We start from the raw sequence: 112,569 nt of genomic DNA, 5'->3' as shown, positions 1-112,569 counted from the left end.
AAAGTGCGGCACGGCGCCTGACCAGCCGCGCGCCGCCACTTCGCTCATCAGGGCGCGCGCGTAATGGCTGTTCGACGAGCCTTCCAGCCCGTGGAACAGCACCACGAAGGGCTGGCCCGGCTGGCCGTCGACTAGATCGACATCGACGAAGTCGCCATCGGGTGCTTGCCAGCGTTCACGGCGGAAGGCCACGGCCGGCTTGGCGAGGCACACGGCTGGATAAATCGTCTGCGCGTGGCCGCCAGGCAACCAGAGCGGGGCGGTATAGGGGGCGTTGTCAATAAGAGGCAAGGACATCAGTGCAGGATCTGCGTCCCCGTGCTGTCAGCCGGCGCGCCACCGGGGGCGATGGAGGCGTGGTGCAGCACGATGCGCCAGCCGCGCGGCGTTTTCACATAGACATTTGTCGCCAGCAGATGCGCCGGGCCGCCTTCTTCGGCGGTGACGCCTTCGATCACCGTGTGCACGGAACTCATCAGGTTGTGCGTCTCATGCAGCTGTGCCGGCACGATGTGCAGGCCGCCACCTGCCAGAATGGTTTCCCACGAGGCGCGGATGGCGGCATGGCCGATCAGGCGCGCGCCGCCCGGGTGGATGCAGACGATCTCTTCATCGTCGGCCCATAGCGCCATCAGCGCTTCAAGATCGGCGCGGTGCAAGGCATCGTAGAACGCCGCTTCGACTTCGGCGGCGCTGCCATTGAGTTCCTTCAGACGTTTCATGACGACTCCGGCTTGAGCGGTACAACTAAATTGATGCAAATAAAAACGGCGCGCTGGGGGCGCGCCGCTGGGCAGGTTAATGATGGCCGGCGCTGGCGCCTTCCTTCAGGGTATACGCCGTGCCGCAGTAAGGGCACTTGGCGATACCGTCTTTGTTGAATTCCAGAAACACGCGCGGATGCGACGACCACAGCGGCATGGCCGGGTTAGGGCAGTGGGCTGGCAAGTCTTTACTGTCGAGTTCGACCGCTGGCTGGGTGGATTTTGTCATCTTGTCATGCTCCGTGAGGCTGTATGGATGGAAGTCGGCTGCTGCCAAAAGCACGATTTTAACGGATTCAGGCAGACAGCAAAAATCATGGCTAAAATGTCGGCTCGATCATCTTCGGCTGCGGCGCGGTTTTTTGCGGAAATATGGCGGCTGCAGCGCCACACTGACTGGATTTGCCTTGCCGGTATTACCGTTGCGCCCATGCGCCCCGCGCACCATTGTTGTGCTGTTACCACAGTGCGCCCATCGGAGCGCCGCGTGAACGCCGTCCCGGCCGCCAGCGACGATGCCTTGCTGAAAGACGCCTGGCGCGCCGGCCTGAACCTGGGTGCGCCCACCCTGCTGGGCATCGCCGCCTGGGGTATGGTGGTGGGCGTGGCCATGGTGAAAAGCGGCCTGACGGTAGCGCAGGCGGGGGCGATGACCCTGTTTGTCTTTGCCGGCTCGGCCCAGCTCGCCTCCCTGCCCCTGCTGGCCGCGCAGGCGCCCGTGTGGGTGATCTTTGCCACGGCCCTCGTCGTCAATTTGCGTTTTGTTATCTTTTCCGTGTTGCTGGCCCCCCATTTCGCCCATCTGCCGTGGCGCCAGCGCTTTGCGCTCGGCTATGTGGCGGGCGATATCACGGTGGGCCTGTTCCTGCAGCGCTACCCGCATGAAACGCCGGATCCGGCCAAGCTGCCCTTCCTCAAGGGCTTGATTTATCCCAACTGGCTGGCCTGGCAAATCGGTTCCTTCATCGGCATCGTGCTGGGGGCCGTCGTGCCGGCCGAATGGGGGCTGGGTTTTGCCGGCACCCTGGCGATCCTGTGCGTGACGGTGCCGCTGATCCTCAGCCGCGCCGCCCTTTGCGGGGTGCTGGTGGCGGGCACGGTGGCCGTGCTGGCCTTCGGCCTGCCGTATAAACTGGGCTTGCTGGTGGCCGTCGTGGTGGGCATGGTCAGCGCCATGGCCGTGGAAGAATTGACCGAGAAATGGAACAAACGCCATGTTTGACGGATTGGACTGGGGCAGGAGCGACGTGTGGATCGCCATCGCCGTACTGATGGTGGCCACGGCCGCCACGCGCAGCACCTTCTGGCTGGTCGGCCATCACATCAGCATTCCGCGCCGCGTGGGCGAGATGCTGCGCTATGCGCCGGCCTGCGCGCTGGCGGCCATCATCGCGCCCGACATGCTGATGGAAGGGCAGCAAGTGTACTTCGACATATCTAATTTGAAACTGTTATCTGGTATTGCCGCCACGCTCTTTTTCGTGATCCGCCGCAATATGCTGCAAACCATCGTGTTTGGCATGCTGGTTTTCACGGGCTTGCGACTGTTGCATGTTTTTCAGTAAAGCAGGACAAATCGGGGATTTGGTCTGGTCATTGCGGTAAAATAGCGCACTTCCTTCCACTCGTCATCTGGATCGCCATGTCAGCTGTTCTCAACTTCATCCGTCTGCAAGATTTGATCGCCCAAAATGCACTGCAAGGCAAGCGCGTGTTTATCCGCGCCGACCTGAATGTCCCGCAAGATGACAGTGGCAAGATTACCGAAGACACGCGCATCCGCGCTTCGGTACCGGCCATCCGCGCCGCGCTCGACGCTGGCGCTGCCGTCATGGTGACGTCGCACCTGGGCCGTCCGACGGAAGGCGAGTTCAAGCCTGCCGACAGCCTGGCGCCCGTGGCCGCCCGTTTGTCCGAGCTGCTGGGCCAGGAAGTTGCACTGAAACAAAACTGGATCGATGGCGCCGGCCTGGAAAACCTGGCCGCCGGCCAGGTGGTCTTGCTGGAAAACGTGCGCGTGAACAAGGGCGAAAAGAAAAACAGCGATGAGCTGGCGCAAAAAATGGCCAAGCTGTGCGATATCTACGTCAATGACGCGTTCGGCACGGCCCACCGCGCCGAAGCATCCACGCACGGCATCGCCAAGTTCGCCCCCGTCGCCTGCGCCGGCCCGCTGCTGGCCGCCGAACTCGATGCGCTGGGCAAAGCTTTGCACGCCCCAGCCCGCCCGCTGCTGGCCATCGTCGCCGGTTCGAAAGTGTCGAGCAAGCTGACCATCTTGAAAGCCCTGTCCGACAAGGTCGATAATCTGATCGTTGGCGGCGGCATCGCCAACACCTTCATGAAGGCCGTTGGCTTGAACGTCGGCAAGTCGCTGGTGGAAGCGGAACTCGTTGAAGAAGCGAAAGCCATCATCGAGATCATGGCCAAGCGCGGCGCGCAAGTGCCGATTCCCGTCGATGTCGTATGCGCCAAGGAGTTTTCGCCTACGGCCGCCGCCACCGTCAAAGACGTGGCCGATGTGGCGGACGACGACATGATCCTCGATATCGGCCCGAAAACGGCGGCCCTGCTGGCGCAGCAGATCGCCGCTGCCGGCACCATCGTGTGGAACGGCCCGGTTGGCGTGTTCGAATTCGACCAGTTCGGCAACGGCACCAAGACTCTGGCGCTGGCCATTGCCGAATCGAAAGCTTTCTCGATCGCCGGCGGTGGCGACACCCTGGCGGCGATTGCCAAATACGACATTACCGATAAAATCAGCTATATCTCGACGGGCGGCGGCGCCTTCCTGGAATTCCTGGAAGGCAAGACTTTGCCCGCGGTGGAAATTCTCATGCAACGTGCTGGCTGATACAGCCGGACTGTAGTGCCACCAAGCGCAGCCTGACCGCTGCGCTTTTACCTTGCCGGATGCAGCATCGAGCCGGCCTTGCTCACCTTCGCTCGCGCACAAGGACTCCTATGCCACGCGGTACAAAAATCGTAGCAACAATCGGCCCCGCCTCCACCGACTTCGATATTCTGGTGAAGATGATACGTGCGGGCGTCGACGTGGTGCGTTTGAATTTTTCCCACGGCAAGGCGCAAGACCATATCGACCGCGCGGCGCTGGTACGCCTGGCGGCAGCTGAATGCGGCCGCGAAGTGGCCATCATGGCCGACATGCAGGGGCCAAAGATTCGCGTTGGCAAGTTTGAGAACACGCGCATCGAGCTGGAAGCGGGCGAGCGCTTCATCCTCGACGCCAAGTGGGGCGAGAATGGCGAGCTGGGCAACCAGGAACGGGTCGGCCTCGATTACAAGGCCCTGCCGCGCGACCTGCACAAGGGCGACGTGCTGCTGCTGAACGACGGCCTCATCGTGCTGATCGTCGAGCGCATCCACGGCAGCGAAATTCACACCACCGTCAAGATCGGTGGCGAGTTGTCGAACAACAAGGGCATCAACCGCCAGGGCGGCGGCCTGTCCGCGCCCGCGCTGACGGCCAAGGATATGGAAGATATCAAGACGGCCATGAGTTTCCAGGCCGACTATCTGGCTATTTCCTTCCCGAAATGCGCAACCGACATGGAAATGGCGCGCCAGCTGGCCAATATCGCCGGTGAAGCGTACCACCACAAGCCGATGATGATCGCCAAGATCGAGCGCGCGGAAGCCATTCCTGCCTTGCAGGAAATCCTCGACGCCTCCGACGGCATCATGGTGGCGCGCGGCGACCTGGCGGTCGAGGTGGGCAATGCGGCCGTGCCGGCCTTGCAGAAACGCATGATCAAGATGGCGCGCGCGTCGAACAAGCTTGCCATTACGGCAACGCAGATGATGGAATCGATGATCGTCAACGCCGTGCCGACCCGCGCCGAAGTGTCCGACGTGGCCAATGCCGTGCTCGATGGCACGGATGCCGTCATGACGTCGGCCGAGACGGCCTCGGGCAAGTACCCGATCGAGACGGTGGAAATGATGGCCGCCATCTGCGTCGAAGCGGAACAGTCCGAATACAACAAGCTCGATGCCGATTTCCTCAACGTCACGTTTACCCGCATCGACCAGTCGATCGCGTATGGCGCCCTGTTTACGGCCCACCATTTGCGCGTGAAAGCCATCGTGGCGCTGACGGAATCCGGTTCTACCGCCTTGTGGATGAGCCGCCACAGCATCGACACGCCGATCTACGCGCTCACGCCCAGTGTCACCACTTTGCGCAAAGCCGCGCTGTACCGCAATGTTCGGGCGTATCATCTGATGCAGAACGCCCCCAGCGCGCAAGTGCTGAAGCAGGCGGAAGAGTTGCTGGTGGCGCAGGGCATCGTCAGGAAGGGTGACATGATCGTCGTCACCTGGGGCGAGCCGATGGGCCAGGTGGGCGGCACCAATGCCTTGAAGATTGTGAAGGTAGGCGAATTCGACTAAGGTCCAAGAATTCAGGCGCCGGCGCGGTCATCGACCGCGAAGCGCTACAACAGTTTCTATTGTTCTCTGGAGTATTACCATGTCTCTCGTATCCATGCGTCAACTGCTGGACCATGCCGCCGAAAACGGTTATGGCATTCCTGCTTTCAACGTCAACAACCTGGAGCAAGTGCAAGCCATCATGGCTGCCGCCGATGCGCTCAACAGCCCGGTGATCATGCAAGCGTCCGCTGGCGCGCGCAAGTACGCCGGTGAAGCCTTCCTGCGCCACCTGATCGACGCCGCCGTCGAAGCGTATCCGCACATTCCCGTCGTCATGCACCAGGATCATGGTCAGTCGCCGGCCGTTTGCATGGCTGCCATCCGCTCGGGTTTTACTTCCGTGATGATGGACGGTTCGCTGGAAGCGGACGGCAAGTCGGTCGCCTCGTACGAGTACAACGTGGAAGTATCGCGTGAAGTGGTGAAATTCTCGCACGCCATCGGCGTGACGGTGGAAGCGGAACTGGGCGTGCTCGGTTCGCTGGAAACCATGAAGGGTGACAAGGAAGACGGCCACGGCGCCGACGGCACCATGACGCGCGAGCAATTGCTGACGGACGTGGCGCAAGCGGCCGACTTCGTGCAGCGCACCCAGTGCGACGCCCTGGCGATCGCCATCGGCACCTCGCACGGCGCGTATAAATTCACGCGCAAGCCAACGGGCGACATCCTGGCCATCGACCGCATCAAGGAAATCCACGCGCGCATTCCGAACACCCACCTGGTGATGCACGGCTCGTCGTCGGTGCCACAGGAATTGCTGGCCATCATCCGCGAATTTGGCGGCGACATGAAGGAAACCTATGGCGTGCCAGTCGAAGAAATCCAGGAAGGCATCCGTCACGGCGTGCGCAAGATCAACATCGACACCGACATCCGCCTGGCGATGACGGCCGCGATCCGCAAGTACCTGTTTGAAAATCCATCGAAATTCGACCCGCGCGATTACCTGAAGCCAGCCCGCCTTGCCGCCGAGCAAATCGTGCGCGCCCGCATGCAGGCATTCGGCTGCGAAGGCCAGGCGTCGAAAATCAAGGTCATCACGATGGAAAAAATGGCCGAGCGCTACAAGGCCGGCGAGCTGTCGCAAATTGTGAAGTAAAATTCTGTCTGGAACGGGCCGGAAGCTGCATCTCCGTGCCCGATTTTCTCGACCGGCGGGCGCCTTCCCTGCCTGCCGGTTTCGTTTCATCCAACTATTCCCCCGCTATGAACAGCCTCTATCAGACTTCCATCCACTCCCTGCCATTGCTGGGCCACGGCAAGGTCCGCGACAACTACGCCGTTGGCGACGACAAGATCCTGATCGTCACCACGGACCGCCTGTCGGCCTTCGATGTCGTCATGAACGAGCCTATCCCCGGCAAGGGCAAGGTACTCAACCAGATGAGCGACTTCTGGTTCGAGAAACTGGGCCATATCGTGCCGAACCACCTGACCGGCGTGGCGCCGGAATCCGTGGTGGCGCCTGATGAAGTGGCGCAAGTCAAGGGCCGCGCCGTCGTGGCCAAGCGCTTGAAGCCCATCATGGTCGAGGCGGTCGTGCGCGGCTACATCATCGGTTCGGGCTGGAAAGACTATCAAGAGTCGGGCAGCATCTGCGGCATCAAGCTGCCAGCGGGCCTGCAACAGGCGGAAAAACTGCCGGAACCGATTTTTACACCGGCGGCCAAGGCCGAGCTGGGCGAGCATGATGAAAACATCAGCTTTGCTGAAATGGAAGAGCGCATCGGTGCCGAACTGGCTGCCAAGATGCGCGACGTCGCCATTCAACTGTACAAGACGGCTGCCGAATACGCCGCCACGCGCGGCATCATCATCGCCGACACCAAGTTTGAATTCGGCCTGGACGACAATGGCGTCATGCATTTGATGGATGAAGTACTGACGGCCGATTCGTCGCGCTTCTGGCCCGCCGATTCCTACCAGCCCGGCATCTCGCCGCCGTCGTTCGACAAGCAATTCGTGCGCGACTACCTGGAAACCTTGACCTGGGGCAAGACCGCGCCGGCGCCAGCACTGCCAGCCGACGTCATCGAAAAAACCCAGGCCAAGTACTTTGAAGCCATCGAACGCCTGACGGGCGAGAAGCTGAAGGCCTGAGATGAACGAGCAGAGTAAGCCGCTGGTCGGCGTCATCATGGGGTCGTCCTCGGACTGGGACGTGATGCAGAATGCGGTTGCCATCCTGAAACAGTTTGGCGTGCCGTACGAAGCGCAAGTCATTTCCGCGCACCGCATGCCCGACGAGATGTATGCGTATGCGAAAAGCGCGCGCGCGCGCGGCTTGCGCGCCATCATCGCCGGCGCCGGCGGTGCCGCCCATTTGCCTGGCATGGTGGCGGCGATGACCATCGTGCCCGTGCTGGGCGTGCCCGTGCCGTCGAAATACTTGCGCGGTGAAGATTCCATGCTGTCCATCCTGCAAATGCCCAAGGGCGTGCCGGTAGCCACCTTCGCCATCGGCGAAGCGGGCGCGGCGAATGCGGCGCTGACGGCGGTGGCGATGCTTGCCGCCAATGACGACGCCCTGGCCGAGCGCCTGGAAGCCTTCCGTGCCACGCAAACGGCCGCCGCCAAGGCCATGGTCTTGCCTGAATAATGTGTTTGAAAAATAATGAATAGTAAATCGACTTCCCCATTGCTGCCTGCCGCCAACCCACCGGCATGGCTGGGCGTGATGGGCGGCGGCCAGCTCGGCCGCATGTTTGCCCAGGCCGCCCAGAGTATGGGCTACCAGGTGGCTGTACTGGAACCGTCCGATGCCTGCCCTGCGGGGCAGGTGGCGCAGCGCCTGATCAATGCCGGCTATAGCGACGCAGCCGGTCTCGACGCGCTGGCAGCGCAATGCCTGGCCGTCACCACCGAATTCGAGAATGTGCCGGCCGACAGCCTGTCGCGCCTGGCCGAACGGGTGTTCGTGGCGCCGGATGCGCACGGCGTGTCGGTGGCGCAAGACCGCATCGCGGAAAAGCGTTTCTTTGTCGCCTGCGCCTCGACATCGGGCGTGCTGCCGGCGCCGCACATGGTGATCGCCACGCAGCTGGACATCGACGCCATCGGCGACGATTTGCTGCCCGGTATCTTGAAAACCGTGCGCATGGGCTATGACGGCAAGGGCCAGTACCGCGTGCGCACGCGCGACGAGGTGCGCGCCGCGTTCGCGGAAATGGGTGAAGTGACATGCCTGCTGGAAAAAATGCTGCCGCTGGCGTATGAAGTGTCGGTGCTGACGGCGCGCGGAGTGGACGGCCAGTCGGTCGTGTATCCGATCGCCGAAAACGTGCACCGCGACGGCGTGCTGTTTACCACCACCGTGCCGGGCCCGAACGTGTCGGACGATTGCGCCGCCAGGGCGCAGCGGGCGGCGCAAGCCATGGTCTCCGAACTCGGCTATGTCGGCGTGCTGTGCATCGAATTTTTCGTGCTCGATGATGGTAGCCTGGTGGTCAACGAAATGGCGCCGCGTCCGCACAACAGCGGCCATTACACGATGGATGCCTGCGTCACCAGCCAGTTCGCGCAACAGGTGCGGGCCATGGCGCGCTTGCCGCTGGGCGACGTGCGCCAGCATTCGCCGGCCGTGATGCTCAACATCCTCGGCGACGCCTGGTTTGCCGACGACAGTGATGCCGCCAGCGAACCGGCGTGGGACCAGGTGCTGGCGCTGCCAGGTGCTTGCCTGCATCTGTATGGCAAGGACGATCCGCGCCGTGGCCGCAAGATGGGCCACCTGACCTTCATCGCAGCCACCTTGCAAGAGGCGCAGCAGCGCCTGCGCGACGCTTGCCTGATCCTGAGAATCGCGCCGTGAGCGTGCCCGCACAAGACCTGGCAGCGGCGGCCGCCGTGCTGGAAGCGGGCGGCCTCGTCGCTTTTCCAACGGAAACGGTGTACGGTCTGGGCGCCGATGCGGAAAACCCGGCCGCCGTGGCGCGCATCTACGAAGCCAAGGGTCGTCCCTCGGACCATCCCGTGATCGTGCACGTGGCGCCCGGCGCCGACTTGGCGCACTGGTCCGACGACATTCCCGTGGAAGCGCAGCAATTGGTGGCTGCCTTCTGGCCCGGCCCGCTGACCCTGATCGTCAAGCGCGCCGCGCATATTCCCGACGCCGTCTCCGGTGGCCAGGACACGGTGGGCTTGCGCTGCCCGTCGCATCCGGTGGCTATCGCATTGCTACGCACCTTCAAAGGCGGCAAGGGCGGCCTGGCGGCGCCGTCGGCGAACAAATTCGGCAATGTCAGCCCCACCACGGCGCAGCATGTGCGCGATGAATTCGCGGCGGAACTCGCCAGCGGCTTGCTGGGCCTGGTCCTCGATGGCGGACAAAGCGACGTCGGCATCGAGTCGACCATTGTCGACCTGTCGCGCCTGACCACGCACGGCCCCGTGCTGTTGCGTCCCGGCCATATCAGCAGCGCGCAGATCGCCGCTGTCATCGGCCGCGCACCGGCCATGGCGGACGCGGCCGCACCGCGTGCTTCGGGGACCCTGGAATCGCACTACGCACCGCACACGCCTGTTGCGATGCAGCACAGCGACGACGTGAGCGCCACCTTGAACCGCCTGCTCAATGACGGGCGCCGCGTGGCCCTGATCCATTACTCGGATCTGCCGCCAGCCAGCGCCAGCGTGCGCCTGGCAGCGACCCCGGAAAATTACGCACACGCGCTGTATGCCTCGCTGCGCACGATGGACCAGGTCGGCGCCGAGCTGATACTCGTCGAAGCCCCGCCCACCGGTCCAGCGTGGCTGGGCGTGAATGACCGTTTGCGGCGCGCCGCATTCGGCTCAAGTGGTATCTTGCAGCAATTCCTGTCCGACTGATAAAAAGCCCCGAAAGGGGCTTTTTCTTGATGCAGCGCAATAGCGATGCTTGCCACGAAACATACTAAATCCTCCATAATTCAGCGGATCGCCCGGTCATGACAGGGCACCGGCGGTGTTGTTATTTCGTTGATTTTTAAAACATATTTTCTATACAAGCCTGAGGAACGATGGCATATTAGTTGGGTAGCGAATAGCACGCCCGTTCGTTTAGAAACCAGAAAAAAGACCGAGGAGACAAAATGCATCAAACAAAATTCGCGCTGGCCGTGCTGGCTGCGGCTGTCCTGGCAGGTTGCGGCGGCGCCAGTGGCGGTGATCAAGCCTTGAAAGTGAAATACACGGCGCAGGTGTCGTTCGGCGACAGCCTGTCCGATGTCGGTTCGTATGCTGTCGCCGGCGTGGCAGCGAGCGGTGGTGGCAAATTCACCATCAATGGCGACAATACCAAGATCAATCCTGAACTGACGGGCAAGAACTGGACCGAGCACCTGGCCGCGCAATTCGGCTTGCCTGCACCATGCGCAGCCGAAACGGGCCTGGAAGGCACGATACCGACCCTGCAGGCCCCGCGCGTCAAGCATGCCGGCTGCTTTGGCTACGCCATGGGCGGCTCCCGCGTCACCAACCCGGTCGGTCCGAACAACAAGCTGGCGGGCGGTGTGCTGGGCGCCCTGACCGTGCCCGTGGTGACGCAGATCGCGAACCACCTGGCCGTCTCTGGCGGCAAGTTCAGCGGCACGGAAGCCGTTTTCGTGATGGCGGGCGGTAATGACGTGCTGTACCAGCTGGCTGTATTGCAGGCAGGCGCGACGGAGGCCGGCAAGACGGCGGGCGCTACTGCGGGCGCGCAGGCCTTCGCTACCAATCTGACCATGGCGCTGGCGGCCGGCGCCAAGAATCCGGCCACGGCAGCGGCTGCCATTGGTGCCGCCATCAAGACGGCCAGCGCTGCGCCTGGCGCGACATCGACATTGATCGTGCAGGCCGCCATCGTCGCAGCAGCCAGCCAGCCGCGCGATGACTCCATCAGCTTGCCTGCCGTGTACGGCCCACTGGTCGCCAAGGCACAAGCCGATGCGACGGTGACGGGCAATGCAGCCGGCGCCAAGGCCGGTGCCGACTACGCTGCGGCCCAGGGGCCATTGCTGGTTGCCGCCATGAAAAAAGCCGGTACCGAACTGGTGGCGCTGGTCAAGGACCAGATCATTGCCAAGGGCGCCAACTATGTGGTGGTCAACAACCTGCCGGACGTGGCCGGTACGCCATCGGGCTTGAGCAAGGATGCCAATACCAAGGCGCTCATCAATGCCATGGTCGGCGCCTTCAATGGCGAACTGAGCGGCGGCCTGAGCGGCAATGCGAAAGTCTTGCTGGTCGATGTGTTTGCCGTCAGCCATGACCAGGGTGTCAACCCTGGCCCGTATGGCTTGACCAATGTCAGCGAGACGGCATGCGATCTGACGTCAGCGAAGAATTTCCTGAGCAGCTCGCTGGCCTGCAATGGTACGAACCTGAAAGCGGGCGACGTCAGCCACTACTCGTATGCCGACGATGTGCACCCTACGCCGTTCAATAACCTGTTGCTGGCCCGTTATGTGGCCAAGGACATGGTCGTGCGGGGCTGGCTGTAAGGGATGGCCGCACCGGCTGTGCCTGGGAGGCGCGGCCGGTGCCGGCAGCGACAAGACTCGATAGCGGAACACTCCGCACATAATGAATCAGGAGACAAGATGAAGAATCATTTGAATACCGCCGTGCGCGTACTGGCCGCAGTTGCCGCGATGACCGTGGCGACGGGCGCCTCGGCGCAAAGCGCCGGCACCTGGATGGCCAAGGTTGGCCTCAACAAGATCACGCCGCACGTGGACAGCGGAGATCTTTCCGCGCCGGCCTTGCCGAACACCAAGGCCGACGTCAAGGCCGATACCAAGCCCATCCTGACCTTTGCCTACATGATCACGGACAATATTTCCGCTGAAATGATCCTGGGCGTGCCGTACAAGCACGACCTGATCGGCGACGGCTCCATCAAGGGCACGGGCAAGCTGGGGACGGCCGAAGCCTTGCCGCCAACGGCCTTCATCCAGTACCGTTTCTTCCAGCCCAATGCGATGATCCGCCCTTACGTGGGCGCGGGCTTGACGTATGCCTATTTCCAGAAGGAAACCGGCTCGGGCCAGATGACGGCCTTGCTGGATCCAGGTGGAAAACCAGTCACCTACCGCATGGACAACAAGCTGACAGGCAGCCTGGTGGTCGGCAGCACCGTGGCCTTCAATGAGCGCTGGTTTGCCGACGTGGCCGTGGTCAAGACCTACCTGAAAACCAAGGCGAAATTCTCGACGGGGCAGACGCAGGACATCAAGCTCGACCCGGTTGCCGTGAGTATCAGCATCGGGTACAACTTTACCCTGTAAAACAAAAAATCCGCCTCGGCGGATTTTTTTTGTCCCGCTCAGGCTGGCGGTGTATTGAACTTTCCATTGTGGTAGATCAAGGGCGGCTGCGCGGCAAATGCGCATTGTTCCACTTCGCCCACGAAAATGACGTGGTCGCCTTCCGGATAGCGGCTGCGGTTGTGGCATTCGAACCAGGCCGATGCGCCTTTCAGGATGGGCTGGCCCGTGCGCGACAGTTCGTATTCGACGTCGTCGAAGGGATTCGGTGTGCGGCGTGAAAAACGCGTAGCCAGTTCCGCCTGCTCGGCACCCAGCACATTGATGACGTAATGCGAGTTGCCACTGAAGATGGGCATGCTGTTCGCCACGGAACCGAGGCTCCACAGCACCAGTGGCGGCGACAGCGAGACGGAATTGAAAGAGCTGGCCGTCAAGCCACGGAAACTGCCGTCGGCCAGGCGCGTGGTAATGACCGTCACGCCGGTGGCAAACTGCGACAGCGCCTGGCGGAAATGTGTCGTATCGAATTCTTGCGCTGGCGCGCGGGGAGAGCGAGTGTTCATGGGATACCTGTCTATTTGCTGACATTATGCCAAAAATCGGCCGCGCCAGCGCAATCGTGGCCGGCGTACCCTGATGTGCGGTTCGCCACGCGCCGTTTCAAGCGGCGCTGCAGGCCATGGCGCTTTACGTTACAGTGGTGAAATGATACGTCGCACAGGCGTTGCGGGAGGGCATCATGCATCAACAGACGGAAGTGGCGGTATTCGGCGGTGGCTGTTTCTGGTGTCACGCTGCCGTGTACGCGCAAGTGCGTGGCGTGACGCGCGTCGAGTCCGGCTACACGGGCGGCAGCGTGCCCGACCCCACATATGAACAGATTTGCACGGGCGACACGGGCCACGCGGAAGTGGTGCGCCTGGAATTCGATCCCGCCGTCATCGCTTACCACGACTTGCTGGAAATCTTTTTTACCCTGCACGATCCCACCACTCTGAACCGGCAGGGCAACGATATCGGCACGCAATATCGTTCCGTCATCTATTACCAGTCGGCCGGGCAGGAAAGCGTGGCGCGCAAGGTGCTTGCTGAAATGGCCGGGGTGTGGGATGCGCCCATCGTCACGCAGCTGGCGCCGGCAGCCACCTTTTATGCGGCCGAGGATTACCACCAGAATTATGCCGAGCAGCATCCCTTGCAGGGCTATTGCGCCCTGGTCGTCGTGCCCAAGGTGGAGAAATTCCGTGCCATGTATGCGGGGCGCCTGAAGTGAGGCAGCCCCCAGCGCCGCGCGCGCCTGTCAGGTGCTGAGTGCGGGTGCGGGCCTGGCATCCTGCGCATACATGTAGTTGCGCGACCAGGGCAGGGTGGAGGAGCGCCGGCCCGCCTTCACGCAGACGATCTGGTACAGGCTGATCAAATCTTGCTCGAAGGCATAGGCGCAGCCGGCCAGGTAGACGTGCCAGATGCGGAAGCGCCGTTCGCCTGCCAGCGGACGAATTTGCTCGGCGTTGGCTTCGAAATTCTCCGTCCACAGGGCGCAGGTGCGCGCATAGTGGCGCCGCAGGTTTTCCACGTCCAGCACTTCCAGCCCCCCTTGCTGCATGGTCTTGAGCACATTGCCGATGTGCGCCAGCTCGCCGTGCGGAAACACATATTTCTCGATGAATTCCCCGCCGCCATACGGCGTTTCGCCATTGTCCGGGTCGGTGGAGGTGATGCCGTGATTCATCGCCATGCCATCTGGCGCCAGCAGTGTGTTGATGATGGAAAAGTACGCGGGTAAGTGTTTCAGTCCCACGTGCTCGAACATGCCCACGCTGGTGATGCGGTCGAACTGCCCCGTCACGTCGCGGTAGTCCTGCAGGCGGATCTCGACCAGGTGCGCGAGGCCGGCCGCCGCCACGCGCTCGCGCGCCAGGGCGTACTGGTTTTCCGACAGGGTCACGCCCACGCAGCGGGCGCCATATTGTTGCGCGGCACGGATGACCAGCGCGCCCCAGCCGCAACCGATGTCGAGCAGGGTCTGGCCCGGCTGCAGCTGGATTTTCTTCAGGATATGGTCGATCTTCTTGACCTGGGCCTGCGCCAGCGTTTCATCGCCGTCTTCAAAATAGGCGCAGGAATACACGAGGGCGGGGTCGAGAAACTGCTCATAAAAGGCGTTCGACACATCGTAGTGGTAGCGGATGGCTTCGGCATCCTTGCTCTTGTCGTGCGTAAAGCTGCGCACGATGCGGGCCAGCTTGCCTTCCGGTTTCAGGGTATTGCGCGCCAGCGCATTGCAGATGGAAATCATGTCCTGGGCCGTGCCCCTGACTTCGATATTGCCTTCCACATAGGCCGAGCCCAGATTGGCCAGCGACGGGTTCAGCAGATAGCGTGCCGAGGCGATGGTCGGCAGGCGGATGGTGACTCTGGGCGCTTCGCTGGACAGGTCCACATGCTGGCCATTCCACAATTCTATGCGGAGCGGCAAGGCGGTCTTGCTGCGGATGCTGGCGATCCAGGACTTGAGTTGGTTTTGTACAAACAAAATGGCCTCCAATGCAGCGGCCCCAGTTGGGGCCACAAATTGAGAAACAATGTTATTTAGTAACTTCTACCCGCATAGCCTACACCTTTATTGACCAGCTCGCTTTGCGCCGCCTTGACTGCGCGTTTAAGGTTGCAAACGCTGCATGCTCCATTGCCCGTCAGCATCGCGGGTAAACACGATGCGGTCGTGGAAGCGCGAACGGCGCCCTTGCCAGAATTCGATGCGCTCCGGCTGCAAACGGTAGCCGCCCCAGTGGGCCGGCCGCGGTGGCTGGGCGTCGCCGAGGGCGGCGGCCACGGCCGCGTAATGGCTTTCCAGCGTGGCACGGCTGTCGATGGGGGCGCTTTGCTGCGAGGCAATCGCCGACAAGCGGCTTTGGACGGGGCGCACATTGAAATACTCATCGCTCTCGGCCGCCGTGGTTTTCACCACCGTGCCTTCGATGCGCACTTGCCGCTCCAGCTCGCCCCAGAAGAACAGCAGGGCGGCATTCGGATTGTGCTCGAGCTGCTGGCCCTTGTCGCTGTGGTAATTCGTGTACCAGGTAAAGCCGCGTTCGTCGAACTGCTTGATCAGCACGATGCGCGAGCTGGGCTTGCCGTCGGGACTGACGGTTGCCAGGCTCATGGCGTTGGGCTCCATCACCTGGGCCTTGACGGCTTCGGCAAACCATTTCTGGAACATGGCGATGGGATCGGCCAGCACATCCGTCTCGCTCAGGCTGGACTGCACGTAATCGGTGCGCATGGCCGCCAGCACGGCAGCCGCGTCCGGCACTTCAGGCGTCTCCGGCGCATCGGGCGCAATGCCGCGGCGGCGCTGCATGGCCGTGCCCAGCTGCTCCATCTGCTGCGCGCTGAACAGGCGCTTGGCCATGGGCGCCAGCTGGCCCTCTTCCTTGGCCATGTGGGCCTGGTAGGCGGCATCGTAATCGCGCACGCCGTCGGCGGACAGCTGCGTGGCCGTGCCGGCGGCGATGGCGTCCAGTTCCGGGCGCAGGGTCAGCCAGGCCTGGTCCATGCGCTGATGGTCGGCCAGGATTTCCGGCACCAGGGTCGCCAGCAGGGCGGCATCGTCGCCCGTGGCCGTCGCTTGCAGCATGGGCATCAAGTCCTGCTCTTCATCATCATGGTGCAGATGGGCGGCTTTATTGAAGTATTGCAACACCGCCTTGGCCGCCTGCTGCGCGTCCGCCGTGTTGCCGTGCTGCGCCAGGTGGCCCAGCAGGTTTTGCAGGGTCGTCAGTTGCTTGCGGATCTTGTCGTGGCAATGCTTGAGCACGGCGATGGGCTGGTCAAAGCCGGGAACGGAGTCGAACAGGGGAGAGGTCATGGCGAGTTCTCGTGGTGGGCGGTGTGGGGGCATGGCGACAGTGCAGCTTGTCGCTGTGTCAATTCGGCTATTTTAGAATATCCGCCAGCGCAGTGTCCGTTAAAATGGTGCCATGCATACCTCTACCAATGAACTAATTTCCATGGACTTGACCGAGATCGATTTTGAACGGCGTTTCGGCGGCATTGCCCGCCTGTACGGCGCACCCGCGTTGGAACGCTTCCGCGCCGCCCACGTGTGTGTGATTGGCGTGGGCGGTGTCGGTTCCTGGATCGTCGAAGCGCTGGCGCGCAGCGCCATCGGCCGCCTGACCTTGATCGATCTGGACAATGTTGCCGAATCGAATATCAATCGCCAGATCCAAGCCATGAGCGACACCATCGGCAAGGCCAAGATCACGGCCCTGGCCGAACGCATCGAACTGATCAACCCCTTGTGCCAGGTCACGCAGATCGAGGATTTTATTACCCCCGATAATCTGGAGCAGTTGCTGGGCGGGCGCGATTTCGACTATCTGGTCGACGCCATCGACAATGCCAAGGCCAAGGCGGCCGTGATTGCGTATTGCCGCGCGCGCAATTTGCCCATGCTGACCATCGGCAGCGCGGGCGGGCAGACGGACCCGACCCTGATCGCCGTGCGCGACCTGTCGAAAACGGAACAGGAGCCGCTGCTCAAGCGCGTGCGAAAACTGTTGCGTACCGAATATGGTTTCCCCCGTGGCGTGAAAAACAAATTCAACGTCGATGCCGTGTTTTCCATGGAGCCGTTGAGCACGCCCGAGAGCGCCGAAGCGTGCGCCATCGATGGCAGCGCGCCCGCCGGCGTCACGGGCCTGAACTGTGCCGGCTTCGGTTCCAGCGTGGTGGTGACGGCCAGCTTCGGCATGGTGGCGGCCGCCCATGCGCTGAAAAGCTTGCGCCAGCCTGGTGCCTCAGCCTTGCCGGACCTCTAAGTCCATTCCGGCAGCGCCAGTTCTTCTTGCGCGCCGGCAGCGGGCGTGGAAAGTGTAAGTCTTGTGACAGGGTTTTCAACTTCGGGCAGCGGTTTGCTATTATTGTTGTCCCTGCGCTATCTGGACTGCAGGGATCTTACCGAAACTCACTGAAAGAAACCATCATGACGCGTAGCTCCGTTTTGTTTGCCCTGATCTGCTCCGTCGCCGCGTCGCTGGCGCAGGCACAGGCGCCAGCGCCTGTTCCCGCCTCCGCCGTCTCGCTGAGCCCCGGCCCTGTCGCCGATAAACTGATCGTGATCGACAACAAGGTCGGCACCGGCAAGGAAGCGTCCGCCGGCAACAACGTCACCGTGCACTACACGGGCTGGCTGTACCGTCCGCTGGCGAAAGATTCGCGCGGCAAGAAGTTCGACAGCTCCGTGGGCCGTGGCCCGTTTGACTTCCCGCTCGGCAAGGGTATGGTCATCAAGGGCTGGGACCAGGGCGTAGCCGGCATGAAAGTGGGCGGCAAGCGCACCCTGATCATTCCAGGCGAACTGGCCTACGGCCCTCGCGGCGCCGGCAATGGCGACATTCCGCCGAACTCGGCACTGATCTTCGACGTGGAATTGCTGGACGTTAAGTAATTGTTCCGTTTGGCGGCGGTGCCTGCTCGCGCTGCCGCCATCAGCGTGCTGAAACGCGGTAGACTGGGGTTTCTTGAAATAGCGGAGATTCCTTCCATGAACATCGCCAACGACGTCACTGAACTGATCGGCAACACCCCCCTGGTGCGCATCAACCGCATCGCCGCCGGCAGTGTGGCCACCATCCTGGCCAAACTCGAATTCTACAATCCCGCCCACAGTGTCAAGGACCGCATCGGCCTGTCCATGATCGTCGCCGCCGAAGCTGCTGGCAAGATCCATGCCGATACCGTCATCGTCGAGCCCACCAGCGGCAACACGGGCATCGCGCTGGCCATGGTCTGCGCCGCGCGCGGCTACCGTTGCACCCTCGTCATGCCCGACACCATGAGCCGCGAACGGCGCATCCTGCTGCGCGCCTACGGCGCCGAGCTGGTGCTCACGCCCGGCAGCGAAGGCATGCTGGGGGCCATCCGCAAGGCCGAGGAAATGGTGGCGGCCGAGCCGCACTACCTGATGCTGCAGCAATTTAACAATCCTGCCAATCCCGCCATCCACCGCGCCACGACAGCCGAGGAAATCTGGCGCGATACGGATGGACAAGTCGATATCGTCGTCGCCGGCGTGGGCACGGGCGGCACGATCACCGGCATCGGCGAAGTGTTGAAGGAACGCAAGCCGGGCCTGCAAGTGATCGCCGTGGAACCGGAAGCGTCGCCGATGCTGTCGAAAGGCACCAAAGGCCCGCACCCGATCCAGGGCATCGGCGCCGGTTTCGTACCGCAGATCTTGAACACGGCCATCTACGATGAAATCATCTGCGTGAAGAACGACGACGCCTTCGCCACGGCGCGCCTGGCCGCCAGCGACGAAGGTTTATTGGTCGGCATCTCGTCGGGCGCCGCCCTGTGGGCCGCCCTGCAAGTGGCGCGCCGCCCGGAAAACGCGGGCAAGACCATCGTCACCATCATTCCGTCGTTTGGCGAGCGCTACCTGAGCACGGCCTTGTACGCAGGCTTGGGCGACTGAGCGTCGATCCGTCCAGTGGGGCTGCGCAGGTGGCCCCGCTTGACCGGCGCAGCGCAAGGGTGCCGGTTGAACTTGCCATAGCGAAATAGGCGCCAGGCAGGCAGGGCAGGCGCAGTACAATATCGGACGGGCCGCAATGGTTCGGCCCGAATTGTGTCTTTGAATGGAAATATGTTCCTGGTAAAACCTGAACGCCGCCGCCTGCTGCAGGTGGGCGCAACCGTGGCTGTCATCGCGCTGGGCCTGGCCTCGCGCGCTTATCCCCAATTTCTTCCCGCCGCGCTTGGCAAGTATCCGGGCGACGCCCTGTGGGCCATGATGATCGTCTTTGCGCTGGGCATCATCGCCACGCGCATGCGCACGTGGCAGCTGGCATTGTGGTCCTTGCTGATCTGCTTTGCCGTGGAATTCGGCCAGCTGGTCCAGGCGCCTTGGCTCGTCGCGCTGCGCGCGCATCCGCTGGGGCACCTGGTGCTGGGTTCCACCTTCGGCTGGGTCGACTTGATCGCCTATACGGCCGGTGTGGCGATCGCGGCGCTGGTTGATAAAGCGGCGCTGTTCAAGCGCCGCTAGACCCGATTACTTGACGTTACCTTCGGCATCGCGCAATTCCACGGGCGCCAGCTTCAGCTTCGACAATTGCGGGGCGATCTTCGCCTTGTCGCCCACGCCGATGACGATCAGCTTTTCCGGCTGCAGGTATTTCTTCGCCACCTGTTGCACCTGCTTGTCCGTGACGCCCGCAAAGCGCTGCGGCAGGGTCGCGTAGTAGTCGAGGCCCAGGCCGTAGATATACGTGTTGGCCATGCTGGCGCTGATGCTGGCATTCGTCTCGAACTGGCCCGGCAGCGACAGCACCTGCGAATTGCGCGCATTCGACAATTCCTTGGCCGTTAACGGCTTGGCGATCATGGCGCGGATTTCCTTGAAGGTTTCCGACACGGCGGGACCCGTCACGTCGGTGCGTACGCCTGCCGCGATGGAGAATGGCCCCGGCTGGCTGCGGTACTGGAGTTGCGAGCGCACGCCATACGTGTAGCCCTTCTCTTCGCGCAAATTATTGCTCAGCCGACTCGTAAACAAGCCGCCCAATGCCGCGTTCATCACTTGCAGCGGCGCATAGTCGGGCGTCGTGCGGGCCACGGCGATGGTCGACAGGCGCACGGCCGTCTGCGGCGCGCCCGGCTTGTCGACCAGGATCAGCCTGGCTTTCGTCGTGACCGGCGCCGCTGTCACGGACGGCGCTACCGTGCCCGCCTTCCAGCTGCCGAACTTGGCTTCGGCCAGCGCCTTCAATTCCGCAGCGCCGATATCGCCCGAGACGATCAGGGCCGCATTGTTGGGCACATAATGCTGCTGCCAGAACGCCTGCAGGTCGGCGCGGCTGGTGGCCTTCAGGGCCGCTTCCGTGCCCAGCTGGATGGTACCGTACGGATGTTGCGGGCCATACAGGGCTGCCGCTTCCACGCGGGCCGCCACGGCCCCCGCGTTTTCGCGCTGTTGCGCCAGTTCGCCGATGCGGCTGGCGCGCTGGCGTTCCACCTCGTCTTGCGGGAATTGCGGGTGCTGCACCACGTCGGCCAGCACGTCGAGCGCTTGCGGGAAGGTGGTTTTTAGCGACGTCAGCTGGGCGAACGAGGCATCCGCGCCGGAACCGGTGCCCAGAAAAGCGCCCAGTTGCGCCACGTCGTCGGCGATCTGCGGCGCGCTGCGTGTGGCCGTGCCTTCCTGCAGCAATTGCGCCGTAAAGCCCGACAAGCCCGGCTGCGCCAAAGGATTGGCGCCCGAACCGCTTTTCACCACCAGTTGGGCCGACACCAGCGGCACGGCCGGATTGTAGTTGTGGATCACGGTCAAGCCATTGCTCAGGGTGAAGGACGTCGCTTGCGGTAGCACGATCTTCGGCGCGGGCCCAGCCTTCGGCACGGCACTGCGCCACGGCTCGTCCGCATTGATGGCCGTGCTTGGCGCAGGCTTGACTTTGCCCGGCGCCGGTGTCGGCACTTCCGCGCCCAGGTCCGGCGTGCCCGGCACGCCATACACCACCACGCGCGCCTGGTTTTTCAGGTAAGTGTCGACGGCGCGCTGCACGCCGGCTGCCGTCACCTGGCGGTAGCGTTCGATATCCTTGGGCAGGTAGCCGGGGTCGCCCAGGTACTGGTTGTACTGGTTCATCATGTTGGCGTTGCCGCCCACTTTTTCCACCTGGCTCAGCATGCTCGTCTCGATACTGTTGCGGGCCCGTTCCAATTCCTTCTCGGTGGGCCCTTTGGCGCGCAATTGCTCCAGCTCCGCCTGCATGGCTTGCTCGATTTCCTCGGGCTGGTGGCCGGGGCGCGCCGTCACGTCGATGGTAAACACGGAGGTGAGGGCGTTCGAGCTCTGGTTGGCGCCCACGTCCTGCGCGATCTGCTTGTCGTACACCAGGGACTTGTACAGGCGGCTGGACTTGCCGCCGGCCAGGATGTGCGCGGCCATCGACAGTTCCGCGTCATCCTTGGCGTAGGCCGACGGCGTCAGCCAGGCCATGAACACGCGCGGCAACTCGACCCGGTCTTGCACCACGACGCGGCGTTCCTGCGTGATGGGTGGCGTCACGACATTCGGTTTCGGCACGGCGGGGCCGCTCTTGAAGCTGCCGAAGTATTTGTTGACCAGTTGCTTGGTCTTCGCCTTGTCGATGTCGCCGGCGATCACCAGGCTGGCGTTGTTGGGACCATAGTATTTGCTAAAGAATTCCTTGATATCGGCCAGTTTCGCGTTCTGGATGTCCGCATGCGAACCGATGACGCTGGCGTAATACGGGTGGGTCTTGGGAAACAGCTGGTGATACAGGGCTTCCTGCACGATGCCGTACGGCGCGTTCTCCACGCTCTGGCGGCGTTCGTTGCGCACCACGTCCTGCTGGTTCGTCAGCGCCGTCTGGTCGAGCACGTCCAGCAGATAGCCCATGCGGTCGGAATGGGCCCACAGGGCCAGTTCCAGCTGGTTCGATGGCACCGTGTCGAAATAATTGGTGCGGTCGAAATCCGTGCTGCCGTTCGAATCGGTGGCGCCCGCGCCTTCGAGCAACTGGTCGGCCATGCCGCGCGGCACGTGCTTGGTGGCGGCAAACATCATGTGCTCGAACAGATGCGCAAAGCCCGTCAGCCCCGGTGCTTCATTGGCCGGTCCCACGTGGTACCAGACGTTGACGGCCGTGACGGGTAATTTATGGTCTTCCACGAGAATCACGTCGAGGCCATTCGGCAGCGTGTATTTTTCGTAGGCAATATTTGGCATGGCCGCGGCTGCGGTCGCGGCGGCGGCACCGGCGGCGTGGGCGAGGGTGAGCGGGGCGCCGTACAGCGACAGCATCAGGGCGGGTATGGCCAGCAATTTGATCGGTTTCATGCATGCTTCCAGGCTAGGGTGGGGGAAGACGCTGCGCTTCGCTCGTGGCTGGCGCAGCGCGACAGTGCTACGCTCGGTGCTACAGTTTATACAGCAGGGCCGCGCCGCCCAGCACCAGCAGCGCGCAGGCGAGCGAGACGATGGCGGCCGCGCCCAGCAAACGCCATTCGCGCGGCGTAAAGCCGGCCGGCCCGGCCGGTGTTGGCGCGGGTATGAGCGCTTCCGGCGCCGGCTGGGCCATGGCTGCCGCCGGCAAGGCAGGCAAGCCGCCTGCCGCGCGCGCCTGCGCCGCCAGCGCTTGCGTGGCGGCGTCCAGCAGGGCCAGCTGGCGCTCGACGGTTTCCGCCAGCACCGCTTCGTTCAGCGCCACCAAGGCGAATATCGGGTCGTCAACGTCGACCTTGATGCCCGTCTTGTCGAAGACGTGGCTGCGCAGTTTGTGCTGGTCCATCTACCATTGCACCTTGTCGAGTTGTTCGAAGATGTCGCGGTAGACGACCTTGATGCGCTGTTTTTCCATGATGTTGAACTTGTCGTTCTGCAGCACTTCCTGCATCGTCAGGCGTGCCGTATTCATTTTCTTGACGTCCGCGCCAAAGGTGTCGGGATTGCGCTGGCTCAAGGTAATGCTGCCTTTCACGCGCGCGCGGTTGTCGGCATACGACTGCGATTCCATGAACTGCTTGCCGGACGCCGATTGCAGCAGGCCGAAGTGTTCGTTTTGCCACAGCACCAGCGGCACCTTCGTCGCTTGCGCCGTGGCGACAAAACCCGTGGCCGTGTCGTGCAGGGTGTCGCCGCCGCCGACGATGGTGTGGATGTACACTTTGCGGCCCGACTCTTCCAGCAGCGAGAAACAATCGTTTTCCAGCAGATAGCCCATCAGCGGCGAAAAGGTATTCGCGCCATTGTCGATCACGCAGTTGCCGTCTGTTTCGAGGATGTCGATCATCAGCGCGTCGAAGCGTTTCGGGTCGATGTTGCGCGCATCCGTCATCACGGGCACGTGCTTGACCTGCATCGCCTTGTAGCGCGAGAACGTGGCGTTTTCCTGATCGGTGTCATAGCAGCGCAAAGGCGTGTCGTCCTTGCCGCCTAGCCACTGGGCCAGCAGGGTCGATACCAGGGTCTTGCCGATGCCGCCCTTGCCCTGCAGGATGAAATGTACCGTGTTTTGCATTGCGACTACTCCAAGTTGTTGCGTCAGTGACAATCAAAGATCCGTGACAGCGGCGCTGGCGCCAGGCCAGGCCACGACTGGCATTTTTACCACAATCCTTTGCAAATATGCCATGCGGAACAGCGAATCTGGTTATGATGTTAATCAGGATACCATTGATACAGAGCAAGTTTTGTGTGAAAAATTCCGCCCCAGAGTGTTAACGAGGACGCAGTGCCGATCTCCAGTCTCGATAAAACCGACATTGACCGTCTGAATCAGCAAGCCCTGTCTTGCCTGGTCGGTAACCGCCGCCAGGCACGCCGGCTGGCGCAGATGGCGCTGGCGGCGGCGCAACGACAACAGTATGCGCGCGGTGGCGCGTATGCGGAACTCAATCATTGCTGGCTGGCGTATTACGCGGGCGAGGCCGAGCCATTGTGCGAGCGCCTGCGCGCGTATTTCCAGCATAGCGGCGACCTGGAAGGGGGCATGGAAGTGGCTGCCCTGCAGGGCGCGTATGCGAGCCGGCGCGGCGATTTTGCCGATGCCGAGCAGCATTTCCTGCAGGCGCGCAGCCAGGCCGCGCAGATACCCGATTCCTTGCACAAGTTCATGCTGTACGCGCGCCTTGGCGTCGATGCCCTGAACCGTGGCGATACGCAGGACGGCCCGCGCAATTTCCTGCTGGCGCTCGATATCGCCGAACGTTTCGGCAGCCCCGCGCACCGGGTCAACAGCCTGTCGAACCTGGCCTCGTCGCAGCATGACCTGGGCAACGATGAAGACGCCATCCCCCTGCTGGTCGAGGCGCTCGAGATCATCGGCACGCAAAAGCTCAAATATCAGCAAACCATCGTTTCGGCCAACCTGGCCATGTGTCTGTTGGCCACCGGCAAGCCGGCCGAGGCGCTGGCGCTGGTGGAACCGTTTTACGAGTGGCCGGAAGAAGACCTGGCCGTGCGTGCCTTCCTGTTCTGCATCGCCGCGCACGCCGCCATCTTGCTGCGCCAGCCCGAGAGCGCCTTGCAATTGTTGTTGCGCGCCGAGGAATATGCGCACCGCGGGCAGGACCTGGAAGAGCAGATGCATGCATGGCTGGTGCGCGGCAAGCTGGACTTGCACGCGGGCCAGACGGCGCAGGCGCTGGCCTCGCTGACGCAGGCGCACAGCCTGCTGAGCTGGACGCGCAATCCGTTTCACCAGCAGCAGATTTTGCGCGGGCTGGCCGAGATCAATGCCCAGCTGGGCGAATGGCAGGCAGCGTACGGCTTTTTGCAGCAATACCAGGCCGTGTTCGAGGCCAGCAGCAAGTCGGCGCGCGCCTCGCGCAGCCTGATGCGCAACCTGGAAAAGGAAATGCACAGCCTGAAGGCCGAGCGCGACAAGGCGCTGGAATTGCAGGCGGCGCGCGAATCGGAAAACGTCAAGCTCGAGCACTTGAACCGCGAGCTGGCGCACCAGATACTGCATGTCAATTCCTTGCAGGACAGCCTGAAGGAGCAGGCCATGCGCGACCACCTGACGGGCCTGTACAACCGCCGCCATTTTGAAACTTGCCTCAATGCCATCCTGCACGAAGCCGACGCGGATGCGCCCGTGGCCATCGCCATCATCGACCTGGATTTCTTCAAGCGCGTCAACGACACCTACGGGCATAATTTTGGCGATGAAGTACTGATCCAGTTTGCGCGCCTGGTCGAGAGCCAGCTGCGCGGCAGCGACATGGTCTGCCGTTATGGTGGCGAGGAATTCTGCCTGCTGTTGCGCGAAGCCGACAGCAGCATCGCCGCGCACAAGATCGACGATATCGCCGCGCGTTACCGCCAGTTGCTGATCCGGCAGGCACCGCACAGCCTGTCCGGCTGCACCTTCTCGGCCGGTATCGCCGAGTATCCGCGCCATGGCGCCGGCCGCCACGAGTTGCTGCTGCGCGCCGACAGCGCCCTGTATGCGGCCAAGCAGGCGGGCCGCGACCGTGCCTGCATCGCCGACGCTACTGGATAAAGCGCAGCAGTTCCCGCAGGGCGTGCGCCACGGCCTGCTCGCGCACGGCTTGCCGGTCGCCCGCAAACACCAGCCGCTGCGTCTGCATGCGTCCGTGCATGGCCCAGCCGAAGCAGACGGTGCCGACGGGTTTGCCCGGTACGCCGCCCGTGGGGCCGGCGATACCCGTGGTCGAGACGGCCACCTGGGCATCGCTGTGGACCAGGCTGCCTTGCGCCATGGCGGCGGCCACTTCCTCGCTGACGGCGCCGTGTGCGGCGATCAGCTCGGCCGGCACGCCCAGCATGCTGCTCTTGGCCCCGTTGGAATAGGTGACGAAGCCCCGTTCGAACCAGGCGCTCGAGCCCGAGACGTCGGTGACGGCCTGCGCCACGCCGCCGCCCGTGCACGACTCGGCCGTGGCCAGCAGCAGGCCCTTCGCCTGCAAGGCCAGGCCGACTGCGGTGGAGAGGGGGACGAGTGCGTTGCTCATGGATGACTCCTGCATGCGGTGGGAAAGGTGGCAAGACTGTAGCATGGCCAACGGAAAAAGAAACTTTCCCCGTTAGCAGCGAAAATGCGTACACTCTTTTATACATTTGCTACCACTTCGGGCCGGCAGGCGCTCTGTTGCTGCCCTGGTGCGCATCGCCCGAATAGGCACGCGGCATGGTGCCGCGTCGTCGTATGCATTCTCTTTACTCGGTTGTCATGGCAATTCTGAACTGGACCTGGTGGCATCATCCTGGCCCCTTGCGCAGCCCCGTGCGCGGCGCTGTTCGCCGCTCTTTCCGCTGGGGCTGGCTATTGCTGCTCCTGGGCGTGCTGTGCGCCGATGCGCAGGCGCAGGTGCCGGGGGAGCTGGAGCGCCAGGTCAAGGCCGCGTATCTGTACAAGTTTGCCGGCTATGTCGAGTGGCCCGATGGCAGCTTTGCCCGGCCCGACTCTCCGCTGGTGATCGGCGTGGCGGGCGCCGATGCGCTGGCCGAGCAGCTCGAACAGAGCGTGGCCGGGCACAGCGTCAACGGCCGCGCCGTGCAAGTGAAAAAAGTGCGCCGCGGCGAAGCGCTGGCCGGGCTGCACGTGCTGTACCTGGGGGCGCTGGAGAAAACGGCGCTGCAGGAGATGCTGGCCGCCAGCCGTGGCCTGGCGTTGCTGACGGTATCCGATTCGGATGAGGTCTACGCGATGGGCAGCATGATCAATTTTGTGATGGCCGACGACAAGGTGCGCTTCGACGTGGCCCTGAAACCCGTGGCGCAGGCGCATATCCGCATCAGCGCGCGCATGCTGCTGGCCGCCTATCGCGTGCAGACAGGGGGCGCCTGACCATGCTGCGACTGCGTTCCATCCGCCACAAGCTGATGTCAGTGGTCTTGCTGACCACCCTGGTGGCACTCGTCATTTCGCTGGGCACCATCGTCGTCTACGACTTGCGCGCCTATCACCGCAACCTGGTGGCCGACATCAGTACCCAGGCCGAACTGCTGGGGCACATGAGTTCGGCCGCGCTGGCCTTCGACGACGAACGCCTGGCGCTGGAAAACCTCAACCTGATGCGCATCCGCCCGCGCGTGTCGGCCGGCGCCCTGTACAAGGCCGATGGCAGCCTGTTTGCCAGCTACCGCGCGAACCAAAGTGTGGGCGAGCTGCCGGCCAAGGCGGGCAAGGAAGGCGAAAGTATCCAGGGCAGCTCGGTGGAATTGTTCAAGCCCATCGTCGACAATGGCGAATTGCTGGGCACCGTGTATCTGCGCGCCGATTATGAGCTGGCTGGCCGCACGGCCGACTACCTGGCCATCGCGCTGAGCGTGACGGTGCTGGCGCTGCTGGTGGCCTTGCTGCTGCTGCGCCGCCTCGATTTCGTCATCACGCAGCCCATCCTCGATATCGCCGACGTGGCGCGCGAAGTGATCGAGAAGGGCGACTACTCGCGCCGCGCGCGCAAACTCAGTGACGACGAAGTGGCGCAGCTGGTCGATTCCTTCAACAAGATGCTGGCCGAAATCGAGCTGCGCACGCACGCGCTGGAGCGCTCAAATGGCGAGCTGGCGCGCGAAGGCGAGCAACGCACCCAGGCGCAGCAGGAAGTCATGCGCCTGAACCAGGAGCTGGAAGTGCGCGTGCACGAGCGCACGATGCAGCTGGAAATGACGAATGGCGAACTGGCCATGGCGATGGAAGAGGCGCGCAGCGCCAACTATGCCAAGTCGGCGTTTCTGTCGTCGATGAGCCATGAATTGCGCACGCCGCTGAACGCCATCCTGGGCTTCGCGCAAATCCTCAGTTCCGACCGCCTGCCGTCGACCCTGGCGCAAAAGAAGGAGTTCGCCGGCCATATCCTGAAGTCGGGGCGCCATTTGTTGACCTTGATCAATGAAATCCTCGATCTGGCGAAGGTGGAGTCGGGCACGGTCAGCCTGTCGCTCGAACCGGTGGGCCTGGATGCCATCTTGCAGGAATGCCGCGACATGATCGCGCCGCTGGCCAGCCAGCGCGGCATCGGCATGACCTTCCCCGATGCCTGTCCCCTGAACGTGCTGGCCGACCGCACGCGCCTCAAGCAGATTTTATTGAACCTGCTGTCGAATGCGCTCAAGTACAACCGCGAGCAGGGGCAGGTGGCCATCGATTGCGTGCCGCAGGCGGGCGGGCGGGTGCGCATCAGCGTGCGCGACACGGGCGTGGGTCTCGATGCCGAACAGCTGGCGCTGCTGTTCCAGCCCTTCAACCGGCTGGGGCAGGAAGGCGGCGCGGAAGAAGGCAGCGGTATCGGCCTGGTGGTCACCAAGCGCCTGGTGGAGCTGATGGATGGCAGCATCGGCGTGACCAGCGCACCCGGCGAGGGCAGCATTTTCTGGATCGAGCTGCGGATGGTCGATGCTTTGCCCATACCTTTGATCCCGCCCTTGCCGCGGCCGGACCTGGCGGGGGCGCTGCTTGAGAACAGCGCCCCCGTGACCTTGCTGTACGTGGAAGACAATCCCGCCAACCTGACCCTGGTCGAGGAAATCGTGCGCTACTGCCCGCAATTGCAGCTGCTGACGGCAACGGATGGTCGCCTGGGCGTGGAAATGGCGCGCACGCACCTGCCGCAGCTGATCCTGATGGACATCAACCTGCCCCATGTGAATGGCACGGATGCGCTGAAACTGTTGCGCGCCGATCCGCGCACGGCGCACATCCCCGTCATCGCCCTGACGGCCAACGCCATGCCGGGCGATGTGGAGCGCAGCATGGCGCTGGGCTTTTACCGCTATCTGACCAAGCCGATCAACCTCGACGAATTTACCGAGGCGATCAACAGCACCCTGGCCTATGTGGCGCAGCAGCGCCGGCAGAAGGGAACAGGCGCGCCATGATCAGCCAGGCCGATATCTATGCGGCGAAAATTCTCATCGTCGACGACCAGGAAGTCAATTTGCGCCTGCTCGAGCATTTGCTGCACAGCGGCGGCTACACGGCCATCAGCAGCACCCTCGACGCGCGCGCCGTGGCCGGCCTGCACCAGCGCCACCAGTTCGACTTGATCATCCTCGACCTGGTGATGCCCGGCATGAGCGGCTATGCCGTGATGGACACCTTGCGCCCGCTGGAACTGGAAGGCTATTTGCCCGTGCTGGTGATCGCCGCCGACCCGGACGCCAAGCTGGCCGCGCTGGAAGCGGGCGCGCGCGACTTCATCAGCAAGCCGTTTGACGCGCTCGAAGTGCTCACACGCATCCGCAACATGCTCGAAGTGCGGTTGCTGCACCGCGCCGCGCGCCACTACAACACCTTGCTCGAGCGCACCGTGGGCCAGCGCACGGCCGAACTGCAGCGCTTTCGCGGCGCCATGGACGCCACCACCGACGCCATCTTCCTCGTCGACGTGCAAGGCATGACCCTGGTCGACGTCAACGATGGCGCGTGTCGCCTGCTCGGCTATGCGCGCGCTGAACTGCTGGCGCTGGCGCCCGGCACCTTGCTGCCGTCGCCGCCGGTCCCGCCCCTGGCCACGCTGCCGGGTGGCTCGGCCCACCTGGCCACGGAAGTGACGGAATGCGAACTGGTGCGGCGCGACCTGAGCCTGGTGCCCGTGGAACTGGGCTGGCACTGGTATGCGCAGGCGCCGGTGGCGGGCGGCTATCCTGGCACCCCTTGCACGGGCGGCCTGCTGCTGATCGCTGTGGCGCGCGACATCAGCGAACGGCGCCAGGCGCAGGAGCGCCTGAAGCACCTGGCCCATTACGATGGCTTGACGGGGTTGCCGAACCGCAGCCTGTTTTACCAGACCCTGGCCCAGGCCGTCGAACTGGCACAGGAAAAAAGCTGGCGCATCGTGGTGCTGTTCATCGCGCTGGACCGTTTTAAAAGCATCAACGACACCCTGGGCGCGGCGCTGGGCGACGAACTGCTGCGCCAGTTCAGCAACCGCCTGGTCGAATGCGTGCGCCTGCGCGACACGGTGGGGCGCCTGGGCAACGACGAATTCGCGCTCATATTGACCATGAGCCGCAACCAGCAGGAAGCAGTGGCGGTGGCCAATCAGGTGCGCGAAGCCTTGCGCGCGCCGTTCGACTTGCGCGGCCACGCGGCTACCCTGACGGCCAGCATCGGCATCGCCATGTATCCGGACGACGCCACCGACCCGGAAACCCTGATCAAGTACGCGAATACGGCCATGGGCGGCGCCAAGCAGGCGGGGCGCGACGGCTACCGCTTTTTCACGGCCGGCATGAACGTGCAGGTGCTGGCGCGCCTGGACCTGGAACTGGCGCTGCGCCATGCGCTCGAACACGAGCAATTCATCCTGTACTACCAGCCGAAAGTGGACTTGCGCACGGGCCGCATCAGTGGCGTGGAAGCGCTGCTGCGCTGGCGTCGCCCCGGCTACGGCCTGGTGGTGCCGGCCGAATTCGTGCCCGTGCTGGAAGACACGGGCCTGATCGTGCGCGTGGGCGCCTGGGTGATCCAGGCTGCCTGCCGCCAGATCGCCGAGTGGCGCGACAGCGAAGTGGGGCTCGTGCACGTGGCCGTGAACGTCTCGAGCCGCCAGTTTGCCGAAGGCGACCTGGAAGGCGAGGTGACGCGCGCGCTGGCGCAGCATGGCGTGGCGCCGGACCTGCTGGAGCTGGAACTGACGGAAACGGCGCTGATGTCGAACGCCGAGCGCACCATCGTCGTACTGGGAAAGTTGAAGAAAATCGGCGTGAAAGTGGCCATCGACGATTTCGGCACCGGCTACTCCAGCTTGGCGTATCTGCAGCGCTTCCCTATCGACAAGCTCAAAATCGACATCGCCTTCGTGCGCAACATCACCAGCAACCCGAACGATGCGGCCATCGCGCTGGCCATCGTCAGCATGGCGCACAGCCTGAAACTGAGCGTGGTGGCCGAAGGCGTGGAGTCGCGCCCGCAGCTCGAATACCTGCGGCGCAACCGCTGCGATGAAATCCAGGGTTTTTATTTCAGCCGCGCCCTGCCAGCGCTGGAACTGGGGCAGATGATCGTCGCCGGCGCCGGCCTGCCGCCCGGCCACGACCCGGCCGCCCAGCCGGCGCAGACCCTGCTCATCGTCGATGACGATGTCAACGTGCTGTCGTCGCTGCACCGCCTGTTCCGCCCCGAGGGCTATCACATCCTCACGGCCAGCACGCCAGCCGAAGGGTTTGAAATGCTGGCGCTGCACCGCGTGCACGTGATCGTCTGCGACCAGCGCATGCCCAGCATGAGCGGCACGGAATTCCTCAGCAAGGTCAAAGAGCTGTACCCGGAAACCATCCGCATCATCCTGTCCGGCTACACGGGCCTCGAAGCGGTGCTCGACTCAATCAACCGGGGCGCCATCTACCGTTTTTATACGAAACCTTGGGATGACACCCAGCTGCGCGACAACATCCGCCTGGCCTTCCAGCACTACTGGATGGCGAACCAGCCGGGGCTGGCGCGGGTGGCGGTGCGCTAGCGCTTGTTTATTCGCTGAAGTGGTCGAAAGAACTCAAGGCCAGATCCAGCGGCAAGCCCTTGGCATCCACCAGCCGCAAGCCTGTTTGCGCCTCGATGCGGCCCACGCGCGTGACGGGCGTGCCGCAGCTGGTCGCCAGCGCGGCGATGGCGTCGCGCGAGGAGGCCGGCGCCGTGAAGCACAGTTCATAGTCGTCGCCGCCGGCGGCCGTGTAGCGGCGGCGTAGTTGCATGTCTTGCCGCGCCAGCACCGGGCCGGCCGGCAGGGCGTCGATGTCGAGGGTGGCGCCCATCTGCGAGGCTTTCAAGATGTGAGCGAGGTCTCCCACCAGGCCATCCGAAATGTCGATGGCCGCATGCGCCAGGCCCGCTTCGGCCAGGGCGCAGCCCAGCGCCACGCGCGGCGTGGGCGTGTGCATGCGCGCGGCCGCCGTCAGCAGGTCGGCTGGCGATAATTCCTGTTCCATGCGGTAGCCGGCCAGCGCCAGGCGCGCGTCGCCCAGGGTGCCGCTGACCCAGATATCGTCGCCTGCCACGGCCGCGCTGCGGCGCAGGGCCTGGCCCGGCGCCAGTTCGCCAAACACGGTGATGCAGATATTTAAGGGACCCTTGGTAGTGTCGCCGCCGATCAATTCGCAGCCGAATGCGTCGGCCAGCGCAAACAGGCCTTCGGCAAAGCCGGCCAGCCAGGCGCGTTCCGCTTGCGGCAGCGACAGGGCCAGGGTAAATGCCACGGGGCGCGCGCCCATGGCGGCCAGGTCGGACAGGTTCACGGCCAGGCTCTTGTGCCCCAGCATGAGGGCGTTGGCGCCGGCAAAGAAGTGCCGGTCCTCGACCAGCATGTCCGAGGAGATGGCAATCTGCTTGCCCGCCGCTGGCGTCATCAGCGCGCAATCGTCGCCGATGCCCAGGGTGGCGCGGCCAGGGCGCTGGCGCACGAAATAGTGTTTGATCAGGTCGAATTCGGAAAGCGCGTCGTGTGGGGCCATGGCGTAGTCTGTGCGTTGAATGATGTTGTGGCCCGGCTATTATAGGCTGGCCTACAATACAGGCCTTTGCCACTGCCGAGCCGCTTACTATGCCCATCATCGATATTCACGTCCTGTTGCAATCCTGGCTCGACCATGGCTGGCTGCGCGACCCGCAAGCCGTTGGCCTGACAAGCTTCGAAGCGCAGGAACTGGTGGCGCACGGCTTCGATGCCGTCAGCGACGGCGGCCAGCTGTGCCTGTACGAGGACGAGCGCCTGTTCCGCAGGGGACGGCGGCCGGTGCTGGCCTCGTTCAAGGCCTATCTGCAGCGCGGCCAGCTGGGCGCGAATGGCCTGGGCCTGGGCTATCAGGTGCACCTGGCAGGTTTTCTGCGCGCGGCGCAGCAGCCCTTGCCGGCGTTTCGCGTGCTGCTCGAGCAGGGTGGCCGCAGCGGCGCCCTGCTGTTCGACAGCGGCCTGGTGCTGCAGTTTTCCGCCAATTTGTGGGGCAAGCCCCGTCATTACTACCTGACCCTGGTCGAGGGCCATGTGGCCGACGCCCAGGTTCCAGACCGCGACAGCGATATCGACTTGCGCGCAGCCAGCGTGGGCCATGTCCAGGCCCTGTACGACAGCCGTGACCCTGCTGAACTGCAGCGCCTGGCCCGGCGCTGCAATGCGGCGCTGCGCGAGCTGGCGCAGCTGCTCGCTTAGCCTTTCTTCGCCTGCGCCATGCCGTGCAGCAGCTTGGCCAGCAACTGGTCGAGCTGGCGCTGCTCGTCCGCGTTCAAAGGCGAGAGCATGGCGCGCTCGTTCTCCACGTGCAGCAGCACCAGTTTTTCAATCAATTCCAGTCCCCTTTGTGTCAGGGCCACCAGCACGCCGCGCCGGTCCGTCGGATGCTTCTGGCGTTCGATCAGGCCGGCCGCTTCCAGCCGGTCGATGCGGTTGGTCATCCCGCCCGAGGACAGCATGGCCGCTTCGTACAGCGCCGTCGGCGTCAGGCTGTAGGGCGCGCCTGAGCGGCGCAATGTCGCCAGCACGTCGAATTCGCCCGGCTGCAAGCCGTGCTCGGCAAACAGCGGGTTGAGCCAGTCGCGCGCCATCAGCTGCGCCACCGTGCCCAGCTGCCCCACCAGCTGCATGGCACGGGTATCCATCTGCGGCAGTTCGCGCTGCCATTGTGCGGCGGCAAATTGCGCGCGCGTGTGTTCTTGCGGGGTAGTTGTCATGGGTATCCTTGTATCTCGGGGTCATCTATCTCGACATCAAGATAGTTTTCTATCTTTATGTTAAGATACTTTTCATCGAGTCATATTTGATGACGCATTAAACCATGTGCCTCCCAGTGAGGCAAGGACTATCCCATGCCATCCGCGCGACCTGCCGCTACCCCTTCTTCTTCAGCTTCCTCGGCCCTGCTGGTGGCCGCCATCATCCTGCTGGGCCTGAACCTGCGCCCCATCCTGGCCGCCATCGGCCCCTTGCTTGACAGCATCCAGGCCAGCACGGGCATCAGCAATGCCGATGCTGGCTTGCTGACCACCGTGCCCGTGTTCGCCATGGGCGTGTGCGCGCTGGCGGGCGCGCAACTGCAGCGCCGCCTGGGCGTGGCGCGCGGCATCGGCATCGGCATTGCCATCATCGCTGCCGCCTGCGCGCTGCGCTGGCCTTTGAACGGCAGCGGCGGCCTGATCGCCACGGCAGCGCTGGGCGGCCTGGGCATTGCGCTGGTGCAAGCCTTGCTGCCAGGCTTCATCAAGCGCCATTTTCCCGAGCGGGCGGGCCAGTTGATGGGGTTTTATACGACGGGCATCATGGGCGGCGCGGCCATCGCCGCCGCGTCCGCCTCGCCGCTGGCGCAGTCGCTGGGTTGGCAGGCGCTGCTGGCCTTGTGGGCGCTGCCTGCCGTGGCCGCCGCCCTGCTGTGGCGCCGCGCAGCCGCTACGCGCATGGAGGTGGCCGGCGGCGCGGGCGCCAGCCTGCCCGTGGGCAGTGGCCGCGCCTGGCTGCTGATGGTGTTTTTCGGCATCGGCACGGGGGCGTATACGCTGGTGCTGGCCTGGCTGCCGTCGTTTTACACGGAACTGGGCTGGAGCGCCGCCGACAGCGGCTTGCTGCTGGGCGGCCTGACCCTGGTGGAAGTGCTGGCGGGACTGGTGATTTCCAGCATCATCCACCGCTTCCCCGACCGCCGCATCCTGCTGCTGTCCGTCTTGCTATCCGTGCTGGCGGGACTGGCTTGCCTGATCGTGGCACCGGCGCAACTGGCGCTGCCCGCCGTGATCCTGCTGGGCTGCGGCATCGGCGCGCTGTTCCCCCTGTCGCTGATCGTCAGCATGGACCACGTGCATGACCCGGCCAGCGCCGGCGCCTTGCTGGGCTTTGTGCAGGGCGGTGGCTACATCATCGCCAGCAGCATGCCCTTCGTCGCCGGCCTGATCCGCCAGCACTCGTCCAGCCTGGCCCAGGCGTGGATGGTGATGGCGGGTGGCGTGCTGGTGTTGTTGCTGATCGCCGTGCGTTTCGCGCCGGGGGCGCGGCTGGCGTCGCCGGCAGGGAAAATCGCGTAGGCTATCGGTTTTTCCCCGCGAGAAAGAGGTACCACCATGGCTGACGATATGGCCACGCTACCCTCCCTGCTGCCCGCCAACTGCCGCATCGTGCTGTCCGGCGAGGATGCGCTGCGCATCCTGCGCGAGATCGAATTCCTGCTGCAGTCGCTGCATCACATCGGCCGCCATTATTATCCCGATGGCGACGATGGCGGCGCCGATGCCCTGCGCCGCGCGCAGTATTGCGCGGAGACGACACGCTTCATCGACGAGGAGCAAGCCACGACGCGCCTGGCACTGATGCGCAGCATCCTGTCCGCGCCGTTTGACGCCACTTTGGGCGCGGATCATATGGACGATATCGAGCGCGCCGTCGAGGCACTGCCGCTGTGGCGTGCTCCCGGTGATTCATCACAAAAACTAATTGAAATCTAGAATTTGATAGTTTTTCCTGTTCAAAGCGTTTGTGCCGCCGGACGGCCTTACAATGCTAGGTTATGCGTTTTCGTGATATCAGACTGTGGCTAGCGGAAAATACCTAGCTAATTGAAAGAATTGGTCTGATAAAATCCGGAACACCCGATCGACCAAACAGGAAGGCAGCACAGCATGGATTCGTCATCTGATAAAAAAGAAGAATTGCGTCAACAATTGCGCTTGGCCGCACTCGAGTATCACGAGTGCCCGCGCCCCGGCAAAATCAGCGTGACGCCCACCAAACAACTGACCAACCAGCGCGACCTGGCGCTGGCCTACTCGCCAGGCGTGGCCGCTCCCTGCGAAGAAATCGTCATCGATCCTGCCAATGTCTATAAATATACGGCGCGCGGCAACCTGGTGGCCGTCATCACCAACGGCACGGCCGTGCTGGGACTGGGCAATATCGGCCCGCTGGCCGCCAAGCCGGTGATGGAAGGCAAGGGCGTGCTGTTCAAGAAATTCGCCGGCATCGACGTCTTCGACATCGAAATCAACGAGATGGACCCGGATAAACTGGTCGATATCATCGCTTCGCTGGAACCGACTTTCGGCGGCGTGAACCTGGAAGACATCAAGGCGCCAGAGTGTTTTTATATCGAGCGCCAGTTGCGCAGCCGCATGAAGATTCCTGTCTTCCACGACGATCAGCACGGTACCGCCATCATCGTCGGCGCGGCCATTCTGAACGGCCTGAAGGCTGTCGGCAAGAAAATCGAGGATTGCAAGCTGGTCGTGTCAGGCGCTGGCGCCGCAGCGCTGGCCTGCCTGGACCTGATCGTCGACCTGGGCTTCCCGCTGAAAAATATCTACGTCACCGACCTGGCCGGCGTCGTCTACAAGGGCCGCACGGAATTGATGGACCCGGACAAGGAACGCTTCGCGCAAGACACGCCGCTGCGCACCCTGGGTGAAGTCATCCCGGACGCCGACATTTTCCTGGGCGTTTCCGCCGCCGGCGTGCTGAAACAAGACATGGTGCGCAAGATGGCGCCTAACCCGCTGATCCTGGCGCTGGCCAATCCGAATCCGGAAATCTTGCCGGAAGAAGTCAAGGCCGTGCGCAGCGACGCAATCATCGCCACGGGCCGTTCGGACTATCCGAACCAGGTCAACAACGTGCTGTGCTTCCCGTACATCTTCCGCGGCGCCCTCGATTGCGGCGCGACGACGATCACGCGCGAAATGGAAATCGCCGTGGTGCACGCGATCGCCGACCTGGCGCATGCCGAGCAGTCCGACATCGTGGCGACCACCTACGGTATCAGCAACCTGTCGTTCGGTCCTGAATACCTGATCCCGATGCCGTTCGATCCCCGTTTGCTGATCAAGATCGCCCCGGCCGTCGCCAAGGCGGCCGAGGAATCGGGCGTCGCCACGCGTCCGATCAAGGATCTGCAAGCGTATGCCGACAGCCTGCAGCAATTCGTCTACCGCAGCGGCACTTTCATGAAGCCGCTGTTCCTGAAGGCGAAATCGACGCCGGCCGAACTGAAACGCATCGTCTACGCCGAAGGCGAAGAAGAGCGCGTGCTGCGCGCCGTGCAAGTGGTGGTCGACGAGAAGCTGGCACGCCCCATCCTGGTGGGCCGTCCGCCCGTGCTGGAAGCGCGCATCGAGAAATTCGGCCTGCGCCTGAAGCAGGGCGCCGATTTCGACGTCATCAACCCGGACTTCGACGAGCGCTATCGCGATTACTGGAACACGTATTACGCCATGACCAGCCGCAAGGGCGTCACCGAGGAATACGCGAAGCTGGAAATGCGCCGCCGTCATACCCTGATCGGTTCGATGATGATCCACAAGGGCGACGCGGACGGCATGATCTGCGGCACCTTCGGCACCACCCAGCTGCACCTGAAGTACATCGACCAGGTGCTGGGCAAGCGCGCCGGCAGCAATGTCTACGCGGCCATGAACGTGCTGATCATGCCTGAACGCCAGCTGGTGATGGTCGACACGCACGTCAACGAAAACCCGGACGCCGAGCAGGTGGCCGAGATCACCATCATGGCTGCAGAGGAAATGACGCGCTTCGGCCTGTCGCCGCGCGCGGCCCTGCTGTCGCACTCGAACTTCGGTTCCAGCGACAGCGCCTCGGCGCAAAAGATGCGCGCCGCCCTGGCCATCATCAAGGAACGCGCGCCGGACCTGGAAATCGACGGCGAAATGCACGGCGATACGGCCCTCGACAGCAAGCTGCGTCAAAAAATCATGCCCCATTCGGCACTGAAGAACGACGCCAACCTGCTCGTCATGCCGAACATCGAATCGGCCAACATCGCCTACAATCTGGTGAAAGTAGCGGCCGGCAACGGCGTTGCCGTGGGTCCGATCCTGCTCGGCTGCGCCAAGCCCGTGCACATTTTGACCCCATCGGCCACCGTGCGCCGCATCGTCAACATGACGGCACTCTGTGTCGTTGATGCCGTCGCGCAACGCAAGGTGTGATCGTTAGCACTTCCTGAAAGCCGCGCCATCCGCAAGGGGGGCGCGGCTTTTTTACATCAGTGCGCCATCAGCACGGGTAATGTCATCTGGCGCAGCACCGTTTCCGTCACGCCGCCCAGCAGGATTTCGCGGAAGCGCGCGTGGCCGTAGCCGCCCATCACCAGCAGGCCGGCATGCACTTCGGCGGCCATGCCCAGCAGCGCTGCGCCGATGTCGCCCGTAGTGATGGTTTGGCGCACCTCGACGGGCACGCCGTGGCGGCTCAGGTAGGCGGCGATGTCGGCGCCCGGATGGCGGGCCGGCTGCGCATGGCCGGCCGGCGGGTGCAGCAGGGCCAGCACCACCAGGCGCGCCGCGCGCAGCAGGGGCAGGGCGTGGCCGATGGCGCGCGTCGCTTCCATGCTGCCATCCCAGGCCACCACCACCGTGTTGTCTGCCAGCGTGTCTGCCTGCGTGCCCACCTGCGCGAATTGTCCGCTGCGCGGCACGATCAGCACGGGGCGGGCCGCGTTCAGCATCACATACGGCACCAGGTCGCTCATGGCGCCGGGCAGCGCTTCGCTGTCGTCGTGCTGGCTGAGCACTGTCAAGTCGCTGTAGCGGGCGCTCACGGCCATGCCGCCATCCTCGTCATCCTCGATCAGGCGCCGTTCCAGCGAGACGGCGCCGGCCTGGCGCGCCAGCGTTTCGAACTGATCCAGCGCCGCCTGGGCTTGCCCGTGCAGCGCCGAAATCTGCGCCGCCACGGCCGCGCCGCGCATGCCGCGGTTGTTTTCCAGGTAAAAGCGCGATACGCCCGTCATGGCGGCGCCAATCAGGTGCGCCTGGTGCGCGTGCGCCAGCCGCGCGGCGATGGCGATGCGCTGGGGCGCATGGCGCGACAGGTCGGCGTGGACGAGTATGGATTTGTAAGCCATGGTGTCATTCGCTAGTCAGGATGTCAACAAGGCTAGAACGGCAACACGGGCAAGTCCAGCATTGCCGTGTCAGGCGGCGGTTTTCTTTTGCTGGACTTGATATGGGTCAAAAAGAGACAGGCCATGGTCATTTGCAAGGCCGTCGCCAGAAACTGCAGATCTGCTTGATATGCATCAATATGCTCGCCGTGCAGCCAGCGATAATGGTCTTGAACTCCTTGCCCTCCCAGTGGTCTGCATCGGTGTCGGCAGCATCGTGTCGGCACTTCTTTGTGTGACGCAACAACGCTGGCCGTGGCGGGAGTTCACTTAATTGTAGGGCTGCAAGTCCAGCCACACGGCATACGACAGGCGCTTGCCATTCCACAGGCCGCCGCCGCGGATGACGGCGTCGCACGAGGTCAGCTGGCCCACCAGGTCCATGCGGCCCAGGTTGCGGCGCAGGCGCAGGGCATCGTTGTGCGACAGGTAGCCCACCAGCTGGCCATCGATGAAGACGGCGATGGCCTTGTCCTGGAACGGATTGGCATCGTCGCAGACGAGCAGGGCCAGGCATTTTTCTTCCGCGTTGCCCGGGCCATGCTCGCCGGCCAGCTTGGCGATGGCGCTCTGGTACATCGATTCGTTTTCCACTTCCGATGCAAAGCGCCCCGCATCGTTCCAGTGGTGCGCCGGTGCGCCGGCAGGGATCGCCGGCACGTACTGGCGCACGGACATGAGCGGCTTGTGCAGCGGCTGGGCGGGCGTGCGGCCGCTGAAGACGTAGTACAGCAGGGCGATGACGATCACGATGGCAAGCAGGTAAAGCATGGTATCTCTCTGATTTCTAAGGGGGGAGGCGGGAGCGCGGGCGCGCTGCGCTGCGTTGCCGCTACTATAGCAAGTTCGCGGCCTGGTTCCGGGTAAATCTGGCCATCAGATGGCGGCGCCGGCGCAGTGTGCGCGGGTCGCTCAGCACGATGGGCGCGGCGCCCGTCAGCCCCGAATAATACTGGCCGTGACGGCGCAGGACGATGGCATACTCGCGCAGCGCGTGGCCGTGCGCCAGCATGCGCGCGTCGCAATCGACCTCGATGGCAAAGCGCAGCCGGTGCAGCTGCCACCACAGGGGCAGGTTCCACGGCATGAGAATAATCCAGGCGTGCGCCAGGGCCAGCCATTGCGGGTCGCGCGCGGCCAGCCGGCATTGCGCGTGCGCCAGCAGCAGCGCCTGCTGCTGGGGTGGAATCAGTTGCAGCCAGACGGGCATCACGATGCACGGCCGCAGCAGCCCCGCCACGCAGGGACCGATGCCGCCGCTCAAGTACACGGGCGTACCCAGCAAGGTGGTCTTTTGCCAGCGGCGCTGGTGCGACAGCAGCCAGACGCTGCGCAGCGCCAATAGCAGCAGCATGCCGCTGGACAAGACAAACCAGCCCAGTTTCAGCTGCGACTGTTCTGCCGGCATGACCGCCAGCACGCCGGGCAGCCATGCCAGGGGCAAGATGACGGACGCGGCGATGGCCGCCAGCCACAGCCAGCGCGTCGTGCGCCCGCGCCGCTGCAGCAGGCGCTCGGCGCACCAGGCACCGGCCGACAGCAGCAGCGCCAGTGCCATGGTCGATAGCAGCCAGGCCGGCATCGTACGCCTAGCGTTTCAGCGCCATGCCGACCGAGGCGGGCGCCGTGTGCCTGAAACCGAATTGCGCATACAGGTCTTGCGCCTGGCCATCGGCGATCAGACTGACATACGCGCTTTGCGGCACCTCCGTCTCGATGAATTGCATGATCTCGCGCATGATCAGCTTGCCCAAACCCTTGCCCTGGTGGGCTGGCAGCACGGCGATATCGACCACCTGGAAGAAGCAGCCGCCATCGCCGATGACCCTGCCCATGCCCACCACGGCGTCGCCGTACAGCACTTGCACGGCAAACAGGGAATGTGGCAAGCCCTTGGCCGCCGCTTCCGTGCTTTTCGCGCTCAGGCCGGCGGCAACGCGCAGCTGCTGGTAGGTGGCGATGGCGGGATTGGCCAGAAGGATGGTGTAGGGCGATGCTGCGGTCAAGGCGCTCTCCTGTAGAAATGGTTTGGAGCGGTAATTATAGGCGGCGATGCTGTTACGGGGCGGTACGCTTTATTTGTCGCGGGTATTCTGTCCGGGCGTCTTTTGCGCTAAGGTGGCGTCATCCATACATTTGTTGAAAGCACGCCATGTCCGCAGGATTTACCGCCACCGAGTTGTCCGTTATGAATGAAGACGACGCCCTGATCACCACCCTGGCAGCACCAGCCGGCAAAGGCGAGTCCGTTTACCTGATGCTGCAGCGCGCCGACGAGTATGACGAGCAGGACGTGTCCATGGGCATGGACGAACCCTATATTGAATATTGCGGCCAGGAATTTGCATGGTATGGCCATATGCACGCCGTGATCCTGCATCCGAACCGCTTGTCCGTGCAGATGGATGCCGAGGCCGCCATGCAGATGGATGACGACGGCCAGATCGACGTGCGTTTTAACTTGACGCCGGAGCGCTATGCCCAGCTGCAGCAGGCGCTGCGCACCACGTTCGAGGGCTGCGATTACTATCGCGAGGAACGTTGATCTGCGCGGATGGCATGGGCCTGGGTGTGGTTTATGTTCGATAGCTGGTATTGACTGCGGGAGAAGACAATGACGGTGCTGATACTCGGTTTGCTGCTGTTCCTGGGCTTGCACTCGGTGCGCATCGTCGCCGACGGCTGGCGCAGCGCCCAACTGGCGCGCCTCGGCGAAAAACGCTGGAAGGGGCTGTATTCGCTCGTGGCGTTTGTCGGGCTGGGCCTGATCATCTGGGGCTACGCCCTGGCGCGCCAGCAGCCGCAAGTGCTGTGGACGCCGCCCACGGGCTTGCGCCACGCCAGCGCCCTGCTGATGCTGTTCTCGCTGATTTTATTGGCGGCGGCCAACGTACCGCGCAACCGCATCAAGACCTGGGTACACCACCCCATGCTGCTGGGCACGCAACTCTGGGCCGTGGCGCATCTGCTGGCCAACGGCAACGTGGCCGACGTGCTGCTGTTCGGCGGCTTTCTCGTCTGGTCGTCAATTGATCTGTATGCCGCCGTGCAGCGCGACCGCGCGACCGGGGTGGCGTACCAGGGCGGCACCGTGCAAGGCACCTTGATTGCCATCGTCGCTGGCTGTGCGCTGTGGCTGCTGCTGGCATTCTGGCTGCATGGCGTGCTGTTTGGCGTACGGCCGTTTGGATAGCGGGATGGCCGCAAACGCAATTGCGTGCGTAGCAGCATGATCGATACGGAGCGGGAAGCGGTGAAGGCGGGGTTGCAACTGAGGCTAGCCATTAGCGCAAAAAAACCCGCAACATCTGGCGATGGGCGGGTTTGATCAGGTACTGCCAAAACATGTTCTTTGGTGCCGGGAGCCGGAATCGAACCGGCACGCTGTTTCCAGCGCGGGATTTTGAGTCCCGTGCGTCTACCTATTCCGCCATCCCGGCAACGCGAGACGCATTATCACTGATTTGTCACAATCTGGCAAGTTTTATGCTTTGCGTGTGTTTTGCACAATCATCGAGAACCGTTGACGACGCCAATTCCAGCGCAAGAAGCGGAGTGCCGCGCCTGGCCAGGCGGCCTATCGTGTCCCTTCACTACCTGGAGGGATATGTCATGCAACAACTGGAAAACAAGGTCGCCATCATCACGGGCGCCAGCTCGGGCATCGGCCATGCGGCGGCGCGGCTGTTCGCCCGCCATGGCGCGCAACTGGTGCTGGTGGCGCGGCGGCAGAAGGAACTCGATGCGCTGGTGGCGCAGCTGGCCGATGGTGGCGCGCAAGCCGTTGCCTGTATCGGCGATGTGGGCGATGCTGCGTGCGCGCAAGGGGCCGTGGCGCTGGCGCTGCAACGCTTTGGCGGCCTTGATATTGCCTTCAATAATGCGGGCACCCTGGGGCCCATGGGCCCCACGCAGGAAGTTGCCCTGGAAGATTGGCGGGCGGCGCTCGATACCAATCTCACGAGTGCCTTCCTGGCGGCCAAGTACCAGCTGCCTGCCATGGTGGCGCGCGGCGGCGGCTCGCTGATTTTTACCTCGACCTTCGTCGGCCATACCTTGGGCATGTCCGGCATGGCCGCATATGCGGCCAGCAAGGCGGGCGTGATCGGCTTGACGAAGGCCCTGGCGGCCGAGTATGGCGCGGCGGGCATCCGCGTGAATGCTTTGTTGCCAGGAGGGACAGATACGCCGATAGGGCGGCAAGTGGCCAGTACACCCGAGGCATTGGCCTTCGTTGCGGGCTTGCACGCATTGAAACGCCTGGCCACGCCGGGCGAGATCGCCCGCTCGGCGCTGTACCTGGCATCCGATGCATCGAGCTTCACCACCGGCACGGCGCTGCTGGCCGATGGGGGCGTGTCCGTCACGCGGATGTAAAAGCAGCGACGCAAATGCCGACGGCCCGGGGATGAGCCGGGCCGTCGGTGTCTTGCAGTTTACCTTACGCTACATCAAGCTCAGTTGTGAACTGAGTTCAGCTGGCGCGCGATGATGTCGTGGTTGAGCCAGATGACGGGGGCTTGCGGCTCCGACATGGCGTGGAACATCAGCGGGCCCGTGCCTTCCAGTACCAGCGAACTCAGGTGGTCGGTGATCAGTTCCTTGCGGTCCTTGTGCAGCTTGGTGATGTCGTCCGAGGTGCCGATCATGACTTCGGCCAGTTCAGGTGTGTTGTCCATCGGCCAGGCGGCGAAGTTGCGGAACTGCACGCTGGTGGCGTCGCCGTTGTAGGTGGCGATACGGTCCAGCAAGTCTTGCAGCGACACGCCATCTTCCAGCAAGCCCTGGCAAACTTCCCATTGCTGATCGGCCCAGGCTGCGCCGCCTTCTTTTTTCAGCGCGACGAGCAGGGGGAACAAGGACAGTTCCACGCCGGCGAAAATGTCCGACGAGTTGGTGCGGATTTCCGGGCAGTTGAACACGGTCGCCTTGATGCCTTTTTCCCACGCGGCCTTGGCCACGTTTTCCAGGCGCTTCTTGGCCAGGCCTTGGGTGTAGTTGCTATACGTTTGCCACTGGTATTTGCCGTCGATCAAGATCTCGGTGCCGTGGTAGCCGTAGGCGCTGTAGCGCACCTGGCCGCCCGTTTGCTCGATGCGGGCGCGGATGGCGGCGCTGCCGTCGATCAGGTGCTGCAGGGTGTTGGCCGTGACTTCGTCGAAGTTCATCAGGATCAGCTTGCCCAGATCGCTGTCGAGCAGGGCGCGCGAGGACATGAAGCGCTCGCCGCGGCCCTTGTAGATGCGGTTGGCAATCGCCAGGAAGACTTTGACTTTCGGAATGCCGCCCGCCATGGTGTGGGCGAAATACACATTGCTGCCGTCTGGAATCAAGGTGTCCAGCTCGGCCATGGCTTTCGCTACGGACGCGCTGAAGCGGGCGATGCCGGCTTCGCGGCAGCGTTCGATCTGCGCCCAGTCCAGCTTGTCTTCTTGCCAGCTTTTCAGGGTCATGTCGGCCAGCAGGGCCGTCGGAGTCGGCTCGCCGGCTGGCGCGTCGAGGTCGAAACCGGCCATCAGCGGCACATTGATGATGCGCCCGCCCAGGTTGGCTTCGGCTTCGGCCAGCTCTTCCGCGTTCAGCGGGCGCAGCGCCATGTTTTCATCGCGGCGGCCGACCGTCATGCCGACGATATTCATACCCGCCTTGCGCGCTTCGTCCAGCAAGCCATTCACATAGCCGCGGCCGAACAGCTCGCCGAACAGCACAAAGGTGTCGCCCTTGCGGAAGATATTTTTTTGCGGGATGTCTCTTAAGGACGTGATCTCGGTCATGGTGTCAATTCATTCAAAAATTAGCAGGGCAGATGGCTAATGCTACTGCCCGCTGGTTCAACATAGTTGTAAATTATGCGCCATTTCAGCTGGGAAAATCCTGTTGCGAATGATTCTCGTCTGGAATGGCATCTTCTTCTGCGGTGGAGCTCTTATTCTTTCGCCATGGCGTATTTTACGCTGCCCCGGCGCACAGCGCCCGCGGACTGGCCTGGCAGGCGCCGATATTACCTCAGCTTGGCCGTGCCGGTAAGCAGAATCATGTCAGAACAGGTTTTGCTGGCCCGACACGAGGCGCGAAAAATCGTCGCCCAGGAAGGGCAATATCGCGTCCGCCACCGGTTGCAGCTGGCGCGTCAGGTAGTGGTGGTAGTCGATGGGCGAGCGCTGCGTTTCCAGCGGCTCCGGCCCCGCCACCGTGATCACGTAGCTGATCCAGCCGCCGTTCTGGTATTGCAGCGGCCGGCCCTGCGCCAGGTTGTAGGCGTCGGCCGTGCGCGCCGCACGGACGTGGGGCGGCACGTTGCGCTGGTAATCGTCGAGGGGACGGCGCAAGCGTTTGCGGTAGACCAATAAGGCGTCGCATTCGCCGCGCACCGTGCGCGCCACGTAGTCGCGTACATAGTCCTGGTAGGCGGCGCGCTGGAAGATGCGCCGGTATAACTCTTGCTGGAATTGCTGCGCCAGCGGCGTCCAGTCGCTGCGCACCGTTTCCAGGCCCTTGTAGACCATCTCTTCGCTGCCGTCGGGCTTGCCCACCAGGCCCGCATAGCGCTTCTTGCTGCCTTCTTCCGAGCCGCGGATGGTGGGCATCAGGAAACGCCGGTAATGCGTCTCGAATTCCAGCTCCAGCGCATTGTCGAGGCCGAATTCCTCGCGCAGATGCCGCTCCCACCAGGCGTTGACGTGCGCCACCAGGGCGCGGCCGATCGTGCCCGCCGCTGCGTCGCTATGCGCCGTTTTCAGCCACACAAACGTGGAATCCGTGTCGCCATAGATCACCTGATAACCCTGCTCGGTGATCAGTTCGCGCGTGCGGTGCATGATGTCGTGGCCGCGCAGGGTGATCGACGAGGCCAGGCGCGGGTCGAAAAAGCGGCAGCCGCTCGAGCCCAGCACGCCATAAAACGCGTTCATGATGATTTTGAGCGCTTGCGACAGGGGCGCATTGCGCTCGCGCTTGGCCGCCTCGCGTCCTTGCCACACCTGTTCCACGATGGCGGGCAGGCAGTGTTTCACGCGCGAAAATTGCGCGCCCCGGTAGCCGGGCACGGTATCGGCTTCGTCGCCGCTGGTGCCCACCACCAACCCCACGGGGTCGATCAGAAAAGTGCGGATGATGGACGGGTACAGGCTTTTGTAGTCGAGCACCAGCACGGAATCGTACAGGCCCGACCGGGAATCCATGACGAAGCCGCCGGGGCTGTTTTCGCCGGAGACGTCGCCCAGGTTGGGCGCCACGTAGCCTTGCCGGTGCATCAGCGGCAAGTACAGGTGCTCGAAGGCGGCCACGGAGCCGCCGCTGCGGTCGGCCGCCAGGCCCGTCACGCTGGCCCGTTCCAGCAAAAAAGTCAGCAGCTCGGTCTTGGCGAAGATGCGCGTGACCAGTTCGCAATCCTTGAGGTTGTAGCGGGCCAGCGCCGGCTTGTCTTCGCGGAAACGCCGGTCGATCTCGGCCATGCGCTGGTAAGGATTGTCGATGGACTTGCCTTCACCCAGCAAGGTCTGCGCCACGTTTTCCAGGCTGAACGAGGAAAAATTCCACGTCGCCGACTTCAAGGCTTCGATGCCGTCGATGATCAGCCGTCCCGCCGCGGCGGCAAAATAGTGTTCCTGTTTGCCGCCATGCTCGCGCCATTCCATGACGGCGCCACCGCGCCCCAGCCGCAAGGGTATTTGATAGCGCTCGGCATGTTCCTTGAGCACGCGCAAGTCGAACTGCACCAGGTTCCAGCCGATGATGGCGTCCGGATCGTGCTCTTCCATCCACGTGTTCAGGCGTTCGAGGATCTGTGCGCGGCTGTCGCAGTATTCGAGCTCGAAGTCCAAAGTGTCATCGCCGCCGTTTGGCGGCCCCAGCATGTACACCTGGCGCTGGCCGCAGCCTTCCAGTGCCAGCGAATACAGATCGCCGTGCGCCGTCGTCTCGATATCGAGCGACACCAGTTTCAAGGTGGGGCGGTAGCCGGACGCCGGCCTCAGCTGCACTTCCTGCAGGGTTTCTCCTTTGACGCTCACCGGGGCTGTAATAAAACGCTCCATCAGATAGCGCTCGGGCGGGCGGATATCGGCTTCGTACACATCGATGCCGTGCGCGCGCAGCTGCTTTTCCAGCTTCAGCAAGTGCCGGTATTGCTTGCAGTACAGGCCCAGTACGGGGCGGTGGTGGAAATCGCACAGCGACAGGGGGCGCAGCTCGGCGTGGCGCTCGCCGCGCAGCAGTAGCTCCGCCTGCTCGCGCTGCTCCATGGGAAGGAAGGCGACGGCCGTCTGCACGGGCAGGCGCACGTGGCGTGGCCCGGCGTCCGTTGCCAGCCAGAAATCGACTTCCGTGCCGGCGGGCGTGTCGCGCCAGTGGCGGGTCAGGATGAAGCCCTGTTCGGGCGGGTGCTGCGCGTTGCCTGTCATGGTGCCGTGAATGTCTGGTGTGCTGGCCTGCACATTACAGCAAGCCGGTGCAGGGCGGGGGCGGTTGCGGCTATAATTTTCAGCATCGAAGACGATAACAAGAGCGCGTCGCGCCACACACCCTGGAGACAGCATGCAAGCAATGAGTTATGTACATGGCGCCCACGCCACGCCGTTGATCGGCGAAACGATAGGCGCTTACCTGGACGGCATCGCCGAGCGCTACGGCCAGCACGACGCCCTGATCGTGGCGCACCAGAACGTGCGCTGGACGTATTTGGAATTCCAGCAGCGCGTGCACCGCCTGGCCGCCGGCTTGCTGAAGCTGGGTTTGCAGCCGGGCGACCGGGTCGGCATCTGGTCGCAAAACTGCGCCGAATGGGTACTGACGCAGTTCGCCACGGCGAAAGCCGGATTGATCATGGTCAACATCAACCCTGCCTACCGACGTTCGGAACTCGAATACGTGCTCGACAAGGTGCAATGCAGCGCGCTGATCCTGTCGCCCAGCTTCAAGTCCAGCGATTACCTGGCCATCGTGCAAGACGTGGTGCCGGAGATCGCCCGTTCGCGCGCCGGCGCCCTGCAGTCGCCGCGCCTGCCGCAATTGCGCCACGTCATCCGCCTGGGCACGGCCGCCACCCCCGGCATGCATAACTTCGACGCCTTGATGGACGGCATCACGGACGCCGACCTGGCGCACCTGAAAGACGTCAGCGCCACCTTGCAGTTTGACGACGCCGTCAATATTCAGTTCACGTCCGGCACGACGGGCGCGCCGAAGGGTGCCACCCTGACGCACCACAATATCCTGAACAACGGCTTTTTCATCGGTGTAGCCATGCGCCTGACGGCACGGGACCGCTTGTGCATTCCCGTGCCCCTGTACCACTGTTTCGGCATGGTGCTGGGCAACCTGGCTTGCGTCACGCATGGCGCGGCCATGGTGTTTCCGGGCGAAGGCTTCGACCCGAAAGCCGTGCTGGAAACCGTGCAGGCCGAGCGCTGCACGGGGCTGCATGGCGTGCCGACCATGTTCATCGCCATCCTCGACCATCCTGACTTCAAGCAATACGACCTGTCGAACTTGCGCACCGGCATCATGGCCGGTTCGCCGTGCCCGATGGAAGTCATGACGCGCGTCATCGAGTTGATGCACATGGCGGAAATCACGATTGCGTATGGCATGACGGAAACGTCACCCGTCAGCTTCCAGACGGCGATCGAAGACCCGCGCGAAATGCGCGTCTCGTCCATCGGCCGCGTCCATCCGCACCTGGAAGTGAAAATCATCGATGCGGAAGGGCGCATCGTGCCGCGTGGCGAAAAGGGCGAATTGCTCACGCGCGGCTATTCCGTGATGCAGGGCTACTGGGGCGATCCTGAAAAAACCAATGAGGCCATCGACACGGCGCGCTGGATGCACACGGGCGACCTGGCCGTGATCGATAGCAACGGCTTTTGCAGCATCGTCGGCCGCTCGAAAGACATGGTCATCCGTGGCGGCGAAAACATTTACCCGCGCGAAGTCGAGGAATTCCTGTACCGCCACCCGAGCGTGCTCGACGTGCAATGCGTGGGCGTGCCGGATGGCAAGTATGGCGAAGAGTTGTGCGCCTGCATTATTTTGCGTCCGGGCACGCAGGCCACCAGCGAGGATATCCGCGCCTTTTGCGACGGGCAGATCGCCTATTACAAGATTCCCCGCTATGTACGTTTCGTCGAGGAATTTCCCATGACGGTGACGGGCAAGATCCAGAAATACCTGCTACGCCAGCAGGTGGCTACCGATCTGGGCCTGAGCGCGGAATAAGCTTTTCGCCAGCACATAAAAAACACCGGGACGCTCGCGCGGCCCGGTGTTTTTTATTGATTCAGCGCGAATCTCAGGCCATTTGTGCTTGCGGTGCGCGTGCCGGGGTGCGGCGGCGCATGAATGCCAGCAAGCCCAGGCCGGCCAGCAGCATGGCGTAGGTGCCTGGCTCTGGTACGGCCGATACGCTCACGGTGTTGAAGCCGGAGCCGTTCATCGAGACATGGCCGTTATTGATCGAGCTGACCGAATTGGCGACCAAGGTGCCGTTCATGCTGCCCGAACCGGAAAACGTGCTGTTTGGCGCCAGGATGCTGCCGTTGATGCCGACGTTCTGCAGGCTGGTGGTGGTGGCGTTGGCGAAGTTCAGCAGCGTGCGGTCGGCGAAACTGCCGAAATTGTCGAAGCCGCCACTCATGGTGATGTCGGTGGCCGTGCCGTTGATGATGATGCTGGCCGTGCTTTTCAGCGACGATACGTCCAGGATCAGGTTATGCAGGTGGTCCGCATTGATCGTGAAGACATTCACGTCGGCGTTGACGTCGCCCACCAGCCTGAAGCCGCCGTATTGGGAGATCACGGTGCCGTTCGATTGCAGCTTGGCCACGTCGCCCGACAGGGTCGTCAGCTGTTGCTGGGCGGCCGCAAAGTCCAGGGTGGAGGCATTGCCCTTGCTGAAGGTGCCCGCTGGGTAGTCAGATCGTGCCGTCACGCTGCCGTTGGCATTGCTCACGCCATACACGGCCGTACCCTTGATGCCGCCTTCGCCGATATTCAGGCTGTCACCGGCAACCAGTGCGTTGACGGCGCTGCCGGGCTTCTTGTTCGTGCCGACACTGTAGTGATCCAGGTAGATATTGCCGCCAGCGGCCAGGCTGCCACCGACGCTGGTGAAGCCGCTGGCGCCGCTGCTGCCGATGTTGCCGAAGATGAAGGCCGAATAGCCGTTGGCGACGCCGAGGTCAATCACGGTCGCCTGGGCCGAGGCGCTGAAGGAGAAAGCGAACAGGGCGGCGCTGATGAGCGGCAAGGTGCGTGAGGCAAAAAATGTCATAAATATTCTCGTAGTAATAGGGACGGAAGGGCGGGAAAGCAAGTACACCGCCATCGCGCTGGCCGTCATTATAATATAAAAAACAATTTAAGTTCAATTTAGCCAATTAACTATATTTAAAAGCAACATTTTTGTTGTTTGAAAAGCTTGCTTCAAAGGCAAGAAAAAACCGGGACATGCCCGGTTTTCTTCGTGTCTTACCTGACGCGCTGGTACAGGCGGAAACGTTCCACGTCATCGGTGGGGCGGCGCCCTTCCCACAGCTTGATCCAGTCCGCGCCGTGGTGCTCTGGCAGCTGTTCCTTGCTGTCGGGAACCTTGATGCTGTCTTGTAACAAGAATACATCGCATTGCTGCTGCCCTACGCTGGCAAACGGCAGGTGGCCGTAGTAGGCGAACGAGGCGCGCTGGGCGGCGCCGACGTTGCTGTTGATGCACTTGCTGCCAGGCGGCAAATTAACCGAGATCTGGTGCGCCACGCTGGCGTAGCTCTTGCTGTAGTTCAGCGGCGGCAGGAACAGGGTCATGATCAGCACCCAGATCAAGATCAGGCCACCGGACGATAGCACCACGGCGCGCCACAGCACGGCAGGTTGGCGCGAGATGCGCCAGTGCACCAGGGCGATCCAGCCGGCCGTGACGCCAGCGGCCACGAAGAAGGCCACCAGTTCCAGCTCGGGCTTGAAGCCAGGCACGAGTTTCAGTGCATTGTGGGCCTGTTGCGGCGGCCAGCCCGTCAGGATGGCGAACCAGAACAGCCACATCACGAGGGCACAGATGGTCAGCACCATCACGGAGAACCAGTCGATGGCGTTGATGGCGCCCCGTTTCATGGTCAGCAGGCCGAACGCGGCCATCACGGCCAGCGGCGGCAGCAGCGGCAACAGCTGGCTCGGTTCAGGATCAGGGTGGCACAGGCCCAGGATGGCCAGCATGGCGACAAAGGTCAGCGGCACGACGATGTGCAGCACGTGGTGCTGGCGGCGCCAGGCATACACGGCCCAGGCAGCGAACGGCCACGCGGGCCAGAAGAACCACATACCGACACGCAAGAAATATTGCAGGCTTTTCAGGCTCGGGGCGCTGAACTGGCGGCAATTCCACTCCATCCACGCTTGCAGCGGCGAATGGCCGTAGGGCTGCAGCCATTCGCCGGGCAGCAGCCAGGCCAGGGTCAGCGCGGCGCCGATCAGGATGGCCAACGCCAGGTGGCGCATGCTGCGCAGCAGCGGCAGGCGCAGGAAGATGGTGCACAGCAGCAGGGCGATGCTCAGCGCCGCCGGCGTGATCCAGCCGCGCGTGAGGGTCAGGCCACCCAGCGCCAGGCCCAGCAGGGCGGCATTGCGCAAGGACGGACCTTCCACATAGCGCACGGCGCGGTATAGCAGGTAGGCCATCAGGGACACATACAGCGCTTCGGCCGTGATGTCATGGCTGTGCTGCAGCAAGCCCAGGCAGCCCAGGTAGATGAGCACGGCGGCATCGGCCAGGGTGCGGCCGAAATCGTCCGGCTCGGGCTGGCCGCCGAAGGCCAGGCGCAGGGGCTGGGCATCGTTGCGGCGGCCCAGGTTAAAGGCGGTGTACCAGACGGACAGGGTGCTGACGACGAAGATGCCAATGGTCGATATGCGCGCGCCGAAAACGTCGCCATCGATCCAGCCGAACAGTTTGATGAAAATGGCGCCCAGCCAGAAGGCCAGCGGGCCTTCCTCGGGCAGCGACAGGCCGGCCACGTTGGGCCACAGCCAGTCGTTCAGGCTGCCATGCGCCATGGTCCACATGATGCCGAAACTGGCGGCGTCATCGTTCTTCCACGGTTCGCGGCCGATCAGGCCAGGCAGGATGTACAGCAGGCCGAGCGCAAACAAGGCCCATCGTGGCAGCGCGAGTGTGGCAGCGGCGGGAAGGCGGACTGGCTTCATCGATAGTTGTATCAGAATAGTGGCAAGACGCGACGAATGGCGTCGGGTATGCGCGAGTATAAAGTAAAGCGGCCAAAGACAAAAAAGGCAGCCGTAGCTGCCTTTTCTCTGGTAGCCGAAGCTGCCCTTTTTGCCGCAAAGCGGCAAAAATCAGCCTGCTGCGACTGCGGTTTTCGAACCAACCGAACCGAACTTCTGACGGAACTTCTCGACGCGACCAGCGGTATCGACGATTTTGTGCTTGCCCGTGAAGAATGGGTGCGATTCAGCCGAAACCTCGATCTTCACCAGTGGGTATTCTTTACCGTCGTGGGTGATTTTTTCGCGGGTTTGGATGGTCGAGCGGGTAACGAATTTGAAATCGCACGACAGATCGTGGAAAACAACTTCGCGGTATTCTGGATGGGTATCGACTTTCATGGTCTTCTCTCTAGTTTGGTAGCCAAACAGCACTTCGTCGGTCGTCTTGCTTCTTGACCCGATTGCCGATCACTTGCCAGGGTTTAAAATAATGCAACCGTCGATTATATAGCGCTTTCGGGCCGAGGGCAATAAAAAAGCCGCTCGATGAGCGGCTTGCACCTACGTGAGAGGCGAGATAAAACCGTAGCGAGCAGGCCGCAGTTGCGATCGAGTAGCGCAACCGTACAAACGTACGGTGAGCAACGGAGATCGCAAATGCGGCCGCGCAGTAGGTTTTAGCCGCCTCTACGCATCATGTCGAAGAACTCTGCGTTGTTCTTCGTTGCTTTCATCTTGTCCAGAATGAACTCCATCGCCTCGATCTCGTCCATCGAATACAGCAACTTGCGCAAAATCCAGATTTTTTGCAGCTCGTTCGGCTTGATCAGCAGTTCTTCGCGGCGGGTACCCGATTTGTTCAGGTTAATTGCCGGATAGACACGTTTCTCAGCCAAGCGGCGTTCCAGATGCACTTCCATGTTGCCGGTACCCTTGAATTCTTCAAAGATCACGTCATCCATGCGCGAACCCGTTTCGATCAGTGCCGTGGCGATGATGGTCAGCGAGCCGCCTTCTTCAATATTGCGCGCGGCGCCGAAGAAGCGTTTTGGACGTTGCAGCGCGTTTGCGTCGACACCACCGGTCAGTACCTTGCCCGAGGCAGGGATGACGGTGTTATAGGCGCGCGCCAGGCGGGTGATCGAGTCGAGCAGGATCACCACGTCTTTTTTCATTTCGACCAGGCGCTTGGCTTTTTCCAGCACCATCTCGGCCACTTGCACGTGGCGCGTGGCCGGCTCGTCGAAGGTCGAGGCGACGACTTCGCCGCGTACCGAACGTTGCATTTCGGTCACTTCTTCCGGACGTTCGTCGATCAGCAGCACGATCAGCGTGATATCCGGGTGATTGGCCGTGATCGCATGGGCGATGTGCTGCAGGATCACGGACTTACCGGATTTCGGCGATGCCACCAGCAAGCCGCGCTGGCCTTTGCCGATCGGGGCGATCAGGTCGATGATGCGGCCGGTGATGTTTTCCTGGCCATTCATTTCACGTTCCAGGCGCAGCGGCTCGTTCGGGTGCAGCGGCGTCAGGTTTTCAAACAGGATGCGGTGTTTCGACATCTCCGGCGATTCGCCGTTGACCTTGTCGACTTTGACCAATGCGAAATAGCGTTCGCCATCTTTCGGGGTCCGTACCTCGCCCTCGATCGAATCGCCGGTGTGCAGATTGAAGCGGCGGATTTGCGAAGGGGAGATGTAAATGTCGTCGGTGGACGCCATGTAGCTGGCGTCAGGCGAGCGCAGGAAGCCGAAGCCGTCAGGCAGCACTTCCAGGGCGCCGTCGCCAAAAATCTGTTCGCCGGACTTGGCGCGTTTTTTCAGGATAGCGAACATCAGCTCCTGTTTGCGCAAGCGGGCTGCGTTGTCAATGTCAAGACCGATCGCCATCTCAAGCAGGGCGGATACGTGTAGGGCCTTTAGTTCGGATAAATGCATATGTGTTGAGTGTCCCGAGACGGGATGTAAAGGTAGGGGAGGGGACTGCGTGGCGTTGATTAATTATTGGGGAAGGCTGTGCACGAATGATGGCAAAGCTGTTTCCCGGTCGTTCCAGTCAGGCGGCGCTGCGGGCGCAGCGCTGCCTATCATACATTAAATGTTGCTGTCGACGAAAGCGGTCAACTGGCCCTTGGCCATGGCGCCCACTTTTTGAGCAGCTGCGACACCATCCTTGAACAGGATCAGGGTCGGGATGCCGCGGATGCCGAACTTGGCAGGCACTGCCTGGTTGGCGTCCACGTCCATCTTGGCGATCAGGATGCGGCCGTCATATTCCTTGGCCACTTCTTCCAGGATCGGGGCGATAGCCTTGCAGGGACCGCACCATTCTGCCCAGAAGTCGACCAGCACTGGCAACTCGGATTTCAGGACGTCTGCTTCAAAAGATGCATCGCTAATGTGTTTGATATTTTCGCTCATATTTTCCTCAAATGAGGGTGGGATCAATAATGCCTGGGATTAACCATACGCTGGTTCGCCATCCATGCTTCCTGGAGTGCAGCTAGCAGATGGGGGCAATGGGCACAAATTCAATATTCTTGGAAGGTGCGACCAGAGGTATGCAGGCGGGGATGGCTGAAATAATAACCCATTTTTTCAAAGCGTGGCGATTATTGCAGAAAAACTTGAGGCATATCGCCACCGCGCGTGCCGGCAGGGCGGCAAAGCCGCATGCCTGCTGGCCCGCAGCGCCGTGCCCGCCCTCCCGGCCATCCTTCGCGCTCAGGCCTGTATGCTGGCCAGACGCGCCGTGTGCTGCAATTGCAAGTTCACCATGAGCTGCAATTCCGCGCTTTCCATCGGCTTGCGGAAGGTGCCTAATATATGCAGGCCATTGGCCACGGCCAGGCGTTCGGCTGCCAGGCGCACGGCCGAATGCAGGCCGGACAGTAACACTACGCCGCCGCGGAAGCCATTGTCAGCCGCCATGCGCAGGAATTCGATGCCGTCGATGTCGGGCATGGACAGGTCGCAGATCAGCAGATCGGGCTGGTGCTGCTTCAGGGTGGCCAGCGCCTGTTCGCTGTGCGAATCGCAGCGGATGTCGAATGGGCCCATCTGCTCGAGCATGTCGCTGAGCACGTCGAGCATGAAAACGTCGTCGTCCAGCAGCAGCACGCGCAACGGCGCCAGGCCTGCTTCGTTGTGTTCCCGGCTTGCTTGGTTTGATACAGTGTTCATCGTCATGTCTTTCTGTTGATATGCATCGCTGTCGATGCCGATACCTTGCCGTAACGTGCTGGCGATAGCTAATCGTCATTGGCAAAGCTGGTGTTATTCATGATTTGTTCGGTAATCAGTTCCAGCAGGGGCCACAGGCGCGCCACGATGCGCCTTGCCCGCTCCTCCTCGTCGGCCGGTTCTCCCGGCGCCAGGGTTTCCAGGTCGTGACACAGCTCGGCCAGCCCCAGCGCCCCCACGGTGCGCGCCGACGACTTGATGCGGTGTCCCAGTTCGCGCACCTGGTGCACGTCGCCGCGCGCCAGGGCCGCGTCGATGTCGCCAAAGCCCTCCTGCGTGGTCTGCAGGAACTTGAAGGCGAATTTGCGCACCTTTACCGGGTTGTAGCCCAGCAGCTTGGCCAGGATGGACAGGTCGATCACCTGCGGGTCGCCCGCCAGTGTGGTCTTGAAGGCCGGGGCGGGGCGGCCGCGCGCCGGTGGCGGTGGCGTCTCGCGCGCCGGCAGCCAGCTGGCGATGGTCTGGTACATCATGGCCGGCTGGATCGGCTTGGAAATGAAATCGTCCATGCCCGCTTCCAGGCAGCGCACGCGGTCTTCGCTGGTGGCCGTGGCCGTCATGGCCAGCACGCGCAGGTGCGCCAGTTGCGGGTCGGCGCGGATGTGGCGCGTGGCTTGCAAGCCATCCATCAGCGGCATTTGCACGTCCATCAGCACGCAGTCGAACTGCGTCTGGCGCAACAGGTCGAGCGCTTCCTCGCCATTGTTGGCCAGGCAGACGGAGGCGCCCGCTTCTTCCAGCAATTCCAGCGCCACTTGCTGGTTGAAGGTATTGTCTTCCACCAGCAGGATGCGCGCATGCTTGAGCGTGCGCATCACCAGGGCCGCGTCGGCGCTGGCGCGCATGGCCGCTGCCGTCTGCACCATGCTGTCGAGCATGGCCGGCGCCGCCTGGTCGGAAATGCCCAGGTTGGCCGTGAACCAGAAGGTGCTGCCGGCGCCGGGACGGCTGTCGACGCCGACGTCGCCACCCATCAGCTGCGCCAGCTGCTTGCAGATGGCCAGGCCCAGGCCCGTGCCGCCATATTCGCGCGTGGTGGAAGTGTCGGCTTGCTGGAAGGACTGGAAGAGCTTACCCATTTCATCCTGCGACAGGCCGATGCCGTGGTCGCACACTTCGAAGCGCACCAGGCAGTGTTTGGTGTCCGCCACCACCTTGCGCACTTTCACGGTAATACTGCCCTGTTCGCTGAACTTGATGGCGTTATTGGCGTAGTTGATCAGCACTTGCCCCAGGCGCAGCGGGTCGCCCACCAGCACGGCGGGCAATTGCGGGTCGATCTCGAACAGCAGTTCCAGGTTCTTGCCGGCGGCGCGCGGCGCCACCACCGTCATCAGCGTCTGCACCACATGGTCGAAACTGAAGTTGATGCGCTCGATTTCCAGCTTGCCCGCCTCGATTTTCGAGATGTCGAGGATGTCGTCGATGATGCCCAGCAGGTGTTCTCCGGCAAAGCGGATTTTTTCCAGGTAATCGCGCTGGCGCGGTTCCAAATCCGTCTTCAGGGCAAGATAGGCCATGCCGATCACGCCATTCATCGGCGTGCGGATTTCATGGCTCATATTGGCCAGGAATTGACCCTTCGCCAGGCTCGCTTCTTCGGCCACCTGCTTGGCCTGGTCCAGCTGCTCCGTGCGCTGCGCCACGCGCTCTTCCAGATGTTCATTGAGTTCGCGCAAGGCGCTCTCGCTGCGCTTGTGATACGTGATGTCCGTCAGGCTGGCCACCACCATGCCGACCTTGCCGTACTCATCGCGGATGGCTTCCGTATTGACGGACAGCCACGACAGGCTGCCGTCGGGCTGTTGCACGCCCATCAGCACGTCGCGCATGGCGACACCGGTCGACAGGGTGATGTGCACGGGATGGCTGCGCTGGTCGAAAGCGGAACCGTCTTCGCGGATGGCTTGCCACAGGCTGCGGTTGGCCGGACTGGCCGCCAGCATGCGCTCGGCTGCCGCATTGCTCTCCAGGATATGCCCATGGCTGTCCTGCACCACCAGGCCGTTGGTGACGGCGCCAAACACGGAGGCCATGCGCTGGCTGGAATTCGACAGCGCGATCGACGCCTGGCGCCGTTCCGTGATGTCGGTAATCATGGCCAGCGTGCCGCCCGGCTCGCCGTTGTCCGATTGAATACTGGTGCTCGACAGCAAGCCCCACAGGCTGGACAAGTCCTTGCGAAAGAAGCGGAAGTCGACCTGGTCCGGCTGGCTGGCAAAGCTGCCGTGGCTGGCCAGGCGCCGCTGCATCAGCAACTGGCTGTCGCGGTCCATGAAGTCGAGCATGGGACGGCCCAGCATTTCCTGCACCGTATAGCCCAGCATGTGCGCCATCTTCGGGTTGACGAACGTGGTTTTGCCATCCGCATCCGTCATCCAGATGCCTTCGGCCGCCGTCTGCACGATCAGGCGGTAGCGCTCCGAACTGGCGTGCAAGGCTTCTTCGGCGCGCTGGCGCTGCGTCATGTCGCGCAGCGAGACGATGGAAAATACTTGTCCGGCCATGCGCAGCGGCGACAGGCTGACCTTGGCGGGGAAGTGCGTACCGTCGCGGCGGCGCGCCATCATCACCCGGCCCGGCAGGCTGTGCCGCGCTTGCGGATCGCCCACGGAGTGGCTGGCCGTGCTTTCCGGTACCAATTGTTCCAGCGACATACCCGTCAATTCGGCCAGCGGGTAGCCGAAGCAGCGCGCGCCGATCTGATTCGCGTAATGCACCTTGCCCTCGACATCGGCCACCAGCATGGCTTCGGGCGCCGCTTCCAGCATCGAACGCATGCGCGATTGCTCGTCCTGCTTGCGTTCGCTGATATCGCAGACGATGCCGCTGGCCTGCGTGGCGGCGCCATCCGAGGCACGCGACAGCACGGCGCCGCGTGCCAGCAGCCAGCGCCAGTGGCCGTCGCTGTGGCGCAAACGGAATTCGCAATTGAAGGTGCCGGGCGCCTGGCCGTCCAGATGCTGGCGAAATGCAAGACTCAGGCGCGCGCGGTCGTCCCGGTGTACTTCGGCCAGCCAGTCGGATAGTGCATGCTCGAGCCTGGCACTCCTGTCGCCCAGCACGTCCTGGTACTGGGGCGCAAACTGCAGCCGGTCGGACTGGCGCCGCCAGGTCCAGCCAGCCAGGGCGGCGCCGCGCAAGGCTTGCCCCGCATCCTGTTCGGCCAGGGCATGCGCGGGCAGGAGCAGGCGGCGCAACCGTTGCCGCAGCCGCCAGGCTTGCCAGCAAGCCAGTCCCGCCAGGGCGGTGGCGCTGGCGGCAGCGTACGGCCACAGCAGTGTCGGCGCCATGCCGTGTGCCGCCGCCTGCACCGGCAGGGAGAGTGCCATGCCTGTCGCCAGCATCGTACGAGCGAGCCGGCGCAGCGCAGGGCGCCGTCGGCGTGGTGCGCTGAAACTCGTGTGGCTGCAATACGACAAATGCATCCCTTTCTGGGGCGTGATTGGACTGGGCTGGCAGTGCATGAGACGCGCTGATATAAACGCCTGCGGCGCTTTCTGGCGGCAACTATAGCATCGAATATTTAGTCGGAGTATTTAAGTTCTGAAACGGCCAAAACGGGATTTTTTTTGCCCCGGAATGGCTGTTTTTTTCGCGATTTGGTGAGAATTCGTGAGAAAGTTGGCGCGAAATCGTGCTACTCAATTGCGGCATTGGTCCTACGTGAAGCTGCCGGCAAACTGATAGCGGTGTCCGGGATGCCACATGGTGGCGATCGAGGCGATCTTGCCGCCCGAGCGCGTCTGGCGGCGCAGCACCAGGCAAGGCTGTTTGGTGTCGATGGCCAGCATTTCGGCAATGTCGCGCGGTGCCGACAGCGCTTCGATGCTGTAGGTGGCGCCTTGCAAGGGGGCGGCGGCCATCAGGTATTCGTTCGGCGTGATGCTGGAAAAATCCTGCGTCATGTAGTCGGGCGCGCACTCGGGATTGACCCAGCGGTCTTCCACCTGGATTGGCACGCCGTTTTCAAAATGCACGATCAGCGAATGAAACAGCGGGTGTTCCAGCGGCAAGCCGAATTGCTTGGCCAGCAAATCGGACGCCTTAGTGCGTTCGAGCAATTGCAAGCTGCTGCGGTGGATATGCCCGCGCGCGCGCACTTCATCGGCGATACTCTTGATTTCCAACAGGGTCGCCTGGTATTTTTGCTGCGCCACATAGGTACCGGAACCCTGGCGCCGCGTCAGCACTTGCTCGCTGGTCAGTTCGCGCACGGCGCGGTTGACCGTCATGCGCGAGACGCCGAATTGTTTCACCAATGCTTGCTCGGAGGGAATCACGTCGCCTTCCTTCCAGCGTCCGGCAGCGATGCCGGCCAGCAGAAAATCCTTGATGCGCTGGAAAATGGGCGTATTTTCCTGGGTAGTATGATCGTCCAATGCGGTTTCTCCGGGGCGCGGGCAGGGCGCGCCGCCGGCTGGTGGCGCGATGGCCGATTTTAGCACCGAGCACGCTGCCTGCCGCCAGCCTTTTTTTGAATTCAAAAGCAAGCGCCGGAGTGCGGCGCGCGCGCGTGCTGGCTATGCTGGTTGCTTACTATTGACTTGCACGGAGTTCGCCATGGAACACGCTTACCTGACTGACGATGAACGCTGGGATGCCCTGCAGCGGCGCGCGCCCGACGCCGACGGCGTTTTCTATTACTCGGTGCGCACGACGGGCGTGTATTGCCGCCCTTCCTGTGCGGCGCGTCCCGCCTTGCGCCGCAACGTGGCCTTCCACGCCAGTTGCGAGCAAGCGGAAGCGGCCGGTTTTCGCCCCTGCCTGCGCTGCAAGCCCAACTTGCCCCCGCTGGCCCAGCGCCAGGCGGCCATCGTGGCCGATATCTGCCGCCTGATCGATGCCAGTGACGAGCTGCCTGACCTGGACAGCCTTGCCAGGGCCGCCGGCATGAGCCGCTTTCACTTTCACCGCGTCTTCAAGGCGCATACGGGCATCACGCCCAAAGCGTATGCGGCGGCGCGGCGCGGCGAGCGCCTGAAGGCAGGTTTGCAGGGCGCGGCAAATGTCACCGAGACTTTGTACGCGGCCGGTTTCAATTCCAGCGGCCGCCTGTACGCGGCCACGCCGGGCTTGCTGGGCATGACGCCGGGCGCGTTTCGCGCAGGCGGCAGCGGCGCCGTGATCCGTTTCGCCATCGGCGCCTGCTCGCTGGGCGCCATCTTGGTGGCCAGCACGGACAAGGGCATCTGTGCGATTTTGATCGATGACGATCCGGAAGTGTTGCTGCGCGATTTGCAGGACCGCTTTCCGCAAGCCGAACTGCGCGGCGCGGAAGCCGAATACGAACGGACGGTGGCGCAGGTGGTGGGCTTGGTCGAGGCACCCGCTTTCGGCCTGGACTTGCCGCTCGACGTGCGCGGCACCGTGTTCCAGCAGCGCGTGTGGCAAGCCTTGCGCGAGATTCCCGCCGGCAGCACGGTCAGCTATGCCGAGCTGGCGCGCCGCATCGGCGCCCCGCAAGGTGCGCGCGCCGTGGCGGGCGCCTGCGCGGCCAATGCCCTGGCCGTCGCCATCCCCTGCCACAGGGTGGTGCGCAACGATGGCGCACTGTCCGGCTACCGCTGGGGGGTGGAGCGCAAGCAGGCGCTGCTCGAACGCGAGGGCGAACGGTGAGGGCGCTGGATTGGCAGCAGATCGAGGATGATCTGAATCAGTACGGTTGCGCCGTCGTGCCGGGTTTGCTGAGTGCGGATGCCTGCGCCGCGCTGGCGGCGCAGTATGATGACGCGTCGCGCTTTCGCAGCCGTGTGGTGATGCAGCGCCATGGTTTTGGACAGGGCGAGTACCAGTACTGGGCCTATCCGCTGCCCGACATCGTGGCCGCCTTGCGCGAACAGCTGTACGGACCGCTGGCGGCCATCGCCAACCGCTGGCATGCCAGCATGGGCTTCGATAGCCGCTTTCCCGTGGCGCACGGGGATTTCCTGGCGCGCTGCCATGCGGCCGGGCAAATGCGGCCCACGCCCCTGCTGCTGCGCTACCGCGAAGGCGATTACAACTGCCTGCACCAGGACCTGTATGGCGAGCACGCGTTTCCGCTGCAACTGGCCGTACTGCTGTCGCGCCCGCAAGACGATTTCACGGGTGGTGAATTCGTGCTGACGGAGCAGCGCCCGCGCATGCAGTCGCGCCTGGAGGTCGTGCCGCTGGCGCAGGGCGACGCCGTCCTCTTTCCCGTCGCGCAGCGCCCCGTGCATGGCACGCGCGGCAGCTACCGCGTGAACATGCGCCACGGCGTGTCGCGCCTGCGTTCGGGCTTGCGTCATACCCTGGGCATCATTTTCCACGATGCAAGCTAAACGGTAGCTGCGGCGCTTGAGTTTCCAGAATTGCATGGCATGATGGCTACTCCTTGTCACTCTTTCATTTCTGCCATGTCCGCGTTGCTCCGCTTGTTGTGCCTGTTGACCATTTTTATGTTGCCCGCAGCCCATGCGGACGATGGCGTGCCCGCGCTCGTTGCAGAGGCCGCATCCGCCGTGACGCCGTCACAGGCTGCGGCGGCCAGGACGGCGCCGCTGATGTTTGCCAATCGCAAGGTGTTTGTTTTTCGCGCCGCGCTGGCCGGCTATCCGCCCGATGACCGCGCCATTGGTGCGCAGCGGCGCCTGGAAAGCGTGCTGGCGAAAAACGGTCCCCTGCAGGCAAGCACGCGGATGATTCCCGAAGGCACGCAAGTGTTGCTCGATGGCGTGCAGCTGTTCGTCGTCGTGCAGGGCGACGTCAACCAGCTGGCCGGCGACACGACGGAAAGCGTGGCGAAAACGGCGGCCGGGGAATTGAGCAAGGCCGTCTTTGACTATCGCGAGCAGAGCAGCTGGCACTACCTGGCGATCGCCGCCGCCGTGTGCGCGGCCGCCACCCTCGTGTTCTGGCTGGTGTGGCTGGGTCTGACACGCTTTTACCGCTGGGCCAAGCGCCGCAGCGGCATCCTGCTGGCCTCGCGCCTGCGCGACGTGCGCCTGAAAAACGTGCGCGTGCTCGACGCCGAGCACTACATCGCCTTTGCCTACCAATTGCTCAGCGCCGTGCTGTGGGGCTTGCGCCTGATGGCCACGTATCTGTGGGCTGCCTTCGTGCTGGGCCGCCTGCCCTACACGCGTTCCTGGGGCGAAAGCCTGAGCGGCTACCTGTTCGACGTGGCGGCCGACGTCTTCCACGCCATCATCGGTGCCTTGCCGGGGTTGGTGCTGGTATGCGTGATCTTCGCCATCGCGCGCCTGATCGCCGCCACCGCCGCCTCGCTGTTCAAGCGCGTGGAAAGCGGAGAACTGCAAATCGGCTGGCTCGACAAGGACACGGCCCTGCCGACGCGCCGCATCGCCAGCGTGGTGATCTGGCTGTTCGCGCTGGCCATGGCGTATCCGTATCTGCCCGGTTCGCACACGGCTGCCTTCCAGGGCCTGTCCGTGCTGGTGGGCCTGATGGTGTCGATCGGCGCGTCGAGCATCGTCGGCCAGGGCGCGAGCGGCCTGATCCTGATGTACACGCGCGCCCTGCGCAAGGGCGAGTATGTGCGCGTGGGCGACAGCGAGGGTACCGTGGTCGACGTGGGCATGTTCGAGACGCGCCTGCGCACGGGCCTGGGCGAGGAAGTCGCCTTGCCGAACGCGTGGGTGATGTCGCAAACGACCAAGAATTACTCGCGCGCCCAGCCCGGCGGCGGCTTCGTGCTCGACACCACCGTCACCATCGGCTACGCCACGCCATGGCGGCAAGTACACGCCATGCTGGAACTGGCCGCGTCGCGTACACCGGAATTGTCCACCATGCCGAAACCGTACGTGATGCAACTGGCCCTGCAGGATTACTACGTGCAATATCGCCTGGTCGCCTACGCCAGCGCCGAAGTCCCCCGCCAGCGCGCCGAAGTGCTGAACCGCTTGCACCAGAACATCATCGACGTCTTCAACGAATTCGACGTGCAAATCACCTCGCCGCACTACATTGACGACCCGAAAGAGTCGCAGGTGGTGCCGCCGGAGGAGTGGTTCAGGGCGCCGGCGCAGCGGGGGGAGGAATCGGGTCAAGTGGTGCCGCCCAAGCCTTGAATGCCCGGAGCGGTTGGTGCGTGATGGAGGCAATGACACGCGCTATTTTGGTTTTTCCTCGGGAGCGCAGGTGTTCTTGCCATTTGTCAGCTGAACCACATGGAAGCCTCCGGAGGCTGCCGTGAGCAGGCAGAAATCTGCCGATTAGCGCGAAGTGGGATCGGACGCGGATGGCGGCCTTCCCAGGAAGGATACGCCATACACTTTTCCCGCCACCAGCTACGCGGCATCGCTGCTCTCGGCCCCCCCCCGGGAGCCTTGCCGTAGCGCACGCATCCCCTGTTTGGCAGGCGATAGGTGGGGTCGCCAAATGAGGCATTGGGAAACATGACCGTCCATACATTGTTCCAGCCATTCGGCCCAGGTGTGCTGATCGTCAGCATCTTCAGGCTGACTGGCCCTCTTGATCATTCCTCTTGATTGGCAATTTTGAAGCAGGGAAGACCCGCCTCAGTCATGACGGCGGCGCGTCCCATGCGCGACCACGCCGAGGCATCGATACTCGTCAGCGTGGCAAGCAGGAATAGCGGTGTGTGACGATATGGCATGGCGATTCTCGCACTATTTGATGAGCGAATGTTCTGGGCAACTATCCTGTCTCCACGCTGGCGTGTCGCTGCCAATGGCGATGATTTTTCGTTCACAAGCTTTTTGTCGAGAGCGGTACTTTTTTCCACCAGTCATATTTAAAAACCCACACACCAACGGCGGGCTTTTCTGACAGGTCTGAAATGCTGAGTGCTCCCAAACCTTCGGAAGGTCGTTAAGAATCGCGGCCATTTCCCGAGCAGCGAAGCGGCCACCAAGCTGGTATTGCTGGCCTTGCACAGTATTGAAAAATATTGGAAGATGCTGCAGCGCACGTGGAAACTGGCGGCCAACCAGTTTGCCATCATGTTCGGCGAACGCTTCACAAACGCGATTAACTAAAACCCGGCCCTGCACACACAGAATTGCTTACACGTCCGTTGGTTAGCCTTTTATAATCAGCGAAGTTTTCATCGATAGTGGAATACCCCAACCCGATGCGGTATAACCAACGCTGTCATGACGTATTGGGCACATAGACAGTTTTCAGGTGCGCTAGGTGCTTCATGCACAGGAGTTCTAAGTAATCGCCAGGAAATTATTGTGAATTTATTACAAACAGAACCGGATGCTATACAAGGCGCCGACTGCGACGCAGTAGAGCGCCGCTTATGGAAGTCAGAAATCACAAGAATTCATCGGGGGTTACTTAGTCGCCTGAAAGGCTCCTAGTGACTCCGATCTAAATTGCAATGCATTCAACATCAGCCTTTGCCGGCTGAGATATGCAAACCGTAAAGAGGAATAGACGTGAGCAACAGAGTTTTTGGTTTAGTGTGGTGCCTCATCATCGGTTTTTTCTCTCTCCTGCCTTTGCTGCACGGAGAAACCGTGCATGTGCCGCCAGCGGTTGTTGCAGTGCTGCTTGCACTGATCGCCGTTTCTGCGCCGGGTCTTCTTGATCGACCAAACAGATTATGGACATATTTTGGCAAAAAATCACATGCAGTAACGAGCACCGTTACGCTTTTCCTGATTTATTTTTTCTTTCTTACCCCGGGGGCAGCACTGTTGCGCCTGTGTGGTCGCAGGCAGCTAAAACTGCAATTTGATCCCAAGACGCATACATACTGGACCGAACGCACTTCGGGCGACACGAACTTCAACCACCCATATTAACCATACACTCAATGCAAATTCTTGGTATCTCCGCGTACTATCATGATAGCGCCGCTGCCTTAATCCGTGATGGTATCGTTGTGGCAGCAGCACAGGAAGAACGTTTTACTCGAAAAAAGCAGGACTCTGATTTCCCTCGCAGCGCCACTCGTTTCTGTCTTGAAGCAGCACAAGGCTCTGCGATAGATCATGTCGTCTTTTACGACAAGCCCCTCCTCAAGTTCGAGCGCCTTCTAGAAACATATCTGAGCTTTGCCCCGAAGGGATTCGCCTCCTTCCGTGCCGGCTTACCGGTCTGGGCGAAGGAGAAACTGTTTCAGCGATCATTGCTCGCAAAGGAACTGAACGCGCTCGCACCTGGTAAATTTTCTTCTGATGAGTTGCTATTTTCCGAGCATCACCTAAGCCATGCAGCCTCCGCCTTTTATCCGTCACCTTTTGACGAGGCGGTGGTGCTAACCACGGACGGAGTGGGAGAATGGGCAACCACATCGGTGGCAATTGGTCGTGGCTCGGAACTGAAAATCATCCGCGATCTGGTTTTTCCCCATTCGCTTGGACTGCTGTATTCCGCATTTACTACCTATTCAGGTTTTCGCGTCAATTCTGGTGAATACAAGCTCATGGGCCTCGCCCCCTACGGAAAACCACGCTTTACCAGCATCATTCGCGAACACCTGATTGATGTAAAGGAAGATGGCACCTTCCGATTGAATCAGAAATACTTCAACTACTGTACCGGGTTGAGCATGACAAATTCCCGCTTCCATAATCTATTCGGTCGGCCACCGCGATTACCGGAGAGTCCACTCGAAGACTTTCATGCCGACATAGCAGCTTCGATCCAGCAGGTAACGGAAGACATCATTCTTCGCATGACCAGGGCGCTGGCACAAGAAACCGGCCTGAAGAATCTCTGTCTGGCTGGAGGAGTGGCGCTTAATTGCGTAGCCAATGGCAAGATCGCCGCTGATGGTGCATTCGAGAATATCTGGATTCAACCCGCTGCGGGTGATGCTGGTGGAGCACTTGGTGCAGCACTCGCTGCTTATCATCTCCATCTCAAATCACCGCGTCAAGTGAGTTATCCAGATGCGATGAACGCCAGCGCACTGGGTCCAGAGTTCTCGCCCAGCCAGATCGAAGCGACGCTATCAGCAGCCGGGGCGCGTTTCACTATTGCCCCGAATGAGCTAGTAGTTGATGAGACAGCTCAGGCGCTGGCAGCTGGCGAGGTGGTTGGCTGGTTTCAAGGACGCATGGAGTTTGGCCCTCGTGCCCTCGGCAATCGCTCTATCCTGGGGGATCCTCGCAGAGCCGATATGCAGAAGAAACTCAATCTCAAGATTAAATTCCGCGAGAGCTTTCGGCCCTTTGCCCCATCAGTTTTAGCAGAGGCCGCAACAGACTGGTTCGACATGAGCGCACCGGCCTCTCCCTATATGCTGACGGTTTCTACGGTAGCGGAAAAACACCGAAAAATATCGGCGCAGCACGCAGCGGAACATCATGCATTAAAGGATCAACATCTCGTACGCTCCGTTATTCCTGCAGTGACGCACACAGATTTTTCTGCCCGTGTGCAGACCGTTGACGCCGAGCAGAGCCCCCGTTATCACGCACTTCTAAAGGCATTCGAAACACTGACTGGCTGCCCCGTGCTGATCAACACCAGCTTCAATGTACGGAATGAACCGATTGTATGTACGCCGACAGATGCATTCAACTGTTTTATGGCTACTGATATGGATCGTTTAGTCGTTGGGAACTTCGTGATGCTCAAAGCAGAACAGGATCACACGTTAGCTACGAATTATGCCTCAAGTTTTGAAATGGACTAACATGAGTGAGAAATCAAATTCTTCGCAACCCCAGTCAAAATCCCGCCCGTATCTAGTTAAGCTATTTCAAGTCTTTATCGTTATTTGCCTAATAGACGGATTTCTCGACATTGCCTACCCACTAGCGATGTTCACCAAAAAAAAAATTAAGATCGTAACTTCCGAGATTAAAAATTCTGCACCGATGGAATTAAATGAATCCCAGAAAGTTATAATTCCCGCAGGAGGCCTCCCCCTTCGGAATGAACCAGGAATTCGGAACATTGTTTCCGAATATCATTCTACAAGCATTAATGTAAATGCAACTGGTCTGCGCTACAACGGTCAACCCCCTCCAGAGAAGGTGGGTTACGTTGGCGTTCTGCTCGGCTCATCAACTGCATTCGGATACGGTGTCGCCGATAATCAGACTATTGCCGCACATCTAGAACGAGCATTGAATCACACTCGAATTTATAATTACGCGGGTTTGGGCCAACCCCTCCCTGATAACATATTGCGCTGGTACGATTTACAGAAAAACAACGGAAAACCAGATTTTGTCATCCTCGCTGGCGTAAACTATCAATTACTCGACGACTGCCGGCCAATTTGGACGACAAACATACCGGGAAGTACGCATTCGAACATTTTTTTATATCTGACTGACAAGCTCTCAAACGAGAAAATTATGCCTTGCACCTCCAGTGATAGTATAGAACTAGCCGTCCGAAATTCCATCCTTTCCATAGAAAATGCGGTTACCTTCGCTCGCAAAAATCGGATTCCTTTTTATATAGTAAATCTTCCAAGTCCTTTTGACGCCAATGTCAATATCAGTAACATTTTAAATTCTGCTAATACAACATATTATATGTCAATGCGAAGAGTAGTTAGTCACTACCATCAAGAGCTGACCAAGCTCGACATTCCGGAGTTCATCGATCTATCCCATGCGCTACCAGCTGATAAAACTTACTTTATAGACATGGGAGGACATCTCTCAAAGGAAGGAAACAGGCTTATTTCAGAGAAAATTTTTGACCACATATGGGGCAACAAAAGCCAAGTGGCGACACGCTTGCCCCAGCACTGAGGTGTACATAGATGTCAAGACACTTCTGTTTCAAGATGCCCGTGGCGGTTTGCTGAATTTTCCAGCGAACAGCGCTGGGCAGGCGCTCGGATTGATCGTGCATTCGGACAGGGGGCAGTATGCCAGCGGGCTTTACCTGGATCTGCTGGCTAGCCACGGCTTTGTCTGCAGCATGAGCCGCAAAGGTAAGTGCTGGGACAACGCCGTCGCTGAACGCTTCTTCCTGAATGTCAAGATGGAGCGCGTCTGGCAACGTCATACGCCAACCACGCTGAATCAAAAGCCGATATCACCGATTACATCATCGGCTTCTATAACTGCAAGCGCCTCAATTCAGTACTGGGCAATCTGCCACTCTCTGTTTATGAAACAGAAAATGGTGGAACGTGAACCTATCGTTGTGTCTGAAATTACTTGACCGCCGCAGATGGGAGGATTACCGTTGCATGCGTCATAATACAATTGTCTGGTCTGGTCGGAGATTGTCCGACCGTGGGACTTGATCTTCAGGTAGATTAGGATTGCTGTATCCGATTGTGTCGGCGTGTGTCTGCGCTTGCCACTGGCTGCATCAATCGCCACAGGTGGTGCTCGCCGTTTGCAACCTTGTACTGAGCGGCGGACTCGTGCTGCAGGCTGTTGCCCATCTTGGACGTATATACGCCCCAGGACTAATTTAATTTAACAGGATCGACAACGAATGGCAGGAATAAATACTATGAATTATGGAGCTGATGGCCGATTTCCAGTCTATATAAAGATTGTTTCCTGCGATTTCAAATACATTTAATATCGATTCATCCCTTCTCATTTAAGATTGACTACATAGTGGAGTATTTTTGTGAAATTCTTGCATGACCTTTTTGGATTCCTGTTTAGTCGAAAATCCAGGTTGGTATTAATTCCATTCTTTGCGGTAATAATGCTATTCGCTGTCCTCTTTGTCGTGTTGGCTAATTCGCCTTGGGCGCCATTCGTATACGCGGTGTTTTAAGCGTGAGCAGTCGAAAATCTCTCATGAAGAGGCTCCTCTCGGGAACTGGCCTCGTGCTTTTTGGTCTGCTGCTGGCTTGCGCGGCGGTTGAGGGCTTGGTGCGCGTGGCAACCTCCTCGCAGCAGAATTATCTAATCGAGATGTGGCGTTATGCAACGCTGCTAAAGCGAAATAGTGCCGACCCCGTCATTGGCCATGAACACATTCCTGGCGCATCCGCTTTGCTGCAAGGGGTCAAGGTCTCCATTAATTCTCTCGGCATGCGCGGGCCTGAGCCGGACTTATCAACTGTCGGCAGGCATAAGGTTGTCATTGCTGGTGACTCTACCGCCATGGGGTGGGGCCTTCCGGAGGATGCAACGTTGCGCGGCCAACTCGCCAGGCGGCTCGGCTCGGGGACCGAGGTAATGACTACAGGTGTCGGCAACATGAACATGACGCAGATTGTTGCCAACTGGCTACGGTACGCTGACACAGTACGCCCGGATACGGTCATCGTGTTGGCGACTGCGCGTGCGCCGGCTGTGCAGGATACTGGCCAGGCCGGATGGCTGGTGCGTCACAGCCAAGCCTATGCTCTGCTCGTTTCCTTTATCGAAATTGCTTTGAGTAATACTCCTGGCCAGGCTGGCTTGATCGCATCCTATGAAAAAATGTGGGCTGGAGGCTCTGGCCGCGCTGCCATGGATGCGGCGCTGGACCGGCTGAAGGCGGACCAAGCGAAGCATGGTTACCGAGTGCTGGTAATGATGATTCCGGAGCCACACAGTTTCGAGCCTTACAAGTTCGACTTCGCCACCAATATCATGCGCGCGGAAAGTGAAAAGCGGGGTTGGACTTTCCTCGATCCACTGCCAACTCTTCGAAAAGAACCTGCCGAAAGCTATTGGGTTGCCAATAATGATGTCCACCCTAACGCAAAGGCATTCCAGGTTATGACGGATGTACTTAAACCGTATTTCCTTCGTCCTCAGGAGTAACAGTCGATGTTGTTTCAGCTGCCTTCGTTCCTCTTGTTCTTCCTGATTTTTTGCACTATTTTCGCCGTTTGTCCCAAGCGTTTTCAACTCAGCTACGTCACCATCGCTAGCCTGGTCTTCTACGCTTGGTGGTATCCACCCGCTGTTCTGTTGATGATCGCGATGATTGTTGCTTGCTGGTGGATGCTGCGACTCGTTTGGCATGATCGGAGCAAGCTGGCGCTTTGCGTGTTCGTCTCCCTGATTCCGCTTGTACTTTACAAGTACGCGGACTTCTTATTTGAGACCATTGAGAGCATTTCAGGTATCGAGACTCCGCGACTCGGCTGGGCGCTACCGCTCGGCGTGTCGTTTGTTACTTTTACCATCATTGGTTATCTCGTCGATACGGCACGCCAGCCTGAGAAGAAGCCACCAGGCTTCTGGTCGACCGCGGTGTATCTGACGTTCTTTCCTCACCTCATCGCAGGCCCGATCCTCCGTGCGCGCCACATCCTGCCGCAACTGCAGCAGATGAGGATTGCAAGCGCCAATCTCATGCCCAATTTAGCCCTGTTTACGGTCGGCATACTAAAAAAGGTGCTAGTGGCCGATCCTGTCGGCGCCTATGTCGACCAAGCTTACGCGGCCCATACTACCCTGTCGGGCTGGGAGGGCGTGGCGGCGATATTCGGCTTCTCGATACAGATCTATTGCGATTTTAGTGCCTATTCCGACATGGCGATCGCTCTGGCCGGCATGCTGGGGATAGCATTCCCGGAAAACTTTCACTCGCCCTATGGTTCGGTCTCGATGAGCGAGGTTTGGCGGCGTTGGCACATGACCCTGAGTTTCTGGTTGCGCGATTACGTGTTCAAGCCGCTGCACGGCTATCTGTACAAGTATGCTCGCCACCTCTCCATCGTTATCACCATGGGGGTTTCCGGCTTGTGGCATGGCGCCGCATGGACCTTTGTCCTTTGGGGACTAGCCCACGGACTGGTGATGGTTGCAGAAACCGTCAGCGGCTATGGGCGTTTTGCCGCCGCCGCATCGGGATGGAAGCGGTGGCTTTGCATACTCTTTACTTTCCTGATCTGGAGTTTGCTTGCGGTAATGTTTAGGTCTCCTTCTCTATCCGTAGCGTATGACGTTGTCGCCGGCAGCTTTTCCAGAGGCAACTTTGGCAATTGGCCTGCTGCGGCTACCATGCCTGTTCTTCTCGGTATAGGGTTGTTGCTGCTGCATCCATTTGATCAGGTAGACAAGATTCGCTCCATGGCCTCGTTTGTGCCGGCGACTGTCTTAGCTCCGGTGCTTCTCATGTTATGCCTCGGATGCGCGGCAGTTGCTTCGATGCAGCCAGCAAATTTCTATTATTTTGATTTTTAGCGGTGGTCGGCAAGGTGGCCCGGTCATCGGCGTGCGCCAGCGGCACCTTGTTTTGCGAAACGAATTCCAGCTGCTCGTCGTCGCAGCAGCACCAGCTTTCGTCGGGCCGGCCGTCAGCGCTGAAGGTGACGATCATGCTGTCGAAGCGCGCGCCCAGGCTTTTCTTCTGGTGGGCCACGAGCTTGAAGAACACGTCGCACGCGGTGGTGCTGATGACATGGTGCCTGGCCATGGGAGCTCCGCGATAAAACGCCAGCGTAGGCCAGCGGCGGTGGGGAAGTGTTGACGGGGCGCAAGGCATGCGCGCCTGTGTCTGACCGATTGACCATTTTGCCAATTTCTATACACTCGTCTCTTCATTCAAGACCTGGAGATGGAAATGCCGACCCTGCCAATGCGCCGCACCTTGCTTGTTCTCGCCTGCCTGGGCACCCTGGCCCACGCCCACGCCCACGCCGATACCGTCATCGACAATGCCAACGGCTACACGCTCGACGCGCACGGCAAGGTAGTCCGTTTCACGGCGCTGGCGTTTGACGACGCTGGCAAACTGCTCGCCGTCGGTAGCGCCGCGCAGGTGAAACGCAAGGTGGCCAAGGGCGCCACCTATGTCGACGTGCAGGGCAAGACCGTGTTGCCGGGCCTGATCGACGCGCATGGCCACGTGTTCGGCCTGGGGACGATCGCCAGCGGCGTGATGCTGTATGGTTCCACATCGCTGCCGGCCGCCGTGCAGGCCGTGGGCGAGTTCGCGCGTGCGCATCCGGAACGCAGCTGGGTCGTCGGCAATGGCTGGAACCAGGAAATCTGGAAGCTGGGGCGCTTTCCCACGGCTTTGGAGCTCGATGCGGCGGAAAGCGCGCGGCCCGTGTGGCTGCGCCGGGTCGATGGCCACGCTGGCTGGGCCAACAGCCGCGCGCTGGCGCTGGCCGGCATCACGCGCGCCACGCCTGATCCGGCGGGCGGCAAGATCGAACGCGATGCGGACGGCAATGCCACCGGTGTGCTGGTCGATAACGCCATGGACTTGATGGACGCCGTGCTGCCCAAGCCCGGCGACGTGGAAAACCGCGCCGCCCTCGATGGCGCATTGGCGCAGCTGGCGCAAGTGGGGCTGACCAGCGTGCACGATGCGGGCATCGGCCAGATGCAGGACCGCTTGTTCCGCGACTATGCGGACCACGGCAAGCTGACGGTGCGCGTGTACGGCATGATCGCCGACACGACGGAAGACTTCGACGCGCTGTCAAAAAATGGTCCCCTGCACAGCTATGCGCGCGACATGTACGCCTTGCGCGCCGTCAAACTGCTGTCCGACGGCGCCCTGGGCAGCCGCGGCGCGGCCTTGCTGGCGCCCTACAGTGACGACCCGACCACCAGCGGCCTGCTGTTCTACCCGGACGCCGCCATGCGCGCGAAGATGGCAAAAGCCATGCGCGCCGGCTATCAGGTGAATGTGCACGCCATCGGCGACGCGGGCAACCATCAGATCCTCGACGGCTATGCAGCCCTGATCGGAAAGTACCGCGGTGCTGGCCTGCGCCACCGCATGGAGCACGCGCAGGTGGTGCAATTATCCGACATCCCCCGTTTCAAGGCGCTGGGCATCGTGCCGTCGATGCAGCCGACGCACGCCACGTCCGACCAGAACATGGCGGAGCAGCGCGTGGGCCACGAGCGCATCAAGGGCGCGTATGCGTGGCGCACCTTCCTTGCGCAAGGTTCGCGCATCGCCTGCGGATCGGATTTTCCCATCGAGTCACCGAACCCGTTCGAGGGTATCCACGCGGCCGTCACGCGGCAAAACAGCGAGGGCTTCCCGGCCGGCGGCTGGTATCCGCAGCAAGCCATGACGGTGACGCAGGCGTTGCGCTGCTTCACCCTGGACGCGGCCTGGGCGGCGCACCAGGAAAAGGTCATCGGCACCCTGGAAGCGGGCAAATGGGCGGACTTCATCGTCGTCGACCAGGACTTGTTCAAGGTGGCGCCGACGGCGATTGGCAAGACGCAGGTGCTGCAGACGTGGGTGGCGGGCAAGCGTGTGTTCGAGAAAAAATGAGGGTTGGGGTCAGGCCCATCGGGTCTGACCCCAAAGAAAACCTGTTGACTTGGTTGTATAGACAACCTATGCTGGGAATACCAGAGCGGGCCAGGTATCGGGCTAGATACGCCCGCTCGCACCCTACGAGGAGACAGCATGAACAGCACAATGGACACCGATCCACGCTTTGATGCCAGCCGCACCATCCGCGCCCCGCGCGGCACGGTCATGGCTTGCAAGAGTTGGCAGGCCGAGGCGGCCTACCGCATGTTGCAAAACAACCTGGACCCGGAAGTGGCGGAAAATCCGCAGCACCTGGTCGTCTACGGCGGCATCGGCCGCGCCGCCCGCAACTGGGCCTGTTTCGACCAGATCCTCGCCTCGCTGCGCGAACTGGAAGACGACCAGACTTTGCTGATCCAGTCCGGCAAACCGGTGGGCGTGTTCCAGACCCACCCTGACGCGCCGCGCGTACTGATCGCGAACTCCAACCTGGTGCCGAAATGGGCCAACTGGGAACACTTCAACGAACTCGATCGGCAAGGCCTGTTCATGTACGGCCAGATGACGGCCGGCAGCTGGATTTACATCGGCACGCAGGGCATCGTGCAGGGCACGTATGAAACCTTCGCCGAGGCGGGCCGCCAGCATTTCGGCGGCGACTGGGGCGGGCGCTGGATTTTGACGGCGGGCCTGGGCGGCATGGGCGGCGCGCAGCCGCTGGCCGCCACCATGGCGGGCGCCGTGTCGCTCAATATCGAATGCCAGCAAAGCAGCATCGACTTCCGCTTGCGCACGCGCTACCTGGACAAGCAGGCGGCCAGCCTGGACGAAGCCCTGGAACTGGTCAAATATCACACTGAACGCAAGGAAGCCATTTCCATCGGCTTGCTGGGCAACGCGGCCGAAGTGCTGCCGGAACTGGTGCGTCGCGCGAAGACGGGCGGCCTGCTGCCGGACCTGGTGACGGACCAGACGTCCGCGCATGACCTGGTCAACGGTTACCTGCCACGTGGCTGGAGCGTGTCGGACTGGAAGGCGGCGCAGCAAGACCCGCAGCGCCACGCGCGCCTGACGGTGGCGGCCGCCGATTCCTGCGCCGCCCACGTGCAAGCCATGCTCGACTTCCACGCCATGGGCGTGCATACGGTCGATTACGGCAACAACATCCGCCAGGTGGCGTTCGACCAGGGCGTGCAGAATGCCTTCGACTTCCCCGGCTTCGTGCCCGCTTACATTCGCCCGCAATTTTGCGAAGGACGCGGGCCATTCCGCTGGGTGGCCCTGTCGGGCGACCCGGAAGATATCTATAAGACGGATGCGAAGATCAAGCAGCTGTTCCCGCATCACAAGCAGGTACACCACTGGCTGGATATGGCGCGCGAGCGCATCGCCTTCCAGGGCCTGCCGGCGCGTATCTGCTGGCTGGGACTGGGCGAGCGCCACATCGCCGGCCTGGCCTTCAACGAGATGGTGCGCACGGGCGAACTGAAGGCGCCCATCGTCATCGGCCGCGACCACCTCGATACGGGGTCCGTCGCCAGCCCGAACCGCGAGACGGAAAGCATGAAGGACGGCACCGACGCCGTCTCCGACTGGCCGCTGCTGAACGCCATGCTGAACACGGCCGGCGGCGCCACCTGGGTCTCGCTGCACCATGGCGGCGGCGTGGGAATGGGGTATTCTCAGCACGCGGGCATGGTCATCGTGGCCGATGGCAGCGAAGCGGCGGCGAAACGCCTGGCGCGCGTGCTGGTCAACGACAGCGGTTCCGGCGTGATGCGCCATGCCGATGCCGGCTACGAAACAGCGGCCGCCTGCGCCAAGCGCAACGGCCTGATTCTTCCCATGCTTCCTTGAGACCTTGATGCGAATGACTATGACACAGCATGCCAAAAGTTGGACCCTGAAACCGGGCGCGATGACCCTGGCTGATCTGCGCGCCGTCTGGGCCGCACCCGCCAGACTGATTCTTGCCGCCGAGGCGTATCCCGTCATCGAGGCGTCGGCCGCCGCCGTGCAAGCCATCGTCGCCAAGGGCGATGCGGCCTACGGCATCAATACGGGCTTCGGCCTGCTCGCCAAGACGCGTATCCCCGATGAAAAGCTGGAGCAATTGCAGCGCAACCTGATCCTGTCGCATTCCGTCGGCACGGGAGAGCTTCTGTCGGACGCCGTCGTGCGCCTGATCATGCTGATGAAGATCGGCAGCCTGGCGCGCGGCTATTCCGGCGTGCGCCCGCTGATCGTCGATACCCTGATCGCCCTGTACAACGCGGGCATCATGCCGGCCATTCCCGCCAAGGGTTCCGTGGGCGCCTCGGGCGACCTGGCACCGCTGTCGCACATGACCCTGGCCATGCTGGGCGTGGGCGACGTGCGCGTCAATGGCGAATTGATGCCGGCGCCCGAGGCGCTGGCGCAGGCGGGCATCGCGCCCGTGGTGCTGGCGGCAAAAGAGGGCCTGGCACTGATCAACGGCACGCAAGTGTCGAACGCGCTGGCGCTGCATGGCTTGTTCATGGCCGAGCGTCTGCTGGAAGCGGCCATGGTCACGGGCGCGCTGTCGCTCGATGCGGCCAAGGGCAGCGATGCGCCATTCGACGCGCGCGTGCATGCCGTGCGCGGACAGCCGGGGCAAATCCTGGCCGCGCAGATGTACCGCCAGCTGGTGGCCAATAGCGCGATTCGCGCTTCGCACCTGGAAGGCGACGAGCGCGTGCAAGACCCGTACAGCCTGCGCTGCCAGCCGCAAGTCATGGGTGCCTGCCTGGACCTGATTGGTAACGTCGGCCGCACCCTGCTGATCGAAGCCAACGCCGTCACGGACAATCCGCTCATCTTCCAGGACGGTCCCAACGGCCAGGCGGAAATCGTCTCCGGCGGCAATTTTCATGCCGAGCCGGTGGCGTTTGCCGCCGACACCCTGGCGCTGGCGATCGCTGAAATCGGCGCGCTGGCCGAGCGCCGCATCGCACTGCTGATCGACGCCACCTTGTCCGGCCTGCCGCCCTTCCTCGTGCGCGACCCCGGCGTCAATTCCGGCTTCATGATCGCCCACGTGACGGCTGCCGCGCTGGCGTCGGAAAACAAGTCGCTCGCGCATCCGGCCAGCGTGGACAGCCTGCCGACGTCGGCCAACCAGGAAGACCATGTGAGCATGGCCACGTTTGCCGGGCGCCGCCTGGACGACATGGCGCACAACACGGCCGTTATCGTCGGCATCGAGCTGCTGGCCGCCGCGCAGGGCATCGATTTCCACCGCCCGCTGAAAACCTCGCCGCACCTGGAGCACGTGCACCACCAGCTGCGCCAGAAAGTGCCATTCTTCGACGCCGACCGCTTCTTCGCGCCGGACATCGAAGCGGCCAAGCAGATGGTCTTGCGCGGCGAATTGAGCAGCACCTGCAAGAATTTGTTCGCCCCGCTGTACGCTTGAGCGGGCGCAAGGAGACAGGCATGGATTTCCGCTTCAACGAAGGCAGCATTCCGCTGCTGGTGTCGATGCCCCACGTGGGCACCGACATACCGGACGATATCGCCGCGCGCATGACGCCGCAGGCCTTGATCAAGGCCGATACGGATTGGCATTTGCGCGAGCTATATGGCTTTTTGCAGGAGATGGACGCGTCGGTGCTGTCGGCGCGCTGGTCGCGCTACACCATCGACTTGAACCGCCCGCAGGAAGACACGAATCTGTACCCGGGTCAGGATACGACGGGCTTGCTGCCCAACGATACCTTCCACCGCGAGCCGCTGTACCTGGCCGGCAAAGAACCCGATGCGGCCGACGTACAGCGCCGGTTGCAGCGCTACTGGGCGCCGTATCATGCGCAACTGCGCGCGGAACTGGACCGCCTGCTGCGCGTGCACGGCGCCGTGGTGCTGTGGGATGCCCATTCCATCGCCTCGCACGTGCCGCGCTTCTTTGACGGCAAGCTGCCCGACCTGAACTTCGGCACGGCCGATGGCGCCAGCTGCGATGCGGGCCTGACCTCCGCCGTGGTCGATATCGCGCGCGCGCAGGAGCAATTTACGGTCGCCCTGAATGGCCGCTTCAAGGGCGGTCACATCACGCGCCATTACGGCCAGCCGACAGGCCGCGTGCATGCGATCCAGCTGGAGATGTGCCAGTGCCTGTACATGGATGAAGCGATGCCGTTCGGTTACCGGCCTGACCTGGCCGCGCGAGTGCAGCCGCTGCTGCGCCAGATGATGGAAGCGGCCGTGGCGTGGGTGGCGCGTTGAGCGGCTGTTTGTTTGCGCGCCATGCGCTGCTGCCGCAAGGCTGGCGCCGCGACGTGCTGCTGGAGTGGGATGCGGCCGGCGACTTGACGCACATCCGGGAGGAGGCCGCTCCGCCGCCTGGCGTGGAAGTGGCGCAATATGTCTTGCCCGGCATGGTCAACCTGCATTCGCATGCCTTCCAGCGCGCGCTGGGCGGCATGACGGAGATCGCCGGCGAGGGAAGCGGCGATACGCCGGACAGCTTCTGGTCCTGGCGCGAACTGATGTACCGCTTTGCGCGCCACATCACGCCGGAGCAGACGGAAAGCATCGCCGCGCAGCTGTTTGCCGAATGCCTGCGCCATGGCTACACGGCCGTGTGCGAATTTCATTACCTGCAGCGCGATGCGGCTGGCGCGCTGTATGCGCGCCCCGCCGAGACGGCTGAACGGGTGCTGGCTGCGGCGCGCCTCAGCGGCATCGGCATGACGATGTTGCCCGTGCTGTACAGCCATGCTGGCTTTGGCGAACAAGCGTTGAAAGCCGAGCAGGCGCGCTTCCGCACCGATGCGGATGATGTGCTGCGCATCGTCGAGGCGCTGGCGCCGCAGCGCGGCGGGCAGGTGGAGGTGGGCTTCGCGCCCCACTCGCTGCGCGCCGCCGGCGTGGCGCAGATCCGTGCAGTGGCGCAAGCGCTGCCTGCGGACCGTCCGATTCATATCCATATCGCCGAACAGCAGGGCGAAGTGCGCCAGAGTCTCGATTACAGCGGCCGGCGCCCGGTGCAGTACTTGTACGACCACGTCGATGTCGATGCGCGCTGGTGCCTCGTGCATGCCACGCATATGCAGCCCGAGGAAGTGGCGCTGATGGCCGCCAGCGGCGCCGTGGCCGGCTTGTGTCCGACGACGGAGGCGAACCTGGGCGATGGGCTGTTCCCGCTGGCCGAATTCATCGCCGCCGGCGGGCGCTTCGGCGTCGGCAGCGACAGCCATGTGTCGCAGTCGCCCGTCGAGGAATTGCGCTGGCTCGAATACGGCCAGCGCTTGCAGCGCCAGCAGCGCAATGTCGCCGCCACACCCGATGAACGCCATGTGGGCGACTACCTGTGGCAGGCGGCCTTGCGAGGCGGCGCGCAGGCGTCCGGACGCAAGCTCGGTGCCCTGGCGCCGGGCTGCCGCGCCGACCTGCTGGTGCTCGACGAGGCGCACGTGAACTTGTGCGGCGTGGCCATCGCCGATGTGCTGGGCAGTTTTCTTTTCTGCGGCAACGACAACCTGGTGCGCGACGTGTTGTGTGGCGGCCAGTGGCAGGTGCGCGGTGGGCACCATCTGGCGCAGGATGCCATCGCCACCGCCTACAAGCGCACCCTGGCGCAACTGAGGGCGCTCTGATGGCGACCTTCATCCCGCATGAATACCTGCGTGCCGCGCCGTGGAAAAATGGTGGCGGCAGCACGACGGAGATCGCCATTGCTCCCCTGGGCGCCGGCTTCGACGACTTCGACTGGCGTATCAGCCTGGCGACAATCACGGCCAGCGGGCCGTTTTCCAGCTTTCCCGGCATCGACCGCAGCCTGATGCTGGTCGATGGAGACAGCGTGCAATTGACGCTCGATGGCACGCGCAAGGTGGTCTTGAGCGCGGCGCAACCGATGCTGTGGTTTCCCGGCGAGGCGGCCGTCGTCGCGCAATTCAAGGGGACGACAACGGATTTCAATGTGATGACGCGGCGTGACCGCTGCCGCCACCAGCTGGAAAAAATCACGGCACCGGGCAAGCTGGCGCGGCGCAGCGCGGCGACCCTGCTGTTTGTCGCCGGCGATGGCGCCGTGCTGGCGCGTGGCGATGACCAGCAGTTCGTGCTGGCCCGCTATGACGCCCTGCTGCTGGACGCCGACGATGCGCAGGAATGGCGGCTGGAAGCTCTGCAGCGCACGGCCGTGTTCCGCGTCGACCTGTTCATCTAGGAAGGAAAAGACATGCAAGACTGGGACCTGGTCATCCACAACGTCCACCTGGCCACCATGGAACACGGCTATGGCGAACTGCTGGACGCAGCCATCGCCGTCAAGGATGGCCGCATCGCGTGGTTCGGCCCTGGCGACGAGCTGCCGGCCAGCGGCGCGGTGCTGATTGATGGCCAGGGTTGCTGGCTGACGCCCGGCCTGATCGACTGCCATACGCATATCGTCCACGCGGGCAACCGCAGCGACGAATTCGAGGCGCGCCTGAATGGCGCCAGCTATGAAGAGATCAGCCGCGCCGGCGGCGGCATCATGTCTACCGTGCGTGCCACGCGCGCGGCCAGCGACGACGAGTTGCTGCGGCAAAGCCTGCCCCGCGTGCTGGCGCTGCTGGCCGAGGGCGTGACCACCCTGGAGATCAAGTCCGGCTACGGCCTGGCTGCGGACAGCGAGGCGAAGATGCTGCGCGTGGCGCGCAGGATAGGGAAACAGCTGCCGGTGTCCGTGCGCACCACCTTCCTCGGCGCGCATGCGCTGCCGCCCGAGTATGCGGGTCAGCCCGACGCGTATATCGACCTGCTGTGCGCGCAGATGCTGCCCAAGCTGGCCAGTGATGGCCTGGTCGACGCCGTCGACGCGTTTTGCGAGCGCATCGGCTATACGCCAGCGCAAACGCAGCGCGTTTTCGAGGCGGCGCGAGGCTTGGGCTTGCCCGTCAAACTGCATGCAGAGCAGTTGTCCGACCTGGGTGGCGCGGCGCTGGTGGCCCGCTATGGCGGCCTGTCGGCCGACCATCTGGAATTCTTGTCGGAAGAGGGCATCGCCGCCATGGCGGAACATGGCACGGTGGCCGTGCTGCTGCCGGGCGCGTATTACTTTTTGCGCGAAATACAGCAACCTCCTGTCGCGGCATTGCGCGCGGCGGGCGTGCCGATGGCTGTGTCCACCGATTGCAATCCGGGCACGTCACCCATGACGTCCTTGCTGCTGGCGATGAACATGGCGTGCACCCTGTGGCGCCTCACGCCGCAGGAAGCACTGGCCGGCTGCACGCGCCATGCGGCGCGCGCGCTGGGCCTGCAGCATGAAACGGGCAGCCTGGTGGTGGGCAAGCGCGCCGATTTCGCCCTGTGGCGCATCGCGCGTCCGGCCGACCTGGCGTATGCGCTGGGCCTGAACCCGTGCGTGGGCGTGGTGCATGGCGGTGTCTGGCGCGCGCCGGTGGTAAGCTTGGCGGATTGATCATCCGTCCTGGAGCGCCGCGTGCGTGCTGCTTACTTGCCGTTTTACTTGCTGTTCTTGCTTGTCTTTGCCGCCGCGCCCGCACATGCCCTGGACGGCGGTACCTTGAAGGTGGGCTCGAAGCGTTTCACGGAATCCTACATCCTCGGCGAAATCGTCAAACAGAGCGCCGCGCCGTACGTCAAGACGCAGCACCGCCAGGGACTGGGCAATACGGCCATCGTGCTCGCCGCGCTGCAGGCGGGCAGCATCGACGTGTATGCCGAATACATGGGCACCATCGCCAGCGAAATCCTCAAGCACGACAAACCGATTGATCTGGAACAGATGCGGCGCGAGCTGGCGGCGCTGGGGCTGGGCGTGGCCGTGCCTTTGGGCTTTAACAATACCTATGCGCTGGCCGTGCGTGGTGATGAAAAATCCATCACGAACTTGACGCAACTGGCGCAGCACCCGGCCCTGAGATTCGGGCTGTCGCATGAATTCATCGGTCGCGTCGATGGCTGGCCGGGCCTGGCCGCCCGCTATGGTTTGCCGCAGCGCCCGCGCGGACTCGATCACGGCATCGCCTATGAAGCGCTGGCGCAGCGCCAGGTGGACGTGATCGACATCTATTCGACGGATGCGAAGATTCGCCAGTATGGCTTGCGCGTGCTGGCCGACACGCAGCAGTACTTTCCCCGCTATGACGCCATGCTGCTGTACCGGCTCGACCTGCCGCCGCGCTTTCCCGCCGCCTGGCAAGCGTTGCTGCGGTTGCAGGGGCGCATCAGCGAGGGCGACATGATCGCCATGAATGCGGCCGTGGAAATCGATGGCAAGAGCTTTGCGGGAGTGGCGCGGCAATGGCTGGCGTCCGGCATGAAGGCCGATAAATCCGCTGGCGCAGCGCGCAGCGGCCTGCTGGCTAAAATCATCGGCGACGACTTGTGGAGCCTGACGCGCCAGCACGTGACCCTGGTGCTGCTGTCGGTCGCTCTGGCTTGCCTGATCGGCATTCCGCTGGGCGTGCTGGCGGCGTTTTCGGCGCCGCTGCGGCAAGCAGTGCTGGCCTTCGTCGGCGTGCTGCAAACGGTGCCCTCCCTGGCCCTGCTGGCGATCTTGATCCCCGTGCTGGGCATGATCGGCACCGTGCCGGCGCTGGTGGCGCTATTCGTGTACGCCTTGCTGCCCATCGTGCGCAATACCTGCACGGGCATCTTGCAGGTGCCGCAAGGCTTGCGCATGGCGGCGCTGGCGCTGGGCTTGAGCCGGCGCGACCGCCTGCTGCACGTGGACTTGCCGCTGGCCTTGCCCGTCATGCTGGCAGGCGTGAAAACGGCGGCCGTGATGAGCGTGGGCACGGCCACCATCGCCGCCTTCATCGGCGCGGGCGGCTATGGCGAACGCATCACCATCGGCCTGGCGCTGAATGACAACGATATGCTGCTGGCCGGCGCGATCCCCGCCGCCGTGCTGGCCCTGCTGACGCAAGGCTTGTTCGAGCTGGTGGAGCGCTGGGCCGTGGCCGGCCGGCAGCAATGACGGCATCGCGGCTACAGCGAGTGCAGTTTCGAGCGCACCGAGACGACGGCCTGGTGCAGGATGCGTTCAGCCTGGAAGTCGTTCTCGCGCTGTTCGGCGATGGCTTGCAAGTCGCGTGTATAGCGTTCCAGGCGGGAGCGCAGATAGGCGCGGTAGATTTTCATGACGAGCGGTTTGGCAGAGACATTCATGATGTGGCTCCCATATGCGTAACGATTCGGTCATTGATTCGTTCATTGTGTGTGAGCGCATTGCCGCCATTTTGCGTCGTATCAAACGCCAGCGCGCCGTCACTTTGACGCGTTTGATATTGCGCAATGCCCCACCAGCAGAAGATGCCACACTGAATCTTCCCTGCCTGGCCATCATCGGCCTCAGGCTCTGTTTTCCCTGATACCTTCAAAAAAATCAAGGAGCGTCGCATGGTCATTTTTGCCGTGGTTGCTGGCTGCACCGCCTGCCTGACAGTGTACCAAATCTATAAGAATTCGCAGGGTGGTAATGGGGTTACGCAACAACATATCGGCTTGCACGGCACATTGATTGAACCACGGAAATAAACTGTGGCAAAGGATGGACAGTTCGCTGGCAGATTTAAGGAAAATGTAAGGCCCGGTAAGCAAATGTAAAGGTCGTCGCGGCGACAAGTCGTAGCGTTTATATTGATAACCGTTGATTGCATTCTCCCCCTCCCACTTGACAATGGGTTCACCCCGCGGTGCCGCTAGCCCGCGGGGATTTTTTTGGGTAAATGGTTTATGCTGGTTTTGGAGTGCCTGCCGACAATTGCGTCAAGGCATCGCCAGCGACCCGGCAAATGCGCCAGTCCGGCATCACGTCCGCGCCCATGCCCTTGTAGAAGTTGATCGCGTTTTCATTCCAGTCCAGCACCGACCATTCGAAGCGGCCGCAATCGCGTTCGACGGCAAGTTGCGCCAGCGCCACCAGCATTTGCTTGCCATAGCCCTTGCCGCGCACCGACTGCTTCACGTACAGGTCTTCCAGGTACAGCCCCTTGCGGCACAGGAAGGTGGAAAAATTATGGAAGAACAGGGCGAACGTCACTACTGCACCATTTTCCGTGCCCACCAGCGCTTCGCACGCGGGATGGGCGCCGAACAGGCTGTCGTGCAGCATGGATTCCCTGGCGATCATCATGTGTTCGAGTTTTTCAAACACGGCCAGTTCGTGGATCATGCCAAAGATGGCGGCTACGTCAGTTGCGGTCGCGGAACGAATGGCGAGGGAGGAAGAGGTGCTCATGTTGCCTTTGTTGGTGGAGTGGTGGAAAGGGACGCAATGCTACTCGTCTTGCGCGCGCCCGAGGTCAGGGCCCAGGCCACGCTGGATAGGCACAGCAGCATGCCCACCCATTCGATGGCGGCGGGCCGGTAATGTTCGAACTGCACCGACAGCAGCACGGAGATGACGGGCGTGACAACGCCGATATACACGGTCTTTTGCGTGCCGATGCGGGCGATCAAAGTGAAATACGCGCTGAAGGCGATCACCGAGCCGAAGATGGCCAGATACACCAATCCCATCCAGTAACTGGGGCGTGCGGGCAACTGCCAGGACTGGCCCGTGGCGATGGCCCAGCCGGCCACCATCAAGGTGCCCCACAGCATGGTCCAGGCCATGGTCAGCATCACGTTGCCGGAATGTTCGCGCACTTTCATGACCAGGGCATTGCCTGCCGTGCTGGACACGGTGGCCACCAGGGCCAGTATGAAACCGAGCAGGAAGTGGCCATTGCCGCCGCCCAGAATATCGTGCAGCGCCGCGCCGATGGACTGGTAAAACAGCAGCACGATGCCGCAGATGGCGACAAATGCCGCGCAGCAGGTGCTCCAGGTAATCGGCGTGCCGAAAGCAATGCGGTTGAGCAAGGGTGTCCAGAACACCATCAGCGCAAACAGCACGCTGACGAGGGCCGAGACCAGGTATTGCTCCGAGCTGTAGGTGCAGACATAGCTGAGGGCAAACGAGGCCAGGCCTTGCAGCAGCATCCATTTTTGCGCGCGCCAGGGCAGGCGCAAGCGGTCGCCGCGCAAGGCGCACCAGGCAAACAGGGTGGCGGAAGCGAGGCCGAAGCGGTAGACCACGGAAACGGCGGGGGCGACATCGCCCAGCTGCAAAGTGATGGCCCAGAAGGTGGAGCCCCAGATGAGGCAGGCAATGATGAACAGGAGAGGAGAGGACATCGCGCAAGTATACGGGCATAGCGCGTCCCGGTCGAGCTTGGCAAATGCGCAGGCAAGCTAGCCTCAGACATTGAGCCAGCGCAGTGCTTCTGGAAAATGTTAAATTTATGAAAATATTTACATTATTATCAAGTAAATATTCTCTGAATCGCATCTTTGAAGGGGGACCGCCATGCCAGCTTCACTGCAGATCAAAGTATGGAGCGTGCTGCTGTATGTCGTCGTGACCGCTGTGATTGCCATCTGGCTGCACCCTTCTGCCTTGCTCGCTGCCGGCGCATTCGGCTGAGCGCATGCGCCGGCAAGCAGATCAATGCGTGACGCGGGTCTTGCGGCCATCCGACAGCAGGCGCACGCGCTCGCCCGGACGGAACAGTTCGTCCGCGTCTTGCACGATGGCGCGCATGTCGCCATTGTCCAGGCGCACGGTGATTTCCAGGCCGGGTTTGTTGGAAGCGTTCGCTTCGATGCTTTTGCCCGCCATGCCGCCGGCGACCGCGCCGAGGATGCTGGCCGCGATGGCGCCCTTGCCGCCGCCGACTGTCGAGCCGGCCACGCCGCCCAGCGCCGCGCCAGCCAGCACGCCTGTGCCTGTTTCGCCCTTGTCGATGGTCACCTGGCGCACGGATTCAACCGTGCCCATGCGAACCGATTGTTCATTCTGCGCCTGGCGCGCGTTGTACACGTTCGCCGAGTTCGGTTGTACGGCGCAGCCGGCCAGGGTGGCGAGCAATACCACTGCAATGATTGGTGCTTTCATGTGGGACTCCCTTGGACAAAAGTTAGTTGCCGATTGCGTCGACCGGCAGTAAAGATGCTGACTTATCATAAGGACACTTGCCGCAGATAACCAGTTGCGAATAGTAAAAATCTGTTACCGGTTCCGCGTGACCAAGGGGCCACCTGCTGCTCAATACGCCAGCCGCAGGCGCCGGTACAAGAATCCCAGCACGAACAGCGGTCCCACCAGTAAGAAGCGCAAGTCGTCCAGGAATGACGGTTTCTTGCCTTCGATCTGGTGGCCGATGAACTGGCCTATCCAGGCCAGCACAAACAGCGCCATCGACACGGGGAATATAGTCAGCGCCGGCATGAGCAGCAGCAGGCCCAGCATGGTGCCCAGCATCGCCAGCATGCCCGCCGCAAACGGGCGCGACAGCTTGTAATAATAGTATAAGGCCAGAATACTGGCGAGCAGCGCCACGCTGGGGTGCACGCTCCACAGCAGTCCCAGCAGGCTGAAAACGATCAAGGGCACGCACACGATGTGCACCCATTCATTGACGTGGTTGCGGTGGCTCTCGCCATACTGGGCCAGCAGGGTGTCGATGGTGCGCATGGGCGGTCTCTTGTGTGGAGGAGGTTGTGCGGGAATTCTACACCGTCGCGTGGCCGGGTAAAATAGCCCTTCGTCTTCCCTTCCGGACCTCACATTTGAATAGCCCAGCCTTCTTGCCAGACGCGGCTGCCGACCCGCGCAAGCGCTGCTTCGATCCCGTCGTCGATGCCAACACCCGCCTGTTGATACTGGGCAGCCTGCCCGGAGAAAAATCGCTGGCGCACAGCCAATACTATGCGCATCCCCAAAACAAGTTCTGGATGCTGCTGGGCGAAGTGCTGGGCGTGGAGCTGAAGAGCCTGCCCTATGAAGGGCGTCTGGCAACCTTGCTGGCGCACGGCGTGGGCTTGTGGGACGTGGTGGCGCAGGCGCAGCGCACGGGTAGCCTGGACAGTAATATCCGCGCCCGCGACGACAACGACCTGGTGGCCCTGGCTGCCAGCCTGCCGCAGCTGCACACGATCGCCTTCAACGGCGGCACGGCCGCGAAGCTGGGCGTCAATGTGCTGGGGGAGCACGCGCAGCGTTACCGCATCGTCAGCTTGCCGTCGAGCAGCCCCGCCTACACCTTGGCGTATGCGCTGAAATTGCAGGCATGGCTGTCGCTGCGTGGCCAGCCGGCCGCGCGTTGATCAGTTTGCCGGCTTTAGGCCGGCGCGTACGGCTGCGCTTCCAGCGGCTGTCCCTTGGCGTCGAATTTCAGTGCCACGGACAAGTTGGTGACGCCGATGGTGGCCAGTGCATCGCAAATGTCGTCGACTTCGTCCTGCAGGTCGGCGGCCAGGTCCAGCGGCTTGTCGGCGCTGTGCAGCAGCTGGCCACCCGCTGTGCTGACATTGACGCGCAGCAGCATTTCGCCATGCTCATCGGCCGGACCGACGACCACCGAGACGTCGCCGGCGTCCACGTTATTTTCCGCCAATGCATGGTTGATGCCCGACATCATCTGCAGCATCGCATACTCGCTCATGCCTTGTTCCTTGCCACCGTGGAACAGATCCTGGTAGAGGAAGCTCACTTCCAGGGCACTGCCGGCCGGCGCCAGGCAGCGCTTCACCAGGTCGCCGACTTCCGTCGTCCACTGCTGGTAGCGGGCCATGCGCGCGTCGAACCAGGCGTCGAGCGTCGCTTCGTCCTTCGGTTCCGCATAGAACGGGTCGTCCACGCGCTTCAGGGCAAAGCCCAGCAGGAAGCGCAGTTCGACGGCCGTGTCTTGCGGGCCGAAGGCCGTCTCGCTCCAGCCGACGATGCTGTTTTCCAGGCCCGGCGTGGCGACGATTTTCTTGTCTGTCATCGACGAGTACGCATCGCGCACCATCTCGTGCAAGTGGCTATAGGTGATGCGGTCGATTTCATCGAGGTCGTAGGCGTGGCTCATCAAGACCACCTTGGCCTTGGCGCTTTCCAGTTCTGCCTGCTGGAAACTTTTCACCAGCGCTTCGAATGCGTCCTGGTCCTGGAAACTGTCCGCTTCCCGCAGGCCGCCCGTGCTTTGCACCAGCAGGGGCACGACAAAGGCGTTGATTTCCATGGCAGGGGCATTCTCGCGGCGGATCACGGAAATGGAGGCCGCTTCCTCGATATGGCTGCGCAAATACTGGTAGGCGCCCACGTCTTCATACTTGGCGCGCTCGATGGCGTCGTACAGAATTTCATCCTTCTTTTGATTCAAGGCCTTGCGGATCAGGCGGCCGAACTCGACGGCTTGCTCGGCCAGTACCGTGCCCTGCGATTCGCTGTCTTCCTGCTCCGCCAGGTTCAGGGCCATCGTGCACAGCATGCGCGTGACGGACTCATCCTTGTCTTCAGGCGTGTTGGCGGATTTACGGGGGACAGGGCGCTTATTTTTGGGCATGGCGATCAACAGGTTAAGAAAGACGGGTCAGGCAAACGGAAACGGGCGCCAGGGCTTTGCCAGGCGCCGGGACAGATCATACAGGCGGACGCGGCCGCCTGATACCTCAATGGTCGGTATCGAACATCTCGTGCAGCTCGTCGAGCAGGTCGGCGGCTTCTTCCTGCGACAGGCCGAGATGCTGGCAAGCAAGTTCGCCGCCCTTGTCCCATTCCAGCGAGGTACTGTTGCCATGGTAGCGCTGAATGCCCTTTTCGGCCAGCAGCGACAGGGCGACGAGCGAGCGGATGGCGTCGTCCGTGGACGGGTCCGCCAGCACCGTGTAGTCGTGGTGGTGCAGAATGGCCCAGGCGACATCGGAGGACAGGCCCCAGTTGCGCGCCAGCAAGCAGCCGATGGCCGCGTGGTTGGTCTGGTGGCGCGCGTCTTCCAGGCTGGTAAAGCAATTGTGTGCATCATTGGCCGCCGCTGCGTACGTCTTGACGTAGTCGGGAAAGCGGTTCATCAGCAGGGGCACGCCGATATCGCAGAACAGGCCGAAGGTGTGGGCAATGTCGGGCGGGGCGATGCGCAACTTGCGCGAGGTAAACACCAGCGCGCGCGCGCGCTTGGCCGACACATCCCAGAAGTTGGTCAGTTCCACGCCGTCCGCTTCCAGCGCCTGGCGCGCCAGCAAGCCGGTCATCATGGCGCTGCACTGGTTGATGCCGAGAAAGTTGATGCCTTGTTCGACGGATTTGGCCTTGCGCGTGGCACCATAGAAGGGCGAATTGGCCAATTTCAGCAGGGCGCCGGACATGCCGACATCGTCGGCGATGATGCGTGCGATGCGCCGCGGCGACGGGTCGTCTTCGGCCAGTTCCCGCTGCAGGTCGACCAGCAGACTGGGACGCGGCGGGATGCGGATGGACCGCATCAAGGCGTCAACCGGATCTTCCTGCACTACCTGCTTTTGCGCTGCCGCTCTCATCATCATTGTCTTGCCCGCTGGTTATTCGGTCGTGCGCTGCGCATGGACGGCCTCATGGACGCCTTGTGCAATGCCCGATGATTATCCATGTTTATGCATGGCAATAGTTCATCTCTACAATAGATTGTCGAAAAATTCCTGTTTTTGCCGTGATTGCCACCGATGTTGCTCATTTTACGACGTAATCAGCCCCTGTTTTTATGGTGAAAAAAGTAAGGTGTATTTGTTTTTAAGGCAGCCGCTGGTGCGTGCGGGCAAGCGTGGCGCTACAATTGCCGTATGAAAAAACGCTTGGTGGGCATCGATTTTGCGGACGATTCTTGCAGCGTGGCGCGCCAACTGATCGGCGTGACCGTGCTGGTCGACGGCGTAGGCGGGCGCATCGTGGAAACGGAAGCGTATGACCGGCTGGACCCCGCTTCGCATACGTATGGCGGCATGACGGCGCGCAATGCGGCCATGTTTGGCCCGCCCGCGCACGCCTATGTCTACCGCTCGTATGGCATGCACTGGTGCCTGAACTTTGTGTGCCGCGAAGCGGGGCATGGCGCAGGCGTGCTGATCCGCGCCATCGAGCCGCTGGCGGGTATCGATGCCATGCGCGAACGGCGCGGTGTCGAGGGTATGCGGCAGCTGTGTTCGGGACCGGGCAAGGTGTGCCAGGCGCTCGGTGTAAGCCAGCTGCAGAATCGCCTGGCGCTCGATGCACCGCCGTTCATGCTGCTGGCCCGCGAGGATGACGTGACGGTGCAAGCGGGCCCGCGCATCGGCATTTCCAAGGCGATGGAAACGCCGTGGCGCTTCGTGCTGGCCGGTTCGCCATATTTAAGCAAACCCATGCGCGCTCCAGCCGCTTAGCTGCGCCGGCGCTGTGGCGGCGTGCTTGCGCCGCGCAGGGCGGACTTGCCGCGCAGCGGGCTATGCAGCGCGCGCCGGTCCTTGCCTTCTCCGTTGACGGGGCTGGCCGGAGGCTGGAATGCCTCGTCTTCGCTGTGGCCGGCGGGCGTAGCGGTGTGATCGTCCAGGGTAAAGACGCTGACTGCCGCCGACAGTTTGACGGCCTGGTCCTGCAAACTGGCCGCCGCCGCTGCCGCCTGCTCCACCAGGGCCGCGTTTTGCTGGGTGACATCATCCATTTGCGTGACGGCCTGATTCACTTCCGTGATGCCCGAGGCCTGTTCGGCGCTTGCCTGTTTTACGCGCTGGATGATGTCATTGACTTGCTGCACCGAGGCCACGATGGCGCCCATGCTGTCACCGGCCTGCTGCACGGCCACGCTGCCGCCATCGATGGTGGTGACCGAAGTGGCGATCAGGGTCTTGATTTCCCTGGCCGCCTGTGCCGAGCGCTGCGCCAGGGTGCGCACTTCGGACGCGACCACGGCAAAGCCGCAGCCCTGTTCGCCCGCGCGCGCCGCTTCCACCGCCGCATTCAGCGCGAGGATATTGGTCTGGAAGGAAATGCCGTCGATCACACCGATAATATCCACGATCTGGCGTGAATTGGCGCGTATTGTCGCCATCGTCGTCACCGCCTGCAGCATCGACACGCCCCCTTGCACGGCCAGGGTGGAGGCTTGCCCCGCCAGCTCGCAGGCCAGCTGGGCATTGTCGGCGTTGTCATTGACGGCGAGCGTCAGCGCTTCCATGGCGCTCGACGTTTCTTCCAGCGAGCTCGCTTGCATTTCCGTGCGCGCCGATAGATCCAGATTACCGGTGGCAATTTCGCGCGAGGCCGTATCGATCGATTGCACGGCACCCATGATGGTGCGCAAGGTCTGGTTCAGGTTGGCGATGGTCTGGTCCAGCACGCGCGACGTGGCGGCGATCTCGTCATTGCCCTGCTTGGGCGCGCTGGCCATCAGTTTGCCCGCCGCCAGGTCTTGCACGGCGTCGGCAATGCCGCGGATTTCCACCAGCATGGCGCGGCGTACCAGCATGGTCACCACGATGGAGACCAGGATGGAGAGCAGGACGGTCAGCAGCAGGCTCCAGCCCAGCTTGCGAAACTCGGTGCTGGCCGTCGCATGGGCCTGGCTGCTGAGCGTCGTTTCCAGGGCCGACAACTGCGCCAGCTGCGTATTGAACAGGCCGAATTGCGTTTCCGCCTTGAGCATGGAATTGGTGGCAATCGATTGGTCCATCTGCGCCATTTCCATGGTTTCCAGCACGGCCTTGCGGTAGCCGGCCAGGGCCGTGATGGCGGCATCGACCAGGTTGCGCTCGGCGCCCGTGGCCGTGGCGCGCAGCGTGGCCAGCTGGGTGCCGATGGCCGCGTGACGCGCCTTGATCTGTTGCTCCAGTGTATCGAGGCGAGCCTTGGCGAAGCTGCCATTCGTCCACGACAGTAACTGGTACATATTGCCGTGTACGTGCCTGGCCTCGCCCAGTATGTCGGCGGCCGCCTTCAGATGCGTGATGCGCACGCGTACCATGTTTTCCAGCGAGGCATTTTGCCGCACCATGCCATACCAGGCGCCGGTCGAGCTGAGTAGCAGCAGCAGCAAGACCAGGGCGGGCGCCAGCAATAATTTTGGTCCGATACGTAATTGATTGAGCATGCTTGACTCCTGGCTATGGCCGTTCCAATGGCAGGCGGCGCACGGCGTGCGTGTGCGCAGCCCCTGCCTTATTTTTTATAGATCCCCGCTTCCAGCACCACATCGTTGACGCGCAGGATATACGTGGTCTTCGGCTCGATCTTGCCGCTGGTGGGGTTCTTGTACTGGTAGTCGACCCAGCCCTTGCCCTGCTTTTGCGCCAGTTCGATGATTTCGCGGCGATATTTTTTGCCATTCGCATCGGGCACATCCGTCAAATCCTTGCCCACGATGGAAGGATTGATGGGGTGGGCCAGCACGATGCCCGTCTTGATGTCACGCATGTCCACATACAGCGAGCCCTGCACGAAGTCGGGGTCTTTCGCCGTGATTTTCTTCATCATCTCTTCCTTGCCATGTGCCTTCATGAAGGCGGCGCCCCGTTCGGCCATGGCGATGGCGTCTTTTTCCGTTGGTTCGACCGCGGCACTGACGCTGCCGCCGGCAAAGGCCAGGCACAGCAGGCTACCCGTGAATAAGCGTTTCATGACAGCTCCTTGTGAGAATCGAGGGATGTGTTGCACAGCCGTAATTTACGTCGTCGTCGGTCCCATCAAATTGCGGTGGAACAAACTAAGGTGTTGCTTGTAGGCAGCGAGCAACGTATCGGAATGCTTGTTGATGTGTAGCAATTTGGTTCTTTGTGGCAAGAATTATGATGACTTTCACAGCATGCCGAGCTGGCATGGCCTGTGGGAGAAAAGGCTGGAATTGGCCGACATAGGGCCAATTTCATGAAAGTTATCGCTATTTGTTGGCAAGGAGACTATCGTGTCCGCACTCATTACCGAGCCGTTTCCACCCAAGTTCAAGCCGTATACGCGGCAAACCATTCATCAGGCGCGTCAGTGGGAATGGCTGCCGGAAGAGCAACGTGTAGCCGTGCAAGTGGTGTCGCACGTCTTGCCGTTTCGCACCAATGCCTATGTGCTCGACCAGCTGATCGACTGGAACAATATTCCTGACGATCCCATCTACCGCCTCGTTTTTCCCCACCGCGACATGCTGCCTCCCGAGCAGTACGCGCACTTGCGCGATCTCGTGCTGGTGCAGCGTGACAAGGCTGCCATCGATGCCTATGTGCATGGGATTCGCCTGGGCATGAATCCCCATCCGGCCGGGCAGATGACGCATAACGTGCCGCAAGTCGACGATGCACCCGTGCGCGGCCTGCAGCATAAATATGCGCAAACGGTGCTGTTTTTCCCCAGCGCGGGCCAGACGTGCCACGCGTATTGCACCTTCTGCTTCCGCTGGCCCCAGTTCGTCGGCATGGATGACATGAAATTCGATGCGCGCGAGTCGCATGAGCTGGTCGCCTACCTGAAACTGCATCCAGAAGTGACGGATGTGCTGATCACGGGCGGCGACCCGATGATCATGAACACGCGGCAACTGGCCGCCTACCTGGAGCCGCTGTTGGCGCCGGGCCTGGAACACATCCAGAACATTCGCATTGGCACCAAGGCGGTGGCGTATTGGCCGCAGCGTTTTGTCTCGGACCGCGATGCGGACGATTTGCTGCGCCTGTTCGAGCGCATCGTCAAGGCGGGCAAGAACCTGGCCGTGATGGGCCATTACAGCCACGCCGTCGAGTTGCGCCAGGATATCGCGCAGCAAGCGGTGAAACGCATCGTCTCCACGGGCGCCACCTTGCGCATGCAGGGGCCGCTGATCCGCCACATCAATGAAGATCCGGCTAGCTGGGCCGAGCTGTGGCAGACGGGCACGCGCCTGGGAGCGATTCCGTATTACATGTTTGTCGAACGCGACACGGGGCCGCGCAGCTATTTCGAGTTGCCCTTGGCGAAGGCGCACGAGATTTTCCAGGCCGCCTACCAGATGGTGTCGGGCCTGTCGCGCACGGTGCGCGGGCCCTCCATGAGCGCGTTCCCCGGCAAGATCGTCATCGATGGCATCGTCAGCATCCATGGCGAAAAACTGTTTGCCCTGCAATTTTTGCAGGCGCGCAACCCGGACTGGGTGCGCCGGCCGTTTTATGCGAAGTTCGATGCGGAAGCGACGTGGATAGACGATTTAAAGCCCGCGTTTGGCCATGATAAATTTTTCTTCGAGACCGATGAGCCTATGCCGCAGTTGCCGCATAAAATCATCCGCCTGGCACAGGCTGCCTGAGCATGCCCGCCGCCGGTGCGCCTGCCCGTTCCGGCGTGGCCGTGTTTTGCCTGGTGTTCCTGCCGTTTGCGCTTGGTCATTACCTGTCGTGCCTGCTGCGCGGCGTGAATGCCGTGCTGACGGCGGAATTGCTGGGCGCCATCGCCCTGACGCCAGCGCAGCTGGGCTTGCTGACCAGCGCCTTTTTTCTCGCCTTTGCGCTGGTGCAACTGCCGATCGGCATGGCGCTTGACCGTTACGGCCCCCGCACGGTGCAACTGTGGCTGCTGGCGCTGGCTGCCCTGGGTGTGTGGCTGTTCAGCCGGGGGCACAGCTTTGCCGAGCTGATGTGGGCACGCGCGCTGATGGGGGCAGGCCTGGGCGGCTGTTTCATGGCCGCCGTGAAAGCGATCTCGTGCGCCATCGCGCCAGCGCGCCTGCCTTCCGTGCATGGTTACCTGATCGCCGTGGGTGGCCTGGGCGCGGCCACCGCCACCATGCCCGTCAAGCTGGCCCTGCACTACACGGACTGGCGCGGCGTGTTCCTGGGCCTGGCGCTGGCGGCGCTGGCCATCGGCGTGCTGATCCGCCTGCTGTCGCCGGCCATGCCCAGGCCCGCCACCGCGCACTCGGTGAGCAAGGTCAGCGTCTGGAGCGTGTACCGCGATCCCGGCTTTCGCCGCACCATCGCGCTGATCCTGCTGCCGCACACGGTGTTCTTTGGCGTGCAGGGCTTGTGGGTGGGGCGCTGGCTGGCCGACGTGGGCGGTTTGTCCGACGACAACGTGGCGTATCTGCTGTACCTGGGCATGGCGGCCGTCATCTTTGGCGCCATCGGCATGGGCATGCTGACGGAATGGGCCGGGCGGCGCGGTATTGCCCCGATGCAGCTGGCGGCCGTCGGCATCGTCCTGTTCATTGCCGTGCAAGTGGCGATGGCGTGTAACGTCGTGCCCAGCCTGCCCATGCTGTCCGTGCTGTTTACCTTGCTGGGCACGGTAACGGGCCTCGAGTATGCGATCGTCGCGCAAAGCATGCCGGCCAGCTTGACGGGCAGGGCGGCCACTTGCCTCAATTTGCTCATTTTCACGGGCGCCTTTCTGGTGCAGGCGGGCTTTGGCCTGATCCTCGGCTGCTGGCCCCTGAACAGCTTGCAGCAGTATCCGCCGCAAGCGTATCAGGTGGCGTTTGGCGTGCTGGCGGTCTTGCAACTGCCGGGACTTGCGATGTTTTTCATTCGCCGCTACAGGCGTGCCGGGCCATCCGGTAAAATGGCAGCCTGCACAGCGGCAATGATCAACTCCAAGGAAGACTATGAAACTCGTTCGTTATGGACGTCCAGGCAAGGAAAAACCGGGCCTGATCGATGAAGAAGGCAAACTGCGCGACCTGTCCGGCGTGATTGCCGATATTGACGGCGCGCAACTGTCCGACAAGGCCCTGCGCAAGCTGGCCAAGCTCGACGAAAAGACGCTGCCCCTGGTGCGCGGCAACCCACGCTTCGGCGTGCCGCTGGCGAAAGTGGGCAAGTTCATCGGCATCGGCCTCAATTACGCGGATCACGCGGCCGAATCGGGCATGCCGATCCCGGCCGAACCCATCGTCTTCATGAAGGCGATTTCCTGCCTGAATGGTCCGGACGACAATGTCGTGTTGCCAAAAGGCTCGAAAAAGACGGACTGGGAAGTGGAACTGGGCGTGGTCATCGGCACGCGCGCGCAATACGTGAGCGAAGAGGAGGCGCTGCAATACGTGGCCGGCTATTGCGTCGTCAACGACATTTCCGAGCGCTCGTTCCAGCTGGAACGGGGCGGCCAGTGGGATAAAGGCAAGGGCTGCGACACCTTCGGCCCCATCGGCCCGTGGCTGGTGACGCGCGATGAAGTCATCGACGAGCAAGACCTGGACCTGTACCTGGAAGTCAATGGCAAGCGCATGCAGACCGGCAATACGCAAACCATGATCTTCACGGTGGCGCAGATCGTCAGCTACCTGTCGCAATTCATGACCCTGGAACCGGGCGACGTCATTGCCACGGGTACGCCGCCGGGCGTGGGCCAGGGCCGCAAGCCGCAGCGTTTCCTCAAAAAAGGCGACAGCATGCGCCTGGGCATCCCCGGCCTCGGTGAACAGCAGCAGGACGTGGTCGCCTGGACTGCCTGATGGCCGGGTGTGATATCGACCGTTTGCCCGCGCTGCCGCTGGACCGCCTCGACGCCCAGCAGCGGGCGGCCGCGCAAGCCATCATCGACGGCCCGCGCGGGGCGTTGTATGGCCCCTTCGTGCCGCTGATCCGCAGCCCCGAGCTGATGGAAACGGCGCAGCGCATGGGAGAATACTTGCGCTACCGCAGCGCCATCGGCACGCGGTTGTCGGAGCTGGCGATTCTGGTGACGGCGCGCCAGTGGGACCAGCAAGTCGAGTGGGCCATCCACGCGCCGCTGGCCGTGCAGAACGGCATCGCGCAAGCGGCCGTGGACGCCATTGCCGCGCGGCGTGTGCCGCTTGCCCTGAAAGAAGATGAGCAAGCCGTGCACGACTTTTGCATCGAGTTGCAGCAGAACAAGCGCGTCAGCGATGCTACGTATGCGCGCGCGCTGGCGCTGTTCGGCGAGCACGGCGTGGTGGACTTGATGGGCATCAATGGCTACTACACTTTCCTGGCCATGGTGATGAACGGGGCGCAGACGGCGGTACCGGCGTTGGGCGTGCCACCGCTGCCAGCCTGAGCATGTGTCAGGCGTAGCTGGATGGACAGGCGCGGCGCACACCGCGCCTGTTTTACTTTAAGCCAATACTTTTCTCAGCCACGTGCCAATCGCGTCGATCTCTTCCTGGCACAGCGAGTGCTGCATCATGTATTCATGCCATTCCACCTTGTAGCCCATGCCGGTGAGCAAGTCGCGCGACTGCTGTGCGCGGGCGCACGGCACCACCGGGTCGGCCGTGCCGTGCGCCATGAAGATGGGCGTCTGCAGGCTCGCTGGCGTGCGCTCAAGCGCCGTCTTGTCGGCCAGCGGCAGGTAGCCGGACAGGCACATCAGGCCGGCCAGCGGTTCTGCGTGGCGCAAGCCCGTTTGCAAGGTCATGGCGCAGCCTTGCGAGAAGCCGGCCAGGATGATGCGGCTGGCGGGAATGCCGCGCGCCTTTTCGCGCGCGATCAGCGCCTCGACCTGCGCCTGCGAGGCGCGCAGGCCGCTCTCATCTTCGCGGCGCACCAGGTCGTTCTCGCGGATGTCGTACCAGGCGCGCATCACATAGCCGTTGTTGATGGTGACGGGCATGGTGCCGGCGCTGGGGAAAATGAAGCGGATGGCGGGGCAGCCGCGCAGGTCGAGTTCCTTGACCAGGGGTACGAAGTCGTTGCCGTCGGCGCCCAGGCCATGCATCCAGATGATGGAGACGGTGGGGTTCGGGGCGCTGTCGAGTTCTATGGTTTCCAGCAAGGTGCTCATGTATTTTCCTCAGGTAAAGGTTGCGCCGGACGCAGCGCCGATTTGGGACGGAAGGCCTTGCAGATGGCCGGGTCGGTCTGCATGTAGGGACCTTTGATCAGATCGATGCAATATGGCACGGCGGCAAAGATGCCGTTGACCAGTTGCACGCCGTTGGCATCTTTCAAGCCTTCGAGAGTTTCCTTGATGGCTTTCGGCTGGCCCGGCAAGTTCATGATCAGGCAAGCGCGCTCGGGCGTTTCGCGGATCACGGCCACCTGGCGCGACAGAATCGCCGTCGGCACGAATTGCAGGCTGATCTGGCGCATCTGTTCGCCGAAACCGGGCATTTCCTTGGTCCCGACGCTGAGCGTGGCGTCCGGCGTCACATCGCGCCGCGCCGGGCCCGTGCCGCCCGTCGTCAGGATCAGGTGGCAGTGGCTCAGGTCGACCATGTCGATGAGGGTATTTTCAATCTGCGAGCGCTCGTCCGGGATCAGGCGTTTTTCCAGGCGAAACGGTGTGCGGATGGCGGCGGACAGCCAGCTTTCCAGGGCCGGGATGCCCAGGTCTTCATACACGCCGCCGCTGGCGCGGTCCGAGATCGACACGAGGCCGATAATCAATTCGTCTTCTATCGTGGTCATGGGGCACCTGTCTATGTCGTAAAAAAACCGGGCTGATCCCGGTTTTTAGCTACTTTCGGGGTCAGACCCGCCGGGTCTGACCCCAGTTTTTTACGCGTCGTCTTCCGCTTCTGCGTCATCTTCGTCGGCATCTTTCTTGCCGCCGTTTTTCTTCTTGGCGATCTCTTTCAAGATCTGGAAGATTTCACGGTAGGCTTTTGGCGGCTTGTTTTCGGTCTGCTCCTTGCGGGCATTGCGGATCAGGGTGCGCAGGTGCTGCACGTCCAGTTCCGGGTTTTCCGACAGCAAGACGGTCAGCGCCTTGTCGTCCGTCAAGAGTTTGTCGCGGCGGCGTTCCATCGCGTGCATATTGGCCGTATCGGCTTTCGACAAGCCTTTCCAGCTATCGATGGTGCGTTGGATGGCGGCAACTTCTTCCTCATCCAGGGTGCGCATTTTCTTGCCCACGTATTGCAGCTGGCGGCGACGGCCTTCGTGATCCTTGATCTGCTGGCATTCGAGAATGGCGTCGCGCACGTCTTCCGGCATCGGGACGCGCTTGACGCGGTCGCGTGCTTCATTGACGAGTTCTTCGCCCAGCTTTTGCAGGACGGTCATCTGGCGCTTGAGTTCCGACTTCGACGGACGTTCATATTCCTGTTCGAATTCGGTGGATTGGAAGCCGCAAGCTCCCCGGTTTGGATTTGGCATGATAAGGCGGGATTGGCCGCGTAGGCCGCACCTGTAAACTGTAAACGACTGCTATGATAACCTTTTTAGCGGCTTTCCGAAGAAAACAGCGCATGAACGACTCCGTATTTACCCATAGTCAAGAGCAATTGCAGCAACTAGCCCGTGATGTGTTGTCTTTTGCGCGGGAAGCGGGCGGCACCGACGCTGCCGTCGAAGTCAGTGTAGGCGGTGGCTTGTCCGTTTCTGTCCGAAAAGGCAAGATCGAGACGATCGAGCAAAACAAGGACAAGGGCATGGGCGTGACCGTGTTTGTCGGCAAGAAGCGCGGCAATGCCAGCACCTCCGATTTCTCGCCGTCCGCCTTGCGCGCCACGGTGGATGCCGCCTACAACATCGCCCGCTTCACGGCCGAGGACGATTGCGCGGGCCTGGCCGACGCCGACATGCTGGAAATGGCCCCCCGCGACTTGCAACTGTTCTATCCCTGGCGCATTTCCACCGAGGAAGCCGTCGTGCTGGCCCAGCGCGCCGAAGCGGCCGCGTTTGCCGTCGACCCGCGCATCACGAATAGCGAAGGCGCGGGCGTGCATGTGCAGCAATCGCAGTTTGTTTCCGCCAATTCGCGCGGTTTCATCGGCGGCTACCCGTTTTCGCGCCACACCCTGTCCGTGGCGCCCATCGCCGGCAAGGGGGCGAAGATGCAGCGCGACGACTGGTACTCGTCCGTGCGCGACGCTTCGAAAATGTCGAGTCCGGAAGCCATCGGCCGCTACGCCGCCGAACGCGCCCTGTCGCGCCTGAACGCGCGCAAGCTGGGCACGCGCACCTGTCCCGTGCTGTTCGAGGCACCGCTGGCGGCCGGTTTGCTCGGTACCTATGTGCAAGCGACCTCAGGCGGCGCCCTGTACCGCAAATCCACTTTCCTCAACGATTCCCTGGGCACGCAAGTGCTGCCCTCGCACGTGCAGATATTTGAAGACCCGCACGTGATCGGCGGCGTCGGTTCGGCGCCGTTCGACGAAGAGGGCGTGAAAACCGTCAGCCGCGACGTCGTCAAGGATGGCGTGGTACAAGGCTATTTCCTGTCGACTTACACGGCCCGCAAGCTGGGCATGCAGACGACGGGCAACGCGGGCGGCTCGCACAATCTGTACCTGACCTCGAACCTGACGACCGCCACCGACGATTTTAGTGCCATGCTGAAAAAGCTGGGCACGGGCTTGCTGGTGACGGAACTGATGGGACAAGGAACCAATTACGTGACGGGCGACTATTCGCGCGGCGCGGCCGGTTTCTGGGTGGAAAATGGCGTGATCCAGTACCCGGTGGAAGAAATCACCATCGCCGGCAACATGCAGGACATGCTGCGTAACATCGTCGCCGTGGGCGCCGACGTCTTGCGCCGTGGCACCAAAGAGACGGGTTCCATCCTCATCGAGAGCATGGTGGTGGCGGGCGGCTGAACGGATGCATTCCTCCTTGTCAAAAGGCGCCGCTGGCGCCTTTTTTCTTGTCCCTGTGTTTTTTCGGGCAGCGGCCTGACCGTCATACTGCGGAAATATTCGCTTCGTATGATGACGCCACCTGACGTTATTTGCGCAATTTAGATGCTTTTAATGTAAGTAAGCCGAACTTCGTGATATTTCATGCAAGATGCGAGTCTTGCAGTGACGCGTCGTTGTTGATCCAACCTGCATAGTGAACTCTCCATGACCTACTCCCGTACCCGCATCGCCCGCGCGGTGGCCCTGTTGTGTGCCATGCACGCCCTGTTCTCCACCCAGGCGCAAGCCCATGGCGATGTGTCCGCGGCACCAGCTGCCGCCAGCGATTCCCTGGATGCACCGCAAGCGGTGATCGTCACCGGCACGCGCGGCAGCAACCGCACGCAGTTCGACACCATGGCGCCCGTGGATGTGTTCAACCGCGAAGATATCGGCGCCGTCGAATCGTCGGACTTGAACGATGTGCTGGCGCAATTGGTTCCCTCGTATGTGGTGCAGCGCTTGCCGATGGCCGATGGGCAAGTCTTCGTGCGTCCCGCCACCTTGCGCGGCCTGTCGCCGGACCAGACTTTGGTGCTGGTCAACGGCAAGCGCTTCCACCGCAGCGCCCTGCTGGGCGCGCGTGGCGCGCAGGCGCCCGATCTGGCGCAGATTCCCGTGTCTGCCATCAAGCGCATCGAAGTGCTGCGCGACGGCGCTTCGGCCCAGTACGGCTCCGACGCGATCGCCGGCGTGATCAACATCATTCTCGACGACACGCTGGGCACGGAGCTTTCCGTGCACCACTCGCAATACTCGGAAGGCGACGGCAAGGGCAATGAGGTCAACCTGAAGACGGGCTTTGCCTTTGGCGAGACGGGCAAGGCGACGATTTTCGGCGCGCTGGCCCAGTCCGATCCCACCTCGCGCACGCGCCAGCGGGCCGATGCCATCGCCTTCCAGAACGCCCATCCGGAACTGAAGGTGCCCAATCCCGTGCAGCGCTGGGGCCAACCTGAACTCGATAGCAAGCGCATCGGCTTCAATGCCGGCATGGCCCTGTCGGACACGGCGGAACTGTACGGGTTCGGCCTGTTCAGCCGCAGCGACGGCACCTCGGATTTTAATTGGCGCAATCCCGACACCAGCACGGGTGCGTATAAAACCAGCAGCCTGTTCCCCGGCTGGGACTTGCGCAGCGTGTATCCGCTCGGCTTCAGCCCCAGCTATTCGAACGACCAGGATGATTTACAGCTGGTGGCCGGCGTGCGCGGTCACTTCAACGAGCGCTTCGGCTGGGATGTGAGCGCTTCCTACGGCCGCAACCGCATCGACTATCACTTGGCCAATTCCATCAACGCCTCGATGGGGCCGACCAGCCCGACGTCGTTTTACCTGGGCCAGTTGTCGCAGGCGGAAAAGATTCTCAACGCCAACTTCAACTATGAATTGCCCGTGGCATCCCTGCCGCAACCGGTGAACATCGCGTTTGGCGCGGAGGCGCGCAATGAAACCTATGGCGTGAAGGCGGGCGATGCGGCATCCTGGACGGTGGGGCCGGGCGCGGCCATCGGCCTCGACGCGAACGCGAACGGCGCACCGGGCTTCAGCGCCCGCCAGGCGGGAAGCTGGGGCCAGGACAGCTATGCGGCCTACCTGGACGTGGAAGTTCCCGTCAGCAAGGCCCTGAGCTTGGGCGGCGCGGCCCGCTATGAGCATTTCTCGGAATTCGGCAGCACCGTCAATGGCAAGTTATCGGCCCGTTACGCCTTGAGTGATGACATGGCCCTGCGCGGCTCCTACTCGACCGGTTTCCGTGCGCCAACGCCCGGCCAGTCGAATACCAACAGCACGAATCAAGGCCTCGACACCAAGACCCTGCTGTTGTTTACCAGCGGCCGCCTGGCCAACAACGACCCGCTGGCCATCCTGCTCGGCGCGCAGGCGTTGAAGCCGGAAAAATCGAAAAACCTGTCGCTGGGCTTTACCTGGAAGACGCCGGGTGGTTTTTCCGGTTCCGTCGATGTGTATGATATCAAGGTCAGCGACCGCTTCAGCACGTCCGCCGCGTTTGCCGTGCCCGCTGGCGTGGCCAATCCGCTGCGCTACACCTCGGTCAGCTATTTCACGAACGACTTCGACACCACCACGCGCGGCATCGATATCGTCGGCAGCCACCTGAGCCGTATCGGCGACGGCAAGCTGAACCTGACCCTGGCCTACAACTACAACACCACCAAGGTCGATGGCGGCAAGTCCAGCCTGGTGACCAATCCGGCCCAGCGCCAGGTGTTCGAGGAGCGCCTGCCGCGCCAGAAAGCCACCATCAGCGGCAACTATGACCTGGGCAACTGGAATACCCTGGCCCGCGTGCGCTATTACGGCGCCTGGACGGACAATTCCGGCAATGCGACGGGCGATATCTTCCAGCGCTTTGGCGCCATGCAATTTCTTGACCTGGCGGCCAGCTACAAGATCAGCGACAAGCAGTCCTTGCGCGTGGGGATCGACAACGTGCTGGACAAGTATCCTGATGAAGCAAGCTTCCAGGCCAGCCGCGGTCTGATCTATTCGCGCAATGCGCCGTACGACACGGACGGGCGCAATCTGTACGTCGATTACAAAGTGAAATTTTAAGGGGAGATGACGATGAATCCACAACGCCGCGCCTTGCTGCGCGCGGGTTCGCTGGCGGCAGCACTGCCCTTGACGGCGGGTGCAGGATCGGCGGCGGCAGCGTCCGCCGCTGCCTTGGCTCCCCCCTTGCCACTGGTGCCGGCCGGCACCACGCCGGAGATGCTGGCCAGCAACCAGGCTTACTGGCAGGCCGTGGCCGCGCAATACGACACTACCGATGCCGTCGTGCAACTGGACAACGCCTTCTGGGGTTCGATGGCCAGGCCCGTGCTGCGTCATTACGAGCGGCAATTGAGCATGGTCAACCGCGACAACGCCTGGTATGCACGCATGCGCTTTCCGGCCGATTTCGAGGCGGCCCGCGCGGCGGCGGCCAGGGCGCTGGGCGTGGGTATCGATGAAATCGTGCTGACACGGGGCGCCACGGAAGCGCTGCAAGTCTTGATCGCCGGCTACAACCGCCTGCAGCCGGGCGATGCGGTGCTGTACGCGGATATCGATTACGACAATATGATCACCGTCACGCGCTGGCTGCAGCAGCGGCGCGGCGCCCAGGTGGTGTCGATTGCCATGCCGGAACCATTTACGCACGAGAACGTCATTGCTGCCTATGTTGCCGCCATGGAACGCCATCCGAAACTGAAACTGATGCTGCTCACGCATGTCAATCACCGCAACGGCATGGTCTTGCCCGTGGCCGAGATCAGCCGCCTGGCGCGCGCACGGGGCATCGATGTCATCGTCGATACGGCGCATGGCTTTGGCCAGCTGGACATGACGATTCCCGACTTGCAGGCGGACTTTGCCGGCATCAATCTGCACAAATGGATAGGCGCGCCCGTCGGCGTGGGCGCCGCCTACATCAAGCGGGGCAGGCTGGTCGATATCGACCCGTACATGGGAGAACCGCAGGGGGGAAAGGCGGGCGACGATATCCGTACCCGCGTGCATACGGGCACGGTCAATTTCGCCGCCTATCTGAGCTTGCCTGCGGCGCTGGACTTGCATGCGCAGATCGGCGTGGCCAATAAGCAGGCGCGGCTGCGGCAGCTGCGCAACCGCTGGGTCGAAGCGGCGCGCGGCATCGATGGCATCGAGGTGCTGGCGTCCAGCGACCCCCGCCTGACGAGCGCCATCGCCTCGTTCCGCTTGAAGGGCAAGACCAGCGTGGCGGACAATTTTGCCTTGTCGAAAAAGCTGGTGCAGGAACACGGCATCTTTGCCGTGCCGCGCGACGGTCTGGCCAGTGGCGCGTGCGTGCGCGTCACGCCGGGAATCTTTACGCCCGAGTCGCATCTGGACAAGCTGATCGATGCCCTGCGCCAGGTGGCCAAGGGCTGAGTTTGCTTCGGCAGGGGGATGGTTTCAGTACTCTTCCCAATCGGTATCGGCGACCACGGCCAGTGCATCCGGCTTGCCTGCTTTCCTGGCGGGTGCTGCAGTGGCCGTGACGCGTGGCGTGGCCGCAAGCTTCGCTGGCGCGCGTGCTGGGATGCGGATGGTTTGAGCCTGCACCGGTGGCAGCGCTTGCATGCCGTCGAGCTTGAACACGCTGACGGCTTCGGCCAGGATGCCGGCTTGCTCTTGCAGTGCTTCGGACGCGGCGGCGGCTTCTTCCACGAGAGCTGCATTTTGCTGTGTCACGGCATCCATTTCCGTGATGGCCTGGTTGATCTGTTCAATCCCCGCTTCCTGCTCGTTGCTGGCGGACGTGATCTCGGCCATGATGTCCGTGACCCGCCGCACGCTGCTGACGATGTCTTCCATGGTGCTGCCCGCCTGGTTCACCAGGTTGCTGCCGAGATTGACCTGGTGCACGGAATCGTCGATGAGGATCTTGATTTCCTTGGCGGCGGAGGCGGAGCGGTGGGCCAGGTTGCGCACTTCCGTGGCGACGACGGCAAAGCCCCGTCCCTGTTCGCCCGCCCTGGCCGCTTCCACGGCCGCATTCAGGGCCAGGATATTGGTCTGGAAGGCAATGCCGTCAATGACGCCGATGATGTCGACGATTTTCTTCGACGAGGCATTGATGGAATCCATGGTCGTGATCACTTCCGCCACCACCTGGCCGCCCTTGCTGGCCACGCTGGAGGCCGATTGTGCCATCTGGTTGGCCTGGCGGGCGTTTTCGCCATTCTGCTTGACGGTCGACGTCAGCTCCTCCATTGAGGAGGCCGTTTCTTCCAGCGAACTGGCTTGCTGTTCCGTGCGCGAAGACAGATCCATATTGCCGGAGGCGATTTCACGCGAGCCATGGGCGATGGCATCCGTGCCATGGCGCACGCGGGCCACGATGCCTTGCAGATTGTCGTTCATTTCTTTCAGGGCACGCAGCAGCAGGCCCGTTTCATCGTTGCCGCGCGCATCGATGCTGCCCGACAGGTCGCCAGCGGCCACCCGCTGCGCCACCTTGACCGCTTCGTTGATGGGCCGGCTGATGGAGCGGCTGATCAGGATGGCCAGCGCGATGGCAATGAGCGTCGCGGCGATCGACAGCGACAGGGTCAGGATGATGGCCATGCGCCCATCGGCGGCGGCTTGCTTGCCTTCCGTTTCCATCAGCGATTCCTGGAAGCTGGCTATGGCCGCCAGTGCCGTCAGGAATTTTTCTTGCGGATAACGCAGCTGCGTCAGCAGGAAGATGCCCGCCGTTTCCGATTTTCCTTCTTGCAACAGCTTGATATTCGCATCGCGCGTCTTGCCATACGTTTCGCGGCTGCTCATCACGGCCTGGAACAGTTCCTGTCCCTTGGGGGTGTTGACCAGGGTTTTCAGGCGTGCCAGCAGCTCCACGTTCTTCTTGACCGATGCCTGCACCTTGGCCACAGAACTGCTGACTTCGTCGGCATCGTTGGCGCCGATGATGGCGATGCTCAGGAGGCGGGCCTGAATATTGACCTCGGACTGTATCGTATTGGACAGCATGACCTTGACATAGCGGTCGTTGAGGATTTTTTCCGTCGAGGCATTGATGCTGTGGATGCGGCTGATGGAAACAAATGCCACCATGGCAAGCAGGACAATGATCAGGCCGAAACTCAAGGCCAAACGGGTACTGATTTTAAGCTTAGACATAGGGCATTCATCCTCGGCGAAAAGCGGAAAGCGTGCGCTTGGCATCGTCCAGCGGACAAGCGGCGTCCGTGCATGACGATGCTGATGCGGTCAGTTTGCGTTACAGGGAGCTAGCTCGGCAGGTATGGGGCCGTAATGCGAAAGGCAATGCCATGGATGCGCATTGCAGAGCGCCGGCGAGGGGATGGCGGCCCGGCCGGCGGTATATTTTTGCGGGGCCGCGCAGCGTGGCACGGCCCGATTCTGTTGTTCAGTGTAAGACGACAATTTCCGATAGGCAAGATGTTCGGAAAAAAAAACTGCTCGGGCAGCAACGCTTGCCGTGCGGTCAAAAAAAATGCCCCGGCGAGCGGGGCATGGGATCAAGCGGGCCGGTTCGGCCCTGGCGCTCAGGCGCGCAAGGTGGACAGGATAGGTTGCAGCACGGCCGCGCCCAGGGCGGCGCTGCGGGCGCCGCTCCAGCCCGTTTGCGGGTCGGGATCGTTGGCGTTGTCCTTGAATGGCAATTCCAGGGTCAGCGCCAGGCAGCCGAAGGCGTGGGTGATGTGGGGCGAACCCATGGTCAGCACTTCCGGCGTGAACGGGCCGTCTTCGTAGCCGTGCTCATTCTGGAAGTCGGGGCTGGCCACCTTGAAGTCGGCGATGAAGCGGTCTTGCTCGGCTTTTTGTGCTGGCGTGAAATTTTCCAGCGCATCGCTGCCGGCGACGAACACATAAGGCAGACCTTCGTCGCCATGCACGTCGAGGAACAGGTCGCAGCCGATTTCATGCATTTTCTGTTTCACCAGGAACACCTCCGGGCTGCGTTCCATGGTCGGCGTCATCCATTCGCGGTTCAGGTTGGCGCCGGCCGCGTTGGTGCGCAGGTTGCCGTGCACGGAACCGTCCGGGTTCATGTTCGGCACCACGTAGAAGACGGCGTCTTGCAGGCACTGGCGGGCAAACGGATTGGCCTGGTCTAGCAAGGCTTCAAGCATGCCTTCGACAAACCATTCGGCCATCGTTTCGCCGGGATGCTGGCGCGCGATGACCCAGACTTTTTTCTCGGCATCGGCGTCACCGACCACCAGCAGGTTCATGTCGCGCCCTTCCACTGTGCTGCCCAGGTCGATCAAGCGCACCAGCGGCGACGCTTGCGCGCTGTCGATCAGGGCCAGGTGGCGGTCCCATGGGTAGGGTTCGAAGTAGGCGTAGTACACGCTTTCTTCTTCCGGCGTGTGTTCGATGGTCATCACCGTGCCGTCAAAGCTGGTGGGCACGCGGAACCAGGTTTCGCGGTCGTAGCTGGCCACGGCCTGGTAATCTTTCCAGCCGTCCGGATAGGCCGACTTGCCTGCATTCATGAAGCGGATCGTGCACGTCTCGCCTTGCGCGCCTTGCAGGCGGAAGTAAAACCACTGCGTGATGTCGGCGTGGGAATCCTTGCGGATGTTCAGCTCGATGGAGTGGGCATCGTCGGCGCGCAGCACCTCGATCGCGCCGGCGTCGAATTGCTGGCTGATTTTAATGGTCATGAGTGTTCCTGATAAAAACGTATGGGTTTTGCATCGTGTGCAATGGCGCGATGATACCTGTTTTGCGTTGCTCTTTGTGCTGGCGCAAACGATGACGGACGTGCTTTGCTAACGTGGAAGCTCCGACACGGGGAGATCATCATGGATGACAACGGCAAACACATACGCGAACTGGAAAAGAAAGTCAGCGCCCTCAGCGACGCTCTGGCGCACCTGGGAAAAGGCACGACCTTGCAGGAATTGCTGCGCATCCTGCGTTTCCCCGGCTACACCACACCGGCCGAATTTACCTTCAACGTGGCCATCCTCGACACCATGCTGGTGCAGGCCAATGCGCTGGAAAAGCTGGGGCAGGATTTGCTGGCGGGGGCCAAGCAAGTAGTGGCGAAACAGTGAGCAGACAGTAACTTATTCCTGAACGCCTGAAAAATGTTCAGGGCAAGGCGCAGGGCCGCAGGCAGTACGAACGAACGCCCAGGCCCTGCAACGCCGCCATGGACGTTTTGTCAGGTGTTCAGGCCGCCGAAACGTTCAAAGAACCACGGCTCGACGTCCGGTGCGTGCTCATCCTCGCGCCGCAGGGTGGCCAGGATATGCTCCTCGGCGGCAGCAAAGGTGAGGCGGTACAGGTCGCGCGCCAGGGCATAGGCTTGCGTGCCTGGCCACGGTTCGGGCAACAGTTCGACGGGCAGTTGCGGGTCGTGCAATTGTACGCGGCGGTAGGCGTGCGTCAGCAGCGAGCGGATGACGAAGGCTTGCTCCACATCGAACACGGGTGCTTCTTGCAGCAGGGTCAGCAGCGGCTGGAAGCTGGCGATGAATTTTTCGTAGCCGGCCATCACTTCCGACAAATCCCAGCAGTCGCCCACCATGTCGCGCAGGGGGCGCGTGCTGACATCCGGCAATTCCGTTGTGTGGCAGACATATAGTTTGCCCTGTACGTCGTTGCGCACGAGGATATCTTCCAGCGCCTCCGTATTGCTGGCCGGATGGCCAAAGATGCCGGGAGAGATCAAGCCATAGCCCGCCCACAATAATTCCTTGCGCAGCGCCCCCCGCTCGGCGGCGCCGATGCTGCCGGCCGGGCCGATCACCAGGGTCCAGCTACCATCCCAATGCACGACCAGCGGCGCATAGATGCGGCGATACGCGCGTTCGAAGCGGGCCAGCGCCTCCGGGCGTATCGTATAGGCGCTGCGGCGGCCGTCGCGCTGCGAGCTGAGCCAGCCTTCCTGCGCCAGACGGAACACGCTGGTGCGCAATAAACGGTCATTGACGCCGAATGGCGCCAGCAGTTCGATCAGGCTGCCCAGCCAGATGGCACCGCCGCGCGGCACGATGGCGTCGCCAAAGATGGTCATCACCAGGGACTTCGAGCGCGGTGGGTCGCTTTCCAGGAAATCGGCTATCCATGCCGTGCAGCGGGTGTTCTTCATGTGGTTCCGGTCTGGCCGTGTTGCGGTCGGTTCAATAAAAGCAGCAGTTTACTTGGCTGCGCGGGTAGCGCGGCAATAATTTGCCGGAAGCGCGGGTGGCACTTCGCAATGTTTTCTCATCAGCAATATCATACGCACAAAAAAGCCGCACAAGATACGAATTTTTAAAATGACTCATATCAAGTGTATGCAAATCGTTTTTTGTATCGTATTATCTGTTCATCGCACCGCGTTGCTGCGCAAAATCAAAGACATGGGAGACAGATCATGTACGCACAAATGGTTGAAACCGGCCTCAAGAACGTCCGTTCCATCGACGACATGGGGGCGGAAGAGCGCGCTTTTCAGGCGCGCATCGACGAAGGCATCAAGATCGAGGCCAAGGACTGGATGCCGGACGCTTACCGCAAGACCCTGATCCGCCAGATTTCGCAGCATGCGCATTCGGAAATCGTCGGTCAATTGCCCGAAGGTAACTGGGTCACGCGCGCGCCGACCTTGAAACGCAAGTCCATTCTGCTGGCGAAGATCCAGGATGAAGCCGGTCACGGTCTGTACTTGTACAGCGCCGCGGAAACCCTGGGTGTGTCGCGCGACGACTTGCTCGCTGCCTTGCACTCGGGCAAAGCCAAGTATTCCAGCATCTTTAATTATCCCACTCTGTCGTGGGCCGACATGGGTGCCATCGGCTGGCTGGTCGACGGCTCCGCCATCATCAACCAGATTCCGCTGTGCCGCTGCTCGTATGGCCCGTATGCGCGCGCCATGATCCGCGTCTGCAAGGAAGAATCGTTCCATGCGCGCCAGGGTTACGACATCATGATGTCGCTATGCAAGGGTACGCCAGAACAGAAAGCCATGGCGCAGGATGCGCTGAACCGCTGGTGGTGGCCGTCCTTGATGATGTTCGGTCCGTCCGACGCCGCTTCCGTCAACAGCGCCCAATCGGCGCAATGGCGCATCAAGCTGTTCTCGAATGATGAATTGCGCCAGCGCATGGTCGACCAGACCGTGCCGCAAATCGAATACCTGGGCCTGACCGTGCCCGATCCCGACCTGAAGTTCAATGCGGAAACGGGCCACTATGAATTCGGCGAAATCGACTGGTCCGAGTTCAACAATGTGCTGAAGGGTAATGGCCCATGCAACCGCGAGCGCCTGCAAACGCGGGTCAAGGCGTATGAAGGCGGCGAGTGGTTCCGCGATGCCTTGCTCGCGTATGCAGATAAACAAGCCGCAGTCAAAGCGGCAGCGTAAATACATAAGACAGATAGGGGAGAGCAATATGAGCAAAGAATGGCCATTGTGGGAAGTTTTCATCCGCAGCCAGCACGGCCTGGCGCACAAGCATGTGGGCAGCCTGCACGCCTCCGACGCCACCATGGCGGTCAACCATGCGCGCGACGTCTACACGCGCCGCAATGAAGGCGTGAGCATCTGGGTGGTGCGCGCGGCCGATATCGTCGCCAGCAGCCCCGGCGACAAGGGCGCCCTGTTCGAGCCGTCGAACAGCAAGGTGTACCGCCATCCCACCTTCTTCCCGATGCCGGAAGAAGTCAAGAACCTGTGATCGGAGCGCCTGCAATGGATGACAAGCTCACTCAACAAAAGTTCGACTACCTTTTGCGCCTGGGCGACAACGCCCTGATCCTCAGCCAGCAGCTGTCGCAGCTGTGCGGCAAGGGCCCCGCGCTGGAAGAAGACATGGCGCTGACCAACGTGGCGCTCGACCTCCTGGGCCAGACGCGTTTATGGTTCAGCTATGCGGCCGAACTGGAAAACGCTGGCCGCGACGAGGACGACATCGCCTTTTTGCGCGATGCCCACGACTTCAAGAATTGTCTGCTGCTGGAGCAGCCGAACGGCAATTACGCCGACACCATGATGCGCCAGTTCTTCTTCGACACCTGGCACTACTTCCAGCTGCTGGAACTGGCGAAATGCAGCGATCCACGCATCGTCGAAGTAGCACAGAAGTCGATCAAGGAAGTGACGTATCACCTGCGCCGCAGCGGTGACCTGATCGTGCGCCTTGGCGACGGCACGGCGGATAGCCACGCGAAAACGCAGGCCGCGGCCGACAAGCTGTGGATGTACACGGGCGAGATGTTCAAGTACGACGCCGTCGACCAGGCCATGCTTGCCGCCGGCATCGCGCCGCCATCGGACGTGTTGCGCCGGGCCTTCCTCGAACACGTGGCCGAGATCTTCGCCGAAGCGACGCTTGTCATGCCGGCGCTCGACGCCTGGATGCAAAAGGGTGGCAAGCAGGGCACGCACACGGAACACCTGGGATTCATCCTGGCCGAGATGCAGTTCCTGCAGCGCGCCTATCCCGGGGCGGAGTGGTAGTGAACACGCCCTTGGCAACGCTGGACGCGGCCCAGGTCTGGGCCTGGCTGGGCGACGTGCCGGACCCGGAAATTCCCGTCATTTCAGTGGTGGACCTGGGTATCGTGCGTGCCGTCGATGTGGTCAGTAGCGAAGAGTGCATCGTGACGATCACGCCCACGTATTCGGGATGCCCTGCCATGCAGGTGATCGCCGACGCCGTCACGGAGGCCTTGCGCAGCCATGGCGTGGCCAAGGTGACGCTGGTGAACCAACTGGCGCCCGCCTGGACCACGGACTGGATGAGCGAAGAAGGCAAGGCCAAGCTGAAAGGCTATGGCATCGCCCCGCCACAGCAGCAGGTGATCGACATCAGCGGCCTTCGTAGCGGAACAGCAGGCGGCGTCAAGCGCCAGCCCATGCCGACGCTGGAGGTGATCTGCCCGAACTGCGGTTCCACGCATACGCAGCTGACCAGCCAGTTCGGCTCCACGCCGTGCAAGGCCCTGTACAAATGCCTGGCTTGCCGCGAACCGTTTGACTACTTCAAGTGCCACTAAAAAAATCAGGCACACGTTCCGAAGAAACTGGAGATGAAGCATGAGTAAATTTTATCCGCTGTGCGTAGCGAACGTGCGCAATGAAACGCGCGACACCATCGCCGTCACGTTCGACGTGCCATTTGAGTTGCAGCAGCAGTTCCGTTTCCAGCAGGGCCAGCACCTGACCCTGCGCGCCAATATCAATGCGGAAGACGTGCGCCGCTCGTATTCCATCTGTTCTGCGGTGCAGGATGGCACCCTGCGCGTGGCCATCAAGCGCACGCCGGGTGGCGCCTTTTCCACTTGGGCGAACGACACCCTGAAAGCTGGCGTCACCATCGAGGTGATGCCGCCCATGGGGCACTTCAACGTGCCACTCGACTGCGTCAACCGCAAGCATTATCTGGCGTTTGCGGCCGGCAGCGGCATCACGCCCATCCTCTCCATCATCAAGACGACCCTGCTGACGGAACCATTGAGCCGTTTCACGCTGTTCTACGGCAACCGCGCCTCGTCGTCCGTCATCTTCAAGGAAGAATTGACGGACTTGAAGGACGTGTACCTGGAGCGCCTTAACCTGGTGTATGTGATGAGCCGCGAGCAGCAGGACATCGAACTGTTCAACGGCCGCATCACGCAGGAAAAATGCGAGCAGTTCCTGCAGCACTGGATCCGTGTCGAAGACTACGATAACGCCTTCATCTGCGGCCCGGAAGACATGATGCTGGGCGTCTCCGCCGCCCTGCAGGCGGCCGGCATGCCGAAGCAGAATATCAAGATCGAACTGTTCGCCGCCAGCATCCCGAAAAACGCCCACAAGCCGCGCGCGCAACTCGACGCGGGTATCGTGCAGGAAACGGAAGTGACCGTCATCATGGATGGCAACCACACTACCTTCACGATGGACAAGGACAAGGAATCGATCCTCGATGCGGGCCTGCGCCATGGGCTGGACATGCGCTACTCGTGCAAGGGCGGCGTGTGCTCGACCTGTCGCTGCAAGATCCTCGACGGCAAGGTCGAAATGGACGTCAACTACGCGCTGGAAGACTACGAAGTGGCGCGCGGCTTTGTCCTCAGTTGCCAGAGTTTTCCGCTGACCGACAAGGTCGTCGTTGACTTCGATCAGGCTGAATAAATACCGGGATCAGACCCGCCGGGGTCATTCGCCCCAGTGGGGCGAATGACGATTCCGAAGGAACTGACCCCAGATTTGCGCTGCGGGCCAATAACTAAAATAGCGAGACACGCCATGACCTACCAAAACATCCTCTTCACCATCGAGCAGGGCATCGCCACCCTGACCCTGAACCGTCCCGACAAGCTCAATAGTTTTACGCAAGCCATGCACGAGGAAGTGCGTGACGCCATCGCCAAAGTCAACGCCGACAGCGCCGTGCGCGT

General features: G+C 62.1%; 105 protein-coding genes, 1 tRNA gene and 2 pseudogenes (2 of these 108 cut by a window edge). 63 read left to right on the top strand and 45 right to left on the bottom strand.

Features of this window, described 5'->3' with window-relative positions:
• The 3 genes from ACQ4WL_RS07180 to ACQ4WL_RS07170 form a co-directional block, all read right to left on the bottom strand.
• Positions 1-297, bottom strand: partial view of a YheT family hydrolase gene (locus tag ACQ4WL_RS07180; RefSeq protein WP_436508985.1) — the 5' end (the start) only. 741 nt of this gene lie to the left of the window's left edge; only the first 297 of its 1,038 coding nucleotides appear in the window; it begins with the start codon at positions 295-297; its stop codon lies beyond the left edge, outside the window.
• On the bottom strand, positions 297-722 hold the full coding sequence (locus ACQ4WL_RS07175; protein ID WP_436508983.1) for a YybH family protein: 426 nt from the start codon (positions 720-722) through the stop codon (positions 297-299). Before ACQ4WL_RS07175 ends, ACQ4WL_RS07180 begins: the two co-directional genes overlap by 1 nt.
• Before the next feature lie 76 nt (positions 723-798).
• Positions 799-993 (bottom strand): zinc-finger domain-containing protein, encoded by a 195-nt coding sequence (locus ACQ4WL_RS07170; RefSeq protein WP_219115321.1) that lies wholly within the window; start codon positions 991-993, stop codon positions 799-801.
• A gap of 258 nt (positions 994-1,251) precedes the next feature.
• On the opposite strand from ACQ4WL_RS07170, the gene ACQ4WL_RS07165 reads away from it, so the two are divergent.
• The 11 genes from ACQ4WL_RS07165 to ACQ4WL_RS07115 all read left to right on the top strand — a co-directional run bounded on the left by ACQ4WL_RS07165 (position 1,252) and on the right by ACQ4WL_RS07115 (position 12,469).
• Complete coding sequence (locus ACQ4WL_RS07165; protein ID WP_436508981.1) at positions 1,252-1,986, top strand: AzlC family ABC transporter permease; 735 nt, start codon at positions 1,252-1,254, stop codon at positions 1,984-1,986.
• Entirely contained in the window at positions 1,979-2,329 is a 351-nt protein-coding gene (locus ACQ4WL_RS07160; RefSeq protein ID WP_436508980.1) for an AzlD domain-containing protein, read from the top strand. The genes ACQ4WL_RS07165 and ACQ4WL_RS07160 overlap by 8 nt, the downstream gene beginning before the upstream one ends.
• Before the next feature lie 77 nt (positions 2,330-2,406).
• Positions 2,407-3,618 (top strand): phosphoglycerate kinase, encoded by a 1,212-nt coding sequence (locus tag ACQ4WL_RS07155; RefSeq protein ID WP_436508978.1) that lies wholly within the window; start codon positions 2,407-2,409, stop codon positions 3,616-3,618.
• A 110-nt stretch (positions 3,619-3,728) separates the two neighbouring features.
• Positions 3,729-5,177 carry a pyruvate kinase gene (gene pyk, locus ACQ4WL_RS07150; protein ID WP_436508976.1) on the top strand — a complete coding sequence of 483 codons (1,449 nt, stop codon included), beginning with the start codon at positions 3,729-3,731 and terminating at the stop codon, positions 5,175-5,177.
• A gap of 79 nt (positions 5,178-5,256) precedes the next feature.
• Positions 5,257-6,321 carry a class II fructose-bisphosphate aldolase gene (gene fba, locus ACQ4WL_RS07145; RefSeq protein ID WP_071075342.1) on the top strand — a complete coding sequence of 355 codons (1,065 nt, stop codon included), beginning with the start codon at positions 5,257-5,259 and terminating at the stop codon, positions 6,319-6,321.
• Between the two features lie 107 nt (positions 6,322-6,428).
• The gene (locus ACQ4WL_RS07140; protein WP_436508974.1) at positions 6,429-7,322 is read left to right on the top strand and encodes a phosphoribosylaminoimidazolesuccinocarboxamide synthase; all 894 of its coding nucleotides are present in this window, start codon (positions 6,429-6,431) and stop codon (positions 7,320-7,322) included.
• 1 nt (position 7,323) lies between these two features.
• Positions 7,324-7,821 (top strand): 5-(carboxyamino)imidazole ribonucleotide mutase, encoded by a 498-nt coding sequence (gene purE / locus ACQ4WL_RS07135; protein ID WP_436508972.1) that lies wholly within the window; start codon positions 7,324-7,326, stop codon positions 7,819-7,821.
• A 15-nt stretch (positions 7,822-7,836) separates the two neighbouring features.
• Positions 7,837-9,033: a 5-(carboxyamino)imidazole ribonucleotide synthase gene (locus ACQ4WL_RS07130; protein WP_436508970.1), complete on the top strand. Its 1,197-nt coding sequence runs from the start codon at positions 7,837-7,839 to the stop codon at positions 9,031-9,033.
• Complete coding sequence (locus ACQ4WL_RS07125; RefSeq protein WP_436508969.1) at positions 9,030-10,049, top strand: L-threonylcarbamoyladenylate synthase; 1,020 nt, start codon at positions 9,030-9,032, stop codon at positions 10,047-10,049. The genes ACQ4WL_RS07130 and ACQ4WL_RS07125 overlap by 4 nt, the downstream gene beginning before the upstream one ends.
• A 242-nt stretch (positions 10,050-10,291) precedes the next feature.
• Positions 10,292-11,683, top strand: a complete 1,392-nt coding sequence (locus tag ACQ4WL_RS07120; protein WP_436508968.1) for an SGNH/GDSL hydrolase family protein — start codon at positions 10,292-10,294, stop codon at positions 11,681-11,683.
• A 99-nt stretch (positions 11,684-11,782) separates the two neighbouring features.
• Positions 11,783-12,469 (top strand): OmpW/AlkL family protein, encoded by a 687-nt coding sequence (locus tag ACQ4WL_RS07115; protein WP_436508967.1) that lies wholly within the window; start codon positions 11,783-11,785, stop codon positions 12,467-12,469.
• Positions 12,470-12,507: 38 nt separating this feature from the next.
• Here the strand turns inward: ACQ4WL_RS07115 and ACQ4WL_RS07110 are convergent, their stop codons facing one another.
• Positions 12,508-13,014: a flavin reductase family protein gene (locus ACQ4WL_RS07110; protein WP_436508966.1), complete on the bottom strand. Its 507-nt coding sequence runs from the start codon at positions 13,012-13,014 to the stop codon at positions 12,508-12,510.
• Positions 13,015-13,190: 176 nt separating this feature from the next.
• On the opposite strand from ACQ4WL_RS07110, the gene msrA reads away from it, so the two are divergent.
• Positions 13,191-13,724 (top strand): peptide-methionine (S)-S-oxide reductase MsrA, encoded by a 534-nt coding sequence (msrA, locus tag ACQ4WL_RS07105; protein ID WP_436508964.1) that lies wholly within the window; start codon positions 13,191-13,193, stop codon positions 13,722-13,724.
• 27 nt (positions 13,725-13,751) lie between these two features.
• Here msrA and ACQ4WL_RS07100 read toward each other — a convergent pair whose 3' ends face one another.
• A complete protein-coding gene (locus tag ACQ4WL_RS07100) occupies positions 13,752-14,987 on the bottom strand; it encodes a class I SAM-dependent methyltransferase (RefSeq protein ID WP_436508963.1) in 1,236 nt (411 codons plus the stop codon).
• Between the two features lie 126 nt (positions 14,988-15,113).
• Positions 15,114-16,322: a pyridoxamine 5'-phosphate oxidase gene (gene pdxH, locus ACQ4WL_RS07095; RefSeq protein ID WP_436508961.1), complete on the bottom strand. Its 1,209-nt coding sequence runs from the start codon at positions 16,320-16,322 to the stop codon at positions 15,114-15,116.
• Between the two features lie 112 nt (positions 16,323-16,434).
• On the opposite strand from pdxH, the gene ACQ4WL_RS07090 reads away from it, so the two are divergent.
• The 4 genes from ACQ4WL_RS07090 to ACQ4WL_RS07075 all read left to right on the top strand — a co-directional run bounded on the left by ACQ4WL_RS07090 (position 16,435) and on the right by ACQ4WL_RS07075 (position 19,508).
• Positions 16,435-17,277: a tRNA threonylcarbamoyladenosine dehydratase gene (locus ACQ4WL_RS07090; protein ID WP_436508960.1), complete on the top strand. Its 843-nt coding sequence runs from the start codon at positions 16,435-16,437 to the stop codon at positions 17,275-17,277.
• A 164-nt stretch (positions 17,278-17,441) separates the two neighbouring features.
• Positions 17,442-17,906 carry an FKBP-type peptidyl-prolyl cis-trans isomerase gene (locus tag ACQ4WL_RS07085; RefSeq protein WP_096237983.1) on the top strand — a complete coding sequence of 155 codons (465 nt, stop codon included), beginning with the start codon at positions 17,442-17,444 and terminating at the stop codon, positions 17,904-17,906.
• A 96-nt stretch (positions 17,907-18,002) separates the two neighbouring features.
• Positions 18,003-18,935 (top strand): cysteine synthase A, encoded by a 933-nt coding sequence (gene cysK / locus ACQ4WL_RS07080; RefSeq protein WP_282408386.1) that lies wholly within the window; start codon positions 18,003-18,005, stop codon positions 18,933-18,935.
• Between the two features lie 171 nt (positions 18,936-19,106).
• Positions 19,107-19,508, top strand: a complete 402-nt coding sequence (locus ACQ4WL_RS07075) for a ribosomal maturation YjgA family protein (RefSeq protein ID WP_436508959.1) — start codon at positions 19,107-19,109, stop codon at positions 19,506-19,508.
• 6 nt (positions 19,509-19,514) lie between these two features.
• Here ACQ4WL_RS07075 and ACQ4WL_RS07070 read toward each other — a convergent pair whose 3' ends face one another.
• From ACQ4WL_RS07070 to ACQ4WL_RS07060, 3 genes are all read right to left on the bottom strand, one after another.
• On the bottom strand, positions 19,515-22,328 hold the full coding sequence (locus ACQ4WL_RS07070) for a M16 family metallopeptidase (RefSeq protein ID WP_436508958.1): 2,814 nt from the start codon (positions 22,326-22,328) through the stop codon (positions 19,515-19,517).
• A 79-nt stretch (positions 22,329-22,407) separates the two neighbouring features.
• The gene (gene traM / locus ACQ4WL_RS07065) at positions 22,408-22,779 is read right to left on the bottom strand and encodes a conjugal transfer transcriptional regulator TraM (RefSeq protein WP_436508957.1); all 372 of its coding nucleotides are present in this window, start codon (positions 22,777-22,779) and stop codon (positions 22,408-22,410) included.
• Entirely contained in the window at positions 22,780-23,508 is a 729-nt protein-coding gene (locus ACQ4WL_RS07060) for a P-loop NTPase family protein (RefSeq protein WP_436508956.1), read from the bottom strand.
• A 213-nt stretch (positions 23,509-23,721) separates the two neighbouring features.
• On the opposite strand from ACQ4WL_RS07060, the gene ACQ4WL_RS07055 reads away from it, so the two are divergent.
• Entirely contained in the window at positions 23,722-25,494 is a 1,773-nt protein-coding gene (locus ACQ4WL_RS07055) for a GGDEF domain-containing protein (RefSeq protein ID WP_436508954.1), read from the top strand.
• Here ACQ4WL_RS07055 and ACQ4WL_RS07050 read toward each other — a convergent pair.
• Positions 25,484-25,966 carry a CinA family protein gene (locus ACQ4WL_RS07050; protein WP_436508952.1) on the bottom strand — a complete coding sequence of 161 codons (483 nt, stop codon included), beginning with the start codon at positions 25,964-25,966 and terminating at the stop codon, positions 25,484-25,486. The genes ACQ4WL_RS07055 and ACQ4WL_RS07050 overlap by 11 nt on opposite strands.
• A 218-nt stretch (positions 25,967-26,184) precedes the next feature.
• On the opposite strand from ACQ4WL_RS07050, the gene ACQ4WL_RS07045 reads away from it, so the two are divergent.
• Genes ACQ4WL_RS07045 through ACQ4WL_RS07035 form a run of 3 tightly spaced genes read left to right on the top strand, consistent with a single transcriptional unit; the run spans position 26,185 to position 31,420 of the window.
• Entirely contained in the window at positions 26,185-26,802 is a 618-nt protein-coding gene (locus tag ACQ4WL_RS07045) for a TOL_0243 family YfiR-like periplasmic protein (RefSeq protein ID WP_436508951.1), read from the top strand.
• Between the two features lie 2 nt (positions 26,803-26,804).
• Positions 26,805-28,835, top strand: coding sequence for a sensor histidine kinase, YfiR-like protein-associated (locus tag ACQ4WL_RS07040; protein ID WP_436508950.1), 2,031 nt, complete (start codon positions 26,805-26,807; stop codon positions 28,833-28,835).
• On the top strand, positions 28,832-31,420 hold the full coding sequence (locus tag ACQ4WL_RS07035; RefSeq protein WP_436508949.1) for an EAL domain-containing protein: 2,589 nt from the start codon (positions 28,832-28,834) through the stop codon (positions 31,418-31,420). Before ACQ4WL_RS07040 ends, ACQ4WL_RS07035 begins: the two co-directional genes overlap by 4 nt.
• Positions 31,421-31,427: 7 nt before the next feature.
• Here ACQ4WL_RS07035 and thiL read toward each other — a convergent pair whose 3' ends face one another.
• On the bottom strand, positions 31,428-32,408 hold the full coding sequence (gene thiL / locus ACQ4WL_RS07030; RefSeq protein WP_436508948.1) for a thiamine-phosphate kinase: 981 nt from the start codon (positions 32,406-32,408) through the stop codon (positions 31,428-31,430).
• Positions 32,409-32,497: 89 nt separating this feature from the next.
• Between thiL and ACQ4WL_RS07025 the strand changes: the two genes are divergently transcribed.
• The gene (locus tag ACQ4WL_RS07025; RefSeq protein WP_436508946.1) at positions 32,498-33,103 is read left to right on the top strand and encodes a hypothetical protein; all 606 of its coding nucleotides are present in this window, start codon (positions 32,498-32,500) and stop codon (positions 33,101-33,103) included.
• On the opposite strand, the gene ACQ4WL_RS07020 is transcribed toward ACQ4WL_RS07025, so the two are convergent.
• The gene (locus ACQ4WL_RS07020; protein ID WP_436508944.1) at positions 33,100-33,621 is read right to left on the bottom strand and encodes a MarR family winged helix-turn-helix transcriptional regulator; all 522 of its coding nucleotides are present in this window, start codon (positions 33,619-33,621) and stop codon (positions 33,100-33,102) included. The two genes, ACQ4WL_RS07025 and ACQ4WL_RS07020, sit on opposite strands and share 4 nt — an antisense overlap.
• A 135-nt stretch (positions 33,622-33,756) precedes the next feature.
• On the opposite strand from ACQ4WL_RS07020, the gene ACQ4WL_RS07015 reads away from it, so the two are divergent.
• The 3 genes from ACQ4WL_RS07015 to ACQ4WL_RS07005 all read left to right on the top strand — a co-directional run bounded on the left by ACQ4WL_RS07015 (position 33,757) and on the right by ACQ4WL_RS07005 (position 37,872).
• Positions 33,757-34,962 (top strand): MFS transporter, encoded by a 1,206-nt coding sequence (locus ACQ4WL_RS07015; RefSeq protein ID WP_436508943.1) that lies wholly within the window; start codon positions 33,757-33,759, stop codon positions 34,960-34,962.
• A 36-nt stretch (positions 34,963-34,998) separates the two neighbouring features.
• On the top strand, positions 34,999-35,379 hold the full coding sequence (locus ACQ4WL_RS07010; protein ID WP_436508941.1) for a hypothetical protein: 381 nt from the start codon (positions 34,999-35,001) through the stop codon (positions 35,377-35,379).
• A gap of 174 nt (positions 35,380-35,553) precedes the next feature.
• The gene (locus ACQ4WL_RS07005) at positions 35,554-37,872 is read left to right on the top strand and encodes an NADP-dependent malic enzyme (RefSeq protein WP_436508940.1); all 2,319 of its coding nucleotides are present in this window, start codon (positions 35,554-35,556) and stop codon (positions 37,870-37,872) included.
• Positions 37,873-37,928: 56 nt separating this feature from the next.
• Here the strand turns inward: ACQ4WL_RS07005 and ACQ4WL_RS07000 are convergent, their stop codons facing one another.
• From ACQ4WL_RS07000 to ACQ4WL_RS06985, 4 genes are all read right to left on the bottom strand, one after another.
• Entirely contained in the window at positions 37,929-38,789 is an 861-nt protein-coding gene (locus ACQ4WL_RS07000; RefSeq protein WP_436508938.1) for a universal stress protein, read from the bottom strand.
• 309 nt (positions 38,790-39,098) lie between these two features.
• A complete protein-coding gene (locus ACQ4WL_RS06995) occupies positions 39,099-39,599 on the bottom strand; it encodes a hypothetical protein (protein ID WP_436508937.1) in 501 nt (166 codons plus the stop codon).
• 64 nt (positions 39,600-39,663) lie between these two features.
• Complete coding sequence (locus ACQ4WL_RS06990) at positions 39,664-40,410, bottom strand: M56 family metallopeptidase (protein WP_436508936.1); 747 nt, start codon at positions 40,408-40,410, stop codon at positions 39,664-39,666.
• 7 nt (positions 40,411-40,417) lie between these two features.
• On the bottom strand, positions 40,418-40,834 hold the full coding sequence (locus ACQ4WL_RS06985) for a GNAT family N-acetyltransferase (protein WP_436508935.1): 417 nt from the start codon (positions 40,832-40,834) through the stop codon (positions 40,418-40,420).
• Positions 40,835-40,980: 146 nt separating this feature from the next.
• Between ACQ4WL_RS06985 and ACQ4WL_RS06980 the strand changes: the two genes are divergently transcribed.
• Both ACQ4WL_RS06980 and ACQ4WL_RS06975 read left to right on the top strand, forming a co-directional pair.
• A complete protein-coding gene (locus ACQ4WL_RS06980; protein WP_436508934.1) occupies positions 40,981-41,373 on the top strand; it encodes an Imm10 family immunity protein in 393 nt (130 codons plus the stop codon).
• 69 nt (positions 41,374-41,442) lie between these two features.
• The gene (locus ACQ4WL_RS06975; protein ID WP_436508933.1) at positions 41,443-42,021 is read left to right on the top strand and encodes an NnrU family protein; all 579 of its coding nucleotides are present in this window, start codon (positions 41,443-41,445) and stop codon (positions 42,019-42,021) included.
• A gap of 160 nt (positions 42,022-42,181) precedes the next feature.
• Here ACQ4WL_RS06975 and ACQ4WL_RS06970 read toward each other — a convergent pair.
• Positions 42,182-42,268 (bottom strand) — tRNA-Leu (locus ACQ4WL_RS06970).
• Positions 42,269-42,440: 172 nt separating this feature from the next.
• On the opposite strand from ACQ4WL_RS06970, the gene ACQ4WL_RS06965 reads away from it, so the two are divergent.
• A complete protein-coding gene (locus ACQ4WL_RS06965; RefSeq protein ID WP_436508931.1) occupies positions 42,441-43,205 on the top strand; it encodes an SDR family oxidoreductase in 765 nt (254 codons plus the stop codon).
• Between the two features lie 80 nt (positions 43,206-43,285).
• On the opposite strand, the gene ACQ4WL_RS06960 is transcribed toward ACQ4WL_RS06965, so the two are convergent.
• Both ACQ4WL_RS06960 and ACQ4WL_RS06955 read right to left on the bottom strand, forming a co-directional pair.
• Complete coding sequence (locus ACQ4WL_RS06960; protein ID WP_436508930.1) at positions 43,286-44,602, bottom strand: enoyl ACP reductase FabMG family protein; 1,317 nt, start codon at positions 44,600-44,602, stop codon at positions 43,286-43,288.
• Between the two features lie 264 nt (positions 44,603-44,866).
• Positions 44,867-47,230 carry a DNA polymerase II gene (locus ACQ4WL_RS06955; protein WP_436508929.1) on the bottom strand — a complete coding sequence of 788 codons (2,364 nt, stop codon included), beginning with the start codon at positions 47,228-47,230 and terminating at the stop codon, positions 44,867-44,869.
• A 133-nt stretch (positions 47,231-47,363) separates the two neighbouring features.
• Here ACQ4WL_RS06955 and ACQ4WL_RS06950 point away from each other — a divergent pair, with 133 nt between their 5' ends.
• Positions 47,364-49,043 (top strand): AMP-binding protein, encoded by a 1,680-nt coding sequence (locus ACQ4WL_RS06950; protein WP_436508928.1) that lies wholly within the window; start codon positions 47,364-47,366, stop codon positions 49,041-49,043.
• Between the two features lie 73 nt (positions 49,044-49,116).
• Here ACQ4WL_RS06950 and ACQ4WL_RS06945 read toward each other — a convergent pair whose 3' ends face one another.
• The 8 genes from ACQ4WL_RS06945 to hutC all read right to left on the bottom strand — a co-directional run bounded on the left by ACQ4WL_RS06945 (position 49,117) and on the right by hutC (position 59,667).
• The gene (locus tag ACQ4WL_RS06945; protein WP_436508927.1) at positions 49,117-50,097 is read right to left on the bottom strand and encodes a choice-of-anchor A family protein; all 981 of its coding nucleotides are present in this window, start codon (positions 50,095-50,097) and stop codon (positions 49,117-49,119) included.
• Positions 50,098-50,294: 197 nt separating this feature from the next.
• Positions 50,295-52,019, bottom strand: a complete 1,725-nt coding sequence (locus tag ACQ4WL_RS06940) for an ArnT family glycosyltransferase (protein ID WP_436508925.1) — start codon at positions 52,017-52,019, stop codon at positions 50,295-50,297.
• 150 nt (positions 52,020-52,169) lie between these two features.
• Positions 52,170-52,439, bottom strand: coding sequence for a type B 50S ribosomal protein L31 (locus ACQ4WL_RS06935; protein ID WP_034746247.1), 270 nt, complete (start codon positions 52,437-52,439; stop codon positions 52,170-52,172).
• Positions 52,440-52,717: 278 nt separating this feature from the next.
• Positions 52,718-53,980, bottom strand: coding sequence for a transcription termination factor Rho (gene rho / locus ACQ4WL_RS06930; RefSeq protein WP_034746249.1), 1,263 nt, complete (start codon positions 53,978-53,980; stop codon positions 52,718-52,720).
• A 156-nt stretch (positions 53,981-54,136) separates the two neighbouring features.
• Positions 54,137-54,463: a thioredoxin TrxA gene (gene trxA / locus ACQ4WL_RS06925; protein ID WP_436508924.1), complete on the bottom strand. Its 327-nt coding sequence runs from the start codon at positions 54,461-54,463 to the stop codon at positions 54,137-54,139.
• A 303-nt stretch (positions 54,464-54,766) separates the two neighbouring features.
• Positions 54,767-55,225 (bottom strand): response regulator, encoded by a 459-nt coding sequence (locus ACQ4WL_RS06920; RefSeq protein WP_436508923.1) that lies wholly within the window; start codon positions 55,223-55,225, stop codon positions 54,767-54,769.
• Positions 55,226-55,293: 68 nt separating this feature from the next.
• Positions 55,294-58,617, bottom strand: coding sequence for a PAS domain S-box protein (locus ACQ4WL_RS06915; protein WP_436508922.1), 3,324 nt, complete (start codon positions 58,615-58,617; stop codon positions 55,294-55,296).
• A 330-nt stretch (positions 58,618-58,947) separates the two neighbouring features.
• Positions 58,948-59,667: a histidine utilization transcriptional repressor HutC gene (gene hutC, locus ACQ4WL_RS06910; protein WP_436508920.1), complete on the bottom strand. Its 720-nt coding sequence runs from the start codon at positions 59,665-59,667 to the stop codon at positions 58,948-58,950.
• Positions 59,668-59,848: 181 nt separating this feature from the next.
• On the opposite strand from hutC, the gene ada reads away from it, so the two are divergent.
• The 3 genes from ada (at position 59,849) to ACQ4WL_RS06895 (ending at position 63,342) form a co-directional block, all read left to right on the top strand.
• A complete protein-coding gene (gene ada / locus ACQ4WL_RS06905; RefSeq protein ID WP_436508919.1) occupies positions 59,849-60,904 on the top strand; it encodes a bifunctional DNA-binding transcriptional regulator/O6-methylguanine-DNA methyltransferase Ada in 1,056 nt (351 codons plus the stop codon).
• Positions 60,901-61,590, top strand: a complete 690-nt coding sequence (locus ACQ4WL_RS06900; RefSeq protein ID WP_436508917.1) for a 2OG-Fe(II) oxygenase — start codon at positions 60,901-60,903, stop codon at positions 61,588-61,590. The genes ada and ACQ4WL_RS06900 overlap by 4 nt, the downstream gene beginning before the upstream one ends.
• A gap of 117 nt (positions 61,591-61,707) precedes the next feature.
• Complete coding sequence (locus ACQ4WL_RS06895; protein WP_436508916.1) at positions 61,708-63,342, top strand: mechanosensitive ion channel family protein; 1,635 nt, start codon at positions 61,708-61,710, stop codon at positions 63,340-63,342.
• 407 nt (positions 63,343-63,749) lie between these two features.
• Here ACQ4WL_RS06895 and ACQ4WL_RS06890 read toward each other — a convergent pair whose 3' ends face one another.
• The gene (locus ACQ4WL_RS06890) at positions 63,750-64,019 is read right to left on the bottom strand and encodes a hypothetical protein (RefSeq protein ID WP_436508915.1); all 270 of its coding nucleotides are present in this window, start codon (positions 64,017-64,019) and stop codon (positions 63,750-63,752) included.
• Between the two features lie 73 nt (positions 64,020-64,092).
• On the opposite strand from ACQ4WL_RS06890, the pseudogene ACQ4WL_RS06885 reads away from it, so the two are divergent.
• The 8 genes and pseudogenes from ACQ4WL_RS06885 to ACQ4WL_RS06850 all read left to right on the top strand — a co-directional run.
• Positions 64,093-64,272: pseudogene (locus ACQ4WL_RS06885) on the top strand (IS256 family transposase); the annotation flags it as partial.
• 408 nt (positions 64,273-64,680) lie between these two features.
• The gene (locus ACQ4WL_RS06880) at positions 64,681-65,049 is read left to right on the top strand and encodes an SxtJ family membrane protein (RefSeq protein WP_436508914.1); all 369 of its coding nucleotides are present in this window, start codon (positions 64,681-64,683) and stop codon (positions 65,047-65,049) included.
• An 11-nt stretch (positions 65,050-65,060) separates the two neighbouring features.
• Positions 65,061-66,890, top strand: a complete 1,830-nt coding sequence (locus ACQ4WL_RS06875) for a carbamoyltransferase family protein (protein WP_436508913.1) — start codon at positions 65,061-65,063, stop codon at positions 66,888-66,890.
• Position 66,891: 1 nt separating this feature from the next.
• Positions 66,892-67,965, top strand: coding sequence for an SGNH/GDSL hydrolase family protein (locus tag ACQ4WL_RS06870; protein WP_436508912.1), 1,074 nt, complete (start codon positions 66,892-66,894; stop codon positions 67,963-67,965).
• Between the two features lie 82 nt (positions 67,966-68,047).
• Positions 68,048-68,355: pseudogene (locus ACQ4WL_RS06865) on the top strand (integrase core domain-containing protein); the annotation flags it as partial.
• 451 nt (positions 68,356-68,806) lie between these two features.
• Complete coding sequence (locus ACQ4WL_RS06860) at positions 68,807-68,959, top strand: DUF5989 family protein (protein WP_366523213.1); 153 nt, start codon at positions 68,807-68,809, stop codon at positions 68,957-68,959.
• 23 nt (positions 68,960-68,982) lie between these two features.
• Entirely contained in the window at positions 68,983-69,939 is a 957-nt protein-coding gene (locus tag ACQ4WL_RS06855) for an SGNH/GDSL hydrolase family protein (RefSeq protein ID WP_436508911.1), read from the top strand.
• A gap of 6 nt (positions 69,940-69,945) precedes the next feature.
• The gene (locus tag ACQ4WL_RS06850) at positions 69,946-71,310 is read left to right on the top strand and encodes an MBOAT family O-acyltransferase (protein ID WP_436508910.1); all 1,365 of its coding nucleotides are present in this window, start codon (positions 69,946-69,948) and stop codon (positions 71,308-71,310) included.
• Here the strand turns inward: ACQ4WL_RS06850 and ACQ4WL_RS06845 are convergent.
• Positions 71,240-71,542 carry a hypothetical protein gene (locus tag ACQ4WL_RS06845; protein ID WP_436508909.1) on the bottom strand — a complete coding sequence of 101 codons (303 nt, stop codon included), beginning with the start codon at positions 71,540-71,542 and terminating at the stop codon, positions 71,240-71,242. The two genes, ACQ4WL_RS06850 and ACQ4WL_RS06845, sit on opposite strands and share 71 nt — an antisense overlap.
• Positions 71,543-71,689: 147 nt before the next feature.
• Between ACQ4WL_RS06845 and ACQ4WL_RS06840 the strand changes: the two genes are divergently transcribed.
• From ACQ4WL_RS06840 to ACQ4WL_RS06805, 8 genes are all read left to right on the top strand, one after another.
• On the top strand, positions 71,690-73,369 hold the full coding sequence (locus tag ACQ4WL_RS06840) for an amidohydrolase (RefSeq protein WP_436508908.1): 1,680 nt from the start codon (positions 71,690-71,692) through the stop codon (positions 73,367-73,369).
• Positions 73,370-73,507: 138 nt separating this feature from the next.
• Positions 73,508-75,211: a urocanate hydratase gene (gene hutU, locus ACQ4WL_RS06835; RefSeq protein WP_436508906.1), complete on the top strand. Its 1,704-nt coding sequence runs from the start codon at positions 73,508-73,510 to the stop codon at positions 75,209-75,211.
• A gap of 19 nt (positions 75,212-75,230) precedes the next feature.
• Positions 75,231-76,790 (top strand): histidine ammonia-lyase, encoded by a 1,560-nt coding sequence (hutH, locus tag ACQ4WL_RS06830; protein WP_436508904.1) that lies wholly within the window; start codon positions 75,231-75,233, stop codon positions 76,788-76,790.
• Positions 76,791-76,810: 20 nt separating this feature from the next.
• Positions 76,811-77,599, top strand: a complete 789-nt coding sequence (hutG, locus tag ACQ4WL_RS06825) for an N-formylglutamate deformylase (protein ID WP_436508903.1) — start codon at positions 76,811-76,813, stop codon at positions 77,597-77,599.
• Positions 77,596-78,972, top strand: coding sequence for a formimidoylglutamate deiminase (locus ACQ4WL_RS06820; RefSeq protein ID WP_436508902.1), 1,377 nt, complete (start codon positions 77,596-77,598; stop codon positions 78,970-78,972). Before hutG ends, ACQ4WL_RS06820 begins: the two co-directional genes overlap by 4 nt.
• Positions 78,972-79,547, top strand: coding sequence for a HutD/Ves family protein (locus ACQ4WL_RS06815; protein WP_436508901.1), 576 nt, complete (start codon positions 78,972-78,974; stop codon positions 79,545-79,547). The genes ACQ4WL_RS06820 and ACQ4WL_RS06815 overlap by 1 nt, the downstream gene beginning before the upstream one ends.
• Positions 79,548-79,559: 12 nt before the next feature.
• Positions 79,560-80,786 (top strand): imidazolonepropionase, encoded by a 1,227-nt coding sequence (hutI, locus tag ACQ4WL_RS06810; RefSeq protein ID WP_436508900.1) that lies wholly within the window; start codon positions 79,560-79,562, stop codon positions 80,784-80,786.
• A 21-nt stretch (positions 80,787-80,807) separates the two neighbouring features.
• Complete coding sequence (locus ACQ4WL_RS06805) at positions 80,808-82,310, top strand: glycine betaine ABC transporter substrate-binding protein (RefSeq protein WP_436508899.1); 1,503 nt, start codon at positions 80,808-80,810, stop codon at positions 82,308-82,310.
• Positions 82,311-82,321: 11 nt separating this feature from the next.
• Here the strand turns inward: ACQ4WL_RS06805 and ACQ4WL_RS06800 are convergent, their stop codons facing one another.
• The 6 genes from ACQ4WL_RS06800 to ACQ4WL_RS06775 form a co-directional block, all read right to left on the bottom strand.
• Positions 82,322-82,501, bottom strand: a complete 180-nt coding sequence (locus ACQ4WL_RS06800) for a hypothetical protein (protein WP_034746290.1) — start codon at positions 82,499-82,501, stop codon at positions 82,322-82,324.
• A complete protein-coding gene (locus ACQ4WL_RS06795; protein ID WP_436508898.1) occupies positions 82,498-82,734 on the bottom strand; it encodes a hypothetical protein in 237 nt (78 codons plus the stop codon). Before ACQ4WL_RS06795 ends, ACQ4WL_RS06800 begins: the two co-directional genes overlap by 4 nt.
• 332 nt (positions 82,735-83,066) lie before the next feature.
• Positions 83,067-83,573 (bottom strand): GNAT family N-acetyltransferase, encoded by a 507-nt coding sequence (locus ACQ4WL_RS06790; RefSeq protein WP_436508896.1) that lies wholly within the window; start codon positions 83,571-83,573, stop codon positions 83,067-83,069.
• On the bottom strand, positions 83,570-84,514 hold the full coding sequence (locus tag ACQ4WL_RS06785; RefSeq protein ID WP_436508895.1) for a DMT family transporter: 945 nt from the start codon (positions 84,512-84,514) through the stop codon (positions 83,570-83,572). The genes ACQ4WL_RS06790 and ACQ4WL_RS06785 overlap by 4 nt, the downstream gene beginning before the upstream one ends.
• 310 nt (positions 84,515-84,824) lie before the next feature.
• Positions 84,825-85,274, bottom strand: coding sequence for an outer membrane lipoprotein (locus ACQ4WL_RS06780; RefSeq protein ID WP_436508894.1), 450 nt, complete (start codon positions 85,272-85,274; stop codon positions 84,825-84,827).
• 150 nt (positions 85,275-85,424) lie between these two features.
• A complete protein-coding gene (locus ACQ4WL_RS06775) occupies positions 85,425-85,853 on the bottom strand; it encodes an Mpo1 family 2-hydroxy fatty acid dioxygenase (RefSeq protein WP_436508893.1) in 429 nt (142 codons plus the stop codon).
• Between the two features lie 95 nt (positions 85,854-85,948).
• On the opposite strand from ACQ4WL_RS06775, the gene ACQ4WL_RS06770 reads away from it, so the two are divergent.
• A complete protein-coding gene (locus tag ACQ4WL_RS06770; RefSeq protein ID WP_436508892.1) occupies positions 85,949-86,485 on the top strand; it encodes a DNA-deoxyinosine glycosylase in 537 nt (178 codons plus the stop codon).
• 14 nt (positions 86,486-86,499) lie between these two features.
• Here ACQ4WL_RS06770 and ACQ4WL_RS06765 read toward each other — a convergent pair whose 3' ends face one another.
• Together ACQ4WL_RS06765 and ACQ4WL_RS06760 are read right to left on the bottom strand one after the other, a co-directional pair.
• Positions 86,500-87,708 carry a hypothetical protein gene (locus ACQ4WL_RS06765; protein WP_436508891.1) on the bottom strand — a complete coding sequence of 403 codons (1,209 nt, stop codon included), beginning with the start codon at positions 87,706-87,708 and terminating at the stop codon, positions 86,500-86,502.
• Between the two features lie 106 nt (positions 87,709-87,814).
• A complete protein-coding gene (locus tag ACQ4WL_RS06760) occupies positions 87,815-88,681 on the bottom strand; it encodes an HDOD domain-containing protein (RefSeq protein ID WP_436509107.1) in 867 nt (288 codons plus the stop codon).
• Positions 88,682-88,957: 276 nt separating this feature from the next.
• Between ACQ4WL_RS06760 and ACQ4WL_RS06755 the strand changes: the two genes are divergently transcribed.
• The gene (locus tag ACQ4WL_RS06755; protein WP_436508890.1) at positions 88,958-89,536 is read left to right on the top strand and encodes a DNA-3-methyladenine glycosylase; all 579 of its coding nucleotides are present in this window, start codon (positions 88,958-88,960) and stop codon (positions 89,534-89,536) included.
• Here the strand turns inward: ACQ4WL_RS06755 and ACQ4WL_RS06750 are convergent.
• On the bottom strand, positions 89,533-91,239 hold the full coding sequence (locus ACQ4WL_RS06750; protein ID WP_436508888.1) for a methyl-accepting chemotaxis protein: 1,707 nt from the start codon (positions 91,237-91,239) through the stop codon (positions 89,533-89,535). The two genes, ACQ4WL_RS06755 and ACQ4WL_RS06750, sit on opposite strands and share 4 nt — an antisense overlap.
• 68 nt (positions 91,240-91,307) lie before the next feature.
• Positions 91,308-91,766, bottom strand: a complete 459-nt coding sequence (locus ACQ4WL_RS06745; protein ID WP_034780434.1) for a cache domain-containing protein — start codon at positions 91,764-91,766, stop codon at positions 91,308-91,310.
• A 283-nt stretch (positions 91,767-92,049) separates the two neighbouring features.
• Between ACQ4WL_RS06745 and ACQ4WL_RS06740 the strand changes: the two genes are divergently transcribed.
• Genes ACQ4WL_RS06740 through ACQ4WL_RS06725 form a run of 4 tightly spaced genes read left to right on the top strand, consistent with a single transcriptional unit; the run spans position 92,050 to position 96,122 of the window.
• The gene (locus tag ACQ4WL_RS06740; RefSeq protein ID WP_436508886.1) at positions 92,050-93,414 is read left to right on the top strand and encodes a KamA family radical SAM protein; all 1,365 of its coding nucleotides are present in this window, start codon (positions 92,050-92,052) and stop codon (positions 93,412-93,414) included.
• A 2-nt stretch (positions 93,415-93,416) separates the two neighbouring features.
• The gene (locus ACQ4WL_RS06735) at positions 93,417-94,763 is read left to right on the top strand and encodes an MFS transporter (RefSeq protein ID WP_436508885.1); all 1,347 of its coding nucleotides are present in this window, start codon (positions 93,417-93,419) and stop codon (positions 94,761-94,763) included.
• On the top strand, positions 94,708-95,556 hold the full coding sequence (locus ACQ4WL_RS06730; RefSeq protein WP_436508884.1) for a fumarylacetoacetate hydrolase family protein: 849 nt from the start codon (positions 94,708-94,710) through the stop codon (positions 95,554-95,556). Before ACQ4WL_RS06735 ends, ACQ4WL_RS06730 begins: the two co-directional genes overlap by 56 nt.
• The gene (locus ACQ4WL_RS06725; protein WP_436508883.1) at positions 95,556-96,122 is read left to right on the top strand and encodes a carboxymuconolactone decarboxylase family protein; all 567 of its coding nucleotides are present in this window, start codon (positions 95,556-95,558) and stop codon (positions 96,120-96,122) included. Before ACQ4WL_RS06730 ends, ACQ4WL_RS06725 begins: the two co-directional genes overlap by 1 nt.
• Positions 96,123-96,179: 57 nt before the next feature.
• Here ACQ4WL_RS06725 and ACQ4WL_RS06720 read toward each other — a convergent pair whose 3' ends face one another.
• The 3 genes from ACQ4WL_RS06720 to yjgA form a co-directional block, all read right to left on the bottom strand.
• Positions 96,180-96,848 (bottom strand): alpha/beta hydrolase, encoded by a 669-nt coding sequence (locus ACQ4WL_RS06720; protein ID WP_436508881.1) that lies wholly within the window; start codon positions 96,846-96,848, stop codon positions 96,180-96,182.
• Positions 96,845-97,474 carry a molybdopterin adenylyltransferase gene (gene mog / locus ACQ4WL_RS06715; protein WP_436508880.1) on the bottom strand — a complete coding sequence of 210 codons (630 nt, stop codon included), beginning with the start codon at positions 97,472-97,474 and terminating at the stop codon, positions 96,845-96,847. The genes ACQ4WL_RS06720 and mog overlap by 4 nt, the downstream gene beginning before the upstream one ends.
• A 90-nt stretch (positions 97,475-97,564) precedes the next feature.
• Positions 97,565-98,164 carry a ribosome biogenesis factor YjgA gene (gene yjgA / locus ACQ4WL_RS06710; RefSeq protein WP_436508878.1) on the bottom strand — a complete coding sequence of 200 codons (600 nt, stop codon included), beginning with the start codon at positions 98,162-98,164 and terminating at the stop codon, positions 97,565-97,567.
• Positions 98,165-98,256: 92 nt separating this feature from the next.
• Here yjgA and pmbA point away from each other — a divergent pair, with 92 nt between their 5' ends.
• From pmbA to ACQ4WL_RS06695, 3 genes are all read left to right on the top strand, one after another.
• Positions 98,257-99,609, top strand: coding sequence for a metalloprotease PmbA (gene pmbA / locus ACQ4WL_RS06705; RefSeq protein WP_436508877.1), 1,353 nt, complete (start codon positions 98,257-98,259; stop codon positions 99,607-99,609).
• Between the two features lie 246 nt (positions 99,610-99,855).
• Positions 99,856-102,267, top strand: coding sequence for a TonB-dependent receptor plug domain-containing protein (locus ACQ4WL_RS06700; protein WP_436508875.1), 2,412 nt, complete (start codon positions 99,856-99,858; stop codon positions 102,265-102,267).
• Between the two features lie 12 nt (positions 102,268-102,279).
• Entirely contained in the window at positions 102,280-103,608 is a 1,329-nt protein-coding gene (locus ACQ4WL_RS06695; RefSeq protein WP_436508874.1) for an aminotransferase class V-fold PLP-dependent enzyme, read from the top strand.
• Positions 103,609-103,632: 24 nt separating this feature from the next.
• Here the strand turns inward: ACQ4WL_RS06695 and ACQ4WL_RS06690 are convergent, their stop codons facing one another.
• The gene (locus ACQ4WL_RS06690) at positions 103,633-105,342 is read right to left on the bottom strand and encodes a methyl-accepting chemotaxis protein (RefSeq protein WP_436508873.1); all 1,710 of its coding nucleotides are present in this window, start codon (positions 105,340-105,342) and stop codon (positions 103,633-103,635) included.
• A gap of 389 nt (positions 105,343-105,731) precedes the next feature.
• Positions 105,732-106,856, bottom strand: coding sequence for a M14 family metallopeptidase (locus ACQ4WL_RS06685; protein WP_436508871.1), 1,125 nt, complete (start codon positions 106,854-106,856; stop codon positions 105,732-105,734).
• A gap of 141 nt (positions 106,857-106,997) precedes the next feature.
• On the opposite strand from ACQ4WL_RS06685, the gene ACQ4WL_RS06680 reads away from it, so the two are divergent.
• Positions 106,998-107,252 carry a hypothetical protein gene (locus ACQ4WL_RS06680; RefSeq protein WP_426071940.1) on the top strand — a complete coding sequence of 85 codons (255 nt, stop codon included), beginning with the start codon at positions 106,998-107,000 and terminating at the stop codon, positions 107,250-107,252.
• Positions 107,253-107,362: 110 nt separating this feature from the next.
• Here the strand turns inward: ACQ4WL_RS06680 and paaX are convergent, their stop codons facing one another.
• Positions 107,363-108,292 carry a phenylacetic acid degradation operon negative regulatory protein PaaX gene (paaX, locus tag ACQ4WL_RS06675; protein ID WP_436508869.1) on the bottom strand — a complete coding sequence of 310 codons (930 nt, stop codon included), beginning with the start codon at positions 108,290-108,292 and terminating at the stop codon, positions 107,363-107,365.
• 267 nt (positions 108,293-108,559) lie between these two features.
• Between paaX and paaA the strand changes: the two genes are divergently transcribed.
• From paaA to paaG, 6 genes are all read left to right on the top strand, one after another.
• Complete coding sequence (gene paaA / locus ACQ4WL_RS06670) at positions 108,560-109,549, top strand: 1,2-phenylacetyl-CoA epoxidase subunit PaaA (RefSeq protein WP_436508868.1); 990 nt, start codon at positions 108,560-108,562, stop codon at positions 109,547-109,549.
• A 28-nt stretch (positions 109,550-109,577) separates the two neighbouring features.
• Positions 109,578-109,862 carry a 1,2-phenylacetyl-CoA epoxidase subunit PaaB gene (gene paaB / locus ACQ4WL_RS06665; RefSeq protein WP_034746356.1) on the top strand — a complete coding sequence of 95 codons (285 nt, stop codon included), beginning with the start codon at positions 109,578-109,580 and terminating at the stop codon, positions 109,860-109,862.
• 14 nt (positions 109,863-109,876) lie between these two features.
• The gene (paaC, locus tag ACQ4WL_RS06660; RefSeq protein WP_436508867.1) at positions 109,877-110,644 is read left to right on the top strand and encodes a 1,2-phenylacetyl-CoA epoxidase subunit PaaC; all 768 of its coding nucleotides are present in this window, start codon (positions 109,877-109,879) and stop codon (positions 110,642-110,644) included.
• Positions 110,644-111,183 (top strand): 1,2-phenylacetyl-CoA epoxidase subunit PaaD, encoded by a 540-nt coding sequence (gene paaD, locus ACQ4WL_RS06655; protein ID WP_436508866.1) that lies wholly within the window; start codon positions 110,644-110,646, stop codon positions 111,181-111,183. Before paaC ends, paaD begins: the two co-directional genes overlap by 1 nt.
• A gap of 40 nt (positions 111,184-111,223) precedes the next feature.
• On the top strand, positions 111,224-112,303 hold the full coding sequence (gene paaE, locus ACQ4WL_RS06650) for a 1,2-phenylacetyl-CoA epoxidase subunit PaaE (RefSeq protein WP_436508865.1): 1,080 nt from the start codon (positions 111,224-111,226) through the stop codon (positions 112,301-112,303).
• Positions 112,304-112,417: 114 nt separating this feature from the next.
• A protein-coding gene (gene paaG / locus ACQ4WL_RS06645) for a 2-(1,2-epoxy-1,2-dihydrophenyl)acetyl-CoA isomerase PaaG (protein ID WP_436508864.1) crosses the window boundary here: on the top strand, positions 112,418-112,569 show its 5' end (the start). Its footprint extends 640 nt past the window's final position; 152 of the gene's 792 nt are visible here — the first part of the coding sequence; the start codon lies at positions 112,418-112,420; its stop codon lies beyond the right edge, outside the window.

The sequence above is a fragment of the Janthinobacterium kochi genome (assembly GCF_051380715.1).
In the GTDB taxonomy this organism is placed as follows: Bacteria; Pseudomonadota; Gammaproteobacteria; order Burkholderiales; family Burkholderiaceae_D; genus Janthinobacterium.
The sequence above is the reverse complement of the archived record's forward strand: the minus strand, read 5'-3'. Positions and strand labels throughout refer to the sequence as shown.

Excerpts from the sequence above, each read along its gene's own strand:
- paaE (WP_436508865.1), top strand. The coding sequence starts at position 111,224 with ATGAGTAAATTTTATCCGCTGTGCGTAGCGAACGTGCGCAATGAAACG.
- ACQ4WL_RS06990 (WP_436508936.1), bottom strand. The coding sequence starts at position 40,410 with ATGCCGGCCTGGCTGCTATCGACCATGGCACTGGCGCTGCTGCTGTCG.
- ACQ4WL_RS06695 (WP_436508874.1), top strand. The coding sequence starts at position 102,280 with ATGAATCCACAACGCCGCGCCTTGCTGCGCGCGGGTTCGCTGGCGGCA.
- ada (WP_436508919.1), top strand. The coding sequence starts at position 59,849 with ATGGAACACGCTTACCTGACTGACGATGAACGCTGGGATGCCCTGCAG.
- ACQ4WL_RS07035 (WP_436508949.1), top strand. The coding sequence starts at position 28,832 with ATGATCAGCCAGGCCGATATCTATGCGGCGAAAATTCTCATCGTCGAC.
- ACQ4WL_RS06795 (WP_436508898.1), bottom strand. The coding sequence starts at position 82,734 with ATGCGACGCTCCTTGATTTTTTTGAAGGTATCAGGGAAAACAGAGCCT.
- ACQ4WL_RS07000 (WP_436508938.1), bottom strand. The coding sequence starts at position 38,789 with ATGGCTTACAAATCCATACTCGTCCACGCCGACCTGTCGCGCCATGCG.
- mog (WP_436508880.1), bottom strand. The coding sequence starts at position 97,474 with ATGACCACGATAGAAGACGAATTGATTATCGGCCTCGTGTCGATCTCG.
- ACQ4WL_RS06760 (WP_436509107.1), bottom strand. The coding sequence starts at position 88,681 with ATGATGAGAGCGGCAGCGCAAAAGCAGGTAGTGCAGGAAGATCCGGTT.
- ACQ4WL_RS06735 (WP_436508885.1), top strand. The coding sequence starts at position 93,417 with ATGCCCGCCGCCGGTGCGCCTGCCCGTTCCGGCGTGGCCGTGTTTTGC.
- ACQ4WL_RS06685 (WP_436508871.1), bottom strand. The coding sequence starts at position 106,856 with ATGACCATTAAAATCAGCCAGCAATTCGACGCCGGCGCGATCGAGGTG.
- ACQ4WL_RS06995 (WP_436508937.1), bottom strand. The coding sequence starts at position 39,599 with ATGCTTTACCTGCTTGCCATCGTGATCGTCATCGCCCTGCTGTACTAC.
- ACQ4WL_RS06750 (WP_436508888.1), bottom strand. The coding sequence starts at position 91,239 with ATGCTCAATCAATTACGTATCGGACCAAAATTATTGCTGGCGCCCGCC.
- ACQ4WL_RS06720 (WP_436508881.1), bottom strand. The coding sequence starts at position 96,848 with ATGAGCACCTTGCTGGAAACCATAGAACTCGACAGCGCCCCGAACCCC.
- ACQ4WL_RS06960 (WP_436508930.1), bottom strand. The coding sequence starts at position 44,602 with ATGACCGAGATCACGTCCTTAAGAGACATCCCGCAAAAAAATATCTTC.
- hutG (WP_436508903.1), top strand. The coding sequence starts at position 76,811 with ATGGATTTCCGCTTCAACGAAGGCAGCATTCCGCTGCTGGTGTCGATG.
- trxA (WP_436508924.1), bottom strand. The coding sequence starts at position 54,463 with ATGAGCGAAAATATCAAACACATTAGCGATGCATCTTTTGAAGCAGAC.
- ACQ4WL_RS06775 (WP_436508893.1), bottom strand. The coding sequence starts at position 85,853 with ATGCGCACCATCGACACCCTGCTGGCCCAGTATGGCGAGAGCCACCGC.
- ACQ4WL_RS06980 (WP_436508934.1), top strand. The coding sequence starts at position 40,981 with ATGTCCGCAGGATTTACCGCCACCGAGTTGTCCGTTATGAATGAAGAC.
- paaC (WP_436508867.1), top strand. The coding sequence starts at position 109,877 with ATGGATGACAAGCTCACTCAACAAAAGTTCGACTACCTTTTGCGCCTG.
- ACQ4WL_RS07020 (WP_436508944.1), bottom strand. The coding sequence starts at position 33,621 with ATGACAACTACCCCGCAAGAACACACGCGCGCGCAATTTGCCGCCGCA.
- ACQ4WL_RS06950 (WP_436508928.1), top strand. The coding sequence starts at position 47,364 with ATGCAAGCAATGAGTTATGTACATGGCGCCCACGCCACGCCGTTGATC.
- ACQ4WL_RS06800 (WP_034746290.1), bottom strand. The coding sequence starts at position 82,501 with ATGAATGTCTCTGCCAAACCGCTCGTCATGAAAATCTACCGCGCCTAT.
- hutI (WP_436508900.1), top strand. The coding sequence starts at position 79,560 with ATGCAAGACTGGGACCTGGTCATCCACAACGTCCACCTGGCCACCATG.
- ACQ4WL_RS06850 (WP_436508910.1), top strand. The coding sequence starts at position 69,946 with ATGTTGTTTCAGCTGCCTTCGTTCCTCTTGTTCTTCCTGATTTTTTGC.
- ACQ4WL_RS06755 (WP_436508890.1), top strand. The coding sequence starts at position 88,958 with ATGAAAAAACGCTTGGTGGGCATCGATTTTGCGGACGATTCTTGCAGC.
- msrA (WP_436508964.1), top strand. The coding sequence starts at position 13,191 with ATGCATCAACAGACGGAAGTGGCGGTATTCGGCGGTGGCTGTTTCTGG.
- ACQ4WL_RS07140 (WP_436508974.1), top strand. The coding sequence starts at position 6,429 with ATGAACAGCCTCTATCAGACTTCCATCCACTCCCTGCCATTGCTGGGC.
- pyk (WP_436508976.1), top strand. The coding sequence starts at position 3,729 with ATGCCACGCGGTACAAAAATCGTAGCAACAATCGGCCCCGCCTCCACC.
- ACQ4WL_RS06875 (WP_436508913.1), top strand. The coding sequence starts at position 65,061 with ATGCAAATTCTTGGTATCTCCGCGTACTATCATGATAGCGCCGCTGCC.
- ACQ4WL_RS06870 (WP_436508912.1), top strand. The coding sequence starts at position 66,892 with ATGAGTGAGAAATCAAATTCTTCGCAACCCCAGTCAAAATCCCGCCCG.
- ACQ4WL_RS06790 (WP_436508896.1), bottom strand. The coding sequence starts at position 83,573 with ATGAGCACCTCTTCCTCCCTCGCCATTCGTTCCGCGACCGCAACTGAC.
- ACQ4WL_RS06690 (WP_436508873.1), bottom strand. The coding sequence starts at position 105,342 with ATGTCTAAGCTTAAAATCAGTACCCGTTTGGCCTTGAGTTTCGGCCTG.
- ACQ4WL_RS07075 (WP_436508959.1), top strand. The coding sequence starts at position 19,107 with ATGTTCCTGGTAAAACCTGAACGCCGCCGCCTGCTGCAGGTGGGCGCA.
- ACQ4WL_RS07160 (WP_436508980.1), top strand. The coding sequence starts at position 1,979 with ATGTTTGACGGATTGGACTGGGGCAGGAGCGACGTGTGGATCGCCATC.
- ACQ4WL_RS06965 (WP_436508931.1), top strand. The coding sequence starts at position 42,441 with ATGCAACAACTGGAAAACAAGGTCGCCATCATCACGGGCGCCAGCTCG.
- ACQ4WL_RS07115 (WP_436508967.1), top strand. The coding sequence starts at position 11,783 with ATGAAGAATCATTTGAATACCGCCGTGCGCGTACTGGCCGCAGTTGCC.
- paaA (WP_436508868.1), top strand. The coding sequence starts at position 108,560 with ATGTACGCACAAATGGTTGAAACCGGCCTCAAGAACGTCCGTTCCATC.
- ACQ4WL_RS06840 (WP_436508908.1), top strand. The coding sequence starts at position 71,690 with ATGCCGACCCTGCCAATGCGCCGCACCTTGCTTGTTCTCGCCTGCCTG.
- ACQ4WL_RS06725 (WP_436508883.1), top strand. The coding sequence starts at position 95,556 with ATGGCCGGGTGTGATATCGACCGTTTGCCCGCGCTGCCGCTGGACCGC.
- ACQ4WL_RS07155 (WP_436508978.1), top strand. The coding sequence starts at position 2,407 with ATGTCAGCTGTTCTCAACTTCATCCGTCTGCAAGATTTGATCGCCCAA.
- ACQ4WL_RS06780 (WP_436508894.1), bottom strand. The coding sequence starts at position 85,274 with ATGAAAGCACCAATCATTGCAGTGGTATTGCTCGCCACCCTGGCCGGC.
- yjgA (WP_436508878.1), bottom strand. The coding sequence starts at position 98,164 with ATGCCAAATCCAAACCGGGGAGCTTGCGGCTTCCAATCCACCGAATTC.
- ACQ4WL_RS07010 (WP_436508941.1), top strand. The coding sequence starts at position 34,999 with ATGGCTGACGATATGGCCACGCTACCCTCCCTGCTGCCCGCCAACTGC.
- rho (WP_034746249.1), bottom strand. The coding sequence starts at position 53,980 with ATGCATTTATCCGAACTAAAGGCCCTACACGTATCCGCCCTGCTTGAG.
- paaX (WP_436508869.1), bottom strand. The coding sequence starts at position 108,292 with ATGAAGAACACCCGCTGCACGGCATGGATAGCCGATTTCCTGGAAAGC.
- pmbA (WP_436508877.1), top strand. The coding sequence starts at position 98,257 with ATGAACGACTCCGTATTTACCCATAGTCAAGAGCAATTGCAGCAACTA.
- ACQ4WL_RS07085 (WP_096237983.1), top strand. The coding sequence starts at position 17,442 with ATGACGCGTAGCTCCGTTTTGTTTGCCCTGATCTGCTCCGTCGCCGCG.
- ACQ4WL_RS06955 (WP_436508929.1), bottom strand. The coding sequence starts at position 47,230 with ATGACAGGCAACGCGCAGCACCCGCCCGAACAGGGCTTCATCCTGACC.
- ACQ4WL_RS07170 (WP_219115321.1), bottom strand. The coding sequence starts at position 993 with ATGACAAAATCCACCCAGCCAGCGGTCGAACTCGACAGTAAAGACTTG.
- ACQ4WL_RS06745 (WP_034780434.1), bottom strand. The coding sequence starts at position 91,766 with ATGAAACGCTTATTCACGGGTAGCCTGCTGTGCCTGGCCTTTGCCGGC.
- ACQ4WL_RS06730 (WP_436508884.1), top strand. The coding sequence starts at position 94,708 with ATGAAACTCGTTCGTTATGGACGTCCAGGCAAGGAAAAACCGGGCCTG.
- hutU (WP_436508906.1), top strand. The coding sequence starts at position 73,508 with ATGAACAGCACAATGGACACCGATCCACGCTTTGATGCCAGCCGCACC.
- ACQ4WL_RS06815 (WP_436508901.1), top strand. The coding sequence starts at position 78,972 with ATGGCGACCTTCATCCCGCATGAATACCTGCGTGCCGCGCCGTGGAAA.
- ACQ4WL_RS07015 (WP_436508943.1), top strand. The coding sequence starts at position 33,757 with ATGCCATCCGCGCGACCTGCCGCTACCCCTTCTTCTTCAGCTTCCTCG.
- ACQ4WL_RS07040 (WP_436508950.1), top strand. The coding sequence starts at position 26,805 with ATGCTGCGACTGCGTTCCATCCGCCACAAGCTGATGTCAGTGGTCTTG.
- ACQ4WL_RS06915 (WP_436508922.1), bottom strand. The coding sequence starts at position 58,617 with ATGGCACTCTCCCTGCCGGTGCAGGCGGCGGCACACGGCATGGCGCCG.
- ACQ4WL_RS06765 (WP_436508891.1), bottom strand. The coding sequence starts at position 87,708 with ATGCCCAAAAATAAGCGCCCTGTCCCCCGTAAATCCGCCAACACGCCT.
- ACQ4WL_RS06845 (WP_436508909.1), bottom strand. The coding sequence starts at position 71,542 with ATGGCCAGGCACCATGTCATCAGCACCACCGCGTGCGACGTGTTCTTC.
- ACQ4WL_RS07070 (WP_436508958.1), bottom strand. The coding sequence starts at position 22,328 with ATGAAACCGATCAAATTGCTGGCCATACCCGCCCTGATGCTGTCGCTG.
- ACQ4WL_RS07120 (WP_436508968.1), top strand. The coding sequence starts at position 10,292 with ATGCATCAAACAAAATTCGCGCTGGCCGTGCTGGCTGCGGCTGTCCTG.
- ACQ4WL_RS06785 (WP_436508895.1), bottom strand. The coding sequence starts at position 84,514 with ATGTCCTCTCCTCTCCTGTTCATCATTGCCTGCCTCATCTGGGGCTCC.
- ACQ4WL_RS06935 (WP_034746247.1), bottom strand. The coding sequence starts at position 52,439 with ATGAAAGTCGATACCCATCCAGAATACCGCGAAGTTGTTTTCCACGAT.
- ACQ4WL_RS07050 (WP_436508952.1), bottom strand. The coding sequence starts at position 25,966 with ATGAGCAACGCACTCGTCCCCCTCTCCACCGCAGTCGGCCTGGCCTTG.
- pdxH (WP_436508961.1), bottom strand. The coding sequence starts at position 16,322 with ATGACCTCTCCCCTGTTCGACTCCGTTCCCGGCTTTGACCAGCCCATC.
- ACQ4WL_RS07045 (WP_436508951.1), top strand. The coding sequence starts at position 26,185 with ATGGCAATTCTGAACTGGACCTGGTGGCATCATCCTGGCCCCTTGCGC.
- ACQ4WL_RS07060 (WP_436508956.1), bottom strand. The coding sequence starts at position 23,508 with ATGCAAAACACGGTACATTTCATCCTGCAGGGCAAGGGCGGCATCGGC.
- ACQ4WL_RS07175 (WP_436508983.1), bottom strand. The coding sequence starts at position 722 with ATGAAACGTCTGAAGGAACTCAATGGCAGCGCCGCCGAAGTCGAAGCG.
- ACQ4WL_RS06895 (WP_436508916.1), top strand. The coding sequence starts at position 61,708 with ATGTTGCCCGCAGCCCATGCGGACGATGGCGTGCCCGCGCTCGTTGCA.
- ACQ4WL_RS07025 (WP_436508946.1), top strand. The coding sequence starts at position 32,498 with ATGCCCATCATCGATATTCACGTCCTGTTGCAATCCTGGCTCGACCAT.
- ACQ4WL_RS06700 (WP_436508875.1), top strand. The coding sequence starts at position 99,856 with ATGACCTACTCCCGTACCCGCATCGCCCGCGCGGTGGCCCTGTTGTGT.
- ACQ4WL_RS06680 (WP_426071940.1), top strand. The coding sequence starts at position 106,998 with ATGGATGACAACGGCAAACACATACGCGAACTGGAAAAGAAAGTCAGC.
- paaB (WP_034746356.1), top strand. The coding sequence starts at position 109,578 with ATGAGCAAAGAATGGCCATTGTGGGAAGTTTTCATCCGCAGCCAGCAC.
- ACQ4WL_RS06855 (WP_436508911.1), top strand. The coding sequence starts at position 68,983 with ATGAAGAGGCTCCTCTCGGGAACTGGCCTCGTGCTTTTTGGTCTGCTG.
- hutH (WP_436508904.1), top strand. The coding sequence starts at position 75,231 with ATGACACAGCATGCCAAAAGTTGGACCCTGAAACCGGGCGCGATGACC.
- ACQ4WL_RS07130 (WP_436508970.1), top strand. The coding sequence starts at position 7,837 with ATGAATAGTAAATCGACTTCCCCATTGCTGCCTGCCGCCAACCCACCG.
- ACQ4WL_RS07005 (WP_436508940.1), top strand. The coding sequence starts at position 35,554 with ATGGATTCGTCATCTGATAAAAAAGAAGAATTGCGTCAACAATTGCGC.
- cysK (WP_282408386.1), top strand. The coding sequence starts at position 18,003 with ATGAACATCGCCAACGACGTCACTGAACTGATCGGCAACACCCCCCTG.
- ACQ4WL_RS07110 (WP_436508966.1), bottom strand. The coding sequence starts at position 13,014 with ATGAACACTCGCTCTCCCCGCGCGCCAGCGCAAGAATTCGATACGACA.
- traM (WP_436508957.1), bottom strand. The coding sequence starts at position 22,779 with ATGGACCAGCACAAACTGCGCAGCCACGTCTTCGACAAGACGGGCATC.
- ACQ4WL_RS06945 (WP_436508927.1), bottom strand. The coding sequence starts at position 50,097 with ATGACATTTTTTGCCTCACGCACCTTGCCGCTCATCAGCGCCGCCCTG.
- thiL (WP_436508948.1), bottom strand. The coding sequence starts at position 32,408 with ATGGCCCCACACGACGCGCTTTCCGAATTCGACCTGATCAAACACTAT.
- ACQ4WL_RS06975 (WP_436508933.1), top strand. The coding sequence starts at position 41,443 with ATGACGGTGCTGATACTCGGTTTGCTGCTGTTCCTGGGCTTGCACTCG.
- ACQ4WL_RS06920 (WP_436508923.1), bottom strand. The coding sequence starts at position 55,225 with ATGAACACTGTATCAAACCAAGCAAGCCGGGAACACAACGAAGCAGGC.
- ACQ4WL_RS07090 (WP_436508960.1), top strand. The coding sequence starts at position 16,435 with ATGCATACCTCTACCAATGAACTAATTTCCATGGACTTGACCGAGATC.
- fba (WP_071075342.1), top strand. The coding sequence starts at position 5,257 with ATGTCTCTCGTATCCATGCGTCAACTGCTGGACCATGCCGCCGAAAAC.
- ACQ4WL_RS06940 (WP_436508925.1), bottom strand. The coding sequence starts at position 52,019 with ATGAAGCCAGTCCGCCTTCCCGCCGCTGCCACACTCGCGCTGCCACGA.
- purE (WP_436508972.1), top strand. The coding sequence starts at position 7,324 with ATGAACGAGCAGAGTAAGCCGCTGGTCGGCGTCATCATGGGGTCGTCC.